This is a genomic window from Actinomadura sp. RB99, assembly GCF_014706005.1.
In the GTDB taxonomy this organism is placed as follows: domain Bacteria; phylum Actinomycetota; class Actinomycetes; order Streptosporangiales; family Streptosporangiaceae; genus Spirillospora.
On record NZ_JABMCA010000044.1, the window covers coordinates 1 to 81,514 of the forward strand.

69 protein-coding genes and 1 other RNA gene are annotated in these 81,514 nt (G+C 72.0%); 26 read left to right on the forward strand and 44 right to left on the reverse strand.

Translation table 11 applies throughout. The annotated features are described in order from the left end of the window. Positions 1-116: 116 nt before the first annotated feature. From amrb99_RS31495 to amrb99_RS31525, 8 genes are all read right to left on the reverse strand, one after another. Positions 117-1,451 carry a glycosyltransferase family 4 protein gene (locus tag amrb99_RS31495; RefSeq protein ID WP_190862931.1) on the reverse strand — a complete coding sequence of 445 codons (1,335 nt, stop codon included), beginning with the start codon at positions 1,449-1,451 and terminating at the stop codon, positions 117-119. Further along, a complete protein-coding gene (locus amrb99_RS31500) occupies positions 1,448-2,272 on the reverse strand; it encodes a glycosyltransferase (RefSeq protein ID WP_190862933.1) in 825 nt (274 codons plus the stop codon). The genes amrb99_RS31495 and amrb99_RS31500 overlap by 4 nt, the downstream gene beginning before the upstream one ends. Positions 2,273-2,285: 13 nt before the next feature. After that, positions 2,286-2,417 (reverse strand): hypothetical protein, encoded by a 132-nt coding sequence (locus amrb99_RS52645; protein ID WP_264159724.1) that lies wholly within the window; start codon positions 2,415-2,417, stop codon positions 2,286-2,288. Beyond that, entirely contained in the window at positions 2,417-4,120 is a 1,704-nt protein-coding gene (locus amrb99_RS31505) for a hypothetical protein (protein WP_190862935.1), read from the reverse strand. The genes amrb99_RS52645 and amrb99_RS31505 overlap by 1 nt, the downstream gene beginning before the upstream one ends. Before the next feature lie 24 nt (positions 4,121-4,144). Further along, positions 4,145-6,298 carry an acyl-CoA dehydrogenase gene (locus amrb99_RS31510; RefSeq protein WP_190862938.1) on the reverse strand — a complete coding sequence of 718 codons (2,154 nt, stop codon included), beginning with the start codon at positions 6,296-6,298 and terminating at the stop codon, positions 4,145-4,147. 65 nt (positions 6,299-6,363) lie between these two features. Then, positions 6,364-7,947, reverse strand: a complete 1,584-nt coding sequence (locus tag amrb99_RS31515) for a hypothetical protein (RefSeq protein WP_190862941.1) — start codon at positions 7,945-7,947, stop codon at positions 6,364-6,366. Between the two features lie 74 nt (positions 7,948-8,021). Continuing rightward, positions 8,022-8,852, reverse strand: coding sequence for an EI24 domain-containing protein (locus tag amrb99_RS31520; RefSeq protein ID WP_190862943.1), 831 nt, complete (start codon positions 8,850-8,852; stop codon positions 8,022-8,024). 192 nt (positions 8,853-9,044) lie between these two features. Continuing rightward, entirely contained in the window at positions 9,045-9,914 is an 870-nt protein-coding gene (locus tag amrb99_RS31525) for an SDR family NAD(P)-dependent oxidoreductase (protein ID WP_190862945.1), read from the reverse strand. A gap of 144 nt (positions 9,915-10,058) precedes the next feature. Here amrb99_RS31525 and amrb99_RS31530 point away from each other — a divergent pair, with 144 nt between their 5' ends. Both amrb99_RS31530 and amrb99_RS31535 read left to right on the forward strand, forming a co-directional pair. After that, complete coding sequence (locus amrb99_RS31530; protein ID WP_190862947.1) at positions 10,059-10,934, forward strand: TIGR03619 family F420-dependent LLM class oxidoreductase; 876 nt, start codon at positions 10,059-10,061, stop codon at positions 10,932-10,934. A 31-nt stretch (positions 10,935-10,965) separates the two neighbouring features. Continuing rightward, entirely contained in the window at positions 10,966-11,409 is a 444-nt protein-coding gene (locus amrb99_RS31535) for a nuclear transport factor 2 family protein (protein WP_190862949.1), read from the forward strand. A 2-nt stretch (positions 11,410-11,411) separates the two neighbouring features. Here the strand turns inward: amrb99_RS31535 and amrb99_RS53380 are convergent, their stop codons facing one another. Then, the gene (locus amrb99_RS53380; protein ID WP_190862951.1) at positions 11,412-12,434 is read right to left on the reverse strand and encodes a hypothetical protein; all 1,023 of its coding nucleotides are present in this window, start codon (positions 12,432-12,434) and stop codon (positions 11,412-11,414) included. A 232-nt stretch (positions 12,435-12,666) separates the two neighbouring features. Here amrb99_RS53380 and amrb99_RS31545 point away from each other — a divergent pair, with 232 nt between their 5' ends. Together amrb99_RS31545 and amrb99_RS31550 are read left to right on the forward strand one after the other, a co-directional pair. Continuing rightward, positions 12,667-12,876: a hypothetical protein gene (locus amrb99_RS31545; protein ID WP_190862954.1), complete on the forward strand. Its 210-nt coding sequence runs from the start codon at positions 12,667-12,669 to the stop codon at positions 12,874-12,876. 12 nt (positions 12,877-12,888) lie between these two features. Continuing rightward, positions 12,889-14,109 (forward strand): FxsB family cyclophane-forming radical SAM/SPASM peptide maturase, encoded by a 1,221-nt coding sequence (locus tag amrb99_RS31550; RefSeq protein WP_190862955.1) that lies wholly within the window; start codon positions 12,889-12,891, stop codon positions 14,107-14,109. A gap of 33 nt (positions 14,110-14,142) precedes the next feature. Here amrb99_RS31550 and fxsT (amrb99_RS31555) read toward each other — a convergent pair whose 3' ends face one another. From fxsT (amrb99_RS31555) to amrb99_RS31575, 5 genes are all read right to left on the reverse strand, one after another. Then, positions 14,143-18,291, reverse strand: a complete 4,149-nt coding sequence (gene fxsT / locus amrb99_RS31555) for an FxSxx-COOH system tetratricopeptide repeat protein (protein WP_190862958.1) — start codon at positions 18,289-18,291, stop codon at positions 14,143-14,145. Next, positions 18,288-19,307, reverse strand: a complete 1,020-nt coding sequence (locus amrb99_RS31560) for an AAA family ATPase (protein ID WP_190862960.1) — start codon at positions 19,305-19,307, stop codon at positions 18,288-18,290. The genes fxsT (amrb99_RS31555) and amrb99_RS31560 overlap by 4 nt, the downstream gene beginning before the upstream one ends. 17 nt (positions 19,308-19,324) lie before the next feature. Continuing rightward, positions 19,325-20,797: a hypothetical protein gene (locus amrb99_RS31565; protein WP_190862961.1), complete on the reverse strand. Its 1,473-nt coding sequence runs from the start codon at positions 20,795-20,797 to the stop codon at positions 19,325-19,327. A gap of 192 nt (positions 20,798-20,989) precedes the next feature. Beyond that, on the reverse strand, positions 20,990-22,456 hold the full coding sequence (locus amrb99_RS31570; RefSeq protein WP_190862963.1) for an MFS transporter: 1,467 nt from the start codon (positions 22,454-22,456) through the stop codon (positions 20,990-20,992). Positions 22,457-22,847: 391 nt separating this feature from the next. Further along, the gene (locus tag amrb99_RS31575; protein WP_347256938.1) at positions 22,848-24,509 is read right to left on the reverse strand and encodes a tetratricopeptide repeat protein; all 1,662 of its coding nucleotides are present in this window, start codon (positions 24,507-24,509) and stop codon (positions 22,848-22,850) included. Positions 24,510-25,099: 590 nt separating this feature from the next. On the opposite strand from amrb99_RS31575, the gene fxsT (amrb99_RS31580) reads away from it, so the two are divergent. Further along, on the forward strand, positions 25,100-27,649 hold the full coding sequence (fxsT, locus tag amrb99_RS31580; protein WP_190862968.1) for an FxSxx-COOH system tetratricopeptide repeat protein: 2,550 nt from the start codon (positions 25,100-25,102) through the stop codon (positions 27,647-27,649). Here fxsT (amrb99_RS31580) and amrb99_RS31585 read toward each other — a convergent pair. The 4 genes from amrb99_RS31585 to amrb99_RS31600 all read right to left on the reverse strand — a co-directional run bounded on the left by amrb99_RS31585 (position 27,646) and on the right by amrb99_RS31600 (position 33,326). After that, positions 27,646-28,887, reverse strand: a complete 1,242-nt coding sequence (locus tag amrb99_RS31585; RefSeq protein ID WP_347256939.1) for an FxsB family cyclophane-forming radical SAM/SPASM peptide maturase — start codon at positions 28,885-28,887, stop codon at positions 27,646-27,648. The two genes, fxsT (amrb99_RS31580) and amrb99_RS31585, sit on opposite strands and share 4 nt — an antisense overlap. 89 nt (positions 28,888-28,976) lie before the next feature. Further along, positions 28,977-29,501, reverse strand: coding sequence for a GNAT family protein (locus tag amrb99_RS31590; protein WP_347256940.1), 525 nt, complete (start codon positions 29,499-29,501; stop codon positions 28,977-28,979). Between the two features lie 136 nt (positions 29,502-29,637). Then, a complete protein-coding gene (locus tag amrb99_RS31595; RefSeq protein WP_241756109.1) occupies positions 29,638-31,266 on the reverse strand; it encodes a flavin monoamine oxidase family protein in 1,629 nt (542 codons plus the stop codon). Between the two features lie 554 nt (positions 31,267-31,820). Next, positions 31,821-33,326 carry an alpha/beta fold hydrolase gene (locus amrb99_RS31600; protein WP_190862972.1) on the reverse strand — a complete coding sequence of 502 codons (1,506 nt, stop codon included), beginning with the start codon at positions 33,324-33,326 and terminating at the stop codon, positions 31,821-31,823. A gap of 113 nt (positions 33,327-33,439) precedes the next feature. On the opposite strand from amrb99_RS31600, the gene amrb99_RS31605 reads away from it, so the two are divergent. The 12 genes from amrb99_RS31605 to amrb99_RS31655 all read left to right on the forward strand — a co-directional run bounded on the left by amrb99_RS31605 (position 33,440) and on the right by amrb99_RS31655 (position 42,004). After that, positions 33,440-34,282 carry a helix-turn-helix domain-containing protein gene (locus amrb99_RS31605; RefSeq protein WP_190862974.1) on the forward strand — a complete coding sequence of 281 codons (843 nt, stop codon included), beginning with the start codon at positions 33,440-33,442 and terminating at the stop codon, positions 34,280-34,282. A 74-nt stretch (positions 34,283-34,356) separates the two neighbouring features. Next, the gene (locus amrb99_RS31610; protein WP_190862976.1) at positions 34,357-34,968 is read left to right on the forward strand and encodes a dihydrofolate reductase family protein; all 612 of its coding nucleotides are present in this window, start codon (positions 34,357-34,359) and stop codon (positions 34,966-34,968) included. 385 nt (positions 34,969-35,353) lie between these two features. After that, on the forward strand, positions 35,354-35,482 hold the full coding sequence (locus amrb99_RS52650) for a hypothetical protein (RefSeq protein ID WP_277820081.1): 129 nt from the start codon (positions 35,354-35,356) through the stop codon (positions 35,480-35,482). Continuing rightward, entirely contained in the window at positions 35,482-35,817 is a 336-nt protein-coding gene (locus amrb99_RS31615) for a hypothetical protein (protein WP_190862978.1), read from the forward strand. Before amrb99_RS52650 ends, amrb99_RS31615 begins: the two co-directional genes overlap by 1 nt. Beyond that, entirely contained in the window at positions 35,814-36,140 is a 327-nt protein-coding gene (locus tag amrb99_RS31620; protein ID WP_190862980.1) for a hypothetical protein, read from the forward strand. Before amrb99_RS31615 ends, amrb99_RS31620 begins: the two co-directional genes overlap by 4 nt. Further along, a complete protein-coding gene (locus tag amrb99_RS53385) occupies positions 36,137-36,637 on the forward strand; it encodes a DUF1707 domain-containing protein (protein ID WP_190862982.1) in 501 nt (166 codons plus the stop codon). The genes amrb99_RS31620 and amrb99_RS53385 overlap by 4 nt, the downstream gene beginning before the upstream one ends. Further along, positions 36,634-37,551: a DUF2637 domain-containing protein gene (locus amrb99_RS31630; RefSeq protein WP_190862985.1), complete on the forward strand. Its 918-nt coding sequence runs from the start codon at positions 36,634-36,636 to the stop codon at positions 37,549-37,551. Before amrb99_RS53385 ends, amrb99_RS31630 begins: the two co-directional genes overlap by 4 nt. 73 nt (positions 37,552-37,624) lie before the next feature. Beyond that, positions 37,625-39,790: an FtsK/SpoIIIE domain-containing protein gene (locus tag amrb99_RS31635; protein ID WP_190862987.1), complete on the forward strand. Its 2,166-nt coding sequence runs from the start codon at positions 37,625-37,627 to the stop codon at positions 39,788-39,790. A gap of 212 nt (positions 39,791-40,002) precedes the next feature. Next, positions 40,003-40,173 carry a hypothetical protein gene (locus amrb99_RS31640; RefSeq protein ID WP_190862989.1) on the forward strand — a complete coding sequence of 57 codons (171 nt, stop codon included), beginning with the start codon at positions 40,003-40,005 and terminating at the stop codon, positions 40,171-40,173. 95 nt (positions 40,174-40,268) lie between these two features. Continuing rightward, positions 40,269-41,432, forward strand: coding sequence for a helix-turn-helix transcriptional regulator (locus amrb99_RS31645; RefSeq protein ID WP_277820085.1), 1,164 nt, complete (start codon positions 40,269-40,271; stop codon positions 41,430-41,432). An 81-nt stretch (positions 41,433-41,513) separates the two neighbouring features. Then, complete coding sequence (locus tag amrb99_RS31650; protein ID WP_190862993.1) at positions 41,514-41,738, forward strand: hypothetical protein; 225 nt, start codon at positions 41,514-41,516, stop codon at positions 41,736-41,738. Between the two features lie 74 nt (positions 41,739-41,812). After that, positions 41,813-42,004, forward strand: a complete 192-nt coding sequence (locus amrb99_RS31655; RefSeq protein WP_190862995.1) for a hypothetical protein — start codon at positions 41,813-41,815, stop codon at positions 42,002-42,004. Positions 42,005-42,178: 174 nt separating this feature from the next. Here amrb99_RS31655 and amrb99_RS31660 read toward each other — a convergent pair whose 3' ends face one another. The 9 genes from amrb99_RS31660 to amrb99_RS31705 all read right to left on the reverse strand — a co-directional run bounded on the left by amrb99_RS31660 (position 42,179) and on the right by amrb99_RS31705 (position 48,409). Beyond that, entirely contained in the window at positions 42,179-42,388 is a 210-nt protein-coding gene (locus amrb99_RS31660) for a hypothetical protein (protein ID WP_190862997.1), read from the reverse strand. 258 nt (positions 42,389-42,646) lie between these two features. Further along, positions 42,647-43,030, reverse strand: coding sequence for a terminase (locus amrb99_RS31665; RefSeq protein WP_190862999.1), 384 nt, complete (start codon positions 43,028-43,030; stop codon positions 42,647-42,649). Between the two features lie 108 nt (positions 43,031-43,138). Further along, entirely contained in the window at positions 43,139-43,483 is a 345-nt protein-coding gene (locus amrb99_RS31670) for an HNH endonuclease signature motif containing protein (RefSeq protein WP_206700179.1), read from the reverse strand. Between the two features lie 97 nt (positions 43,484-43,580). Continuing rightward, on the reverse strand, positions 43,581-43,784 hold the full coding sequence (locus amrb99_RS31675; protein ID WP_190863002.1) for a hypothetical protein: 204 nt from the start codon (positions 43,782-43,784) through the stop codon (positions 43,581-43,583). A gap of 148 nt (positions 43,785-43,932) precedes the next feature. Further along, positions 43,933-44,148, reverse strand: a complete 216-nt coding sequence (locus amrb99_RS31680; RefSeq protein WP_190863004.1) for a hypothetical protein — start codon at positions 44,146-44,148, stop codon at positions 43,933-43,935. 11 nt (positions 44,149-44,159) lie between these two features. Continuing rightward, the gene (locus amrb99_RS31685; protein WP_190863006.1) at positions 44,160-44,810 is read right to left on the reverse strand and encodes a hypothetical protein; all 651 of its coding nucleotides are present in this window, start codon (positions 44,808-44,810) and stop codon (positions 44,160-44,162) included. 655 nt (positions 44,811-45,465) lie between these two features. Then, on the reverse strand, positions 45,466-47,019 hold the full coding sequence (locus amrb99_RS31695) for an ATP-binding protein (RefSeq protein WP_206700180.1): 1,554 nt from the start codon (positions 47,017-47,019) through the stop codon (positions 45,466-45,468). Beyond that, positions 47,016-47,891, reverse strand: a complete 876-nt coding sequence (locus amrb99_RS31700; protein WP_190863011.1) for a bifunctional DNA primase/polymerase — start codon at positions 47,889-47,891, stop codon at positions 47,016-47,018. The genes amrb99_RS31695 and amrb99_RS31700 overlap by 4 nt, the downstream gene beginning before the upstream one ends. Before the next feature lie 302 nt (positions 47,892-48,193). Next, positions 48,194-48,409, reverse strand: a complete 216-nt coding sequence (locus tag amrb99_RS31705; RefSeq protein ID WP_190863013.1) for a helix-turn-helix domain-containing protein — start codon at positions 48,407-48,409, stop codon at positions 48,194-48,196. A gap of 95 nt (positions 48,410-48,504) precedes the next feature. Here amrb99_RS31705 and amrb99_RS31710 point away from each other — a divergent pair, with 95 nt between their 5' ends. Both amrb99_RS31710 and amrb99_RS53390 read left to right on the forward strand, forming a co-directional pair. Next, positions 48,505-49,014 (forward strand): helix-turn-helix transcriptional regulator, encoded by a 510-nt coding sequence (locus tag amrb99_RS31710; RefSeq protein WP_277820083.1) that lies wholly within the window; start codon positions 48,505-48,507, stop codon positions 49,012-49,014. Positions 49,015-49,037: 23 nt separating this feature from the next. After that, positions 49,038-50,225, forward strand: a complete 1,188-nt coding sequence (locus amrb99_RS53390) for a site-specific integrase (RefSeq protein ID WP_190863017.1) — start codon at positions 49,038-49,040, stop codon at positions 50,223-50,225. Positions 50,226-50,295: 70 nt separating this feature from the next. Here amrb99_RS53390 and ssrA read toward each other — a convergent pair. The 6 genes from ssrA to ftsE all read right to left on the reverse strand — a co-directional run bounded on the left by ssrA (position 50,296) and on the right by ftsE (position 56,501). Next, positions 50,296-50,668, reverse strand: a transfer-messenger RNA (tmRNA) gene (ssrA, locus tag amrb99_RS31720). A gap of 332 nt (positions 50,669-51,000) precedes the next feature. After that, positions 51,001-52,986 carry a penicillin-binding transpeptidase domain-containing protein gene (locus amrb99_RS31725; RefSeq protein ID WP_241756111.1) on the reverse strand — a complete coding sequence of 662 codons (1,986 nt, stop codon included), beginning with the start codon at positions 52,984-52,986 and terminating at the stop codon, positions 51,001-51,003. An 8-nt stretch (positions 52,987-52,994) separates the two neighbouring features. Next, positions 52,995-53,468: an SsrA-binding protein SmpB gene (smpB, locus tag amrb99_RS31730; protein ID WP_190863019.1), complete on the reverse strand. Its 474-nt coding sequence runs from the start codon at positions 53,466-53,468 to the stop codon at positions 52,995-52,997. 5 nt (positions 53,469-53,473) lie between these two features. Continuing rightward, the gene (locus amrb99_RS31735) at positions 53,474-54,643 is read right to left on the reverse strand and encodes a S41 family peptidase (protein WP_190863021.1); all 1,170 of its coding nucleotides are present in this window, start codon (positions 54,641-54,643) and stop codon (positions 53,474-53,476) included. Between the two features lie 59 nt (positions 54,644-54,702). Next, positions 54,703-55,608 carry a permease-like cell division protein FtsX gene (gene ftsX / locus amrb99_RS31740; RefSeq protein WP_190863023.1) on the reverse strand — a complete coding sequence of 302 codons (906 nt, stop codon included), beginning with the start codon at positions 55,606-55,608 and terminating at the stop codon, positions 54,703-54,705. A gap of 203 nt (positions 55,609-55,811) precedes the next feature. Beyond that, on the reverse strand, positions 55,812-56,501 hold the full coding sequence (gene ftsE / locus amrb99_RS31745; RefSeq protein ID WP_151541270.1) for a cell division ATP-binding protein FtsE: 690 nt from the start codon (positions 56,499-56,501) through the stop codon (positions 55,812-55,814). Between the two features lie 444 nt (positions 56,502-56,945). On the opposite strand from ftsE, the gene amrb99_RS31750 reads away from it, so the two are divergent. Continuing rightward, positions 56,946-57,131: a hypothetical protein gene (locus amrb99_RS31750; RefSeq protein ID WP_190863025.1), complete on the forward strand. Its 186-nt coding sequence runs from the start codon at positions 56,946-56,948 to the stop codon at positions 57,129-57,131. A gap of 22 nt (positions 57,132-57,153) precedes the next feature. Here the strand turns inward: amrb99_RS31750 and amrb99_RS31755 are convergent, their stop codons facing one another. Continuing rightward, on the reverse strand, positions 57,154-58,215 hold the full coding sequence (locus tag amrb99_RS31755) for a hypothetical protein (protein ID WP_190863027.1): 1,062 nt from the start codon (positions 58,213-58,215) through the stop codon (positions 57,154-57,156). Between the two features lie 125 nt (positions 58,216-58,340). Here amrb99_RS31755 and prfB point away from each other — a divergent pair, with 125 nt between their 5' ends. From prfB to amrb99_RS31770, 3 genes are all read left to right on the forward strand, one after another. Beyond that, the gene (gene prfB, locus amrb99_RS31760; protein WP_190863029.1) at positions 58,341-59,453 is read left to right on the forward strand and encodes a peptide chain release factor 2; all 1,113 of its coding nucleotides are present in this window, start codon (positions 58,341-58,343) and stop codon (positions 59,451-59,453) included. Between the two features lie 104 nt (positions 59,454-59,557). Then, positions 59,558-60,535, forward strand: coding sequence for a hypothetical protein (locus tag amrb99_RS31765; protein WP_190863031.1), 978 nt, complete (start codon positions 59,558-59,560; stop codon positions 60,533-60,535). Positions 60,536-60,724: 189 nt separating this feature from the next. Continuing rightward, complete coding sequence (locus amrb99_RS31770) at positions 60,725-61,621, forward strand: hypothetical protein (protein WP_190863033.1); 897 nt, start codon at positions 60,725-60,727, stop codon at positions 61,619-61,621. Positions 61,622-61,694: 73 nt separating this feature from the next. On the opposite strand, the gene amrb99_RS31775 is transcribed toward amrb99_RS31770, so the two are convergent. The 5 genes from amrb99_RS31775 to amrb99_RS31795 all read right to left on the reverse strand — a co-directional run bounded on the left by amrb99_RS31775 (position 61,695) and on the right by amrb99_RS31795 (position 73,098). Further along, positions 61,695-66,575 (reverse strand): NAD-glutamate dehydrogenase, encoded by a 4,881-nt coding sequence (locus amrb99_RS31775; protein ID WP_190863035.1) that lies wholly within the window; start codon positions 66,573-66,575, stop codon positions 61,695-61,697. A 338-nt stretch (positions 66,576-66,913) separates the two neighbouring features. After that, positions 66,914-68,500 (reverse strand): serine/threonine-protein kinase, encoded by a 1,587-nt coding sequence (locus amrb99_RS31780; protein ID WP_190863037.1) that lies wholly within the window; start codon positions 68,498-68,500, stop codon positions 66,914-66,916. A 267-nt stretch (positions 68,501-68,767) separates the two neighbouring features. Then, positions 68,768-70,729 carry an acetoacetate--CoA ligase gene (locus amrb99_RS31785; RefSeq protein ID WP_190863040.1) on the reverse strand — a complete coding sequence of 654 codons (1,962 nt, stop codon included), beginning with the start codon at positions 70,727-70,729 and terminating at the stop codon, positions 68,768-68,770. A 364-nt stretch (positions 70,730-71,093) separates the two neighbouring features. Beyond that, positions 71,094-71,804, reverse strand: a complete 711-nt coding sequence (locus tag amrb99_RS31790) for a haloacid dehalogenase-like hydrolase (RefSeq protein ID WP_190863042.1) — start codon at positions 71,802-71,804, stop codon at positions 71,094-71,096. A gap of 79 nt (positions 71,805-71,883) precedes the next feature. After that, positions 71,884-73,098: an MFS transporter gene (locus amrb99_RS31795; RefSeq protein WP_190863044.1), complete on the reverse strand. Its 1,215-nt coding sequence runs from the start codon at positions 73,096-73,098 to the stop codon at positions 71,884-71,886. Between the two features lie 80 nt (positions 73,099-73,178). Between amrb99_RS31795 and amrb99_RS31800 the strand changes: the two genes are divergently transcribed. Then, positions 73,179-73,583 carry a MerR family transcriptional regulator gene (locus tag amrb99_RS31800; RefSeq protein WP_190863046.1) on the forward strand — a complete coding sequence of 135 codons (405 nt, stop codon included), beginning with the start codon at positions 73,179-73,181 and terminating at the stop codon, positions 73,581-73,583. Positions 73,584-73,812: 229 nt separating this feature from the next. Here amrb99_RS31800 and pruA read toward each other — a convergent pair whose 3' ends face one another. The 3 genes from pruA to amrb99_RS31815 form a co-directional block, all read right to left on the reverse strand. Then, on the reverse strand, positions 73,813-75,444 hold the full coding sequence (gene pruA, locus amrb99_RS31805) for an L-glutamate gamma-semialdehyde dehydrogenase (RefSeq protein ID WP_190863048.1): 1,632 nt from the start codon (positions 75,442-75,444) through the stop codon (positions 73,813-73,815). Between the two features lie 203 nt (positions 75,445-75,647). Next, a complete protein-coding gene (locus amrb99_RS31810; RefSeq protein ID WP_190863050.1) occupies positions 75,648-76,154 on the reverse strand; it encodes a hypothetical protein in 507 nt (168 codons plus the stop codon). Positions 76,155-76,171: 17 nt separating this feature from the next. Next, positions 76,172-76,816, reverse strand: a complete 645-nt coding sequence (locus amrb99_RS31815) for an HAD family phosphatase (protein ID WP_347256941.1) — start codon at positions 76,814-76,816, stop codon at positions 76,172-76,174. A 61-nt stretch (positions 76,817-76,877) separates the two neighbouring features. Here amrb99_RS31815 and amrb99_RS31820 point away from each other — a divergent pair, with 61 nt between their 5' ends. Further along, positions 76,878-78,077 (forward strand): acyl-CoA dehydrogenase family protein, encoded by a 1,200-nt coding sequence (locus amrb99_RS31820; RefSeq protein ID WP_190863053.1) that lies wholly within the window; start codon positions 76,878-76,880, stop codon positions 78,075-78,077. A gap of 280 nt (positions 78,078-78,357) precedes the next feature. On the opposite strand, the gene amrb99_RS31825 is transcribed toward amrb99_RS31820, so the two are convergent. Next, complete coding sequence (locus amrb99_RS31825; protein WP_190863055.1) at positions 78,358-79,254, reverse strand: N-acetylmuramic acid 6-phosphate etherase; 897 nt, start codon at positions 79,252-79,254, stop codon at positions 78,358-78,360. Further along, on the reverse strand, positions 79,251-80,213 hold the full coding sequence (locus amrb99_RS31830; RefSeq protein ID WP_241756112.1) for a MurR/RpiR family transcriptional regulator: 963 nt from the start codon (positions 80,211-80,213) through the stop codon (positions 79,251-79,253). The genes amrb99_RS31825 and amrb99_RS31830 overlap by 4 nt, the downstream gene beginning before the upstream one ends. 61 nt (positions 80,214-80,274) lie before the next feature. Here amrb99_RS31830 and amrb99_RS31835 point away from each other — a divergent pair. Beyond that, on the forward strand, positions 80,275-81,514 hold a 1,240-nt coding region (locus amrb99_RS31835), incomplete at its 3' end, for a BadF/BadG/BcrA/BcrD ATPase family protein (protein WP_347256942.1).

Genomic DNA, 81,514 nt, shown 5'->3' on the forward strand with positions numbered 1-81,514 from the left:
GCGCGGGCCGGGGGCGGGCGGGCGCGGCGCGCCGGCGCGCGGCGGGCTCGCCTCTCCCACTGCCATGCTCGCCCTTTCTCCTCCGCCCTTCGCCGCTCGGCCCCGCCCGGCCGGCCCTACTCCAGGTCGCCGCGGGCGGCCTCGCCGGTGGAGCGCGGCCGACCGAGCAGCCGCTCGACGGCGGTCGCCTCGCGGACCTCGCGGACCTCGCCGGATCCGGCGAGCAGCTCGTCCCGCACCGGGCCCTCCACCACGCGCAGGTGCACGTCACCGTACCGGTGCACGACCTGTGCCCGGTCATCGGCGGTGGACGACGTTCCGGCCCGCACGGCCGCCTCGACCAGCTCGCGCATCCGGTCGGCGGTCCGCGCCCAGTCGAACTCGGCCGCCCAGGCCCGGCAGCGCGCGGCGACCTCCTCGCGGCGGCCCGGCTCGGCGAGCTCCTTGAGCGCCCGTTCCACCACCTCGGCGGGCACGTCGTCCGGTCCGATGAGCCAGCCGGTGACGCGGTCGCGGACGGCGTCGCGCAGCCCGTCCACGTCGAAGGCGACGGACGGGACGCCGAGCGCGGCGGCCTCGATGACGCTGAGCCCCCAGCCCTCGCCCTGCGAGGTGCTCAGGTGCAGGTCGGCGGTGGCGACGAGAGCGGCCTTGACGTGCTCGGTCACGTAGCCGTGGGCGACCGCGACGCCCTGCAGGCCGCGCTCGGCGATCCCGGCGGCGAGCGCGTCCGCCTCCGGACCCGTGCCGATGATGTGCAGGCGGAGCCCGGGGTGCCGGTCGGCGAGGCCGCGGGCCAGGTCGAGGAGCAGGCCGAGCCGCTTGTGCGGGACGAGCCGCGTCACGCACGCCAGCTGCGGATGCCCGGTGGCCACGGCGCCGTGGACGTCCGGCGGCGCGTCGCAGCCGTTCGGCACCACGTACACCGGGCCCGTCCAGGCCAGGCGCTCCCGCACCGCGCGCAGCGTGGACGGCGACACGACCACGTACGCGTGCCTCCGGTACGCCCAGCGGCTCACGGGCCCTTCGAGTATCCGCCCGATCCACGCCATCCACGGCGGGAAGTGGACGCCGAACTGGGCGTCGTGCACGTGGTGGATCACGCAGAACACCGGGACGCGGCGCGGCAGCGCCCACGGCGTGAAGAAAGGGATGCCGTTCTGGCAGTCGATCACGGCGTCGAAGCGGCCGCCGCGCCTGAACCGCCGCCGCAGCAGCCACAGCAGGACGAGCGGGTACACGGTGAACCGGCCGCCGAGCCGGACGAAGTCGACGCCGTCGACCCGGTCGCGGCGCGGCTGCCCCGGTGCCCGGGACGTCACGTAGTGGACGCGGGCGCCGCGCTCCGCCGTCCGGCGGGCGATCTCCCAGGCGTACCGCTCGGCGCCGCCGGCGGCCGGGTGCCAGGGATCGCGCCAGTTGACGACCGCCAGCCGCAAGGGTCCGTTCATCCTTGTCCGGCGCTCGACGCCGACGGCAGGCCCCGGTCCGGCAGGGCGGGCAGCGGGCCGAGGACGGCCTCGGGCGCCGGCGCCGGGGCGGGGATCAGCGGGCCCGCGACGCGCGCGCGGATCCGGGCGAGGTCGATGAGGCACTGCAGCGAATGCCGGCGCACCGAGAACGTCGAGCCGGGGCGGTCGCGCCAGACGACCGGGATGGCGGTGACCGGCGCGCCGCGCCGCACGCAGTGCGCGAGCAGCTCGACGTCGAAGGAGAACCCGGTGGTGCGCAGGTCGCGCGCCGCGGCGCGGCCGAGCGGCCCGGCGAAGAACTTGAACCCGCACTGGGTGTCCTGGATGCCGCCGACCAGGTCGCGGACGATCCGGTTGAAGGTGATCGCGCCGAGCCGGCGGACCGGCAGCGCGTACCCCTCGACGACGGACGCCGCGTGCCGCCGCGACCCGACCACGACGGTGCGGCCCTCGCGCAGCAGGGCGAGCGCGTCGTCCAGCGCGGCGAGGTCGGTGGCCATGTCGGCGTCCATGAACCCGATGTAGGGGGCGCGGGTGGCGAGCAGGCCGGTGCGGACCGCGGCGCCCTTGCCGGGCCGGTCGCAGGTCAGCAGCCGCACCGGGACGGGCCCCCGCCAGGATCGGACGATCTCCGCCGTCCCGTCCGTGCTGGCGTTGTCGACCACGATCACCTCGGCGCGCGCCGGCAGCGCGGCGAGCCTGTCGCTCAGCAGGTCCAGCCCGGCGGGGAGCCGGCCGGCCTCGTTGCGGGCCGGCACGACGACCTCGAGCAGGGCGGGACCGGGACGCCGGTTCCCCATCAGGTCACGCTGGTCAGGGGGCGCCGTAGTTGTACATCGGCTTGATGACCGGGTCCTTCTGCGAGGAGTTCGCGAGCTGCACGACGCCGAACGAGGCTCCGGCGGCGAGGAGGACGCCGACGAGTGCGGCGATGGCGATGCGCATCAGGGGGCCCTTCGACTGTGGTGAGGGAGGCGGTCGGGGCTGCGGCTACGGATACTCCCGAGTAACGGAAGCCCCAGAGTAGTGCCTGAGGCCAGGAATGACCAGAAAACCACCACACTCGCCGCTATCCAGGCAATGATCACCGGCGCCGCCGGAACGCGGTCCTCGTGGCCCGCCGCGGCCCCGTCGATCCGGTAAACGGCCAGGTCAGGACCCGTCACCACGGAGACGGCCCCGGTGGGCCGGTAGCGGCCGGCCTCCGAGTCGACGACGACGTACCGGACGCCTTGGTCACGCAGCGTGGCCGCGTCGGGGCGCGCGGCGGCCGGGGCGAGCGCGATCGCCCGCGGGTCCTCGGCGGCGATGGTCGTCCGGCCGACGATCAGCGCGTCGTTCACCACGACCCGGCGGTGCAGGTAGCGGGGCAGCGGATCGAGGACGCGCCGCCCGTGGTTCCAGGAGTAGCCGCGGTAGAGCGCCCACGGCAGCACGAGCACGTCCCCGGGCGCGGAGTCGGCGGCGATGATCCCCCGGGCGCGCGCCCAGTCGTCCGGGTATCGGACGGCGCGCAGGTCGCCCGCCGCGCCCCACGCCAGCGTCGGCAGCAGCAGGACCGGAGCCGCGACGGCGCCCACCGCCACCATCGCGTACCGCGCGCCGATCGCCCGGTCGGCGGCGACGCCGAGCCCCACGGCGACCACGACGGCCAGCGGCGCCACGTATTGCTGTCCGTCGCGCAGCACCGCGAAGCCGGACCACAGCCCGACCGCGCCGCGGAGCACCGGCGCCGCCACCGCCCCGAGCGCCGCCACGACGAACCCCGCCGCCGCCGCGACCGCCGCGCCCCGCCGCCACTCCGGCTCCCGGCACCAGCGCCAGTACGCGAAGAGGGAGCCGAGCACCACGGCCAGCCAGAACCCGGCCAGGACCGGCGTCCCGTAGCCGCGCGGCACCGTCTCGCCGTTCCAGATGCCGCCGAGCGTCAGGAGGCTGCCGAGCACACCGAAGGGGGTGTCGGCCCGCGCCGCGAAGACGTCGACGGCCGTCCCGTTCCCCGGCACGCCCGCCGGGCGCAGCACGGCCGGCACCAGCCACGGCAGGCTCAGGGCGGCCACGACCCCGGCCACCCGCACCGCGCCCCGCAGCCGCGCCGACACCAGCGCGACGACCAGCGCCGCCAGCCCCGACACGGTCAGCGCGGCGAACCCGCCGATCGCGGCGGGCACCAGCGCGCGGGCGAGACGCCGCGTCCCGCCCTTCCCGGTCGTCCGGGCCGCGGACGCGACCACCCACGGCAGCGCCGCGTACCCGAGCAGCAGCGCCCACTGGCCGAGCAGCAGCCGCTCGGCGACGAACGGGTTCCAGGCGTAGCAGACCCCGGCCGCCAGGCGCGGCAGCAGCCGCGGCGTCGGCACCAGCGACGCCGCCGACATGCACGCCATCACGAAGATCGCGAGCAGGATCAGCTTCTGCACGGCGTCGGCGGGGACCACCGTCGCCAGCGCCGTCACGAACGCGTCGCTCGGCACCTGCCGCGGGACCGTCCCCGTCAGCCCGAACGTCATCGGCGTGAACGCCGGATCCGGCGTGAACACCATGTCGTACGACAGCACGAACCCGGGCGCGAGCCCCGGCCCGAGCGCCGCGAGCCCGAGCCCCAGCCCGGTCAGCGCGGCCACGAGCCGCCGCCGTCTCTCCCCCATCGCGCTCTCTTTATACGGGCACGGTCAAGTCGCCCGCCGCGCGGCGGGCTCGGGGTCGCGGGGGAGGCCGAGGATGCGCTCGCCGATCACGTTGAGGTTGACCTCGGTGGTGCCGCCGCCGATCGACATCGCGCGGGACGCCAGCAAGTAGCGGGTCCAGCGCGGGCGCAGGCCGTCCTTCCAGCCGCCGGTCAGCGCGCCCTCCTCGCCGAGGAGCGTGAACCCGAACTCGGTCACCTGCTGCCCGTGCTCCATCGCGACCAGCTTCCGGACGTTCGCCGTCGCGCCCGGGTCGGTGCCCGACAGCTGCTTGAGCGTCGCGCGCAGGCCGAGCAGGTTGAACGCGTGCTCGTCGCAGGCGAGCCGGCCGATGCCGTCGCGGACGACCGGGTCGCCGTCCAGGCCCAGCTCGGCGGCGAGGGCGAGCAGCTTCGGGACGTCCCCGCCGAGCTGGAACGAGCTGGTCAGCCCGACGCGCTCGTTGGCGAGGGTGTTGCGGGCGACCCGCCAGCCCTCGTTGACGGGGCCGACGACCCGGTCGTCCGGGACGAACACGCCGTCCAGGAACACCTCGTTGAACACCGCGTCGCCGGTGCACTCGCGCAGCGGCCGGACGTCGATGCCCTCGCCCGCCATGTCCACGATGAAGTAGGTGATGCCGTCGTGCTTGGGCCGGTCCGGGTCGGTGCGGGCGACGCAGACGCCCCACTGCGCGTCCCGGGCCAGGGACGTCCAGATCTTCTGCCCGCTGATCCGCCAGCCGCCCTCGACCCGCTCCGCGCGGGTCCGCAGCCCGGCGAGGTCGGAGCCCGCGCCCGGCTCGGAGAACAGCTGGCACCAGATGATCTCGCCGCGCAGCGTCGGCGGCAGGAACCGCTCCTGCTGCTCCGGCGTGCCGTACTGGACCAGCGACGGGACGACCCACGCGGCGATCATCAGCGGGACCGGCCGGACCTTCGCCGCCTTCAGCTCCTGCTGGATGACGATCTGCTCCAGCGGCCCGGCGTCGCGCCCCCACGGCTTCGGCAGGTGCGGCGTCACCCAGCCGCCCTCCGCCATCGCGGCGCGCTGCGCGAGCGGTTCCATCGCGGCCATCTCGGCGACGCGCCCGCGGATCTCCTCGCGCAGCGGCGCCGCGTCCTCGCCCAGCTCGATGCCCATCGGGCGGCGGACGCCCTCGACCGCCAGCGCCGCGACGTCCGCACGGTGGCCGCTCGCCCTCCCGAGGAGCGCGCGCAGGGTGAGGGCGCGCCGGTAGTAGAGGTGCGCGTCGTGCTCGTAGGTGTAACCGATCCCGCCGTGGATCTGGATGTTGCCCTCGGCGCACAGGACGGCCGCGTCGGCGGCGAGCGCCCCCGCCACCCCGACCGCGTAGGCGCGCTGCTCGGGGGCGTCGCCGAACGACCGCGCCGCGTCCCAGACCGCCGCCCGCGCGCGCTCCACCGCGATGAGCATCCGCGAGCACTTGTGCTTGACGCCCTGGAACTGGCCGATCGGACGCCCGAACTGCTCGCGGAGCTTGGCGTAGGAGACGGCGTCGTCGAGCGCGCGTCCGGCGACGCCGCACGCCTCGGCGCCCAGCAGGACGACCGCGAGGGCGCGGGCGTCGGGCGCGTCGAGGAAGCGGTCGTCCGGGACGTCCAGGCCGTCGGCCGTCACCGCGCCGACCGGGCGGGTGACGTCGAGCGACTCCAGGTCGCCGACCGCGACCTCGTCGCGTCCGGCGACCACCCAGCGGTCTCCGGCGGGCAGCAGGAACACGTCGGCGAGCGGTGCGCCCAGGACCGGCCGCACCGTCCCGGACACCGTGCCGCCGTCGACGGCCAGGCCGCCGGAGAGGCCGACCGCCGCCTTGCGCGAGCCGTCCGCGAGGCCGGCGAGCAGGTCGCCGCCCGCCCCGGCGGCGTGCAGGATCGCCGACGCCAGGACGGTCGGGGTGTACGCGCCGGGCGCGAGGGCCCGGCCGAGCTCCTCCAGCGCGACGGCCTGCTCCAGCAGGCCGAAGCCCTGGCCGCCCGCGTCCTCGGGCAGGTGCAGGCCGAGTAGCCCCTGCGCCGCGAGCGCGGGCCAGAACCCGGCGTCGGCCTCGCGCGCCGCCTCCGGCGGGACGTTCCGCTCGGCGAACCCGCGCACCGACGCCGCCAGCGCCTCGTGCTCCTCCGTCAACCCGATCGCCATGACCGCACCTCTCCGTCGGGGATCGGAGCCAGCCTATTAGAACGGCATTCGGTACTTAAGAGGGGTCAGGCCGCGACCTTCAGCTGGCCGAGGAACTCGTTGAGGTCCGGCCACATCTTCCGGTGCGTGTTCGGCAGCGACGCGAACACCGCCGCCGGCGTCCGGTGCCCCGTGTCGATGACCGCGGTCGCCACGATCTCGCCGGTCGCCCGCACCCCGGCCCGCTTGTAGGTCAGGTACGAGGCGATCAGCCAGCCCTTGTGCCCGTCCACGTTCAGCGCCTGCGACGCCAGCGGCGCCGACTTGTGCGGGAACGCGTAGTACTGCGACTCGTAGCCCTGCTCCGCGAGCGCGGTCGTCTTCTTGACGCTCCCCGGCCCCTTGTAGGCGCCCAGCAGCGTCGGCGGCAGCGCGCCCGTGAGCAGCTGGCCGTACCAGAGCCGCTGCCCGTGCCGCTCGGTGACCACGATCTGCTGCCCCGACCAGCCCGGCGTGCTCAGCTTGTTCTTCTTGGTCGGCAGCTGCCACGGCGGGCCGAGGCGCGGGTACGACAGCCCGGACGCCGCGTCCGTCAGCCGGCCGAGGACCTTGGTCGGCTTGCCCGGGAACCGCTTCAGCGGCCGGTCGGCGGGGACCGTCACCTGCGGCTCCTCGGGCTGCGCGCCGGTGCCCGCCCCTCCCGTCTTGACGGCCGGGTCCGCCGGCGGATCGTCGGTCTTGTGCGTCATGTAGTAGACGCCGCCGGCCGCGAGGAGCGCGACCACCAGCAGGCCCACGCCGCCGATCAGCACCAGCCGGGACCGGCCGCCGCCCTCGTCGAACACGTCGCCGGACGTCCCGGGCGAACCGCCGAGCTTGGCGTCCGCGGCCGCCTCGTCGGCCATCCAGTCCGGCATCTGCCAGTTGCCGCTGCTCGGCTTGCCGGCCTTCGCCGGGCCCGCCAGCCCGACCTGCACCGCGGGCGTCTCGTCCTCGGACGCCGCGCCGGGCCCGTCCTCGAACAGCGAGCCCTCCCAGCCGGGCGGCTCCTGCCCCTCCGCCGGGACGGGCGCGACGCGCACGTCCTCGGCGTCGGGCAGCGCGCCGCTCCCGTACACGGCCCCGGCTTCGCGCTCGCGCTCCGGCTCGGCGGCCGGCTCCGCCCATGCGGCGGGCTCCCCGGCCTCCGGCCGTCCCCAGGGTCCGGGCCGGTCCGCGTGGGCCGGCTCCTCCCAGGCGGTGGGGCCCTGCCGGCCCGCGGCCTCCTGCTCGTACGCGCCCTTCTGCTCGAACGCGGTCTCCTGCTCGAACGCGCCCTTCTGCTCGAACGCGGCCTCCTGCTCGGACATGGTCTCCTGCTCGGACGCGGCCTTCCGCGCGGACGCGGGCTCGTGCCCGGGCGCGGCCTCCTGCTCGGCGCCGGTCTCGGGCGCTCCCGGGGCGGCCGAGCTCTCGACCTTGCCCCAGATGTCGTGCGGCCGCTCCTCGCCGGCGTCGGAGAAATCCGTACGGCCGTGCGGTGCGGGCATGAAGACCTCCGGCACCTTGGGCTCGGAGGAGACCACCTGCGGGCCGGTCGCGCGCCCCGCGTCGGGCGCCGGCGGCCGGCCGGCCGCGTCGCTCTCGCTCATGTCGGTCCAGCGCACACCGCGCTCCCCCTGATCGGACATGCGGAACACGGTACGCGAAGATCATTCATTTCGTTCGGCAGGTCATCACGCTGAGGACACATCTTCCTATCGCCTCAGGTCGGGGTCGCGACGCCGGTACGGCCGCCCGTGATCCCCGGGCCGTCCGCGAGCCGCTCCCTGGCCAGCAGCGTCGCGCCCGCCACGGCGCCCGGCATCGCGAACACCGCGCCCAGCGGTATGAGGAAGACCACGAACGTCGCCGCGCCGAACCCGACGGACAGCGACCGGTTCGCCTTGAGCCGCGCGAACCGCTCCTTGCGCAGCAGCCCGCGGCGCTCCAGCGCGATCGACGTCAGCTCCCCCGCCAGGTAGTACCCGGACACCAGGGCCGCGATCACCGGCACCACCGTCTGCCCCACCACCGGCAGGAACCCGGCCGCGAAGAACACCACCGCGAAGAGCACGGCGACGAGCCCGAGCGCCAGCGCGTCCTTGACGGCCCGCCCGATCTGCACCATCAGCGGGACGTCCGGGTCCGGCGGCGCGCCGCCCTGCGACTCCTCGACCCGCACCGCGATCGCCTCGTAGAAGGGGTCGCCGACCAGCAGCGTGACCGCCGTGAACGTGAGCACGGCGAGGAACACCGCCGCGCCGTAGATCGCGATGCCGGCGACGACGCGCGTGGCCGCCCGCGCCGCGTCCGACCAGCCGTCCGCGAACGGGGTCACCCAGCCCGCCAGGTCGCCCAGGTAGAACGCCAGCGCCACCAGCGCCGCCGCGTAGGCGGCCAGCACGATCAGCGCCGGGATCAGGCCGAACAGCCACTGCGCGGGGTGGCGCGCCGTCCAGCCGATGCCGCGCAGCAGGTAGCCGACCCCGGTGAACAGGTCCTTGACCGCCGACGGCCTGGCCTCGCCCTCCCCCGAGGCGGGCCGGCCCGGCATGCCGGGCGGACCCGGCGGGGCGGGCGGCTGCGGGCGACCGGGGATCGGCGCCGGCGCTCCGGGCGGCTGCGCTCCCGGCTGCGGGTTCCACGGAGCGGGCTGATTCGGGGGGTGGCTCACACGCTCAGAGCCTAGGGCCTTCCTACAGAGCGCCCAAGCGGACGGGCGAAGCGCGCCCCGGCCGGTGCCGCCTCAGCGCACCGGCAGCCCGACGAGACGGGCCGACTGGTCCCACACCGCGCGGCGGAGCACCTCGTCCTTGAGCGGGCCCGCCTCCGGGATCAGCCCCGCGCCCGGCGTCGAGCTGTAGAAGCCGCCGGTGCGCCCCTCGAACTCCTCGTCCAGCGCGAGCCGCAGCGCCATCCGCGCGCCCTGCGCCGGCGTCCGCATCACGGGCGTGTGCGACAGCAGACCGCCGATCCGCGCGCTGCCCGGCAGGTCGCGGGCGAGCCCCGTCGCGACGAACCCCGGGCACATCGCGTTCACCGTCACGCCGGTGCCATCGAGCCGCCGAGCCAGCTCCTGCGCGAACAGGATGTTCATCAGCTTCGACCGCCCGTACACCCGCAGGGACCCGGCCGCCCGGTAGGTGCCCGGCTCCGCCATCCGCGCGGGCTCCAGCCGGCCGGCGAACCGGTGCGCCTCGGACGCGACGACCACGATCCGCGACGGCGCGCCCTTCTTCAGCGGACCGAGCAGCAGGTTCGTCAGCAGGAACGGGCCCAGGTGGTTCGTGGCGACCATCCGGTCGAACCCGTCGGCGCTCTCCTTCGCCCGCATCAGGTGCACGCCCGCGTTGTCGACCAGCACGTGCAGCCGGTCGAACCGCTCCTCCAGCGACGCCGCGACCCGCCGCACGTCCTGCTGCGCGGACAGGTCGGCGAGGAACGTCTCGATCCGCGCGCCCGGCACGTCCCGCGTCAGCTCGTCCACCGTCGCCTTCGCCCGCATCTCGCTGCGGGCCACGATCCCGACGAGGAACCCGGCGCGCGCCAGCCCGCGAGCGATCTCCTTACCGATCCCGGAGGTGCCCCCGGTCACGATCGCGATCTTGTCCCTCATCCCCCCACCGAACCACCGCGCCGAACGCGCGAGCAAGGGGTGGATGTGATTTCTTGCACAAGCCGTGATGCGCGGCCGCGGGCGGCCCCGGCCACCGGGACGACCCCTGGCCTCGAACTGAAACCGGTTCTACTATCGGTCGCCATGAGGTTCACCTACGCCGAGGCGATGACCGACCCGTCGTTCTACCTGCCGCTGGCCCGCGCCGCCGAGGCGGCCGGCTACACGAGCATGTCGGTCGCCGACTCGCTCGCCTACCCGCGCGAGTCCGACTCGACCTACCCCTACACCGCCGACGGGAACCGCGAGTTCCTCGAGGACAAGGCGTTCATCGAGACGTTCACGCTGATCGCGGCCATGGGCGCGGTGACGAGCACCCTCCGGTTCACCCCGTTCGTCCTCAAGCTGCCCGTCCGGCCGCCGGTGCTCGTCGCCAAGCAGGCCACCTCGATCGCCTGCCTCACCGGCGGGCGCCTCGGCCTCGGCGTCGGCGTCAGCCCGTGGCGCGAGGACTTCCAGGTCATGGGCGTGCCGTGGGAGCGGCGCGGGAAGCGGATGGACGAGGCCATCGACATCGTCCGCGGCCTCGCCGGCGGCGACTACTTCGAGTTCCACGGCGAGTTCTTCGACATCCCCGCGATCAAGCTGTGCCCGGCGCCGGCCGAGCCGATCCCGATCCTGGTCGGCGGGCACAGCGAGCCCGCGCTGCGGCGCGCCGCCGTCCGCGGCGACGGCTGGATGCACGGCGGCGGCCCCGACGACCTCGACGAGCTGCTCGCCCGGCTGCACCGGATCCGCGAGGCCGAGGGCAAGGCCGGCGAGCCCTTCGAGGTGCACGTCATCTCCCCCGACGCCTACACCCCCGACGGCGTGAAGCGGCTGGAGGACAAGGGCGTCACCGACGTGATCGTCGGCTTCCGGATGCCCTACGCCAAGGGCCCCGACACCCAGCCGCTGGACAAGAAGATCGCGAACCTGGAGCGGTTCGCCGAGACCGTGATCGCGAAGGTGACCGGCTGACCATAAAACGAGAACACGTTACAGTTCGGTCATGGACGCCCTCATCTGGCACGCCCCCGACGCCGACCACCCCGCCCGCCGGGCCGCCCGCGCCTCCATGACCGCCGTCGGCGCCGGGCGCCGGGAGGAGTGGCTGGCCCTGTTCGCCCCCGGCGCCCTCGTCGAGGACCCCGTCGGCCCGTCCTTCCTCGACCCCTCCGGCGAGGGCCACCGCGGCGCCGACGGCATCGCCGCCTTCTGGGACTCGTTCATCGCCACCATCAGCGGGTTCCGCTTCGAGATCAAGGACTCGTTCGCCAACGGCCCCTGCTGCGCCAACGTCGCCACCATCACCACCACCATGGGCGACGGCTCCACCATGACCATCGACTGCGTCCTCATCTACACCGTCGACGAGTCCGGCCTCATCACCTCCCTGCGCGCCCACTGGGAACCGGACCGCGCCATGGCCACCGTCACCAGGCCCTCGGCCTGAGATCAGCCGTCGCCCGGCGGCAGCAGCAGCCGGGCGGTGGTCTGCTCCAGCCGCCGCACCGCCATCGACTCGCCCACGAACCCCCGGACGGCCTGCAGGAACTGCTGCAGGCCGCCGGGATAGTCGAGGCACGTCTGCAGGATCGCGAACAGGTCCGCCTTCGCCTCCGGCGACCGCGGGATGACGCCCGCGATGACCGGCGACAGCGCCCCGACCAGCCGCTCGCGGCCCCGCTCGTTCCGCATCTGCGGGATGCCGAGCAGGTCGTCCACCATCTGGAAGAGCACCGGCACCGGAACCTCCGCGGGCGGCGCGAAGCCCCCGCCGTCATCGATCCGGTCGTCCTCCCCCGGGCCGTCCTCGCGCACCGCGACCGATCCGCCGCGCGGCGCCGGAGCGCCGCCCGCCGCCGGGCCGGGCCGCATCCCCGGCACCATGATCCAGGCCTCGCCCTCGGTCTCCTTCACCTCCACCTCGACCCGGTAGTAGTCGTCCGGATCGACGAGCCCCCGGCCGTGGCGCACCACGTCCTCGTACACCCGCCGCGACACGATCACCGCGATCGCCGTCTCCGCCGCGGCCACCGCCTCCTTCAGCGGCGCGGCGTCCAGCAGCCGGAACGTGTGCGTCAGCTCCGTCCCCACCACACCGCGCTCGTCCGCCCGCGCCTCCCCCACGTTGACGGCCACCCGCAGCCGCATCTGCGCCGCCTCGCTCGCCGCACGGTTGTGGTGCCGCACCTCCGCGCGCAGCCGGTCCACCACGGTCGTCAGCAGCCGCTCCGCCCCGACCTCCGCCGGAAGGACGACCATCACCCCGTCGCCGCGGTCCTCGTGGTAGCAGTCGTCCAGCCGCACCCCGGCGCCGTCCGCCAGGCTCCGGTCGAGCCCCTCGTACATCGACCTCCGCACCCGCACCCGCACCGGATCGTCCCGCTCGGCCGAACTGAACCCGGCGATGTCGCACACCAGGAACGAGGACAACCCCCCGGGCCGCCACCCACCCGTCCGCGCCGCGTCGCCCACGCGCCCTCCCTTCCACCCCCTCAGCGTCCTCGACCGCCCTCGCGACCGGCAAGACCACCGGGAAAATCACCGGCGCGTCTTGCCCCGATCACCGCCTTGCGGGGGCGCCCCGCTCTATGATCGTCTCGTCCCGGAGGTGCCGTCCGCCTGAGCCGCGGGCTTAGGCTGGTGCCTTTGGGCCCACAGAGGAAGCGACGCCTTTCCGATTTCGCGGGACACGAGGGGGACGGCCGTGCCGGGTACTCATGGCAGCACATCGCAGTCCGTCGATGGCGCGATTGCCTTCGCCTGGGTCCGCCCCGACCGCGCCGCCCTCGACGCCGCCCTCGCCCGCTCCGCGGCGGCCCAGGGCACGGTCTTCGGCGAGGCCGTCCGCCGCGCCGGCACCGAGCGCCGCGAAGCCGCCCGGATCTCCGCGGGCTTCGACAACCGCCTCTTGTGACGATCGCCTCACATGTGCGCGGCGGTGTCCCCCGAATGGCCGTCCAACGGCCTCGACGTCGCGCGGCTGATCGGCGAAGGATGGCGGCCCGTCCCGTTCTCCGAGGTCGTCCTCAAGATCCACGGTCGCTGCAACCTGGCGTGTGACTACTGCTACGTCTACGAGGGCGCGGACCAGACGTGGCGGTCCCGCCCGCGCGTCATGGCCCCGGACGTCATCGCGAAGACGGCGGCACGGCTGGGCGAGCACGTCCGGAAGCACGCCCTGACGGACGTGTCGGTCGTCCTGCACGGCGGCGAGCCGCTGCTCGCGGGGAGGACGGCGATCGCCTCGGCCGTGGACCGGTTCCGCGCGGCGCTGCCCGCGTCCTGCGACCTCGAAGTGACCATGCAGACGAACGGCGTACTGCTCACCGACGAGATGCTGGCCATGCTCGACGACAACGACGTGGGCGTGGCCGTCAGCCTCGACGGCGACCGCGAGGGGCACGACCGGCACCGGCGCCGCGCCGACGGGCGGGGAAGCCACGCCGACGTCATGCGCGGGCTGAACCGGCTCGCCGCCTCGCACCGGCGGCTCTACCGGGGGCTGCTCTGCACGGTCGACCTCGACAACGACCCGATCCGGACCTACGAGGCCCTTCTCGAGACACGGCCGCCGCGCATCGACTTCCTCCTTCCGCACGGGACCTGGAGCACCCCGCCGCCGCGCCGTCCCGCCGACGGCCAGGGCACCCCCTACGCGGACTGGCTCGTCCCGATCTTCGACCGCTGGTACCACGCGCCGCACAAGGAGACGGGCGTCCGGCTGTTCGAGGAGATCCTCAACCTGCTGCTCGGCGGGCAGAGCCGCAGCGAGAACATCGGCCTGTCCCCGGTCGCGATGGTCGTCGTCGACACCGACGGGACGTTGCAGCAGGTCGACACGTTGAAGGCCGCGTACGCCGGTGCGCCGGAGACGGGTCTCACGGTGTTCGGGAACAGTTTCGACGACGCGCTGACGCACCCCGGCGTCGTCGCCCGCCAGATCGGCGTCGCCGCCCTGTCCCAGACGTGCAGGACGTGCGCGGTGCGCGACATCTGCGGCGGCGGCGCCTACGCGCACCGGTACCGGGAGGGCGAGGGCTACCTGAACCCGTCGGTGTACTGCCCCGACCTGATGGCGCTGATCAGCCACATCGGGCGCACGGTCCAGCACGACCTGGCCCTCGCGACGGCCGCGCCCGGCCGCTGACCGGGCGGGCTCGCGGCAGGGCTCGCGGGGCGCTCACAGCGCGGTGGGTTCGATGTCGCATTCGAGGGGTTCGCCCCGCTCCGCCGCCCACACATCGGGATGATCCGCGCCCAGCACCTGCCTCAGCGCGGCCAGCGCAGGACCGGTGGCGTCGCCCTCCGCGCCCATGGCGGCGCGGGCGCGCGCCAGGTTCAACTCGACGGCGAGCGAGTAGGGGTGCCGCTCGCCGAGGCAGCCGATCATCTTCTCCTGGACGCCGGACAGCAGCCGGGCCGCGGCCTCCAACTCACCGAGCAGGTAGTAGTCGTTGGCCAGGCCGACCGTGGCGCAGAACGCGTAGTAGTGGTTCGGGCCGAGGACCCCCGCCTCGAGATCCGCCAGAGCCGCCTGGTCCGTCTCCTGAGCCGCGTACACCTCCGCCAGCCGCCGCAGCACGACGCCGCGGTCGATCGCGCAGACCTGGACGAAGGGATGCCCGTCCCCCATCACCCGGCGGTAGCCGTCCAGCGCCCGGTCGATGAGCGGCAGCGCCTCCTCCGGACGCCCGATCGCGCAGGTGGCGAGCGCCAGGCAGACCCGGCTCGCGAGCGTGTTCGGATGCTCCTCGCCGAACCGCCGGACGTGGGCGGCGAACGTCTCGGTGGCCAGCCGGTGCGCCTCCACCGACCGCCCGAGCTTCCGCAGCGTCCCCGCGTGGCTCATCTTCGCCTGCAGGACGTGCGCGTGGCCCGGTGCGAGGACGGGCCGCAGATTGGCCAGGCTCTCCGCCTGGATCCGGTACGCCTCGCCGTACCTTCCCAGCGCGTGCAGGTCGCGCGCGAGGTTGTGGGTGGCGCGGAACCGCTGCCGGTAGGCCTGGCCCTCGCCGCTCCAGACCTCCCGGTCGATCTCGTGCGCCCGCTGGAACTCGCCCAGGATCCGCAGGTCGATGGCGAGGTTGCTGGCCGCGAGCCGGGTGTCGGTGTCGGCGTCCCCGTGGATCCGGCGCAGGCGCCGCCAGGCGTCCAGGTCGATCTCGTGCGCCCTGCGGAACTCGCCGAGGAACCGCAGGTCCGCGCCGAAGCCGTTCGCGGCGAACAGGGTCTGGAGGTTGTCGGCGCCGTACTTGCGGCGCGTCCGGGCGAGGTTGTCCTCGCTGAGGTCGGCGGCCGCCCGGTTGTCGCCGAGGCCGCGCAGGGCGTTCGCCAGGACACGGGAGATGTCCAGGACGTCGTCGTCGTCGGGCCCGTACCGGTCGCGCCACCGGTGCAGCGCGATCTCCGCCAGCCGCCGGCTCCCCTCGTACTCCCCCGACTGGTAGAGGAACTTGGCCTGGTCGATGCCCACGTAGCGGATCCCGGGATCGTCCGCCTCGAAGACCCCGGAGGGGACGACGTGCGGGGTGATCTCGGAGCGGATCTCCCAGGTGGACTCCTCCTCCGGCTTCGCGCCGGGCGTCGCCGCGGCGAGGATCGCGTGCACCTGCGCCCGGACGCGGCGGCGGCCGTCGTCGCCGAGGCGATCGTCGAGGATCGCGCGGACGAGCCGGTGGACCTGGAGGCTGCCCGCCTCCTCGTCGAAGCGGGCGAGGGAGAAGCGGGAGATGTCGCGCATCGCGCCGCGCAGCCGGGCCTCGTCGGCGAGCAGCGCGGTCAACTCGGCGGGCAGCTCCGCCGAGCGCCCGGCGGTCAGCAGCCCGCAGGGCACCGGTTCCGGGTCGAAGACGGCCCACAGCTCCAGCAGCAGGCCCGCGACGGGGTTCTCCTCGCGGAGGAGGTCGAGGTTGAGGCTCACGCCCGCCGCCAGCGGCCCGGGGAGCTCCTCGGACCCGCCGTTCCCGTTGAACTCGGTCAGGCGGCGGTCGAACAGCCGGAGGTACTCCTCGACGGTGCCTCCGGTGACGGCCTGCCACGCGGCCGCCTGGCCGACCGCGAGCGGGAGGTCCCCGACGCGTTCCGACAGCAGGTCGGCCTCGGCCTCCGACAGCTCCGGCACCAGGCGGCGGAGCAGCGCGATGCTCTCGCTCCGCTCGAAGACGCCGACGTCGACGACCGACGCGTGCCGTTCCCAGCCGCGGTCGCGGGACGTCACCAGGACGTGCCGTCCGGGCCCCAGCCCTTTCCCGCCCCCGTCGACCGAGAGCGGGGTCAGCCGGACGACCTGGTCCGGATCCTGCGCGTTGTCGTAGATGAGCAGCCAGCGGCCATAGGGGCGGCCGTCGCGGAGCGCGCGCAGGACGCCGTCCACGGTGTCCTTGATGTCGTCGCTCATCGGCATGCCGAGCTGGCGGGCCAGCACGGCGAGGGCCGCGCGCGCCGAGGTCGTCTGCTCGGCCGGGATCCACCAGACCAGGTCGTAGTCGTCCGCGTGGCGGTAGGCGTACTCGACCGCGAGGTTGGACTTCCCCTCCCCGCCCATGCCGAACTCCGACTCCGGCAGGAGCGCCGCCATCCCGTCCTGCAGCGCCGCCCGGACCGCGGTGAGGAGCCGGTCCCGTCCGGTGAAGTCGGGGTTGCGGGCGGGCAGGCCGCTGCGGACCGCGGGCGCGGGCGCGGGGCCCTCCGGCCCCGCGCCCGCGGCCGGAAGCCCGTCCGCCGCCTCGTCGCCCGCCCCGCCCCCGGTGCCGCCCGCACCGGCCACCGCACCGGTCGCCAGCTGCCGCGCCACCTCCCGGTACTGGCCGCCGAGGCCGGCCAGCGCCTGCGCCGCCACCTGCGCGAACGGCAGGTCGGGCGGGAGCCGCACCTCGCCGCGGCCCACCGCCGCGAGCAGCGCCGGGAAGTCCAGCGACGAGCCGATGCGCTCGCGGACGACGTCCCACACGGCGCGCAGCACCTGCTGGACCTCGCGCCTGCGCATCCCCTGCAGCAGGATCTCCCGGACGCCGTCGTGGAACTCGTAGGCGATCTCCTCCTCGCCGCCGTCCGCCGGGCGGCCGACCATCCGCAGCAGCCCGCTGAGGAAGACCTCGGCGAGGACGGAGGACGAGGAGGACGGGAGCATCGCCTGCTGGACGAGGCGCATGACGGGCAGCCGCAGCGGCGCGGCCGCCAGGTAGGTGGCGAGCTTGAACGCCGCCGGCGACGACGACGCCCGGAACTGCTTGACGCGCGTCTCCGCCGACATCGGCTCGCCGTCGGGCGGCGGCGCGTCGGCCACGGGCCGGCCGGTGAACAGCGCGGCGCCCATGATGTCCCGGCCGCCGTGCGCGACCATGTTCGCCCACGAGCGCAGCCAGCGCTCGTTCAGCTCGACCACCGGGACCGGGACGCCGAGCGGGCGGCCGTCCGAGGGCTGGAGCGGCGCACGCGTCACGGTGAGCCGCTCGTTGGGCAGGGCGGGTCCGGACGCTCCGAACCGCACCGGCTCGATGGCCGCCGGGGTCCGCCACCACAACCGCTGCGGCAGCGGCTGCGCGATCGCGACGGTGCCCGTCCGGCCCCAGCGGCCGAGCAGCGCGGCCGCGCGGCCGTCCCGCCACGCCGCGCCGATACAGTCGCTGACGACCAGGATGACGCGCCGGTGGCTCGGGTCGACGAGTTCGTCGGGGTCGCGGTCGGCGCTGACCCCGAACGCCGACCCGGTGCGCAGCGACAGCCGCTCGCCGCCCGTGTCCAGGTACCAGGTGCGCAGGTCGCGGAACGCGCCGAGCTGCTGCAGCAGCGCCCGCAGTTCCTCGATCGTCTGCCGCCACACCACCATGGACGGCCCGACGTCCGCGACGAGGGCCAGGTCGTGCCTGCGGTCCCGCGCCGGGACCATGACGGGCTCGCACACGCCGGTCTCGGCGATCCGCTGCGCGGTCGCGGTCTCGTCGAGGATCTCGCGGGTCAGCGACGGGACGGTCGCGCGCAGCGGGCGCAGCGCCCGCGCCAGCGGCAGCGTCCGGGAGATGGCCGGCACCGCGGGCATGCGGACGGGGAACGACGCCGCCGGAACCTCCTGCCCCGCCATGTACAGGCCCGCCTCCGCGGGGCGCGGCGGCGGTGGCTCCGGCGGGGACGGCGTGGACGGCTCGCTCGGACGCCGCGACGGCGGCGGACCGGCGGTGCCGCCGTCCGGCCCGGCGGCACCGGCCGGGACGTGGTGGGCCGGGCCCTCGTGCGTCCGGAACCAGGCGGCGAGCCAGAGCGCGTCGGCGATCTCCTCCGCCGTCGGCGGCGGGTCGAGCGCCCGCAGCGCCTCGACGAGCCGGCCGATCATCCCGCGCCGGGCATCTCGATCGGGCGGAGCACCGCGTCGAGGATCTCGTCCAGCCTGCCGTCCGGCGGCCGGCTGCCGGACGTCGCCAGGTAGACGGCGTTCAGCAGCTGGTCGGTGGCGAGGGCGCCGTCGGCGCGGCGCGCGAGGAACCGCTCGATGAGCTCCTCGCTCTCCGCCCGGGCGTCCGCGCCGAGATGCGCCTCGATGATCTCCGCGAGCCGGTCCCGGCCGGGCGGCTCGATCACCAGCCGGACGCAGCGGCGCAGGAACGCGGGCGGGAACTCCCGTTCCCCGTTGCTCGTGATGATCACGATCGGGAAGCTCGCGCACTGCACCTCGCCGTGCTCGATCGGCACGCGCGGGCCGCCGTCCTCGGTCATCACGTGGATCCGGGCCTGCTCCTCGGGCAGCCGCTGCAGCTCGGGGATGGGGAACCGGCCCTCCTCGAACACGTTGAGCAGGTCGTTCGGCAGGTCGATGTTGCTCTTGTCGAGCTCGTCGATGAGCAGGACGCGGGGGGCGTCGCCGGGCAGCAGCGCGGTGCCGAGCGGACCGAGGCGGATGTACCGGCCGATGTCGGGCGGATCGGCCGTGTCGGTGCGTCCGCCCACGCCGCGCAGGCTCGCCTCGTGCAGGCGGCCGATCGCGTCGTAGTGGTACAGCCCGGACTCCAGCGTGGTGTTGCTGGTGATCGACCAGTACAGGACCGAGCCGAGACCGAGCTCGTACGCGACGTTGTAGGCCAGGGTCGACTTCCCCGACCCGGGCTTGCCCGTCACCAACAGGGGGCGCCGCAGCAGCACCGCCGCGTTCACCTTGTCGATCACCGACTCGTCGGGCCGGTACGAGATGGCCTGCTGCTCCCGCCGCCCACGCCCCCGGACCGCGTCCTCCGGGCTGAACCGGCGCCACGGCGGGGGCGGCGGCAACCGGCGCGCGCGATCGTGCGGCAGGCCGTCGCCGCGGTAGATGCGCCAGTCCCCGAGCGGGTCGCTGGATTCCGGTCCTGTCGTCATGGCGGGGCCTTCCGGTGCTATGCGGGGGGTCGGAGCCGGACGTACGGCTCGGGAATGCGGTCGGCGTCGTCGAACACCAGCGTCAGGTGGAGGCCGAGATGGCCCGTTCCCGCCTCCTCGGCTCCGGCGGACAGCGCCTGGCGGCGCAGCTCCATCGCCCGCCGGGGCAGCTTCATCAGGTCGGCGGCCAGCAGGTCCTTGACCTCGCGGGCGAACCGGGCCGGGTCGCGGCCGTCCCGGCACCAGGCGATCACCGGGGTCCCGGACAGCAGCCCGACCCAGTGCTCGTCCGGCTCGTCGCTCGCCGCCCACGGCGGGAACGCCAGCGCGAGGACGGCCGGGGACTCCGACAGCTTGGAGAACAGCTCCTCCTGGTCGTACTCGCCGCGCCGGGTGACCAGGCAGACGGGCGTGTCGACCGAGTTGCCGCGCAGCACCGTCCACTTGCGCCGCCAGTCGTGGTGGACGGCGGCCAGCCGCATCCGGTCGAGGCTGCGCACGACCACCGGGTACTTGATCCCGATGCGGTGCTCGAACCCCGCGATCTTGATCTTGGAGTCCTCGACCGGGTGGCCGAGCAGCGGGCGCGGCAGCACGAACTCGACGGTGAGGTCGGGCGTGGGCCGGCCGACCACCGAGCTCTCCGCCGTCAGCAGCCGCTCCAGCAGCTCGGGGATCCGGCTGAGCGGCAGCGCCTCGTCGCTGCACTGCAGGGTGCTGCCGGGTTCGCGGTCCACCTGCAGCCACGCCGTGACGAGGTAGCGGTCCGGCTCCAGCGCGTCCGGCGTGCACGCGATGATCAGGTAGGTCTCGGACGGCTCGGCCCGCGCCCGCGTCTCGACCTCGGCGTTCTGCCGCTGGAACAGCGCGTCGTCCACGCCCTGGAACACCGCCTGCCGGCGCACCCAGTCGCGGATGGCGGGCGCCGTCGGCTGGGCGGCGTACCGGGCCAGGTCGTCGGCGAAGATCAGCAGCGGCGGCACCCCGTCGCGGCCCGCCGGGATCTCCTCGAGCAGGGCGACGACGTCGTGGAGGCTGCGCATCTCCCGGTCCAGCAGCGGCCACGCGGGCCCGACGGCCCGCCGGTACAGCATGGGGAACCGGCTGAGATGGGTCAGCCCCGGGTCGAACTGCTCCAGCGAGGTGATCAGCTGGTGCAGCTCCCGCCGCGCGTCCTGGCCGAGCCACGGTTCCGGGATCAGCTCGCGGACGAGGTCGCGCAGCGCCGCAACGGAAAGGCTGCCCTTGTAGAACCGCTCCAGGTTCCGCACCAGCGCGTGCGCCGCGCCCGGGTAGTTGAGCAGGACGTCGACCAGCGCCCACACGTCGAGCCGGTCCTGGTCGTGGTGCTCGAAGGGGAGCCGGTGCCCGAGATCGCGCTCCAGGGCCGCCAGAAGCACCTCACGCCCCCGCCGGACCCTCATCCCGTCGATGCGCAGGATCGCCTCGACGAGCCGATGCTGATCATCGACGTTCAGCGACGTGATCAAACGCTCCGCCTCCGACCGAAGGGTGCCGAAAAGAACGCCCGCCGTTTCCGATGCCGGAAGCCTACCTCCGCCGCGCCCATCGGATGGATGCCGTTCCGGCAACTCTGAAGCGGCCGGAACAGGCCGTCCGCAATGCGTCACCCAGCACAATCCGAACGGCCCGGAGGTGATGTCCGCCCGGCGGGCTCGCCGCTAACCGTCCTCGCCCGCCGGCACCGCCGCGCCGTGCACGGGCAGCGCCGTTCCGGCCGCCGCACGCCCGCCCCACCTCGCGCGCTGCCTCCGCCACCGGAAATCCGGCCTCGGAAGCGACCATACGGCGACCAGGGCGAGAAAGAACAGGAGCGTCACGAGGGTGGGCTCCCCGGCCGGATTCGGCCTGCGCACCAGGCATAAGACGGCGGCGACGATGCCCAGGAACGTTCCGGCCACGAGAAAGGCCGTCGGACGGGGGCCGAAGAACTTGATCACATAACCGCTGGCGGAGGCCCCGAGCGTCACGGCGCCCGTCGTCAGGAACTGGAGGACCCCCTCCACCCGGCCCAGGACGTCTTTCGGAATGGCCTTGCTCTGGTGCACCGCCAGGGCGACGTTGATGTAGGCCCCCATGAAACTGCAGGCCCCCCAGGCGCACATTCCGATCACCGGATCGCCCGCCATCGCCACGATCACCACGAACGGCAGCCAGGCCGCCACACACCACTTGACCGTCGCCTGCGGCCGGAAGCGCCGCACGATTCCGGGCGCGGTCATGGCCCCCAGGAAACCGCTGACCCCCGACGTCGCGAGAAGCGTGCCGATGAGCGACCCGGAGAGGTGATTCCGCTCGGCCTCGACGACGAGCAGCAGAATGATGATCTGGAAGCCGATGTTCGCGACCGCGCACGCGACGATCGACGAGCAGAGGAAGCGGTCGCGGCTTATCCAGCCGAATCCTTCCTTGAAATAGGGGGTCATCTTCCGCATCGGCCCCCTGAGGCCCGAGCCCCGTGTTGGTTCAAAGGACTGGAGATGCTTCGTCCGCAGAAAGCGAAGGGAAACAACGGAGACGAAGGACGTCAATGCGTCGAGCACATAGGGAAACGCATGGCCCAAGGAGAAGAGCAGTCCGCCGACCGGCCGCCCGAGGACCAGGGCCAGATGGTGCCGGGCCTCGCTTTTGCCCATCGCGTTCTCGGCTTCGCCGTCCGGCACCACGTGCCGGACGGCCGCCATCTCCGCTATCCGGAAGAAGACCGCGCAGGAGCCGTCCACCACCGCGGCCACGACGAGGAACGGCCAGGGTTCGGGGACGGTGAAGAGGCCGACGAACAGCACGATGGAGTTCAGCACCCGGATCAGCTGGCTGCGCAGCATGATCCGGCGCCGGTCGCAGCGATCGGCGATCAGCCCGGCGGGCAGGTGCAGGAACAGTCCGGGCAGGGTGCTCGCGGCCGCGACCCAGCCGGCGACGATCGGCGAGTCCGTCAGCGCGAGCGCCAGCAGAGGATTGGCCGCGGCCGCCCCGAGCGTGCCGAGTTGCGAGAACGCCGATCCGCCCATCAGCAAGGTGAAATCGCGGCGCCACACCCGGTCCTGCGCTTCTGCGGACTCCCCGGTCCGTGAGTCCTCGGCCCCGCCGCCGCCCCGCACGTCCGGTTCGGGTGGGGCGGTGCTCACCTCTGACTCTCCTTGCTCCGACCGTGGTCACCGTCCGAGCGCTCCGCAGCTCCGACGTCTTATCATATTGCCCAGCAGGATTACGAGCTAAAGTCAAAGCTGAGCATAAAATTTCGCCAGGACTCGCCAAAGAAACCCGGTTCATCCGCTTTCCCGGCAACCGGATTCAGTCGCGCACGGATCCTAGCAGCAGACATATGCGTCCCCGTAGAGGGGAGCGGTCGCCAAGAAGCGGACAATAGATCAGCGAATACGCCATGGGCGCCATACTTCTATTTCGCCACTAAACCGGACGAACAGGAGCTTGGACTTCAAAATCCAGCGTTCGTCACACGAGGGCACGACTGTTCACGGAGAACACGGGCCACGAAGGGCCGGAGGCCCCCGGTGCCTACGCGGTGCCGGTCAGGGCGCGCTTGGCGATGAGGGCCTCGCGGTTCCGGCTGTCGTGGCCGAGGACGTCCTCGAAGACCGCGCGGGCGGCGCGCGTCCTCCCGGACCGCCAGAGCGCCTGGCCCAGCGCGGTCTGAATCGACAGCTCGTGCGGCAGCCGGCTCGCCGCCGCCTGGAGCTGCCGGACGGCCTCTCCGGCGTCGCTCGCCAGCAGGATCCGGCCGATGCCGGCCAGGAGCCAGCCGACCGCGGCGTTGTCCGGAATGGCCTCGCAGATCGTGGCGGCCTTCCGGTAGCGCATGATCGCCGTCGGGGAGTCCCCCTGTTCGTAGGCGATGTCGCCGAGGAAGGTGGTCGCGGTGGCGAGGACCTTCATGTCGCCGCCTTCGCCGCAGGCGCGGACGGCCGCCTCCGCATGGCGCCGCGCGAGTTCCGCGTCACCGTCCAGAAGCGCCAGCCGCGCCTGGTGCAGTCGTATCGAAGGTCCCGGGCGCCTGATCGGGACCGCCCCGCCGCCGAGCTTACCGATCGGCTCGATCAGCCGGGGATGCTGCAGCTCGAAGTACCGCGCCCCGTCGCGCAGGCGCGCCCGGACGAGGTGATGGTCCTGCACCGCGTCGACGACCGCCTTGGGGACGTCGTCGTACAGGCGCGACTCGGGCACCCCGGCGCGCCCCCAAGGCCCGCCGAACACGCCGCGGAACCAGGACAGGACGTTCGCCGCCCGGATGCTCTGGTCGGCCGCGATCGTGGCGAGACCGTGCGCGCAGAACTCCCCCAGCACCCGGTTCACCTCGCCGCGCAACCGGTCCGCGGAGACCTCTGTGTCGCCGGGCAGGTCCTCCCACAGGCGCGCGCAGACGAGTTGCAGCAGCACCGGCTCGACCCGTGAGGTGGTCTGGACGGCGCCCGCCATCCGGACCGTCCGCAATTCCCGCACCAGCGCCTCGGCGAGGTCGCCGTCGCTTCGGCCGGCGCCGCGCATCAGCGCCTCCGCCGCCTCGCACGCCGCCTCGGGCGTCAACGGCTCCAGCGAACACGTCGCGGGCGACTCCTGGCCCAGCCGGCCGGCGAGTTCGAGGACCTCGTCGAGGGCGTCGTCGCGGACGACCAGGAGCAGGTGCAGGTCCGGCTCCTCTTTCATGACGGCCGCCAGGTCGTCGAGGAGCTCCCGGCGGTGCCGTTCGTGCCGGGGCGAGGTCCGCAGGAGACCTTCCGCCCCGTCGATGGCGGCGAGTGTGGGGAGCTGCGTCCCGAACCGGTCGACCCGGCGGTGCTTGCGCAGGAACGCGCCGATCGGCAGTTCGGAGATCTGCACGGGCGACGCGCGCGTGTACCACGAGGCCAGCAGGGCCAGCCGGAAATGGTTGTGCTCCGGCAGGGCCGCCACCGGGAACGAGGGCCGGTACGCGATATGCGCGACGGGCAGCACATTCGCGTCCTGGTCCCGCAACCGCGGGACGACGCCCGCGCGCAACAGCGAGGTCTTGCCGACACCGGCGCCGCCGTGCAGCACGGTGAGCCGGTTCTCCTCCCAATTCCGCAGAACCTCGCGCGTCTCCGTGGTCCTGCCGCGGAAGAGGTCCCGATGCGTTTCATCGAGCGCGCGCCCGCCCGCATGCGGACCCGGAGAGCCGAAGGGAGACTGCGCGATCATCATTCCGTCCCATGAGCAGGCACCCGTGGAAAGATGTGCCGGCAAGCTCACCCGAGCGTAGCGCACGGCCGACCGAATGGTCCCGGTAACGCCCCGAAGAACGGACGCCGTCGCCTCGCCCCTATGCCCTGGTCGCCGCCGTCTTCCCGCTCGGCCGCCGTGACATCTTGTTGTCGAACCCGGCCCTTGCGGTACCCGGCTTCAACAGCTCCAATCCGACTCGCCGCATCCCTGGAGAGAAGCCGGAAGCGGTGGCGGCCTCGAGGGTCTCACGGGCGAAGCCGAATGAGCGGTTCTGCATCCGTACCTCCTCTGTACCGGTGCCACAGAGGTCCCGCCAGTGCGTTTCTCCCGGACACCGCAAGGTGATCAGGACCATGGTCTCAAAAAGCGGCCCTGGGCACCAGAGCGGCGCCACCTGCGCCCCTCTCTATTCGGACAGCCTGTGAACGCCGTATAACGGCGTCCGAAAAAGGGAGGCCGATCAACGTGTCACCTGACACAGACTGGTACGAGCAGCTTCAATACACTATCTTCATTGACGGAATTACTTGACCACGACGTGATGCGGTGTGTCCGGTGGGGGCGCCGGCATGGCGCAGGGGGATCGAGTGACCAACGCACAGCCGGATTCATCGTTCGCCACGGATCGCGTACCCCAGATCTGGGGCAAGGTCCCTCCCAGGAACAAGAACTTCACCGGCCGGACGGACCTTCTCGAGCGACTACGCGGAGGCCTGGCCAACAGGGTCACCGCAGTGGTCCCGCACGCGTTGCACGGTCTCGGCGGCGTCGGAAAGACCCAGATGGCGGTCGAGTACGCCTACCGGTACAGATCGGCGTACGACCTCGTCTGGTGGATCCCGGCCGACCAGCCCGTCCTGGTCCGCTCCTCCCTCGCGAGCCTCGCGCAGCCCCTCGGCCTTCCCTCGGCCTCCGTGAGCGGCGTCGAGGACGCCGCCAACGCCGTCCTCGACGCGCTGCGCCGCGGCGAGCCCTATACCAACTGGCTGCTGATCTTCGACAACGCCGACGAGCCCGAGGAACTGACCGAGACCCTCCCGCAGGGCCCCGGGCACGTCCTGATCACTTCGCGGAACCACCGCTGGGCGGGCGTGGTCGACGCGGTCCCGATCGACGTCTTCACCCGCGAGGAGAGCATCGAGTTCCTCACGAGGCGGGTTCCGCGCGGCATCAGCGAGGAGAATGCCGACAGGCTCGCGGAGGAATTGGGCGACCTCCCGCTCGCCTTGGAGCAGGCCGGGGCGCTCCACGCGGAGACCGGCATCCAGGTGGAGCAGTATCTGCAGCTCCTCGAAGAGCACACCAGCCAATTGCTCTCCCAGGGCAAACCGACCGAGTATCCGGTGTCGATGACGGCCGCCTGGGCGCTCTCCGTCGCCAGCCTGGAAGAGAAGATGCCCGAGGCGCTGGACCTCCTGCGCTATTGCGCGTTCTTCGGTCCGGAGCCGATTCCGCGCGACAGCTTCAGCAAGGTCGTTCCCGGTCTCAGCCCAGGGCTCACGACCCTGATCAGGGACCCCATCAAGCTGAGCCGGGCCATCGGCGAACTGGGGCGCTTCGCTCTGGCGAGGCTCGACATTCCGGCCCGGACGATCCAGGTCCACCGGCTGATCCAGGCTCTCGTCCGGGACGAGGTCTCGGAAGCGGACCAGGAGCGCCTCCGGCACGAAGTCCACCTGCTGCTGGCCGCCTACACGCCGCCGAATCCGAACGACTCGAGCAACTGGGGCAAGTTCCTGAACGCGCTCGGGCACATGGAGCCGGCGGGCGTCGCCGAATGCTCCGAGCCCTCGGTCCGCGACTTCTGCCTCCAGATGATCACGTACCTGTACGCCTCGGGAGACGTCTCCTCCGCTCAGTCGTTCGCGGAGTCGTTCCTCGAAGTGTGGACGGCCTCGTCGGGGACCGACCACGAGGACGTCCTGAAACTGCGCGTGGAAATGTGCAACATCACCCGCGAACTGGGGCTGTACGAGGAAGCCGCCACGCTCGGGGCGCAGACTCTCGCCATGGCCGAGAAAGCGCTCGGCCTCGATCACGACACCACGCTGCGCGCGCTCCGTGGGCGCGCGACGGACCTGAGGGCGAGCGGCGACTTCCAGCAGGCGCATCAGATCGACGACGACGTGCTCCGCCGCTTCGAGTCGAAATTCCCTGACGACGAGTGGAGCATCTGGCGCGCCAAGAACAGCGTCGCGCTCGACCACGGTCTCAAGAGCGACTATACGAACGCCCGTCTCCTTCTTGAGCAGGTGTACCTCGAGGTACTCGAAACGGGGAAGGCGGCGGGCGACCCCGCCTCCTATCTGAACATCTACACCGGGCTGGCGCGGGCGGTGCGGCTCGGCGGGGACTTCTCCGAGGCGTGCGACCTCGGGGAGGACGCCTACGCGTTCGGGATCGAGGAGTTGACCCCCGACCATCCCTGGACGCTGCGCACCGGCAAGGACCTGTCGATCGCGCGGCGGCGCGCGGGCGACTACGAGCGCGCTCAGGAGATCGCCGAGGACATCCACCAGCGGTACGTGCGCGCCTTCGGCATCGACCATCCCGACACGCTGGCGGCGGCGACCTGCCTGGCGAACATCCGCCGGACGCTCGGCAAGTTCGAGGAGGCCATGAACCTCGCCGAGGACACCGTCCGCCGCTACCCGCGCGTCTACGGCGCCGACCACCCGTACAACCACGCCTGCGCGGGGAACCTGGCCATCCTGCAGCGGGTCACCGGCGACCCGCAGGCGGCGCGGAAGACCAACGAGGACGCGCTCGCCGGGCTGGAGCTCAAGCTGGGCCGCGACCACCACTACTCGTTGACCGTCGCCCTCAACCTGGCCAGCGACCTGGCCGCGCTGGGCGAGAACGAGTCGGCGTACCGCCTCTGCTCGGGCACGCTGCGCCGACTGAGCGCCCTGATGGGCGAGGACCACCCCGTGACGCTCTCGGCCGCGGCCAACACCGTCGCCGATCTGCGCACCCTGGGCCGTGACGAGGAGGCCGAGGCGCTGTTCGCCGACACGGAGCAGCGCTACCGCCGGACGCTCACGCTTGAGCACCCCGACGCCAAGGTCTTCCTGGAGGGGCGGCGGCTGGACGCGGACTTCGACCCGCCGCCGATCTAGCCGACGGCGGCCGCGGGCCGCGCGGGCGAGCCGTCCAGGTCGCGGCTCAGCACGTCGCGGATGTGCGTGATCAGCTTCAGCAGGTCGCGGCAGTACACCGACGGGTTCCGGAAACCGGTGCCCGACTTGTACCGGTGCGGGTAGAGGCCCGCGCCGCACACCTCGTGCGCCTCGCAGGCGAGGCACTGGGCCGACAGCGCCTGCCGGCCGATCTGCCGCGCGGCGACGGACGGCAGCGACAGCACGGTGTCGAACGGGTCGCGGGACACGTGCAGCCGGGTTCCGGCGGCCCCGTCGTAGGCCGACTTCAGCGAGTCGACCTGCTCGATCTCGCCGTTGGTCTCCACCACGGCGATGGCCACCGGGGACAGGCCCACGGCCTCGCTGGCGGACATCCGGCCGAACAGCAGCCGGATGATCTCGCTGAACAGCCGGATCCGCACCTGGTCGGCGTCGCGCCCGTACCAGCGGTCGAAGATGGCGATGAGCCAGTCGCCGTACGGCGTCGACTCGTCGGGCGGACGGCCGGGCGGCGGCGTGTCCCAGTTCCCGTGGGGCAGCAGGAAGTCCATCTCCGGCGGCTCGAACGCCAGGAGGGCCTCGTAGGTCGCGAGCGGGTCGTTGCGCAGTTCGATCGTGCTGAGCAGGCCGCCGAACAGGTGCCGGTACGGGGTGCCGGTCAGGCGCTCCAGGCCCGTCCGCACGTCCTGGTAGCTGCCCCGCCCGTTCGCGCGCCGCCGGTGCCGGTCGTGGCCCTCCTCATCGCCGTCCACGCTCACGCCCACGCTGACGCCGTGCTCGGCGAACAGGTCGAGGAACAGCTCGTCGAGCAGGACGCCGTTGGTCTGCACGCTGAACCCGACGCGCACGTCGGGCTCGCAGGCGGCGCGGATCGTCTCGACGGCGTGCCGCAGGTGCTCTACGCCCGCCAGCAGCGGTTCGCCGCCGTGCAGGACGACCTCGACCTCGGGCAGCAGGTTCATCCGGGCGTGCTCGGCGATGCGCTCCGCCGCCCACCCGACGACCTGCCGCGACATCCGCCGGGGCTGCCGGCGCCAGCCCTGGTCGGCCATCTCGTACATATAGCAGTAATCGCAGGCCAGGTTGCACCTGCTGTGCACCTTGAGGATGAAGTCGCGGATCGGGGTGGGCCGCCAGCCGCGTTCGAGGAGGGCGCGCACGTCCAAGGCGCCCGGCCACTCGATCTCCTGGCCGGGTTCGTCCCTGCGGACGCCCACGCTTGCCGACCTCCTAGGTGAGACCAAGACGCGGCGCTGCGCTTGTATTTTGTACTGGTATATCGGGCTTACATGATCAATAAACGCGATCAACTCTCGTTCGTCAAGGCCCACCGCTCATGGTCCCGCCACGTTCCGTCGATCTTGATGTACGCGGGCGAGAACCCCTCCCGGCGGAAGCCGAGGCGCGCGGCCAGCCGCAGGGACTCCGCGTTCCCCGGCTGGATGTCGGCCTCCACCCGGTGCAGCCCCAGCCGCTCGAAGGCGTACCGGACGGCCAGGGCCACCCCCTCGGTCATGTAGCCCCGGCCGGCGTGCGGCAGGAACGCCGCGTAGCCCAGCACCCCGCGCTGGTACGACCCGCGGACGATCTCGTTGATGTTCACCATGCCCGCGAGGTCCCCGCCGTCGCGCAGGCAGACCACCATCCCCACCGCGGTCACCTGGTCGAACCGCGCGAGGTAGGCCGCGAACTCCGCCGCGGACCGGGGCAGCGCCACCCACGGCCGGTGCAGCCCCTCGCTCGCCTCAGCAAGTTCGAGGAACCGGGCCTCGTCGTCCGCTCGCACCCGCCGCAGCAGGACCCGGGTGCCCACCGTCAGCTCCACGCTCACCCGCGAAATCTACGCCACCCCGGGCACTTCGCCCTTACCCTCCCCCGGAACCCGGGGCAGGGCGGCCGGGACCGGCGCAAGCCCGGCCGGGAAGCATCCGAGCCGGGCCCGCCGACGCTCTGCGGTTCCGAGAAGGTCAGTGCGTCAACGCGCGGGTGTGGAGGGCGGTGACGGCCTGGCGGGCGGAGAGGATGGCGCCGTGCTGCCAGGCGTCCATGTAGGAGAGCCAGTCGCCCGCGTAGAGGACGCGGCCGGTGGGCGCGGTCAGCGGCTTGAGGACGGGGGCGTCGGGGGTCCAGCCGGGGAGGTTGTGCCAGGCGCCTTCGATGTGCGGGATGTAGCGCCACGACTGGGAGAAGGACGAGGCGAGTTCTGTCCGGTACTTGGCGCCGTAGATGCGTTCGCCGAGGGTGACGGCACGTTCCTGGCGCTGTCGCGGGGTCATCTTGCCGTACTTGTCGGCGGTCTCGTCGTAGTTGTAGTAGCCGACGATGACACCCCGCCTCTCGTGGAAGCCGTGCGAGGGGTGCCAGACATGCGTGAGGTCGAGGTCGGTCTCGGTGATGCCGCCGTAGATGCGGTGGTCGGTCTCCCACCACCGGCTGCGGTACTCCAGTCCGATCTTGCTGGCGGAGGCGGGGGTGATGGCCCGCAGGGCCGCCTGGACGTCGTCGCCGAGGTTGTGCGGGAGCCCGGCCAGCAGGTGCGGAGGCATCGCGGCGACGCAGTAGTCGGCGTCCAGGGTCTTCTGGCGGCCCGCGGCGTCGGTGTAGTGGACGGTCACGCCGTCCGGCCGCTGCACGAGACGGGAGGCGGCGCAGCCCAGCTTGACCTTGCCGGGGCCGATGGCGCGCGTCAGCGCCCTGGGGATCTGGTCCATGCCGCCGACCGGCTGGAACATCAGCATCGCCTGGTCGTACTCGAACTCGAAGGAGAAGTAGCGTCCGACGGCCGACGCGAATACGTCGGAGACGCCGGGAACGGCGCCCAGCGGCGTGCCGGGCTGACCGGCCGCGCCGGGGTAGACGCCGAAGCCGCGGTTGGTGCCGCCCTTGTAGGCGAAGCCGTCGGACTTGCCGCCGATCTGGCCCCAGTCCTCCAGGAACGACAGCAGCGCGGAGCGGTCGTCGCCGGTCAGCTCGGCGTCCAGGGCGCCGCTGCCGGTGGCCTTGGCGAGCAGCTCGCTCACGTAACCGTAGACGTCCGCCTTGGCCGTCCGGTAGCGCATGGGGTGCCCGGGCTTCATGCCGGAGGACTCGTTGTAGATGTAGGCATCGGCGTTGACGTTGGTGAACACCTCGATCGGGACGCCGAGTTCCCTGCAGTAGTCGAGCGTGACCATCCACTGGGCGAGCCTCGCGGGTCCCGCGTTGAGGTACTGCCCTTCGCCGAAGCGGGCGACCTGCTTGTTGCCGAGCAGGTCGGTCTGCTCGGTGCCGCCGCGCACCGTGAAGTTGCGGCCGCCCGTCCGGTCGCGCGGCTCCAGGATCGTGCAGCGGTATCCGGCCTTGCCGAGTTCGTAGGCGGAGACGAGGCCGGCGATGCCGCCGCCGAGGATGACGACGCTGGCGGCGCTGCGCCCGGTGAGGTGGAAGTCGGCGGGGCTGAGGGGCCGGAAGGGCGGCGCGGCCGCGGTGGCCTCGGCCGGTGCGAGGCCGAGCGCCCCCATGGCCGCGAACATCGTGCCTGCACCGCCGGTCAGCCCCACCGCGCGCAGGAAGCTCCTGCGCGTCTGCCCGTGCCGCGTCCGCTGGATCTGTGCCAAGGCGATCTCCCCACATGAAGATCGTTCCGTCGATGCGCCGACGATCTTCATTTTGGAACGTTTCGGGCAGAGTGCTCCCCTGTGAACTTCATGTGTCCTGACTCCGCGAACGCGCGAACGGCCCGACCGCAACGGAACGGAATTCGCGGAGATCCGCCCTCCCCGCGGGTTTCCATGTCCTCATTCATCTCAACCGATGATCGCTGCCCGCAGAGGAGATAGAGCTGCACGTTCTATTTCGAACGTCAGGTTCTCCAAAGACAGATGACCGTCGTTGGCTTCATATCAGTACGTAAATCTGATTTGTGAGACGGATTTCCCACGTCGCGACCGAGCCGCCGATCGCCATGCGCAGGCAAGGCAGCAGAGACGGCGACCGAGGTCAGGCATTGGCACGCGGCCCGCGCCATGGCGGAGTCCGTCAAGTCGCCGGCCTGGCTCCCGTTCCGTCCCTCACCGGCCTGAACGACTTCGCGGTCTCCAGCGGGAACCGGCTCTTCGTCGGGAACGAGAGAGCGGTCCTCGGCCTTCAGTTCCCGGCATGACCGGACGGTTCACCGCGGGAGGGGCTCCACTGGCGCAGGTGGGATGCCGGCCAGGCAGGAGGTGTCGCCCACCCGAAGGCGGCGGACGAAACCGGACTCGATCGCGGCCGCGCAGCCGCTGGGTTCGTGTTCGGCCACGTGACCGACATTGGGTACCTCTACGACCGTGGACCGCTGGAACCGGCGGGCGGCCTGCCGGCCTTGCTCGGTCGGGGTGTTGGCGTCCAGGTCGCCCGACACCACCAGCACCGGGACGTCGGGGAGGGGGCCGCTGGTCGGCTGGACCGGGCCGTGCCGGTCGGGCCAGCGCACGCACGCGTTGCCCCAGCTGTAGCTCACGCCGGTCCAGGCTCGTTTACCGAACGGCCAGTACGTCCGCTCGGGAATCGCCGCGAGCCCGGACGAGAACTGCCGGAGCCGGGCCGCGACCGGCGCTGTGCGGTTCCAGGCCGTCGGGTAGTCGTTGCACATCACCGCCGCGGCCTGCTCGGGGTTGAAGAGCTGCTGCTCGTCCTGACGGAGCGCCGACCCGCTCAGCGGCGCCACCTGACGGGCGGCCTCGATCAGCGGCGCGTTGTCGGCGTGGAGGGCCCTGCGGACCATCGCGGGCACGCCACCGATTCCCTCGGGGGCCGAACCCGCCAGGCCGTAGACGATCGAGGCCAGCGCGGTGTCATCGAGCCGCCGCTGCTCCTCCCCCAGCGTGTAGGTGATCGGCCGCGTCCGCAGCCTCTGGGCGAGCCGCGCGACGTCGCGCAGGACCTCGTCGCCGTCGCAGGCGCCCGCACTGCGTTCGCACACCAGTCGCAGCGTTCGGCGCGCGGCCCGCGCGTTGGGACGCGCCCACATGTCGAAGTCGAGCGGATAGGCGCTGGAGAGCACCATCGAGCGGACATGTCCGGGATGGCGCTGGGCGTAGACCGTCATGAGGTAGGTGCCGTAGGACTCCCCGAGCAGGTCGAGCCGCTCGACGCCCAGCTTGGCCCGGATGGCGTCGATGTCGTCGGCGATCTCGGCCGAGGTGTAGCCGCGGGCGCGGGTTCCGAGCGTCCGGCCGCATTCACCGACCGCCCGCACGAAGCCGTCGCGGGTCGCGGGCAGCGAGGCCAGGGCCCCGCACCGGACGGGATCGGAGCGGTTGACGCCGCGCGGGTCGACGAGCAGCAGGTCGTGGTCCTGCAGCAGGCCGGCGAACATCCGGGCGTACTGGGACGCGGACGCGATCGCGGAATCCCCCGGACCTCCGGGGTTGAGCGCCACCGTGCCCGTGGCGGGCCGGGAGGTGTCGCGGTGCCTGATCAGGGCGTAGGCCACCGTGGTGTCCCCCAGACCGGGACGGTCCCGCACCAGCGGCACCCGCACCGAACCGCACACCGCGCCGGAGACCGGCACGCAGCCGGCCGGCTCCCGCGCCGGCTTCTCGGCGTGTCCCGCCGGTGCGGTGAGCGCGGCACCGCAGGCGACGGCGGCGACGGCGGCCGCCGCGCTTCCCGCCCTCTTCGAGATCGACTTCATGCTCGGAGTCTGGAAGGCGGCCGATCGGCCGCGCATCGCCCTCCATGGGGAACCGGCACCCCGGACCTGGGAGGGAGGCGACGCGCGCGGTGCCGAAGGGACAGACTTGGGCCATGGAATACGTCGGCCGGGTGCCCGCGCCGCCGCTCGACAGGCTCATCGACGACATCTACTGCCTGACCGGGGTGCCGCGCCACCGCCGGATGAACGTGCCGCCGATGCCGTCGGCGCACCTGTTCGTCAACCTGGGCGAACCGGCCCGCCTGTGGGACTCCGATCCTTCGGTGCCGCCGGCGCTGTTCGGCGACGGGTGGTTCATGGGCGTGTGGACCAGGCGTTTCCTCTTCGAGTACCCGGCACGGGTGCGTCTGGTCGGGGTCCACTTCAAGCCGTGGGGGCTCTCGCCGTTCGTCGACGTGCCGGCGGCCGAACTGCCGAACCGGTGGGTGCCCGTCGACGCCGTCTGGCGTCGGTCCATCGACCGGATCCGCAACCGGGTCGGCGACGTCCCGTCGGCCTCGGAGGCGATTCGGGTCGTGGAGGAGGAACTGCGGTCGCGACTTGCTGAGGCGCCCCCGCGCGGCCTCGGCCTGGTCCGGCATACCGGCCTGCGGTTGGAGACCTCCTACGGCGCGGTCCCGGTCGGCGCGCTGGCCGACGGCGCCGGGGTGAGCGGCAACCACCTGGCCGCGCAGTTCAAGTCCCATGTCGGGGTCACTCCGAAGCGGGTGGCGCGGATCTACCGCTTCGCGCGGCTGATCCTGTCCGTGGACGCCCCGCGCCCCGTCGACTGGTCGGACCTCGCCCACGCGGCGGGCTACTTCGACCGGGCCCACTTCACCAGGGAGTTCAAGGACTTCACCGGCCACACCCCCACGGAGTACCTGGCCCTGCGGCGCCGGTTCCCCGCCGAGCCGGGGTTCCCGCCGGACGACGGCCCGATGCCCGCCGATTGATTTCTTACATGCCCGGTCGCTCCCCCGGACGACAGGATCGTGAGGCGAGGCCCGAGGACACCGGAGGAGAACCCGTGGGCGCAGTGATCATGCACAACGTGATGTCGGTCGACGGCTTCATCGCCGACGCGAACGACGAGGTCGGACCGCTCCACGACTGGTACTTCAACGGCGACGACCCGATCGTCGGAGGCGTCGACGAGCAGTACGACCATTCCGGCTCGGGCAGCCCGTTCAAGGTCTCCAGCGCGTCGGCGGAGTACGTCCGGTCGACGTGGCGGACGATCGGCACGATCGTGATGGGCCGCACCCTGTTCGACCTGGTGAACGGCTGGGAGGGACGGCCGCCCGCAGGTGACCACGTGGTCGTGGTGTCCCACCGGCCGAAGCCCGAGGGCTGGCATCCGGAGGCGTCGTACCACTTCGTCGACGACGTGAAGGCCGCGATCGACAAGGCCCGCGCCCTCGCCGGGGACCGGACCGTCGCCGTGAACGCCGGGGACGTGGGCGCCCAGATCCTCGCGGCCGGTCTCGTGGACGAGGTGGCGATCGACGTGGTGCCGGTGGTGTTCGGCTCGGGCAAACGCTACTTCGGCGCCATCGACGGCCAGCACCTCCTGGAGGACCCCCACGTGGTCATCCAGGGCGAGGGCGTCCTGCACCTGAGGTTCAAGGTCCGCCGCTAGCCCAGGACACAGAGCGCACAGCAGAACGGCCCGGCCGGTTTCCCGGTCGGGCCGTTCTGTACTCGCTGGTGGAGGTGGCGGGAATCGAACCCGCGTCCTTCCAACGCTGCCGTTGGCTCTCGTTTGGCACCGTTGGCGAGAGTTGCTCTGACCTCCCTGACAGCACCCTGCGGCCGTTGGTTGTCGTTGAACATCATCGGCCGCCTCAAGCCATATTGCGGGTGTAAAGAGGGCGCGGCGGACGCGCATGCCCGCGCTCCCCCGATCAAGGCTCGACCTTCCAACTGAATTGGAAGGTCACGCAGCCGCCAGACATAAGGCGGCCCCGGAACCGCGGTGCTGGAACACCGGCCGGGGCCTTGATCGGAAACAGGAGTTCCGACCCATGGGTAGTTTCGCAGAGATCCACATCGCCACCGTCGACAAGTCCTCCACGGACGGGAAGTCGTCGACGTGGCCGGCCGGTGAGCCGAAGTCCGTCCGGGACGCTGCCGACCGCAAGGGCGGCAAGTGATGAACCGCCCGGACCTGCACGACGAGACCGTAAAGGTGATCCTCGCGGTCCTCGAGGGAATCGCGATCCCACACGCGGCGACCGTCGCCCACGACGAGACCCGCACCCGCATCCTTCACGACCGGCTCATGCACGTCGTGGTGATGCTGGAGAGCCTGCTCGGGGCGGCGCGCCCGGACGTCGACGACGCCGTGTCGTACCTGCAGGAGAAGCTCGCCGAGCACCCGCCGGTCGGTTACATCACGCAGAAGCGGGCGCACCGGCGTCTCAAGGCCGGCGCCACGTGGCTGGAAGCCGTCTCACTCGACTACCGGGACCAGGAGGCGGACCAGTGACCGCGATCATGCCGGAGCGTCCGACGCTCCACGACCGGGTGATGGCGGCGCTCGAGCCGTTCTTCGCGGACGCGCACATCGTCGCCCGGTACCACTCCCACCTGCTGAACGCGATGCGGTCGGCGGAGGTGTACGTGGCGCACGTGACGGTGCGGGGCGTGCCCGTGACCGTGACCGGGCTGGGGTGCGGGATGACCCTGGAGCAGGCGGACGAGACCGGACAGCTCATCTACTCCCTGCCGCTCGAGGCGTGGGCGCACATCTTCATCGAGGGCCCCGGCCGGGTCCGTGTCGGCGCCAACGGCCCGGAGGTGACCGCGTGAACCGCCGGGACACCGAACTGTGGAACGCGATCGGCGGTGTGCTCGTCCTCGCCGCGGTCGCGCTGCTCGGGTGGGCGCTGTACGAGTCCGCCGTCACCGACGTGTCGGTGCCGCTGCTGCTGCCGCTGACGACCGGCGCCGCCACGCTGTGGCTGGGATGGCGCGAGGTCGACTGGTGGACGCAGCGGCGCCGTGAGGGCATCGAGCGGCACGAGCGGCAGTTGCGGGAGCGGCGCGAGGCGCTCCACCCGCAGCGGGACGAGCAGGCCGTGACGCTCATCCTGTACCGCGGGCCGCACGAGTCGGACATCGACTGGCGCCGGATCGGCGACGCCGAGCGGGACGTCGTCGTGACGGTCCTGCATGCGCACTTCGAGGCCGGCCGTCTCGACCAGGCCGAGATGGAGGAGCGCGTCACGCGGGCGCTGGCGGCGAAGACGCTCGGGGAGCTGCGGCGCCTGGTCGCCGACATGCCCAATGAAGGGATCGACCAATGACGCGCCCCACCTTCTTCGCGCACCGCGCGACCATCGTCCTGATGGCCGTCGTGGTCCTGGTCGCGACCGGCGACGGGTTCGCGCAGTCGTACGCGGGTCTGTACCACTGGGCGACCGAGCACCACCTCAAGACGTGGAAGGCCGACACGTTCCCCCTGCTGGTCGACCTTTTCGTTGCGGTCGGTGAGCTCGGCATGTTCGCGTTGGCGCTCGAGGGCCACCGGCTGCGGAAGTCGGTGATGTCGTGGGCGGACGTGGCGTTGCCGTTCGGGATCGCCGCGGCCGGGTGGGGCGTCTCGCTGGTCTTCAACGTCGGGTCGGTCGGGCACCGGTTCTCCGACCAGGCGACGGCCGCGGTCCCGCCGGTCGCGTCGATGCTGGGGTTGCTGGTCCTGCTGCGGACGCTTCACCGGCTCGTCACCCGGCCGGCCGATGAGCTGGACGCGTCCGTGTCCGTGCGGGCGACCGTCGCCGACGCGGACAGCCCGGAGGGCGTCGCGAACGGGTATGCGATGTGGGCGGCGCTGGAGGACACGCCCCCGGCGGCCGTCGAACCGGTCGCGACCACCGATCCCCTGGACGACTGGTACGACGAGACCGAGCCGGAGTCCGTGGCGGAAATCCCATCAGATTCGAATGGGGTTCCCGAGCCTGCCCCCGAGTCGGAGACCGGTGGTCGCGACCAGGACGAGACCGATCCGGAAGCGGTCGCGACCGGCGAGACCGGTGGTCCCGAGTCGGACGAGACCGACCCGGTTCTTGAGCCGGTGATCGCGACCGCCCGGGACCGGTTCGCCGACGTGATCGCGACCGGTGGTCTCCCGTCCGTGCGGGCGGTCCGCCGAGAGATGCGGGTCGGGTACCCGCGGGCCGTACAGATCCGCGCCGCGCTCGACGCGGTCGCGACCAAGTAGACCGAGCCGGGCCCCGGGACAGCCTCCTACAGCACCCCGGGGCCCGGTTCCTCTCTCAGGAGGAACTACAAGCATGACGCACACCGTCAACGGCCACACGCCGCGCCGGTTCACCCCGGCCGCGGATCAGCCGGTCATCTCGCTCGACAAGCCGCCGGCGGGCGCCCGCTTGGTCGACCCGGTGGAGCTCGTCGACGTCGACGAGATCGAGGGCGAGGTGCTCGCCGAACCCGTCGACCAGCCCGACACCGGCCCGGACGCCGGGTGGATCGCCGAGCGGCGCGCACGCATGGACGCGGCGCCGCGGGTGGTCCCGCTGTGGCTCCGCGACCGCGACCAGTTCGCCGATAACGTCGCGTTCGTCGCTGGCTGGTATGGCCGCGAGGCTGCCTTTCACGGGGTCCGGGCGCCGCTGTATGTCGGGCGTCTGTGGTCCGGGGCGCCGCGCGGCGCGGTCAAGGCGGGCCGCCGCTGGTTCCGGTGGGTCACTGACGCGGAAGCGCGACCGGTGGAGGCGAAAGCGGCGCTGTCCGACCCGGACACGTGGTCGCGGTTCGTGGTCACGCAGTCCCGGCGGACCGGTCCGCGGCGCCGTCTGACCCTGGTCGTCGGCGTGCCGGTGGTGCTGCTGGTCACGCTCGCCGCGGTGCTGCTCCCGACGTGGGTACTGACCGCCGGCGGCGCGGCCGTGCTGTCGGTGCTCGGGTGGGTCGGCAAAGACCCGGACCGCCCGATCGTGTCCCGGTACGTCGCCGTCCGGCTGCAACGCAAGCTCGACTCCAACGAGGTCGAGACGGCGCTCGAGGCGATCGGCGTCAAGGGATCGGTCGACTGGGCCGCGCCGATCCAAGTGGACGGGCCGGGGTGGCTCGCCGAGCTCGACCTCCCCGGCGCCACCACCGCGGCGATGGTGCTGGAGAAGCGCGAGAAGCTCGCCGCGGCGATGCGGCGCCCGATCTCCACCGTGTGGCCCGAAGGCGACCGGTCCGCGCACCCGGGGCGCCTGCGGATCTGGGTCGCGCGCGAGGACCCGGCGAAGGCCCCGCGGCGGCTGTGGCCGCTCATGCGCGAGGGCCAGGCTGACGTGTTCGGGCCGCTTCCGTTCGGGTTCGACCCGCGCGGGAACCTGGTCGAGATCACGCTCATGTACTCCAACCTGCTGGTCGGTGGCATCCCCGGGTCCGGGAAGACGTCGTGTGCGCTGGCGATCGTGCTGGGCGTCGCGCTCGACCCGACCGCCCGCCTCGAGGTGTACGAGCTCAAAGGCTCCGGTGACTTGGACAGCGTCCGGCGGGTCTGCCACCGCTACGTGTCCGGGGACGATGACGACGACCTGACGGCCGCGCTGGACGGGCTCCGCGCGGGGATCGCCGAGCAGAAGCGGCGGGCGGAGTTCATCAAGGGTCTGCCGGCGTCCGAGACGGCGGAGGGGCGGCGCGTCACCCGCGCCCTGGTCGAGAAGTACCCGGAGGCTGACCTCGGGCCGCGCGTCATCGTCGTCGACGAGGCGCAAGAGCTGTTCACCAGCGCCGAGCACAAGGACGAGGCAACCGACCTCGCTACCCGGCTCATCAAGAAGGGCCGCGCGTACGGGGTGATCCTGATCCTGTTGACGCAGAACCCGGACGCGGCGTCGCTGCCGACGTCGGTTGCGTCCAGCGTCGGGACGCGTCTGTGCCTCGCGGTGATGGACTGGCGGGCCAACAACAATGTCCTCGGGACGGGCGCGCACGAACGCGGGATGCGGGCGACCGATATCTCTGCCAGTGAGCAGGGGACCGGCATCCTTGCCCGCGGCCGGGACGGCGTCACCGTCCGCGCGGCGTTCATCAAGCAGACCGAAGCGGAGGAGATCGGGCGCCGCGCCCTGGCGCTGCGGATCGGTGCCGGGACCCTGACCGGCGAGGCGGCCGGGGAGACGGTCAACGAGGGCGAGCGGACAACGATCGTCGACGACCTCCGGGCGGTGTGGCCGGCCGGGCAGGACACCATGCACTCGTGGGAGCTCGTCCAGGCCCTCGCGGTGTACCGCCCGGACCGGTACGCCGATTGGCTCCCCGCGGAGCTGGACGAGCTCGACGACGCGGAGCAGAAGGCGGCGCGGTCGGCGTCGGCGACGATGCTGACGAACGCCCTCAAGCCCTACGGAGTGACCACTCGGCAGATCAACAAGAGGGGCGCCGGCGGCGGCGCGAAGGGCGTCCGGTGGGACGATCTCGCGGCCGTCGACGGCACCTGACCGGATTCACCACCCCCGAAACCGGTTTCGGGGGTGGTGTCGCCCCTGACCTCGGATGTTTCGGGTTTCGGGGGATCCGGGACAGGCGCTAAATCGACCTGATCCGGGCCCTTAGGACCCACCCCATGCCATCCCACCCCCGTAGACTCGGAACCCTTGGCGAGGCATGGCGCGGCTCGGACCGATGACGGACCGAACCGAAGGATCAGACCATGGCCTGTGAAGAGATCACCGTCCGGCGGACGTGGTGCCGGAACGCTCCGGTTGCCGGCGGAACCCGCTGCCGCGACCACGTCGACGGCCCCGCGTTCGACGCGACGGCGGACGACTACCAGCACGCGGACGCCGTTGAGCACGACCAGGCGATAAGCCTGCGCTACTGACAGACGAGAGGGCCCGCGCCTACCGTGGTGATTGCCGTGACTACCAGGGAAGGAGCGGGCCCTTGTCTGCCGACGATACCCCCGACACCGTCGGGATGCGCCTTGCTCGAGCGCGCAAACGCCGTGGCTTGACACAGATCGGCCTAGCGCAGCAATCCACCTACAGCCGGTCCCACATCGCCCAAGTCGAGACCGGAAAGAAGGTCGCGACGCCGGCGTTCGTCGCGGCGGTCGCCCCCGCGCTCGGCGTCGACCCTGCCGAAATCTACGGGCAGCCCTACCGAGTGCACGGCCATGATGACGTCGTGCACGACGTGATCCCCGAGCTTCGCCGCGCCCTGGTGTACGTCGACGTCGGCCCCGAGCTCGAGGGCCCGCCCCGCGCCCTTGATGTCCTCGCCGCGGAAGTCGCGACGATGCGTCAGCTCATGGTGAAGGCGAAGCTCACGAAGATCGGGGCGAGGCTCCCGGCGGTCATCGAGGAGCTCGCGCACTGGGCGCACGACACCGACGACCCGCGCGCCTGGGCGCTGCTGTCCCGCGCGCTCCGCGACGGCGTCAGCCTCACCCGCCGGCTCGGCTACGGCGGTGACGCCCTGGCGCTCGTCGACCGCGCGACCATGGCGGCTCGGCGCGCGGAGGACCCGCACCTTCAGCCACTCGTCACGCTGGTGCACTCGCTGGTGCTGATGGGCATGAACCAGTACCGGCCCGCGCTGCTGCTGCTCGACCGGGCCGCGGCGAGCATCGAGCCGGACCGGCCCGACGCCGGCGAGGTCGCCGGGGCGGTGGAGCTGCGGTCAGCCATCATCGCCGCGCGGTCCGCCCGCGGCGGGAGCGGCGAGACGGCATGGGACTACCTGGGGAAGGCAGCCGACCGGGCACGAGAGGGGCGGCTCGGCGTGCCGGTGCACGGGCTGGAGTTCACGCCGGCGAACGTCGCGATCCACGGCGCGGCCGTCGCGGTGGAGCTCGGCGACATGGACGAGGCGTCCCGCCGGGACCAGCGGATCGGCGATCAGACGTTGACCGCGCTGCCACCCGAACGCCGCGCGCACCACGAGATCGACATGTCGAGGGTCAACGTGGAAGTCGGTGACCTCGCCCGCGCAGAGAAGCGGCTCGGCCTCGCCGACCAGATCGCCCCACAGATGGTGACGTTCCACCCGACCGCCCGGTCGGTGGTGTCCCACCTGGTCGACTGCCGCCGGACACTGCCGGAGCCGCTACGGCGGATCCACACCCGTATGTCGGCTTAACCGGTGGTTCCCCGGTACGCAACGGGACCGCGGTTCCAAGTTGGAACATTAGGCATCTGGCGCGGTTGCATCGTGTGACCCATGGCACAGACCGAGCCGCTGACCGGCACCCCCGAGCAGGTGAAAGCGCAGCTCCAGCAGGAGTTCCCGTCGTGGAGCTTCATCGTCAGCTCAAAGGGCCGATGGTGGGCGTCGCGGTCGCTGCTGAACAGCGAGCACCTCGGTCCGGACGCCTGCGATGCCGACGACCCCAACGAGTTGCGGGCTCAGCTTGTGGCCAAGACGCCGCGAGGCGTCGGACGATGAGCGGGGGGAGGACCGGCTCCGGTGTCCCTGTGCCAGGAGGGTCTCCGACCGGTGCCGGTCCGATCTCCCGCCCGGTGATCGACGTGGAAGGCGGCGCCGGCGTCTACACCGGCAGCGTCCGCGGCACGGGCGAGATCATCGCAGTCGTCTACCAGACCGACCGGCCCGGATGGTGGCGCGGAATCATCCGCAAGAACCGCGTGAGGGAGCTCTACCTCCCCACGCTCACCGACCCAACCGCAGTGGTTGAGCGGTTCCTCACCTGAGACAGCCGCGGCCCGGGGTGGTCTGAACCCCCGAACCCCGGGCCGCGGTGCCACGACCCCCGAACCAGCGGCCCAGGTTCGGGGGTCGTCTCGTACCTGGCGGGCGCCCCCGCACCCCACCAGCCGAGCCCGGCACTGTGAAGCCGCGCGGCCCCTGTACAGGTCTGGGAGTCGTCAGAGACCGCACTTGTCGCGCCACACATCCAACGGCCAATCCCGCGCACTGTGGTCCCGCCGCACGAACTCATCGAACGGCGGCGGCGCCGGCAACTGCAGCCGGGCCGCCAACTCCACCACCCGCGCGTAACACTCCCGGGCGCCCGCAGGGTTCCCCAACAGGCCCATCCACGACGCAGCCGCCGCGTTCAACCCGAGCTCGTGCATCAACGCAGCGTCGTCGACACGGCCGCCCCTACGCCGCATCCCTGCCCCTGCACAACTCGTCCATCTCCCTCGCCGACAGCCCACGCTCCGCAGCCCACGCCCGCTTCGCAGCGCAGTACCGGCCCCACAGCCGCCCACCGAGCACCGCCCACTCCTCACCCGGCAGGACGTCACCAGAACGCAGCCAATCGGCCGTTCGGAACCGTCTCAACGCCTCTGGAGGCCGCTTTCCGGCGTCTTCCGGGGCGTTCCGGCGCCTCATGACACCGGCCTCATCCGGTACGGGCCGCGGACACCGACACGGCGCTGTGGGCGACGGGGCCGCGCGGTCTGCTGCTCGTCTCCCTCCTCGCCGGCCGGGAGCCGCAACGCAGCCGACAGCCGCGCCAAAGCGATGCGGGTCTGCCTCGCCTCCACCGCAGCCGGATGCACGCGCCGCCCACCACCTGCGGTTTCAACCATCAGCCCGTCCTTGCGGACCTGCGCGTCAAGGTCGTCCAACAGGTCGACCGTCCGGACCATCTCCCGCAGCAGAGCGAGCTCATGCTCCTCGAGCTCGTACTCCCCGAGCACCTCAGACCACAGCCGCCGGCCGGACGAACCGGTCCCGGTGGGCACTCTCGGTAGCCGTGAATCGGCCATGATCACCGACCTTCGTTCGTTTCAGGGTCCAGCGAGGGGCCAGCGCAATACGGCTACGGTCTCCCGTCAAAACGGACAAAAGGGACGTAGCCCAGGGTAGTCGGACGGTCACTCGATGAGTCCGGGGTGGCGTTCGGCCGGCCGGGTCCGGGAGGCGCGCTTGGCTTTGCGGGCTGCGGCTGACTGCCGTCCGGTCTTGAGTGCATGATGCCGGCGGCACAAGGCTTGGAGGTTCTCCAGCCGGTGGTCTCGGGGGTCGCCGATGTGGTCGACCTCGAGGCGCTCGACGGACCCGCAGAGGTCGCCGGGGATGAGACTGATCTGCCATCGGCATGACTGGTCGCGTGAGAGGACGGCTCGGACGCGGGCTGGCCAGTCGGTGGGCATGGGTGTGGTGCGCCATGACCCGGTCGTCTTGCGGTCGCGCGGGTCGGACTGGATGCGTCGTGCCATGCGGTGTCCTCCGATGATGCGGTGAGCGTGCCGACCGTCCACCCGGTGGCGAGCGGTCCGACCGACCATGCGGTGTACGGTGCGCCGGCGGTGACCCTCACGTCTGCCCCTGCTGCTTGGCCTGGAGTGCCTCGAAGCGGTCGCGCCACATGCCGTGAGCGTTGGCCCATCGGTCTTGTGCGATGCGCTGCAGCTCCCGGGCCCGCAGCGCGGGGAACGTGACGCTGTCCTCTACACGCGGCATCCAGTCCTCATCGCGGTAGGTGAGTAGGTGAGGTGGGATCACCGGTTCATCGGTCATCGCTGTGTCTCCTGTGTGGTGGGGACGGCCGGGCCCGAAGACCAATCGGCCCGGCCGTCCCCCTTACTGGTGACCGCGACGCCGGTTGGGGAAAGGAGGTCGAAACCCTCCCGGCGCCCGCCTCCTCTCGGGTAACCAGTCCGAGCGGTCATCGGCGCCTGACCTGGTCTGCGGTGTACCGCATGTAGTCGTTGACGGTGGGTGGCGGGTACTCCTCCGCTGGCTTCTCGCCGGTCCGGTCGTCCTCGCTGCGGTCCGGCTGCTGGACGAGAGGCGGGTCGTCCACCGAGCGCGGCACCATGGACTGCAGGGCGTTGCGGGACTTCAACTTCGCCCATGCCTGGCGTATCGGGTCAGTCGACATCTGCGGTCCTGTCAGTAGCGGGAGCGGAACCAGCGCTCCGGGTCGTCCTCGATCTGCTTGTTCTCGGTGATGCGCAGGTATCCGACGCCGGCGGCCTTGGCGCCCGCGTACGCGGCGGAGCCGATGAGCATTCCCGGCTCGATCGGCTGGATACGGCGGTCGCCGACGAACACCGAGTCACCGGTGCCCATGCCGGCGCGGGACCAGCCGAGTCCGGCGTGCTCGGGTTCGGGACCGACCTTCGGGCTCCGCTCGGGGACGCCGGCGCGGTGCATGTCACGCGTCCACCGTGGGATGTTGCGGTGCCGGGTGTGGAGGCGCGCGACGAGCCGGGAGACGGCGTCGCGGACGTCCTGCCATTCCTTGAGCGCCTCTTCGGCGGTGCCGCTCTCGGCGATGATCTCGGCGCGCAGCTCCTCGAGGGTGCGGTGCCGTGCTTCGCGTTCCGCGGCGTGGACGGTGAGCGCGGCGGCCTGCACCTTGAGTTCGGCGTGCTCGGCTGCGAGCGCGGCGTCTCCGTAGTCGCGGGGGGACACGTCATCGTCGCCGGCGAGGATGCGGTCTTTGAACGACTCCAGCGCCGCGGCGGCTTCGTCTCGGGCCCGCTGCGCGCGTTCCAGCGCTTCCCTAGCGTCCTGGACGGGGTCCGTCTTCGTCGCCACCTGTGCGCCTCCTGCGCGTCGCCCACGCGGCTACCTCGCCGATGGGGATGAGCCAGTCATGTCCGGGCCGGGTGGCGGCGATGCGGCCGTCAGCACAGGCTCGGCGCACGGTGACCGGTTGCACTCCGAGGAGTTCCGCGGCTTCCCGTGCTGTGACCAACTGTCCGCCTTGTGCCTGGTCAACGGCGAATTTCGTAGCGGTATCGCTACCGGCGCGTTGAGCGAGTCTCCATTCCGTGGCGAGGTTCTCGACGGCGAGGAGCTCGGCGTACACCTCCGGGTTGTGGAGGTAGCGCAGGCGCAATGACCGGCCGGCGGCTTCGTCGAGAAGCGCCAGGACACGGGCACTGACCCCGGTCACGCCTGGTCGTCCTTAGAGAGTGGCTGTATTTCAGCGCCCGGACCGCCCGCAGCGCCCGCAAGGCATAGTTTGTGCAGGTCAGCGCATATGCACGGTGCGGGTGCTGCGTGAATCGGCAGCACCCGGCGAAGCGCCCGCAGCACCCGCGCGGCACCCGCGCGGGTGCTGCGAACACCCGGTGCGGGTGCTGACCCCCGAGACAGCACCCGCGCGTTCTTGCAGGTCAACAGGCGTACCGGGTGCTGTGGGCGCTGTGGGCGCTGGAATGCGCCTTCTCTCTGATGTCGTCGCCACTCAGCACCCGGCATGACGGGTCTCACCCGCCTTCCGCAACTTCTCGTCCAGCGGAGTCCCGCACTTCAGGCACGCCCCGGTGCGGCGGCGCCGTTCCTCGGTGCTGGCGAGCTTGTACAGCCGCGACCGGTTCCCGCCGGGCTGCCGGTCGCTGTCGTCGTACTCGATGCCGATTTCGCGCAGCGCGGGCGCCAACCGGCGGAGCTGCCCGCCCGCGCGGGTGGAGTCCTTCGGCCACTTCTTCGGCAGCTTCGCCGGAGTGTCGACCTGGTCGAGGATCTCTTGCGCGGTCGCCTCGAACTCGCCGTGCTGGTCGACGAGCTTGACCACAGCCTGCGCGAACGGCTCGGCCTCGAGCACGTCCGCGACAGCGTCGCGGGCGCCGGCGGTGTAGGACTCCAGCGTGTTCCAGCCCTTGACCTGGTCGACCGCCTTGAGGACCCGCGCGAAGTCCGCCATGCGCGGACGCTCGGTCAAGGTGACATCCGGGAGCACCTTGAGCACCTGGGCGAGCAACTCGAACAGAGACGCCAGGATCGCGGCGTGCGCATCGGCGAACGCCTGGTCAAGTTCCTTCTCTTCTCGCCGGTCCCGCTTGCTGATGAGCGCGAGCTCGATGGTCAGGAGCCGCTCGGCGAGGTCGCCGGCCAGCGCCCCGGCGTCGATCGTCGTCAACGCCAGCACCCGCCGGAACTCCAAAACGACCACGTCATCGTCGGTGTACAGCGCCCGGTCAACGATGCCGTCTCCGGTGACCGCGCGGCACAGCGCGTCCGACAGCCAATCGGGGATGTACGACACGTTATCCAGGCACAGCCCCCACGAGTTGAACGCCTGCGTCGCCCACGACTTGATGTCCCGCGGCGCGGTCCGCTTCGGCGCACCGGACGGGTCGACGAGCCCGATCACCACCTGAGCAGTCTTGGACTTGCCGGTCCCCTGCTCCCCGCGGAACGTCAGGATCGGGTGCGGTAGATCGGGGATGAACGCGGCGACCAGCCACGCGATCAGCTTGCGCGCCGCTTCGTCCTTCATGTTCAGCAGCGCCGTGAGCTTCTGCAGCCCGTCACCGTCACTGACCGGTGTCGGAAGCGCCTTCATGGCGCCGGAACGGCGGAACAGGACCGGGGACTTGGCTTCGCGGCGCCACCCGTCCGGGCCGACGACGACGCAGCGGCCGTCCGTGGTCCCCAGGTCGACGACGATCGAGTCTCCGTGCCGCGCGACCCGCAGGTGCGGCGTGCGGGGTTCGCTGGACTGCGCGACGCCCTCGAGCACCGTCATCGCGTCGGCGAGCGCGGACTGCGACGGGACCGCGCCGCCCTGGTCGTCGGCGTACATCTTGGCCAGCAGCGACCGCAGACCGGCCCGACCGCGCAGCGGAAGCGCGATGTTCGGGCCGTCCAAGCGAACCGCGTACGGGCGGCCGTCGTCGGACATGAACAGGTCGAACCGGGACCGCGCGACGGACACCAGTTGCGACGCCTGCGAGGGGCCGCGACCGTTCTTGTCGACGTGCTCTCCCGCGATCTCCGCGGCTTCGTCTGAGGTCACGCAACGCCTCCCCGCGCGCCGCGCTCGGCGCTGTCGAGCGTCCGCTGAGCTTCGGCTTCCGGAAGCCCGATCCGTAGCGCCGCCTGCAGCAACGCGGCGCGGCCCCTGGACGCGGCGAACAGCCCATACTCGGCGTGCTCCCGGACGCGGCAAGCAGCCCAGTACAGAGCGTTGTTCCGCTCCCCGGGCTGAGCATCCAGCACCACCTGGACGAGACCGGTCAACACCTTGAACTGACGGGCGCCCATCCGGTGCCCGCGGCCCGCCGGCGCGCCGTTCGGGGCGCGCTGTGGCATCGGGCGCGGCGACCGCAGCGCGGACACCAGCCACTCCGGCGCCGGGAGGATCGAAGCAGCGGAGTCCACCGGTTCGTACAGCACGCCGGTCTCATGCACCGACCCGGGCCCCACGACGTACCCGCCCATTCCGGCGGCGCCGCGCACGTCGATCCCGCGGCCTGCCAGCGCCCCGGCCGAGTTCCCGACCGGACTACCGGCGGGCTGCCGGAAGTAGAAGTGCGCGCCCTTGCTCGTCTTCACCGTGAACGTGCCGGGCACCTGGTGGCCGTTCTCGGTCGCGTAGGCGGTGAACGCACCGGGCTTGTCCTCATCGATCACCAGCAGCCCGGACGGGCCGCACGCGATACCGAGGTTCCGGGGCCCACGGCGCAGCTCCGCAGCGAGACGGCCCGGGTTCGTGGCGTCCCGCGACCAGCGCCCGCACGGGTGCTTGCCGCGCTTCCCGTCGCACGGGCGGTCCGGGCGGTGCGCGCCGGCGCATTGCGACAGCGCGGGATGGTCGACGGCGAACAGCGCCAGGCCGTGCCGCGACCGCAGCCACTCGGCGACCTCGCGGACGTCGGGCGCGCTCATCGGATCCCCTCCGGCGGCTCAGAGTTCCCGCCGTACACCGGGTGGAGCACGTAGGTCCGCCCACAGCACGAACGAACCCGCGGCGGCTCAGTCTGAGAGCCGTAGAAGTGGTGGCCGCGCTTGCAGCGCGGGCAGATCTCGACGATCGCCAGCCATCGCGTCCTGTCGCCAGCCGGGGCGTACATCACCGCCAGAAGCGGAGTCTCGGCTACTCTGGCGATGCCGGTGGTCCTGGTCGAGCCCGGTTCTTGTGGGCGGCGCGTTTCCTTGGCGGGGGGCGCGCCGCTTCGCGTTGTAGGCATCTATGCCGCCTCCCCGCCGGCGTCCTCCTGCTTGTGCTCCCACTCGCGAAGGTCGCTCTCGCGGTAGAGGACTCGCCGACCGTAGACGGTGCCTTTCGGGCCAGTACCGATGTGACGCCAGTAGCGCACGGTGGAGGGCACAGTGCGGTAGCGCGCGGCGACCTCCTCGGTCGTGAGGAACCCGTCATCGTCCTTCTCGGGTGCCTTCACTCCCATGTCAACCTCCCTGGGGGTGGAGCTTCTAACCCCTGAGAGGTAACCATGGCTGAAGTCTGTACGTCAACCCGACCTAGGGTGTACCGTCCAACCTCATGAAGGATTCAACGCAACCAACGCATCGCGCAGGGGGTGAGCCGACACCCGAGACGACGCTTGGCAAAGCGTTGCGGAGCATCCGAGAAGGTCGGGGCATGGCGCAGCAGGAAGTCGCGGAAGCCATGAGAGCCCGCGGGTTCTCATGGCTGCAGACCACCGCGGCAAAGACGGAGGCCGGCCAGCGCCCTTTTCGCGTCAATGAGTTCGTCTCGCTCTGCTCCGTTCTCGGCGTTGATCCTGCCGTGCTGATCTCGGAGGCTCAGAGCGCCGGCGACGCGGACATGGCTGAGGCGATGGCCGAGATACGCACGCGCCGCATAGAGCTCATGCGCGCGAAGGCTTCCCTTGATGCCGCCCGCCAGGAGGCCGAGCGCGCAGAGAAGGACGTGCAGCGGGCACAAGCCAAGCTTCATGAGGCGACCGTCCGTCGCGTTTCGCTGGCCAACGAGAACGGTGATAGCGACGGGGACGGCGCGCCCCACACCTCCGAGAGTCCGGAGGCATAGCTATGGGACGTCCACCTCTGCCCGTGGGCACGGCCGGGAAGATTCGCTTCCAGAAGCTCGGGCCGCGCCGCATCCGCGCACGGGTGAACGTCCGCGACTACGACGGCGAGACTCGCGAGGTGACCCGGTTCGGTGCGACGCAAGCGGCAGCCGAGCGGCGGCTGAAGGAGGCGCTTCGTGACCGCGTCGGCCCACCGACTGACGGCGAGATCACGGCGGACACCCGTCTCCGCGACGCCGCGAAACTGTGGTGGGCGGAAGCCGAGGACTCTCCCGATCTCAGCAAGCAGACCAAGGAAATCTACGCGCGGGCGCTGGAGCGCATCCTTTCGGCGCTCGGCGGGCTTCTGATGCGGGAGATCGACGTCCCGACGGCGGACAAGTTCATCAAGGCTGTGCGGACGAATCACGGGCCGAGCGCGGCGAAGACGGCGAAGTCGGTCCTGTCTCTGCTGCTCGGGATGGCCGTCCGACATGGGGCGCTAGCCACGAACCCAGTGCGGGATACGGCGAAGATCTCGACGGGCCGGAAGTCACGGCCGCGAGCGCTGTCTCCGGAGGATGAGGCCGCGATGCTCGTCAAGGTGGCTGCTGACGAGGGCGCGGCGGAGCTGGACGTCCCCGACCTGGTCGAGTTTCTCGACGGGACGGGGATGCGCATCGGCGAAGCGCTCGGCGTGCGGGCCGAGGTCGTCGACCTCGATGCCGGAGTGTTGGAGGTCAACGCAACCGTGGCGCGCCTGAAGGGGTTGGGGACGCTGCTACAGCTCCGCCCGAAGAGCGAAGCGGGCTGGCGGGTCATCGCGCTACCTAGGCATGTAGTCGAACTGTGCCGGCGACGCATGGCGACGTCATGGCCGCACGCCGCGCGGGTCATCAGGGTCATCACCGCTGAGGGCGAGATCAGCGAGCGGCCGGCCGGAGACGTCGGCCTTCTGTTCCCTGGTCTGTTCGGTGGGGTGCGGAATCCGAGCAACGCGAACCGGGATCTGAAGGAGGTGCTCGCCCGCGTGGACGCCGAGCGGTTCGGCTGGGTCACCAGCCATACGTTCCGGCGGACCGTGGCGACGCGCTTGGACGATGCCGGCCTGAGCGCCCGTGCTATCGCCGACCATCTCGGTCACGCCAAGCCGTCCATGACTCAAGACGTCTACATGGGGCGCAACGTGGCGTCAGCTCAGGCGGCCGAGGTGCTGGGGAGGTCGTCCTAAAGTGGGCGTAAAGCAGGCGCAGACGCAAGAAGCCGCCGACCAGAACGTGTCTGATCAGCGGCTTCATGTGCCGTGGAGGTGGCGGGAATCGAACCCGCGTCCTTCGGTGAAGAGCTAGGGCTTCTCCGGGTGCAGCCTGCTTGGCGTTTTCTCAGTCCCGGCGCTCACGCAGGCGTGTCGCCGACGGACTCAGTCGCTGTTCGTTTTCCCTACAGGCCCCGCGACCGGGCTTGCAGGTGGAGTCTCCTTACGATGCCAGACCCCGGTTCGGAGACGCTACCGGGCTGACAGAGTTCGCTCCTCGCTCAGGCGGCGAGGGCGAACTCGGACTGCTTCTTGTTGGCAGTTATTGGTTTGCTGTCACAGGATTAACGAGGTCACGACAGCAACCCTCGACCCGCTTCCCCTGGCTCGAACGACCGAAGTCGAAGCCGGTCACCCCCATGTTGAGTTGTCAACGCGGCCGCCGCAGGACGTCCGCACGATGACGGTACAAGGATAACGCCTGCGGGGGCAACGTAATTCCCGGCGGCCCGCGGGGCCCCCGAACGCAGGAACCCCGGTGGCGCGAGCGAGTCGCGCCACCGGGGTCGACCGGCAGGGTCAGGCCGGTCCGGACGGCAGAGCCTCCCCCGAGACGAGGCTCTGGTCTCATCACTGCGACCGAGTCCGCAACCCCCCAAGCGGATACTCAGTCACCCGGGAAGACGCACCCGGAGGCCGGGTCGGTTGCGTCCCGCCGGGCAAAGAGATTCCCAAGTCCCGGCGGGATCGCTCAGCCTGCGGTACCGGTGCCCGTCCTGGCCTTGGCGGGGATGCCGCGCAGGAACGCGGCGGCCACCGAGGACGCGGAGTACGGCCCCTCGATCGCGATGGCGAACGCGAGCTCGCCCGCGGAGCCGACGAACCAGGACACCGTCTTCTGCCTGCCGCCCTCGGTGTACTGGGCGGTGGCCGCGGTGCCGGCGACGTCGTTGGTGACGTGGGCGGCGCGGGCGACGCCCTTGGACGTGGTACGTCCCAGCAGGGTCGTCAGGTTGGCGACGGGGTCCGACGGCAGGTTCTGCGCGCCGATGTCGGCGGCCTTGGGCGGGTCGGTGAGCAGGTAGGGGGATCTCCAGGTGCCGGTCCGGGCGGCGCCCGCCACCAGGGCCATCGCGAGGGGGCTGACCTCGACGCCCTGGCCGGCCATCGCGGCGGCCTTGGCGCCCTCGCTGTTCAGCGGGGGCAGCGACCCGGTGAACGCGGGGACGGAGACGCCCCATCCCCGGCCGATGCCGAGCTGGGACGCCGCCGACTGCAGGGCGCGCGCGTCGATCTTGCTGCTCAGCTGGGCGAACGTGGTCGCGCAGCCGAGGGCGAAGGTGTTGGCGAAGGCCGTGTCGGCGTGCGCCTTGTTGGTGAACGTCTTGCCGCCGACCGTCACGCTGCCGGGGCAGGACGTCTTGGTGTTCTGCTTCATGCCCCCCTGCTCGAACAGCGCCTCGGCGGACACCATCCCGAACGCCAGGCCGGGCTGGTAGTGGGCCTCGAAGGCGCGGTTCTCGCCGCCGGTGGCGTGGTTGGCGACCGCGACGACCTGGCCCGTGTTCGGGCGCAGCGCCACCAGGGACGCCGGGTAGTGCAGCGCCTTGAGCGCGTTGTCGGCCTTGCGCTGGACGGTCGGGTCCAGGGTGGTGGAGACGGGCTGTGGGGCGATCCCGGGCCAGGTCTTCAGCACCTGCGTCTGCTTGCCGGTGGCGTCCTGCGCGACGACGCTGACGCTGGGCGTCCCGGCGAGCCGGCGCTGCTGCAGGAGCTGGACGCCGCTGACGCCGATCGTGTCGCCCGGCTGGTAGGGGGCGCCGACCTGCTGGAGCAGGTCGGCGGTGGCCGGGCCGAGCTCGCCGACCAGCTCCGGCGCGTAGTTCGGGGCGCTCGGCGCCTTGATCGCGTTGATCTTCAGGCCCGGGACCTGCTTCAGCCGCTGGGCCAGCGCGCTCTGCTCCGGGTAGCGCAGGGTCAGCAGCGACAGGAACTTCTGCGGCGGGGCCGAGCGGACCCGGCCGAGCAGCCGCTCGGAGTCCAGCCGGCGGCCGCCGGCGAACTTGGCCACCTTGGCGAGCTGGTCGACGGTGGCCTGCGCGTCGGCGAGGCGCCCGGGGACCACCCCGATGTCGTAGGAGTACACCTCGTGCAGCATGCTGCGGCCCGCGCCGTCCTCGATCGGGGCGCGCTTCGGGACGTCGGAGACCACCGCGAGGCGCTGGCCGGGGCCGAGCTGCGGGTTGATGATCGAGGGGTTCCAGACGACCTTCCACTTGCCGCCGACCCGGTGCAGGTGCATGTGGCCGAGGTACTCCCAGGGCTGCCCGTTCTCGCCGAGGTCGATCTTCACGGAGAACCGGGCGTCGGCGTCGTCGCCGTTCTTGGCGATGGCCTTGACCTTGGTGTCGTCGACGCGGCCCTGGTCGTCGGAGACCCCGAGGGACAGCCGCAGCGACGCCGCGTCCAGCTGGGCGCGGACGGCGCCGAGCGCGGACTCGACCGCCTTGCGGTCGGTGCCGACGGTCTTCTTCGCGGCGGCCGGGTAGTTGCCGACCTGCCAGGCGATCAGGAAGTCGCGGACGGCGGGCATCGCGGACGGCTCCGCCCAGCAGCCCGTCGTCATCGTCGTGACGAGGGCGCCGCAGGCCGCCAGCGAGACGGCGCGGCGGCGCACGGTGCGGCTCCCGCGCGGGAGCCGCCTGCGCGGGAGGCGTCCGCGGCCTCGGTTGGTCATCGACACCCTTACCGTCTCCTGAACCGGGCGGCCGCCGCCTTCTGCATCTCCCGGTCGGCTTCCCGCTTGGCGATGGCCTGGCGTTTGTCGTAGGCCTTCTTACCACGGGCCAGGCCGATCTCGACCTTGGCCTTACCGTCCTTGAAGTACAGCGCCAGGGGGATCAGTGTCCAGCCCGGCTCGGACGACTTGGCGATGATCTTGCTGATCTCGCGGCGGTGCAGCAGCAGCTTGCGGCGGCGGCGCGGCGCGTGGTTGGTCCAGGTGCCCTGCGTGTACTCGGGGATGTGCACGTTCTCCAGCCACACCTCGCCGTCCATCACGTGGGCGTAGCCGTCGGCGAGGGAGGCGCGGCCGGCGCGCAGCGCCTTGACCTCGGTGCCCATCAGCACCATGCCCGCCTCCCACGTGTCGTCGATGTGGTAGTCGTAGCGGGCACGCTTGTTCTGGGCGATGAGCTTGCGCCCTGTGTCGCGTGGCACTGTGATCAGTCCTTGTCCGGCGTCGTCGCGAGCAGGCCGCGCAGCACGCTCCGGCCGCGCTGCTCGGCCACTGAGGGAGGGCGGTCGGCGGAGACCGCCACGTCGGGTTCGATCCCGACCCCGTCGAGGTTACGGCCGCCCGGGGTGCGGTAGCGACCCACGGTCAGCTCGATCGCCGATCCGTCGGCCAGCCGGACCGACTCCTGCACCGAGCCCTTCCCGTACGTACGCGATCCTATGATCACCGCGCGGTCCCGGTCGCGCAGGGATCCGGCGACCACCTCGGCGGCGCTGGCGGTCCCGGCGTCGACCAGCACGACGAGCGGGGTCCGCGCGTCGCCGGGCGCGGTGACGGTGCGCCGCTGGACGGGCCCGCCGCGCGGTTCGTAGGTCACGACGAGCCCGCCGGGCAGGAACGCCGACGCCGTCTCGACCGCCTCGTCCAGCAGGCCGCCGGGGTCGCCGCGCAGGTCGAGCATGATCCCGCCGGCCGGAGCGCCCGACGGCGACCGCCCGGTCACCGCGTCGCGGACCTGGCGTCCGGTGCCGCGGGTGAACGCGCCCACCCGGATCAGCCGGACGTGGTCGGACAGGTCGGTCACGGTGACGTCGCCTCCGGAGACGGGGGTGCGGACGAGGTGGAACTCCTCTGTCCGACGCCCGCGGAGGACGGTGAGTTCGACGGCGTCGCCGGGCCGCCCGCGCAGCGCCGCCGCGACCCGCGTCACGTCCCAGCCCTCGGCCGGGGCGCCGCCGACCGCGGTCACGACGTCGCCGGCGAGGACGCCGGCACGGGCGGCGGCGGTGCCCGGCTGGACGCTCGCGACCCGCACCCGCGGATCGCCGTCGGCGCTGCCGAGCCAGATCCCGACGCCGCTGTACCGGCCGTTCAGGCGGCCCTCCATGTCGTCGTAGCGGGCCGCCGGGTAGTAGCGGGCCCACCTGTCGCCGAGGCCGCGGAGCATGCCCTCGATGGCGGCGCGGTCGAGCTCGCCGCGGCCGACCGGCCGCGCGGCCCGGCTGCCGATCTTCGCGGCGGCCTCGTCCAGCACCGACCCGCCCGCGGCCGCCCGGCGGTCCGGGCGCCCCTCACCGCTCAGCACCCCGAGCCCGTAGGCGCACAGGATCGCGGTGGCGACGGCGGCGCCGCGCAGCATGCGGCCTGGGACGGACATGTCGGCAAGTGTAAAACCGCGGCCGCGCGGCCCTCCGCCGCTCCGTCGGACGAGTACGGCTAGATCTTCAGGTATCTGCGCAGGGTGAGGAACGACGACGCGGCACAGAGCAGCACGCCGAAGCAGATCGACACGATGATCACCATGATCACCTGGAACCAGCCGAGCTGGCTGACCAGCTGCACCGTCCCGGCCAGCCGGTCGATCAGCAGTTTCTTGCTGATCACCAGCAGCACCGAGGCGAACAGCCCGCCGATCAGTCCCGCGATCGCGCCCTCCAGGATGAAGGGCAGCTGGATATAGGTGTTGGACGCGCCGACCAGCCGCATGATCCCGGTCTCCCGGCGCCGGTTGAACGCCGACAGCCGGACCGTGTTCCCGACCAGCAGCACCGACGCGATCACCTGGATCAGCGCGATGCCCAGCGCCGCCGCCTGGAGCCCGTTCAGGATCTTGAAGAACTTCTTCAGGATCTGCTGCTCGTTGATCACCGTGTCGACGCCGGGATGCCCCAGCATCGCCTGCGCGACCGGTTTGTACTCCTCCGGGTTCTTCAGCTTCACCCGGAACGAGTCGGGGATGTCGCCCTCACGGGTGCTCTGCACGAACCCCGGCGAACCGGCGAAGCGGTCCTTGAACCGCGCGAACGCCTGCTGCTTGTTCTCGTACTGGACGTTGGAGACCTGCGGCATCTTCTTCAGCTGCGCCTGGATCTCGGACCGCTGCTGGTCGGTGACGTCCTGCTTCTGGCAGTTGGCGTTGGAACTGGTCTTCGCGCACAGGAAGATCGAGACCTCGATCTTGTCGTACCAGTAGTCCTTGGACGCGGCCACCTGCTGGCGCAGCAGCAGTCCGGTGCCGAAGAGCGCCATGGCGATGGCGACGGTGATGACCAGTGAGATCGTCATCGTCAGGTTCCGGCGGAGACCGATCCAGATCTCCTGCATAACGAACTGTACGCGCATGCCTCGCTGTCCTTGATCGCCTGTTCCCGCCGCCGGCACGGGCTCCGCGGTGCGGGCCCTGAGCGGGCGTCCCCTCTGCCTGAGTCGTACGCCCGGTGGGATCCGTCGGGTTCAGATGGAGCCGCCGCTGGAGGGGTCCGCGGCGGTGGCCCGTCGGGCCGTGGTCGATGGGGGCTCGTGCCGGCCGGTGCGCCGGGCCCGGGTCAGTACGCCTGGCCGTACACCCCGCGGGACTGGTCGCGGACGACCCGTCCGTCCTCCAGCTCGACGACGCGCTTGCGGAACGCGTCGACGATGGCGGCGTCGTGGGTGGCCATGACGACGGTGGTGCCGGTGCGGTTGATCCGGTCGAGCACCTTCATGATGCCGATCGAGGTGGCGGGGTCGATGTTCCCCGTCGGCTCGTCCGCCAGCAGGATCATCGGCCGGTTGACGAACGCCCGCGCGATCGCGACGCGCTGCTGCTCGCCGCCGGACAGCTCGTCCGGCATCCGGTGGGCCTTGCCCTCCAGGCCGACGAGGTCGATGACCTCGGGGACGACCTTGCCGATGAAGCGCCGCGGCTTGCCGATCACCTCGAGGGCGAACGCGACGTTCTCGAAGACGTTCTTGTTGGGGAGCAGCCGGAAGTCCTGGAAGACGCAGCCGATCCTGCGGCGCAGGTGCGGCACCTTCCAGTTGCTCAGACGGCTCAGGTCCTTGCCCGCCACGTGCACGTGACCCTGGGACGGGCGCTCCTCCTTGAGGATGAGGCGCAGGAAGGTCGACTTCCCGGACCCGGACGGGCCCACCAGGAACAGGAACTCGCCCTTCTCGATGCCGACGTTCACATGCTGGAGAGCGGGGCGGTTCTGGCTCGGGTAGACCTTGGTGACGTTGTCGAAATTGATCACGGCTGCATCACGGCGGTTCAGTCTAGGGGTTGGGGAGCGGCCCGGCCGCCGGCCGCGGACTGGCCGTCCGCGTGCTGCGACCTGCGCCGCCCGGCTCCGCGACCAGGGGGGCCGTGGAACCTTCGAGCAGTGTAGAGGGGACAGTCAACTACCTCGTCCCCCTCCGTGGGGTGGGAACGCCCGGGGCCCGCCGCGTTCAACGGCGTGTCGCGCGCGGACGGGACGACGGCGCGGACGGCGCCCCGCGGGGCCCCGACCTGTCCGTGCTGTGTCATGTACCGTCTCCCGACGTCCGGCCGTTTCATGCCGTCAAGCTCCCGGACTTGCCGGAACGACCATACAGTCCGGCTACGCTGGATGATGGTGAAAGATACCTAATCGGTCGACGATCGACGTATCCCCATATGGAGCCACGTACCGTTCACGGAGAGTGGGGCCCACGACATGAGCTGCGAACATCTGATCTGCGCTCGGTGCTCGAATCCGGTGGTCGAGGGACGCTGCCCCACCTGCCGCGCCGCGCGCGCGGAGCTGCACCAACACGGACCTTCCGTCCCGCCCGCCGTCGTGCTGGCCGTCCTCGTGGCCCTGCTGTTCGCGGCCCTCGTCCTGCAGCGCGTCTACGGCTGACGGCCCGTCCCGCCAGGGGCTCTCAGGGCTTCTTGAGGGTCGGGGTGGCCGCCTTGGAGATCGCCCCGTCGTCGGCCACCAGCTCGGCCTTGGGCTGCGGCTTGCCCTTCTTGGCGCGCGGCGGGTCGTAGGCGGCGAACTGGAACGTCGCCGTGGTGTCGATCTCATCGCCCTCGACGGTGCCGTCCAGAAGGTGCTCGGCCTCCTTCGGGATCTCCGGCTTCGGCCCGGGCGCCCCGGGCCCGACGACCGCGTTGTTGCGGAACAGCGAGTACAGGATCAGCCCTCCGCCGCCCTTCGTGCGCAGCCCGAAGTAGGGATAAGGCGTGGCCGTGTAGACGATGGTGAGGGTGAGGTCCTGCTCCTTGGCCTTCTTCTTGGCGCGCTTGGTCTGCTGGTAGTAGCCGGACGTGAGCGGGCCGGTCTCCATGACCTTGGCGGCGACGCTGGCGGCGCCCTCGGCGGCCATGGTCGCCTGGATCCCGCCGACGTCGCGGGGGCGGATCAGCACCGTGGAGTCGTCCGAGCTCAGCGGCTCGGCGTAGCCGTCCGGGTCCATCTGGATCTTCGGGAGCCGGGCCTTGGGCGCGAGTTCCGTCGCCAGCGTGAGGTGCCAGTCGTCGGTCGGGCTCCGCAGGATGAAGCCCATCAGCGCGGACTCCTTGCTCTTCTTGTCCCCCGCGACGGATCGGTCCACGGACGCGACGAACCACTGCGGGTACGCGTCGGCCTTCAGCTTCGGCACGTACAGCTTCGGCTTGCCGTAGGTGAAGCGGCGCACCGGGTCGCCGTCGAAGGCCGCCTTGCGGAACTCGGCGGCGGTGAGCAGGGACTGCCCGTCGGACGTCCAGGTCAGCGCCAGCCGCTCGTCGGCGGCGGCGCGGGCCACGTCCTCGTCGGTGATGTAGGTCTGGAAGGCCTTCTGCGCGACGTCGAGGGTCAGCGGCACCGGCTGCGGCGGGGTGGTCGACGGCATGACCGGCGTGGGGCGGGCCCGCGGCTTGTCGCCGCCGCCGCAGCCGCCGATCATGAGCGGCGGCACCAGCAGCACGGCGGCCGCCACCGCCCGCGCGATCCTACGCAACTACCGCCCCCCGGCACCGACGCCTCGCCGGGCCGTTCCCGGCCCTGCCTCCGGCCCGTGATTCTGCCATCCGCCGCGCGTCCGCGGGCGTCCGGGCACTGCCCGCACGGCGATAAGCTCGAAGCGTGGCAGGCATCGAACCGGAAGAGCAGCTCAAGGAGCTCGGCTCGACCCTCGCGGGCATCGAGCAGGTGCTGGACCTCGACGGCATGCGGCGTGACATCGCCGAGCTGCGCGAGCAGTCGGCCGACCCCGACCTGTGGAACGACCAGGAGCGCGCCCAGTCGGTGACGCGCCGGCTGTCGTACCTGGAGAGCGAGCTCGGCCGGGTCGAGGGGCTGCGCCAGCGGCTGGACGACGCGGCCACCCTGTACGAGATGGCGCAGGAGATGGACGACGCCGACACGCGCGCGGAGGCCGACGAGGAGCTGGCTGCGCTGCACAAGGCGATCCAGCAGCTCGAGGTGCGCACGCTGATGTCGGGCGAGTACGACGCCCGGGAGGCGCTCGTCACCATCAACGCGCAGGCCGGCGGCGTGGACGCGGCCGACTGGGCGCAGCAGCTGCAGCGGATGTACCTGCGCTGGGCGGAGCGGCACGGCTACCCCACCGAGATCTACGAGACGTCCTTCGCCGAAGAGGCGGGGATCAAGTCGACGACGTTCACCGTGAAGGCGCCCTACGCGTACGGGACGCTGCGCGGGGAGCACGGCACGCACCGGCTGGTGCGGATCTCCCCGTTCGACAACGCGGCCCGGCGGCAGACCTCGTTCGCGGGGCTGGACGTCGTCCCGGTGGTGGAGCAGAGCGACCACGTCGACATCGACGAGAGCGACCTGCGGGTGGACGTGTACCGGTCGTCCGGGCCCGGCGGCCAGGGCGTCAACACCACGGACTCGGCGGTGCGGATCACCCACATCCCGACCGGCATCGTGGTGTCCTGCCAGAACGAGCGGAGCCAGCTGCAGAACAAGGCCACGGCGATGAACGTGCTGCAGGCCAAGCTGCTGGAGCGCAAGCGGCAGGAGGAGGCGGAGAAGATGTCCGCGCTGCGCGGTGAGGGCACCAGCAGCTGGGGCACGCAGATCCGCAACTACGTGCTGCACCCGTACCAGATCGTCAAGGACCTGCGGACCGGCGTCGAGGTCGGCAACCCGACCGCGGTGCTGGACGGCGACATCGACGAGTTCATCGAGGCCGAGATCCGCTGGATGCGCCAGCAGGAGACCTCCACCTGACCCTCGCCCGCGTGCGAGTTTTCGTATTCGGTGAGTGATCTCACGGTCACTCTGCGATTATCTTCCGTGGACCGGATCCACCGACTCCATCCACGGGGGGCTGCATGCCCGCACGCAACATCACGTCCACGTTCCTGTCGGCCGTTCTGCTGGCCGGCGCCGCGCTGGCCGCGGCCGGGTGCGACGACAACACGTCCTCGGCCGGCGTGGGCCCGCCCGCGCTGTCCAAGCAGCAGGCCGGGCAGGTGCTGGCCGCCTACGCCACCGCGGTCAACCGGGTGGGCAAGCAGCTGGACGGCAGGCGGCTGCCGGGCATCGAAGCCGATCCGCAGCTGTCCATGGACGAGGCCGCGCTGAAGCTGCGGCACGTGATCGGGCAGCGGCCGCCCGCGCTGAAGTTCACCCATCAGGTGTTCTACATCCCGCGGCTGCACGGGTACCCGCACTGGTTCGCGGCCGACGCGATCACCGGCAAGGGCAAGCAGACACTGCGGCACGCGCTGCTGTTCACGCAGGCCAAGGCGGGGGCGCCGTGGCTGCTGGCCGCCGACCCGTACCCGGCGGACGCCTCGCTGAGCAAGGTGGCGCTCGACCCGGACGGGTACGCCACCCCGGTGGACGCCGGCGACAAGGGGCTGCCCGTCGCGCCGGCCAGGCTGCCCGCGGCGCACGCCGCGCTGCTGAGCGGCGGCCCGTCGGCGCCGGGGGCGTCGGCGCTGGCGAAAGGGCCGAAGACCAGCGAGACCTACGACGCCCTGAAGCAGGGCGAGCAGACGCTGGCGAAGCGCGGCGTCACGCTGTCCTCGACGTTCTCGGCCGCGCCGTACGCGGTGTACGCGCTGCGCACGAAGGACCGCGGCGCGCTGGTCTGGTACGTCGTGAAGCAGAACGAGGCGTATTCCGCCGCGAAACGGGGCAGGCTGGCGGTGAGCGGTGATCTCACCGGGCTGGCCCCGGCGGCGTCCGCCAGGACGCGGATGGACACGACCGTCCTGGTGCAGTACCTGGCCACCGTTCCGCCGAAGGGCCACGCCACGGTCACCGGCATGTACCGCAAGGCGATCGCGGCCCACGGTTCCTGATCTCCGTCGGGTGCCGGGCCGTCCCGCTCTTCTCGACCGCTGCAGTGGGACGGTCCCGGCATCCGACGGGCCGCCACCGGACGCTCCCGTCCGGCGCGCGGCCCTCGGCGGGGCCCCGCGTTCTTCTACACTGGCGCGACATACTCGACATTCCGTCCGCCGAGGTGGGAAGTGCGCCGAGCGCCCCGCATGGCCGTGGCCGTGGTCATGGCCGGCTCCGCCGTCCTCACCGGGGCCTGCTCCGGCGGCGGCACCGGCGGAGGGGCGGCGGCCGCCACGCCCACCGGCTCTCCGGCGGTCGGCGCGGACGAGTCCCTGAAGGTGCTGCGCGACTGGACGGACCGGCACAACAAGGCCATCACGTCCGGTGACGAGAGGCTCTGGCGCGCCACCGTGACCGGCGCCCTCGCCGCGCCGGTGACGGCCCGCGTCCGCACCTACGGCCGGCTGCCGGAGTCCGCGACGATCTCCCTGGCGAACCCGGTGCTGTACGTGCCGCGCCGCTCCGCGTACCCGAAGTGGTTCGGGATCGCGGCGCTGGAACGCTCGGACGGCAAGGACCAGCAGGTCCTCGGCATGTTCGTGAAGACCGGCGCCAAGGACGACTGGCGCGCCGCGCACTGGCTCACCTTCCAGGGCGGCGCCCCCGACCTCGCCTACGACGCCGAGGGCTACGCGATCCCCGCGCCCGACCGTGGCCTGCCCGCCGCGCACGCGGCCTACCTCGCCGAAGGCGACGAGAGCGGGCTGATGCCCGACGCGTTCTCGGCGAACGCCCGCAAGGCCGAGCAGGGCGACTGGAAGGTGACGCCCGGCGGGTTCAAGCCCGGTCCGGGCCCGTCGTACGCGCTGCGGACCAGCGACGGCGGTTCCTTCGTCTGGTACGGCCTGACGCAGGACGCGACGCTCACCGGCGGCACGGAGCCCGGCCTGCCCGCCGACGTCCGCGACCACCTCGCGAAGGACGGCCGGAAGCCGGGCGGGACCGTCCACGCGTCGTGGCAGTGGCTCGCGATCGGCTACGCCCCGCCGTCCGGCAAGGGCCGCGTCCTGGGCGAATCCGTCTCCCTCGCCGCCGCCCGCTGACCGTCGAGGCGCGGCGTGTCGCCCTTATCCCGGTTTCGGGAAGGGCGGCACGCCGCACATGAACCTCGTTCGGTCAGCCTTCGGTGGACGGGAGGGAGCTGGCCGTCACCAGGGTGCGGATCGAGCCGAGCGCGACCGACAGCGTCGCCAGGTCGAAGCTGTCGCTCTCCCAGATCTCGCTGAGGGTCTGCTGGGCGCGCTGCACCGCGGTCTTGTTCTTCTCCGCCCAGTGCGCCATCCGCGCCTCGGGGTCCCCGCCCGGCTCGCTCGTCACCAGCACGTCGCGGGTCAGCGCGGCGTGCGCGGCGTACAGGTCGTCGCGGAGCGCGGAACGGGCCATGGACCGCCACCGGTCGTCGCGCGGCAGCGCCACCACCCGGTCGCGCAGCCGGGCCAGCTGCAGCCGGTCCGCCAGGTCGAAGTAGACCTCGGCGACCTCCTCCACCGGACGGCCCGACTCGTGCGCGATGCCGACCAGGTCGAACGTCGAGTACGCGGTGACCAGCATCGCGCACTGCTCGGCCAGCTCGTCCGGCACGCCCCGCTCGGCGAACCCGTCCCGGCGCTGCTCGAACGCCTGCAGGTCCAGGCCGACGAGCAGCTTCGGCAGCTGCGAGGTGAGCGTGGTCGCCCCGGCCGCGAAGAAGTCGATCGTCTCCCGGATGTCGAACGGGGGCCGCCGGTTGTGCAGCAGCCAGCGGGCGCCGCGCTCGGTGAGCTTGCGCGCCTCCAGCAGCATCGCGATCTGCGTCGACTCGGCGACCTGGTGCGACAGCCGCTCCACCGACCGCCAGAACCGCGGCATCTGGAACACCTCGCGGGCGACCAGGTAGGCGCGGGCGATGTCCGACGACGACGCCCCCGTCTCCTCGTTCATCCGGAACACGAACGTGGTGCCGCTGTTGTTGACCAGGTCGTTCACCACCGTGGTGGTGATGATCTCGCGCCGCAGCGGGTGCCGGTCCATGTACGGCTGGAACCGCTCGCGCAGCGGCGTCGGGAAGTAGTCGACCAGCCACGACTCCAGGTAGGGGTCGTCGGGCAGGTCCGAGGCGACGATCTCGTGGTCCAGGGTCAGCTTGGAGTAGGCGAGCAGCACCGAGAACTCGGGGCTGGTCAGCCCGAGCCCGGACTGCCGCCGCTCCGCGATGGCCTTGTCGTCCGGCAGGAACTCCAGGCGCCGCTTCAGCCGCCCGTCGCGCTCCAGCTTGCGCATGTACCGGGCGTGGACGTGCAGCATCGAGGGCGCCTGCGCGCGGGACGCGGCGAGCACCACGTTCTGCGCGTAGTTGTCGGGCAGCACCAGCCGCGCGACCTCGTCGGTCATCTCGTACAGCAGGGTGTCGCGCTGCTTGCGGGTCAGCTCGCCGTCCCGCACGACCTGGTCGAGCAGGATCTTGATGTTGACCTCGTGGTCGGAGGTGTCGACGCCGGCGGAGTTGTCGATGAAGTCGGTGTTCACCAGGCCGCCGGTGCGCGCGTACTCGATCCGGCCGAGCTGGGTCATGCCGAGGTTGCCGCCCTCGCCGACGACCTTGCAGCGCAGCTCCTCGCCGTTCACCCGCAGCAGGTCGTTGGCCTTGTCGCCGACGTCGGCGTTGTTCTCCGACGCCGCCTTGACGTAGGTGCCGATGCCGCCGTTCCACAGCAGGTCGACCGGCGCCTTCAGCGCCGCGTTGATCAGCTCGTGCGGCGCCATCGCCTTCACCGCGTCGTCGATGCCGAGCGCCGCCCGCACCTGCGGGGTGAGCCGGATCGACTTGGCGCTGCGGGCGTACACGCCGCCGCCCTTGGAGATCAGCGAGGTGTCGTAGTCGGCCCAGCTGCTGCGCGGCAGCTCGAACATCCGGCGCCGCTCGGCGAACGAGACCGCCGGGTCCGGGTCGGGGTCGAGGAAGACGTGCCGGTGGTCGAACGCGCAGACCAGCTTGATGTGCTCCGACAGCAGCATCCCGTTGCCGAACACGTCCCCGGACATGTCGCCGATGCCGACGACGGTGAAGTCCTCCCGCTGGACGTCCTTGCCGAGCGACCGGAAGTGGTACTTCACCGACTCCCACGCGCCGCGCGCGGTGATGCCCATCGCCTTGTGGTCGTAGCCGACGGACCCGCCGGACGCGAACGCGTCGCCGAGCCAGAACCCGTACTCGGCGGCGACGCCGTTGGCGATGTCGGAGAACGTCGCGGTGCCCTTGTCGGCCGCGACCACCAGGTAGGTGTCGTCGCCGTCGTGGCGGACCACGTTCGGCGGCGGGACGACCTTGCCGTCCACCAGGTTGTCGGTGACGTCGAGGAGCCCGGAGATGAAGTCCTTGTAGCAGGCGATGCCGGCCTGCAGCCACGCCTCCCGGTCGACGGACGGGTCGGGCAGCTGCTTGCCGACGAACCCGCCCTTCGCGCCCGCCGGGACGATGACGGTGTTCTTCACCGCCTGCGCCTTGACCAGGCCGAGGATCTCGGTGCGGAAGTCCTCGCGGCGGTCCGACCAGCGCAGCCCGCCGCGCGCGACGGACCCGAACCGCAGGTGCACGCCCTCCACCTTCGGCGAGTACACGAAGACCTCGTAGGTGGGGCGCGGCTGCGGCAGGTCCGGGATGCCCTCCGGGTCGAACTTCATCGACAGGTAGGGCTTGCCCTGGTAGTGGTTCGTCCGCAGCGTCGCCTGGACGAGCGCCAGGTAGGCGCGCAGGATGCGGTCCTCGTCGAGGCTCGCGACCTCGTCGAGCATCCCGTGGAGCTCCTCGATGATGGCGAGGCTGCGCTCCTCCTCGCCGCCGGCCAGCGCCGGGTCGAGGCGGCTCTCCCACAGCCGCACCAGCAGCCGGGTGATCGCGGCGTTCCGCAGCAGCACCTGCTCGATGTACCGCTTGGAGAACGTCGTCCCGGTCTGCCGCAGGTACAGGGCGTAGGCGCGCAGGATCATCGCCTGCCACCAGTTCAGCCCGACGTGCAGGACGAGCGCGTTGAACCCGTCGTTCTCGATCCGGCCCTGCCACAGCGCGGTGAACGCGTCCTGGAACAGGCCCTTGATGGCCTCCTCCGGGACGTCCCCGGGCGGCGCGTACCGCAGGCCCAGGTCGTAGACCCAGTACCGCTGCCCGTCGGAGGTGTTGACCTCGTACGGGCGCTCGTCGACGACCTCCACGCCCATGTTCTGCAGCAGCGGCAGCACCCGCGACAGCGAGATCGGCTCGCCCCGCCGGTAGATCTTCAGCCGCCGCTCGCCGGGCTCGGCGCTGAACGGCTCGTACAGGTTGATGGAGGTGTCGTCCTCGTCGGTGAGGTCGTCGAGGAAGCGCAGGTCGGCGACCGCGGTGCGGGCCGGGAAGTCGGCCTTGTAGCCGTCGGGGAACGCGTCGCCGTACCGGCGGGCGAGCGTCCCGGACCCTTCCTCGCCGCACTGCTCCACGATGGCGTCGGCGAGGTCGTCCTCCCACGAGCGGGTCGCGGCGGCGAGCCGGTCCTCCAGCCCTTCGACGTCCACGTCCGGCAGCGGGCGGCCCCGCTCGCCGCGCACCACCACGTGCAGCCGGGCCAGCAGCGACTCGGTCACGTTCGCGCTGTAGTCGACGCTGACGCCCTCGAACGCCCGGCGCAGGATCTCCTGGATGCGCAGCCGGATCTTGGTCGTGTAGCGGTCCCGCGGCAGGTACACCATGCAGGACATGAAGCGGCCGTACAGGTCCTTGCGCAGGAACAGCTTCAACTGGCGGCGCTCGCGCAGCCGCAGCACGCCCAGCGAGATCCCCAGCAGGTCGTCCACGGAGATCTGGAACAGCTCGTCGCGCGGGTAGCTCTCCAGGATCTCGATGAGGTCCTGGCCGTCGTAGCTGTCGGAGGTGAACCCGGCGCGCTCCAGAACCTCGTCGAGCTTGCGCTTCAGGACGGGGACGTGCGCGATCGACTCGCTGTAGGCGACGTGCGTGAACAACCCGAGGAAGCGGCGCTCGCCGACGACCTCGCCGCTCTCGTCGAACTTCTTGACGCCGATGTAGTCCAGGTACAAGGAGCGGTGAACGGTGGAGCGCGAGTTCGCCTTCGTCAGGACCAGCAGCCGCTTCTCGGTCGCCTTCTCGCGGACCTCGGGCGGCAGCGCGGCGAAGCTGTCGGACTCCCGCTTGTCGTTGCGCAGGATGCCGAGGCCGGTGCCGGGCTCGGGGCGCAGGCCGAGCCGGCTGTGGTCCCCGGCGGCGGCGGCCGTGGTCCGCCCGTCGTCGACGAGCGTGTAGTCACGGTAGCCGAGGAAGGTGAAGTGCCCGTCGGCGAGCCATTCCAGCAGTTCGACGCCCTCGGCGAGCTCCTTGTCCGGCAGCGGCGGCGACGCCTCCCGGATCGACGCGGCGATCTCCACCGCCCGCGCCCGCATCTTCGGCTCGTCCTCGACCGCGACCCGCACGTCGTTCAGGACGCGGGCCAGGTCCTTCTCCAACTGGTCCAGCAAAGCGCGGTCGCTGGTACGGTCCACCTCGATGTGGATCCAGGACTCGTCGATGTCGGACGGGCTGTCGTGCTTGCCGCGGAACGCCCGCAGGTGTCCCGCGACGTCGCGGTCCACCCCCAGCAGCGGGTGCACGATCAGGTGGGTGGCCAACTGGTGCCGGGTCAGCTCCATCGTCACGGAGTCGACCAGGAACGGCATGTCGTCGGTGACGACCTGCACGACCGTGTGGCCGGGGTCCCAGCCGTACTCCTCGATCGTCGGCGTGAACACCCGCACCTTGGCGCGGCCCTGCGGCCGCTCCTCACCGAGCGCCCGGTGCGCCATCGCGGGCCCGCAGATGTCGGCCGGATCCCGGGCGAGGAGATCCTCCGAGGCCACGTGACGGTAGTAGAGCCGAAGGTAGGCGGTGGACTCCTCGACGTCCCCCGCCGAACGCGCCCCCGGCCGCTGGGCGCACGTCTCCGCCGCCCTCCGGAGCAGATCGTCCTTCGCCTGATCGAGCCTGCCGCCCATCACCAACAACACTCTCCTTGAGACACTTCGCCACCTCGTTGTGGCGCTGCTCACTTGCGCCAGTAAACCAGGGAAATCCCCCAAAGCCGACCTGCCAGTCCGCGAGGTCAGCGTGGCTTTGCCCACCTTGCCAGGCCGCGCGGTACCCCCGCCCGAAGATCGCCGAAGTCGGTGCGGGGCGGTGGGCGGCGGGCGCGCGACGGTGGCCGGCCGGCCCTTCGGACGCCGGTCACGGCAGCGGAACGGGGCGCCGTGCGCCGTTTCCGGCGCCGGGCTTCCTGATCATCGACTGCCGGGCCGGGCCGGGCGGTACCGGTCGAGGGCGGGCGGCCTGACGGTCAGCCGGTGCCGGTGCCGGTTCCGGTGCCCGCGGCGGGGCTTCCGGGCGGATTGTCCGTGGGCGTGCCCGGGTCGGTCGGACCGGTGGTCGGGCTCGTCGTCGGGTCGGGGCTGTGCGTGGTGTGCGTCGGCGTCGGGTCGTCCGGGGTGGTCGGCGTCGACGTGGGCGTGTCGGTCGGCAGGGGGCTCTCGGGCGCCGAGCCGGTCGTCGTCGGCGACGGGCTGTAGGAGGTGTCGGGAGCCTGCCGGGTCGGCGCCTGCCTCGACGGCACCGTCATGCTCGGGACGTCGCCCGACGGCTGCGGCTGGTGGCTCGGGTCGCCGACCTTCTCCCCCGCCTTGCCCTTGTGGTCGGGGCCGAGCACGAGCACGGCGGACACGACGACGATCGCGACGAACAGCGCGGCGGCGCCGGCGAGCACGGCCGAGCGGCTCGACCCGGCGAGCGAGCGGCGCATCGCCGCGACGGCGCCACCCGCGCCTCCGGCGGCTCCCGCGCGGTCGCGCGGGAGGGTGTCGGCGGCGTTCTCGGCCGCCCATTCCGCGGGCGTCGGCAGCCGCGCGGGGGCGGTGCCGGACGGGTCCCCGCCGGGGACGTCGTGGGCGGCCGGGTCCGTCTCGGCGAAGGCCGCGGGCTCGTATTCGGCGGGCTCGCCGGCGGCGTCGCCGGCGAGACCGGCCTCGTACTCGTCGGCGGCGAGCTCCGCGGCGAGCACCGAACCGGCCGCGAGCATCGCGGTCTCGTCGGTGTTGCCGATCGGGGCGGCCTCGACGGGCGCCTCCTCGTGCCCGAGCAGCCGCATCAGCACCTGGCGGGCGGCGGGGCGCAGCGCCGGGTCCTTCTGCAGGCAGTCGGCGACCAGGTCGCGTAGCGGCCCGCTCATGTCGCCGAGGTCCGGCTCCTCGTGCAGGATCCGGTTGATGACGGCGGGGATCGTGTCCTGCCCGAACGGCGGCTCGCCGGTCGCCGCGAACACCAGCGTCGCCGCCCAGCAGAACACGTCCGCCGGGGTGCCGACGTCGTCGCCGCTGATCTGCTCCGGCGCCATGTACGAGGGCGTGCCGATGACCCGGCTGGTCAGCGTGGTGCCGCCGCTGATCGCGCGGGCCACGCCGAAGTCGATCACGCGCGGGCCGTCCGGGCCGATCAGCACGTTGTGCGGCTTGAAGTCGCGGTGGATGATCTTCGCCTGGTGGATCGCGGACAGCGCGGTCGCGGTGCCCACCGCGAGCCGGTCCAGCGCCGCGCCGCGCACCGGCCCGTCCTGCGTGACCTGCTGGTTCAGCGACGGGCCCGGGACGTACTCGCTGACGATGTAGGGCCGGTCGCCGTCGACGTCGGCGTCCAGCACCTGCGCGGTGCAGAACGGCGCGACCTGCTTGGCCACCTCGAGCTCGCGCAGGAAGCGCGCGCGGGCCTTGTCGTCGGAGGTCAGCTCGGAGTGCAGCAGCTTGATCGCGACCTCGCGGCCGTCCTCGTCGGCGCCGAGGAACACCGCGCCCTGCCCGCCCTCGCCCACCCGGCCGACCAGGGCGTAGCGACCCAGCCGCTCCGGGTCTCCGGACCGCAGCGCCCCAACCTCCATGCGTGGAACCGTCCCTCTCTCGTCGACGGGCCAACGGACCACGGGTCGAATTCTCGCAGACCAGCGCTCCGACAGTGGGACGCGCGAGGTCGTTGGGAAGTTCACCCGGCCATGTGGCCTTACGGCGCGATCCGACCCGCCGCCCCGAACGGGCGCATTTGGGCCGAGCGACCACCTTAGTGCCCCTTGCGCCCCGCGCGACACCGTGAGAACACGTGTCGCGCAGGGGCTTACGGGCACCGCGGAGGCCGCGGACGGTCGCCGGCGCTACGGCGTGAAGTGGGTGAGGACCTCGGGGTTGGCCATGGCGCCGCGGTTGGCGGCCTCGTCCACCGGCGTGCCCTGGAGGATCTTGCGGACGGGGACCTCCAGCTTCTTGCCCGACAGGGTCCGTGGGATGCCGGGGACGGCGGTGATCTCGTCCGGGACGTGCCGCGGCGACAGCGCCGAGCGGATCTCGCGCTTGAGCCGGCCCGCGAGGTCGTCGGTGAGGGACGCGCCCTCGGCGAGCTGCACGTACAGCAGCAGCCGGCCCTCCTGCCCGAGCCGCCCGGTGTCGATGACGAGGCTGTCGGTGACCTCGTCGAACGCCTCGACGACCCGGTAGAAGTCCGACGTCCCCATGCGGACGCCGCCACGGTTGAGGGTCGAGTCGGACCGCCCGTAGATGACGCAGCCGCCGTCCGGCAGGACCTTGATCCAGTCGCCGTGCCGCCACACGCCCGGGTACATGTCGAAGTAGGACTCGCGGTAGCGGTCGCCGCTGTCGTCGTTCCAGAAGAACACCGGCATCGACGGCATCGGCTCGGTGATGACCAGCTCGCCGACCTCGTCCACGACCGGCTTGCCGTCGTCCCCGTACGCCTCGACCTTCGCGCCCAGGCACCGGCACTGGATGACGCCCGCGCCCAGCGGCAGCAGCGGCGACGGCCCGACGAACGCGGTGCACAGGTCGGTGCCGCCGGACATGGACCCGAGGAGGAGGTCCTTGCCGACCTCCTCGTACACCCACGCGAACCCTTCGGGCGGCAGCGGCGAACCGGTGGAGCCGATGCCGCGCAGCGCCGACAGGTCGAACTCGCGTCCGGGGTGGCGTCCGTCCTTGGCGGACGCGGTGATGTAGGGCGCGCCCACGCCCATGTACGTGACCCCGTTGTCCGCGGCGAGCTTCCACAGGTCGAGCGGTGCGCCGTCGTACATGACGATGGTGGAGCCCACCAGCAGGCCGCCGATGAGGTAGTTCCACATCATCCAGCCGGTCGTGGTGAACCAGAAGAACACATCGCCCTGGCCGACGTCCTGGTGGAAGGACAGGGCCTTGAGGTGCTCCAGGACGACCCCGCCGTGCCCGTGCACGATCGGCTTGGGCAGGCCCGTCGTGCCGGACGAGTACACCACCCACAGCGGATGGTCGAACGGGACGTCCTCGAACTCCATGGCGTCGTGGTCGGTGCGCGGGAGGTCGCCGTAGTGCATGCCCACGCGCAGGCCGTCGGGCGTGGCGGCCGGGTCCAGGTACGGGATCAGCACCGTCGCGGCCAGCGTCGGGAGCGCCGCCTCGATCTCGGCGACGACCTCCCGCCGGTCGAACGTCTTGCCGTTGTAGGCGTAGCCGTCCACCGCGATCAGCACCTTCGGCTCGATCTGCGCGAACCGGTCGATCACCGAGGACGACCCGAAGTCCGGCGAGCACGACGACCACACGGCGCCCAGCGAGGCGGTGGCCAGGAAGCAGATCAGCGCCTCCGGGATGTTCGGGATGTACGCGACCACCCGGTCGCCCTTCCCGACGCCCAGGTCGGCCAGCCCCGCCCGCACCTCCGCGACGTGCAGGAACAGCTCGCGGTAGGTCAGCACCCGGTGCCCGCCGGCCTCCGACCGGAACACGACGGCCGTCTCGTCCGGCGTGTCCTCGGCGCGGCGCAGCGCGTTCGCGGCGTAGTTCAGGGTGGCGCCGGGGAACCAGCGCAGGCCGTCCACCGGCATGGGGCCGCCCTCGCGGACCGGGCCGTCACCGCGCTCGCCGACCACGTCGAAGTACGACCAGATCGCGTCCCAGAAGTCGTCGACCTCGGTCACCGACCAGCGCCACAGGTCGTCGTAGGACTCCGCACGCACACCCCGGTCCCACAGCCAGTGGATGAAGCGGGTCACCCGCGCGTTCGCGACGACCTCCTCCGACGGCCGCCACAGCGCCGCTCCCTCGGAGACCTCGTGATCACGCGACATCGCTCTCCCTCCCCGCCGCGCCCTCGGTGCGCGACCCTCCCAATATCGGCCTCGCCGCCCGGCCCGCGCAACTTCCGCCGACATGCGCACGCTGCCCGGACGGCCGCGTCCCATCGCAGGTCACAGCCGTGCGGCGGGCAATCCACAGCGGCCACACAACGAGGCGTCAGGCCATCCTCATGCCCCACACACCGGGGTTTTCCACAGAACGCGGTTCCACTTCCAGTGCCCGGGCGCGGCGCCGAGACTGAGACCCGTCCACGAAGGGAGCGACGAATGACCAAGACCCGATCATGCGGCGCGGTGGCGGCGCGCCCCACGAGAACACCGTCACGTGCTGGATGCGCCCGTGAGGGCGGCGAGGTCAGATGCGGGTCAGCTCCGCCACGGCGCTCACCACGGCATCGGTGTCGGCCAAGGTCGCGAGCACCTGGTCGGCACCGGCGGAGCGCAGCTCGGCCTCGGTGGCGCTTCCGGTGGCGACGGCGATGATCGGCGACCCGGCGATCCGGGCGGCCTGCACGTCGCGCGGCGAATCGGCGATGTACACGGTGGCCGACTCGGGGTACCGGGCGCCGTGCCGCTCGCCCGCGCGGCTGCGGGCGAGCTCCAGCAGCGCGGCCTTGCTGTAGACGCCGTCCTCGTAGCCCCCGGCGCCGAGGTCGAGGCGGTCGGCGAGGCCGAGCTCGGTCACCTTCAGCACGGCGTTCGGACGCACCGACCCGGTCAGCACGGACTGCACGACCCCGGGCACGTGCGCCAGGGCCTCGACGGCCTCCCGGGCCCCGGCCAGCACCCGGCCGTGTGCCCGCAGATCGGCACGGCGGTTCGCGAACGCCTCGGTGAGCGCGGCGACGAAGGAGGGCAGATGGTCGTCGGTGGTGACGACGTCGTTGAACGCCAGCGTCTCGAAGATGATCTCCGATTCGGTCCGGCCCGGAGTCGGCGCGAGCCGCACGAGGGGCCGCCCGACGGTCCGCTGGAACGCCTCCGCGTAGGCGTCCCGGGTGACCCGCCCGACGTCGACCAGGGTGTGATCGATGTTCCACAGCACCAGACGGTTCAGCGTCGACATCCCGTTCCCATGCGCGGCTCGAAAGGCGTCGGCGGGCGCCGTCCCGGCACCGGCCCGCCCCGCCGTAATGCGAGGCGGACTAATCGTCGGCCCTCCCGCCCCCGACCGCAACCGCACCCACCTCCGCCCCGGTTTCGCCGTTCGGTGACGCGGTGCGGGTGCGGGGCGGGATCAGGTAGGTCAGGCTCAGGCCGGTCAGGCTCAGCACGGCCCCGGCCAGCCCGTTCCAGCGCAGCGCGCCCCCGGCCACCAGGAGCCCGCCGAGGGCGGAGCCGGTGGCGGCGCCGAGGTTGAACGCGCCGACGTTGACCGAGACCGCCAGGGTCGGTGCCGTCCCGGCGTGGCGCAGGATCAGACCTTGCAAGGGGGCGATGGTGGCGGTGGCGAGCAGGCCCAAGGCGAGGACGGCGAGGACGGCGGTGGGCCGCCAGGCGGCGGCGAACGGCATGGCCGCCAGCACGCCGGTCAGGCCGCCGAACACGCCGCGCACGGTCGCGGTCATGGATCTGTCGGTCAGCTTGCCGGCGGCCAGGTTGCCCAGGAAGCTGCCGGCGCCATAGGCGAGCAGCAGGGCGGAGACGGCGGCCGAGGAGAAACCGGTGATGCGGGTGAGCAGGGGCGCGATGAAGGTGAACACGACCGAGACACCAGAGAAGCCGACCGCGGTGATGGCGGTGGCCAGCAGCACCGGTTTGCGGGTCACGACGCGCAGTTCGTCACGCAGGCTCATGGCCGGCGCGGGCCGCCGGGGAAGCACCAGGGCCAGCAACGCGACGGACGCCAGCGTGAGCGCGGTGAGCACCGCGAACGGGGCGCGCCATCCGGCGGCGTGTCCCAGCAGCGACCCCAGGGGAACCCCGAGCAAGGTGGCCACGGTGAACCCCGAGGCCACGGTGGCGATCGCCGAGCCGGTCCTGTGCTCGGGCACCACGCTGGTGGCCATCACCAGGGCCAGCGCCAGGAACGCGGCGTGGCTGAGCGAGGAGACCACCCGTCCGGCCAGCAGCAGCGCGAACGTCGGGGCCAGGGCGCTGAGCGCGCTGCCCGCGGCGAACAGCAGCATCAGGCCGATCGCCAGCCCCTTGCTGGGCAGCCGTGCGGTCGCCATGGTCACCAGGGGGCCGCCGATCACCACCCCGAGCGCGTAGGCGGTCACCGCCTGCCCGGCGGTGCCCTGGGAGACCCCAAGGTCCGCGCCGATCTCGGGCAGCATGCCCGCGACCAGGTACTCCGAGGTACCGACGACGAAGACGCTCGCGCACAAGGCCGCGAGCGAGACCAAGCTCTTGCCCATGCCCGGCACGCTAGAGTTTCACATCGATGTGAGAGTCAAGCGGCGCCGGCCGTCGGCGAGGCACCGGTGAGGAGGGCCACATGCGGATCGGTGAACTGTCCCGCAGGACCGGCGTGCATGAACGGCTGCTGCGCTACTACGAGGAGCAGCGGCTCCTCCACCCCGCAAGGCGACCCAGCGGCTACCGCGAATACAGCGAGGCCGACGTGGACACCGTGCGCCGCATCCGCAGCCTGCTCGCCGCCGGCCTGAACACCGCCACCATCGCCACGATCCTCCCCTGCCTGCGCGAGGAGGACGAACGCCTCGTGCCGACCTGCCCCGACCTCGTCGCCGACCTGTACACAGAACGCGAGCGGATCACCAAGGCCATCACCGACCTTCAGATCTCCCGGTCCTCGCTCGACGCCGTCATCGCCGCCGCACCCCCCGACATCGCCGAACGCGCGATCAGCCGGGCAACCACGACCACCTCGCCACGGTAACCGCCACCACCTGCCCGAGCAGCGCTGACGGTAGAGCCGGACAACCGGCCTCTCAACGCTGACCGTGGGGCCGGACATTCGGCCTCTCAACGCTGACGGTAGGGCCGGACATCCGGCCTTTCAACGCTGACGGTGGGCCGGACATCCGGCCTCTCAGCGCCGGCACATCCAGCGCGCCCACACCTCCAGCGCGGTGCGGTGGCGGGTGTCTTGTGGCTCGGGCGCCGGGTCAGGGGCCCATGTGGGGGTAGCGGTAGTCGGTGGGCGGGACGAAGGTCTCCTTGATGGCGCGGACGTTCGTCCAGCGGGTCAGGTTGAACACCGATCCGGCCTTGTCGTTGGTGCCGGAGGCGCGGGCGCCGCCGAACGGCTGCTGGCCGACCACGGCACCGGTCGGCTTGTCGTTGATGTAGAAGTTGCCGGCCGCGAAGCGGAGGGTCTCGGTCGCGGCGGCGATGGCCGCGCGGTCCTGAGCGACGATCGCGCCGGTCAGCCCGTACTCGGAGACGCTCTCCAGCTGCGTCAGGACGGAGTCGTAGTCGTGGTCCTCGTAGACGTGGACGCCGAGGATCGGCCCGAAGTACTCGGTGGTGAAGATCTCGTCGGTCGGGTCCGACGACTCCAGCACCGTGGGCCGGACGAAGTAGCCGACCGAGTCGTCCAGCTCGCCGCCGACGAGCATCCGCATGGTGTCGATGCCGCGCGCCCGTTCGATGGCGCGCCGGTGCTTGGCGAAGGCGCGGTCGTCGATCACGGCGCCCATGAAGGCCGAGAGGTCGTCCGCCACGTTGCCCATGGTGAGACCCTCGACCTCGGCGCAGAAGTCGTCGCGCATGCCGTCCCAGACGGAGCGCGGGATGTAGGCGCGGGACGCGGCGGAGCATTTCTGGCCCTGGTACTCGAACGCGCCCCGCACCAGCACGGTCTTCAGCACGTCCGGATCGGCGGACGGGTGCGCCACCACGAAGTCCTTGCCGCCGGTCTCGCCCACGATCCGCGGGTATCCGCGGTACCGGGCGATGTTCTCCCCGATCGTCCGCCACAGCGCCTGGAAGGTCGGCGGCGAACCGGTGAAGTGCAGGCCCGCGAGGTCAGGGCTGGCCAGGGCGACGTTCGAGACGGCCTGCCCGTCGCCGGTGACGAGGTTGATGACGCCGGGCGGCAGGCCGGCGGCCTCCAGGAGCCGCATCGTGTGGTGCGCGGCGAGCTGCTGCGTCGGCGACGGCTTCCACACCACGACGTTGCCCATCAGCGCGGGCGAGGTCGGCAGGTTCCCGGCGATCGCGCTGAAGTTGAACGGGGTGATGGCGAGGACGAACCCCTCCAGCGGCCGGTACTCCATCCGGTTCCACACGCCAGGCGAGGAGTTCGGCTGCGTTTCGCGGATCCGCCGCGCGTACGCGACGTTGAACCGCAGGAAGTCGATCAGCTCGCACGCCGAGTCGATCTCCGCCTGCTGGACGGACTTGGACTGCCCGAGGATCGTCGCCGCGTTCAGCGTGGACCGCCACGGCCCGGACAGGAGTTCGGCGGCCCGCAGGAAGATCGCGGCCCGGTCGTCGGGCGCCATGGCCCGCCATCCGGGCGCCGCCTCCCGGGCCGCCGCGATGGCCTCGGCGACGTCGGCGTCGGCGGCGTTGCCCATCCGCCCGAGGACGTGCCGGTGGTTGTGCGGCTCGACCACGTCGATGGGGGCGCCGGCGCCCATCCGGCGCTCCCCGCCGATGGTCATCGTCAGCTCGGTCTCCGCGCCGCCGAGCTCCTTGATCTTCGCTTCCAGGGCGGCCCGCTCCGGGCTGCCCGGCGCGTACCCCTTGACCGGCTCGTTCACCGGTACCGGAACGTTGGTGACGGCGTCCATCTGGTCGCTCCCCGCATGTCCGACGGCCGTGTCGACATGCCGAGCCCTACCCAGCCCCATCCCGCGAATACCTGCCGCTCCCCGCCCGCACCTTGAGGGGCTGCTCGCTCTCCTCCACGTTGCCGATCCATCCGCCGTGAGGCGCGCGGCCGCACTGCTGGAGGGATGGTGACGGGCCAAGCCGTGCGGCGGACGCGGGCGGGTCAGAGTAGGTGCTGGAGCTCTTGGGTGGCGTACCAGAGGAGGTCGTGGCCTTCGGCGCCGTCGACGGTGAAGAGGGCGTCCTCGTCGCCGGCGTCGGCGGCGGGGAGGGCCTCGACGGCGGCGGTCACGTCGGGGACGGCGGCGAGGTCGTCGACGTGGCCGGAGGCCAGGCGCTTCCACGGGACGGGTGCGGTGATCTCGACGAGCGAGCGGTCGTCGCCGTCGAGGGACGCGTCGCCGCGGGCCGACGAGACCGACTGGTCCGGGATCTCGGCGGCGAGGACGACGCGGCGGCGCGGCGCGGACGGGTCGGCGGCGAGCAGGCGCAGCGAGGCGCGGGCCGCCGCGGTCAGCGCCGCGTACTCCAGCTCCTCGAGGTCGCCGCCCGCGTACCACTCGCGCAGCGCGGGCGTCACGGCGTGCGCGGCGAGGGGCGCGGGGCCGGCCTCGCGCGCGGCGTGGGCGGCGGCGAGGAGCGGAAGCGTGGACGGAAGGTAGACGCGCATGACGGTTCGTCAGTCTGTCATGCGAGGAGGCCCAGTTCGCGCAGTTCGGCGATCGTGGCGTCGGCGGATGTGTGGTGGATGCCGCGGATGCCGAGCGATTCGGCGGCCCGGATGTTGTGCTCGATGTCGTCGATGAAGACGCATTCGGCGGCGTCCAGGCCGAGCAGGCCGAGCGCGTGCCGGAAGATCCGCTCGTCCGGCTTGCGCATGCCGACCTCGCAGGAGATGACGACGGCGTCGAAGAGGTCGGCGAACAGGTCGCGGGGGTAGTCGTTGCCCCAGGAGTTGGAGAGGAGGGCGGTGCGGGCGCCGGCGGAGCGGGCCGCGCGGAGCGCCTCGTACATCGGCTCGACCGGCGAGAACGCGCCGAACATGCGGGAGATGAGGCCCGCGGCGGCGACGGGGCCGCCGTCGACGGTGAGCAGTTCGGCGGCGAGTAGGCGCTCGAACTCCTCGGGGGCGAGCGAGCCGTCCTCCAGGCCGTGGATGGGGTTGGTCCCGGCGCCGTCGTAGGCCTGCGCCACCCAGGCGCGCATGACCGTGCGGTACCGGTCGGCGTCGATGCGGTCGGCGGCCAGCCAGGCGCCGACGGCGTCGTTCAGCGGGGAGGTGAGGACGCCGCCCCAGTCGGTGATCACGGCTTTGACCGTCTTGTCGGGCACGGGCCGATGGTAAGCGATCCCGCCCACCTTGACCGAATCTCGTTCTGCCAGACTGGCGCGCATGGACTTCGCACTCAGCCCGAAAGCGCTGGACTACCAGGAGAGACTCCAGGAGTTCATGGACGAGCACGTGTACCCGGCGGAGCCGGTGTACACGGCCTGGCGCGCGGAGAACGACCCGCACGCCCTGCCGCCGGTCGTCCAGGAACTGAAGGCGGAGGCGCGCGAGCGCGGCCTGTGGAACCTGTTCCTGCCGGACGTGTCCGGGCTGTCCAACCTGGAGTACGCCACGCTTGCGGAGCTGACGGGCCGCTCTCCCGACCTGGCCCCGGAGGCGGTCAACTGCGCCGCGCCGGACACCGGGAACATGGAGGTCCTGCACATGTTCGGGACCCCGGAGCAGAAGGAGCGGTGGCTGAGGCCGCTGCTGGACGGGGAGATCCGCAGCGCGTTCGCGATGACGGAGCCGGAGGTCGCCTCCTCCGACGCCACCAACATCACGACCTCGATCGTCCGGGACGGCGACGAGTACGTGATCAACGGCCGCAAGTGGTTCATCACCGGCGCGGCCGACGAGCGCTGCAAGATCTTCATCGTGATGGGCAAGACGGACCCGGACGGGCCCGCGCACCGGCAGCAGTCGCAGGTGCTGGTGCCCCGCGACACGCCGGGCGTGACCGTCGTCCGGCACCTGCCGGTGTTCGGCTACCAGGACCAGCACGGCCATTCGGAGATCCTGTTCGAGGACGTCCGGGTGCCGGTGTCGAACCTGCTCGCCGAGGAGGGCGACGGGTTCATGATCGCCCAGGCGCGGCTCGGGCCGGGGCGGATCCACCACTGCATGCGCGCGCTCGGGATGGCGGAGCGGGCGCTGGAGCTGATGTGCCGCCGGGCCGTGGACCGCGTCGCGTTCGGCGGACCGCTCGCGAAGCAGGGCGTGGTGCGCCAGCAGATCGCCGAGTCGCGGATGGCGATCGAGCAGGCACGGCTGCTCACCCTGAAGACGGCGTGGCTGATCGACGAGCACGGCGCCAAGGGCGCCCGGTCGGAGATCGCGGCGATCAAGGTGGTCGTGCCGCGGATCACCCACGAGGTGCTCGACCGCGCGATCCAGGTCCACGGCGGCGCCGGGGTGTCCGACGACACGCCGCTGGCCGCGATGTACGCCTGGGTGCGGGCGATGCGGATCTTCGACGGCCCGGACGAGGTGCACGTCCGCACGGTCGCCCGCCAGGAGCTCCGCCGGTACGAACAGCACTGACCCCGCTCGCTCACGCACACGCGGCGACTCCGGCCCCGCCGCCAGGCCCGGTCCCGCCGCGCCAGGCTCCGGTCCCGCCGCGCCAGGCCCGCTATCGCCGTGTCGGCCCGGCCCGGCCCGGCGCGCCGCGGTCGGGGTGGCGTGGTCATGCGATCGGTGCGGGGACGATCGCATGACCACGGACCCTCCGCGGGCCGGCGGGGGCCGCCGCCGGCTCGGAACGGGCGAGGCTCGTCTCGGCGCGCCTCGGCCGCCGCGCGGGTGCGCCGCCCGCCCCCTGTCAGGCGGACCTGAGGCGTTGCAGGGCCTCCCGGACGCCGCCGTCGGTCTCCTCAAGGACCACCGTGGCGCGCGCGGCGGGGACCTCGCCGAGCAGCGAGACCAGCGCCACGCGGGTGTTACCGCCTGCCTCGGTCAGCGCGTTCTCGCAGGTCCGCGCGTCCATGCCGGTGGCCTCGGTGAGGATGCGCACCAGCCGGGCGCGCAGCTTGGAGTTCAGCGCGTTCACGCTGACCATCAGGTTCGAGTAGGTGCGGCCCATCCTGATCATCAGGGTGGTGGAGAAGGAGTTGAGCACGAGCTTGGTCGCGGTGCCCGCCTTCATCCGGGTGGAACCGCTGATCACCTCGGGCCCGGTGGCCAGGCCGATGTGCACCTCCACTTCCTCGCCGTAGGGCGTGTGCGGGTTGCAGCTGATCAGCGCCGTGCGCGCGCCGGCCGCGGTGGCGGCGCGCAGCGCGCCGATCACGTAGGGGGTGCGGCCGCTGGCGGCGATGCCGATGGCGATGTCGCCGGCGCACACCTCGCGGGCGTCCCGCATGCCGAGCTCGATGTCGTCCTCGACGTCGGAGATCGCCTGGGACAGGGCGCCGGGGCCGCCGGCGTGGTGCGCGACGACCCGGCCCCAGATGCCGAACGTGGGGGGCAGCTCGGCGGCGTCGATGACCGCGAGCCGGCCGGACGTGCCGGCGCCGAAGTAGTGCACGCGGCCGCCCGCGCGCAGCGAGTCGACCGCGAGGTCGACCAGCCGGGCGACCTCGGGCAGGACGGCCGCCACCACCATCGGGACGGTGGCGTCCTCCGTGTTGATCAGGTGCAGCACCTCCAGGGTCGGCAGCGTGTCGACGTCGAGGGTGCGGGGGTTCCGGCCCTCGGTGGGGAGCTCGCAATCGATCACCGACGCCTCCGGTCGGGTCGCACGGTCCGGCCGCGGACCGCCTCGAACGTGGCTTCCAGGGCCTTGCGGGTAGGCCCGTAGGTGCGCTGCGCCACTCCGACGAAGACGCAGTCGACCACCGTGAGCTGCGCCAGCCGGCTGGCGGTGGCGCCGGAGCGGAAGGTCGTCTCCCGCGCCGCTGTCGTGAGGATCAGATCGGCCATCTCCGCGATGGGGGACTTCGGGAAGTTGGTCAGCGCCACGGTCGTGGCGCCGTTGCTCTTGGCGACCTCCAGCGCGTCGATGGTCTCGACGGTCGCGCCGGTGTGCGAGATGCCGATCGCCACGCTGGTGGGACCCAGCACCGCGGCGCTGGTGAGCATGATGTGCGCGTCGGCCCAGGCCGAGCAGACGCGTCCGATACGGTGCAGCTTCTGCTGGAAGTCCATCGCGACGAACGCGCTGGCGCCGACCCCGTAGACGTCGACCCGGTCGGCGGCGACGAGGGCGTCGACGACCTGTTCGAGCATCTTGATGTCCAGCTGGGCGGCGGTCTCCTCGACGGCGCGGGCATCGGCGAAGGTCACCTTCTCCACGATCTGCTCGAGGGAGTCGTCGGGACTGATGTCGCTGCCGATGACCCGTCCGCCGCTGGCGCTCTGGGCCCGTCCCGCCTCCGTGGCGAGGGTCAGTCGGAGCTCTGGATAACCATGGAACCCGATCGCGCGGCAGAACCTGATGACGGTGGTCTCGGAGGTGCCACAGGTCTGGGCGAGTTCGGTGATGGTGGAGTTGGCGACCCCTTCGGGGTCGTCGATGACGCGTTGAGCGACTCGTCGCTCGGCGGGGGGCAGCGAGGGCAGCAGCGAGCGGACCCGCACCACGGTGCTCAGCGGCGTCGCGTCCTTGCGCGCCGGCTCGTCCCGTGCCGCTCCGGGCTCCCCCGCGCTCCCCGGCTCGGGGCCGATGGGTTTCCTCATGGAAGAAAGTTTCTTACTGCCAGGATGTCACGTCAACGGTAGAAAAGGCTACGGTCGCCCTGTGTTGACCCATTTGGCCGGTCCTTACGTGGTCGGCATAGACGCGGGTGGCACGAAGACCCGCTGTGTCGTGCTGACGCTCGGGGGCGCCCTGGCCGGTTCCGGCACCGGTCCCGGGGCCAACCCCAACTCCGGGGGCGACACCGCAGGGGCGCTCACCACCGCCCTGCGGGAGGCGCTCGGAGACCTCGACCGTACCCACATCCTCACCGGCGTGTTCGGAATCGCCGGAGCCGGTTCGGCCGGCCGGCCCGCGGCCGTGACCGCGGCGCGCCGGGCCTGGCAGGCCGTCGGGCTGCGCGGCTCGCCCGCCGTGGTGACCGACATCGCCGTGGCCTTCGCCGCGGGCACCAGCGAGCCCAAGGGCATCGTGGTGTTCTCCGGCACGGGCGCCGGCGCCGCGGTCATCAACGACGGCGCGATCGTGCAGCGCGCCGACGGCTACGGCTGGCTGGTGGGGGACGAGGGTTCGGCTGTGTGGCTCGGCAAGGAGGCGGTCCGGGCGGCGCTGGCCGCCTACGACGGCCGCGGCTCGCCGACGCTGCTGACCGATTCGGTCCCGCGGGCGCTGCTGGGCCCCACCGTGGTCGCGGAGATCGACTCCGCCCGGCGAAGACCCCGGCACCGGACGCTGGCGATGGCGGGCGCGGTCCCGCCGGCGTCCGGGGCGGGCGCGCCGGGCGCGGCCCTCTCCCAGGCCGCGGTGCTGTCCGCCGGCGCGGGCGGCACGGGCACCGCCGTGCTGATCCCCGGGGCGTATCCGCAGCCGGGCGGCGGCCCGACCGGGCCGCCGCCCGGCCCGCTGGGCGCCGCGCACGGCCGTCCGGAGCCGCCCGGGCGCCCCGGGCTCGCGGGGCATCCGGACCCGGCGGGGCTCCCCGGCCGCCCGGAACCGCCCGGGACGACGCCGAACCCGCAGCTCGCCCAGGCCATCATCAAGGAGGTGTACGGCCGCCCGCCCGCGGCCCTCGGCAGGCTCGGCCCGGTGGTCGCCGCCGCCGCGGCCGCCGGCGACCCGGTGGCCAGGCGCATCACCGACGAGGCCGCGGAGTGGCTGCTCCGCGACGTCGACGCGGTCCGCCCGGCCCTGTCCGACCCCTGCGCGCCGGTCGTCATGCACGGCTCGGTGCTGCGCGAGGGCCCTGTCGCCGAGGCCGTCCGCACCGGGCTGCGCGACCGGTTCGCCGAGGCGCCGCGCAGCGCCGGCGACGGCGCCGTCGGCGCCGCCGGGCTGGCGCTGC

Coding starts and splice junctions, on each gene's coding strand:
- amrb99_RS31495 (WP_190862931.1), bottom strand. CDS start 1,451: ATGAACGGACCCTTGCGGCTGGCGGTCGTCAACTGGCGCGATCCCTGG.
- amrb99_RS31500 (WP_190862933.1), bottom strand. CDS start 2,272: ATGGGGAACCGGCGTCCCGGTCCCGCCCTGCTCGAGGTCGTCGTGCCG.
- amrb99_RS52645 (WP_264159724.1), bottom strand. CDS start 2,417: ATGCGCATCGCCATCGCCGCACTCGTCGGCGTCCTCCTCGCCGCCGGA.
- amrb99_RS31505 (WP_190862935.1), bottom strand. CDS start 4,120: ATGGGGGAGAGACGGCGGCGGCTCGTGGCCGCGCTGACCGGGCTGGGG.
- amrb99_RS31510 (WP_190862938.1), bottom strand. CDS start 6,298: ATGGCGATCGGGTTGACGGAGGAGCACGAGGCGCTGGCGGCGTCGGTG.
- amrb99_RS31515 (WP_190862941.1), bottom strand. CDS start 7,947: ATGTCCGATCAGGGGGAGCGCGGTGTGCGCTGGACCGACATGAGCGAG.
- amrb99_RS31520 (WP_190862943.1), bottom strand. CDS start 8,852: ATGCCGGGCCGGCCCGCCTCGGGGGAGGGCGAGGCCAGGCCGTCGGCG.
- amrb99_RS31525 (WP_190862945.1), bottom strand. CDS start 9,914: ATGAGGGACAAGATCGCGATCGTGACCGGGGGCACCTCCGGGATCGGT.
- amrb99_RS31530 (WP_190862947.1), top strand. CDS start 10,059: ATGAGGTTCACCTACGCCGAGGCGATGACCGACCCGTCGTTCTACCTG.
- amrb99_RS31535 (WP_190862949.1), top strand. CDS start 10,966: ATGGACGCCCTCATCTGGCACGCCCCCGACGCCGACCACCCCGCCCGC.
- amrb99_RS31550 (WP_190862955.1), top strand. CDS start 12,889: ATGTGCGCGGCGGTGTCCCCCGAATGGCCGTCCAACGGCCTCGACGTC.
- fxsT (WP_190862958.1), bottom strand. CDS start 18,291: ATGATCGGCCGGCTCGTCGAGGCGCTGCGGGCGCTCGACCCGCCGCCG.
- amrb99_RS31560 (WP_190862960.1), bottom strand. CDS start 19,307: ATGACGACAGGACCGGAATCCAGCGACCCGCTCGGGGACTGGCGCATC.
- amrb99_RS31575 (WP_347256938.1), bottom strand. CDS start 24,509: ATGATGATCGCGCAGTCTCCCTTCGGCTCTCCGGGTCCGCATGCGGGC.
- fxsT (WP_190862968.1), top strand. CDS start 25,100: ATGGCGCAGGGGGATCGAGTGACCAACGCACAGCCGGATTCATCGTTC.
- amrb99_RS31600 (WP_190862972.1), bottom strand. CDS start 33,326: ATGAAGTCGATCTCGAAGAGGGCGGGAAGCGCGGCGGCCGCCGTCGCC.
- amrb99_RS31605 (WP_190862974.1), top strand. CDS start 33,440: ATGGAATACGTCGGCCGGGTGCCCGCGCCGCCGCTCGACAGGCTCATC.
- amrb99_RS52650 (WP_277820081.1), top strand. CDS start 35,354: ATGGGTAGTTTCGCAGAGATCCACATCGCCACCGTCGACAAGTCCTCC.
- amrb99_RS31615 (WP_190862978.1), top strand. CDS start 35,482: ATGAACCGCCCGGACCTGCACGACGAGACCGTAAAGGTGATCCTCGCG.
- amrb99_RS31630 (WP_190862985.1), top strand. CDS start 36,634: ATGACGCGCCCCACCTTCTTCGCGCACCGCGCGACCATCGTCCTGATG.
- amrb99_RS31635 (WP_190862987.1), top strand. CDS start 37,625: ATGACGCACACCGTCAACGGCCACACGCCGCGCCGGTTCACCCCGGCC.
- amrb99_RS31640 (WP_190862989.1), top strand. CDS start 40,003: ATGGCCTGTGAAGAGATCACCGTCCGGCGGACGTGGTGCCGGAACGCT.
- amrb99_RS31645 (WP_277820085.1), top strand. CDS start 40,269: ATGCGCCTTGCTCGAGCGCGCAAACGCCGTGGCTTGACACAGATCGGC.
- amrb99_RS31650 (WP_190862993.1), top strand. CDS start 41,514: ATGGCACAGACCGAGCCGCTGACCGGCACCCCCGAGCAGGTGAAAGCG.
- amrb99_RS31660 (WP_190862997.1), bottom strand. CDS start 42,388: ATGCACGAGCTCGGGTTGAACGCGGCGGCTGCGTCGTGGATGGGCCTG.
- amrb99_RS31665 (WP_190862999.1), bottom strand. CDS start 43,030: ATGGCCGATTCACGGCTACCGAGAGTGCCCACCGGGACCGGTTCGTCC.
- amrb99_RS31670 (WP_206700179.1), bottom strand. CDS start 43,483: ATGGCACGACGCATCCAGTCCGACCCGCGCGACCGCAAGACGACCGGG.
- amrb99_RS31675 (WP_190863002.1), bottom strand. CDS start 43,784: ATGACCGATGAACCGGTGATCCCACCTCACCTACTCACCTACCGCGAT.
- amrb99_RS31680 (WP_190863004.1), bottom strand. CDS start 44,148: ATGTCGACTGACCCGATACGCCAGGCATGGGCGAAGTTGAAGTCCCGC.
- amrb99_RS31700 (WP_190863011.1), bottom strand. CDS start 47,891: ATGAGCGCGCCCGACGTCCGCGAGGTCGCCGAGTGGCTGCGGTCGCGG.
- amrb99_RS31705 (WP_190863013.1), bottom strand. CDS start 48,409: ATGGGAGTGAAGGCACCCGAGAAGGACGATGACGGGTTCCTCACGACC.
- amrb99_RS31710 (WP_277820083.1), top strand. CDS start 48,505: ATGAAGGATTCAACGCAACCAACGCATCGCGCAGGGGGTGAGCCGACA.
- amrb99_RS31725 (WP_241756111.1), bottom strand. CDS start 52,986: ATGACCAACCGAGGCCGCGGACGCCTCCCGCGCAGGCGGCTCCCGCGC.
- amrb99_RS31735 (WP_190863021.1), bottom strand. CDS start 54,643: ATGTCCGTCCCAGGCCGCATGCTGCGCGGCGCCGCCGTCGCCACCGCG.
- ftsX (WP_190863023.1), bottom strand. CDS start 55,608: ATGCGCGTACAGTTCGTTATGCAGGAGATCTGGATCGGTCTCCGCCGG.
- amrb99_RS31750 (WP_190863025.1), top strand. CDS start 56,946: ATGAGCTGCGAACATCTGATCTGCGCTCGGTGCTCGAATCCGGTGGTC.
- amrb99_RS31765 (WP_190863031.1), top strand. CDS start 59,558: ATGCCCGCACGCAACATCACGTCCACGTTCCTGTCGGCCGTTCTGCTG.
- amrb99_RS31770 (WP_190863033.1), top strand. CDS start 60,725: ATGGCCGTGGCCGTGGTCATGGCCGGCTCCGCCGTCCTCACCGGGGCC.
- amrb99_RS31775 (WP_190863035.1), bottom strand. CDS start 66,575: ATGGGCGGCAGGCTCGATCAGGCGAAGGACGATCTGCTCCGGAGGGCG.
- amrb99_RS31780 (WP_190863037.1), bottom strand. CDS start 68,500: ATGGAGGTTGGGGCGCTGCGGTCCGGAGACCCGGAGCGGCTGGGTCGC.
- amrb99_RS31785 (WP_190863040.1), bottom strand. CDS start 70,729: ATGTCGCGTGATCACGAGGTCTCCGAGGGAGCGGCGCTGTGGCGGCCG.
- amrb99_RS31790 (WP_190863042.1), bottom strand. CDS start 71,804: ATGTCGACGCTGAACCGTCTGGTGCTGTGGAACATCGATCACACCCTG.
- amrb99_RS31795 (WP_190863044.1), bottom strand. CDS start 73,098: ATGGGCAAGAGCTTGGTCTCGCTCGCGGCCTTGTGCGCGAGCGTCTTC.
- amrb99_RS31800 (WP_190863046.1), top strand. CDS start 73,179: ATGCGGATCGGTGAACTGTCCCGCAGGACCGGCGTGCATGAACGGCTG.
- pruA (WP_190863048.1), bottom strand. CDS start 75,444: ATGGACGCCGTCACCAACGTTCCGGTACCGGTGAACGAGCCGGTCAAG.
- amrb99_RS31810 (WP_190863050.1), bottom strand. CDS start 76,154: ATGCGCGTCTACCTTCCGTCCACGCTTCCGCTCCTCGCCGCCGCCCAC.
- amrb99_RS31820 (WP_190863053.1), top strand. CDS start 76,878: ATGGACTTCGCACTCAGCCCGAAAGCGCTGGACTACCAGGAGAGACTC.
- amrb99_RS31830 (WP_241756112.1), bottom strand. CDS start 80,213: ATGAGGAAACCCATCGGCCCCGAGCCGGGGAGCGCGGGGGAGCCCGGA.